General features: G+C 67.6%; 114 protein-coding genes and 2 pseudogenes (2 of these 116 cut by a window edge). 89 read left to right on the top strand and 27 right to left on the bottom strand.

Annotation, left to right across the window (positions count from 1 at the left end):
• Positions 1-229 carry the start of a LolA family protein gene (locus B7R22_RS12920; RefSeq protein ID WP_116412107.1) on the bottom strand. The gene continues 923 nt to the left of window position 1, outside the view, so the window shows 229 of its 1,152 coding nt (coding positions 1-229); it begins with the start codon at positions 227-229; its stop codon lies off the left edge, out of view.
• 313 nt (positions 230-542) lie between these two features.
• Between B7R22_RS12920 and B7R22_RS12915 the strand changes: the two genes are divergently transcribed.
• Together B7R22_RS12915 and B7R22_RS12910 are read left to right on the top strand one after the other, a co-directional pair.
• Positions 543-1,409, top strand: coding sequence for an HpcH/HpaI aldolase/citrate lyase family protein (locus B7R22_RS12915; protein WP_116412106.1), 867 nt, complete (start codon positions 543-545; stop codon positions 1,407-1,409).
• A gap of 71 nt (positions 1,410-1,480) precedes the next feature.
• Positions 1,481-1,765 carry a thioredoxin gene (locus tag B7R22_RS12910; protein WP_116412105.1) on the top strand — a complete coding sequence of 95 codons (285 nt, stop codon included), beginning with the start codon at positions 1,481-1,483 and terminating at the stop codon, positions 1,763-1,765.
• 41 nt (positions 1,766-1,806) lie between these two features.
• Here B7R22_RS12910 and B7R22_RS12905 read toward each other — a convergent pair whose 3' ends face one another.
• Both B7R22_RS12905 and B7R22_RS12900 read right to left on the bottom strand, forming a co-directional pair.
• Positions 1,807-2,313 (bottom strand): dihydrofolate reductase, encoded by a 507-nt coding sequence (locus tag B7R22_RS12905; protein ID WP_116412104.1) that lies wholly within the window; start codon positions 2,311-2,313, stop codon positions 1,807-1,809.
• 10 nt (positions 2,314-2,323) lie between these two features.
• Positions 2,324-3,133 carry a thymidylate synthase gene (locus B7R22_RS12900; RefSeq protein WP_116412103.1) on the bottom strand — a complete coding sequence of 270 codons (810 nt, stop codon included), beginning with the start codon at positions 3,131-3,133 and terminating at the stop codon, positions 2,324-2,326.
• 43 nt (positions 3,134-3,176) lie between these two features.
• Between B7R22_RS12900 and B7R22_RS12895 the strand changes: the two genes are divergently transcribed.
• Together B7R22_RS12895 and B7R22_RS12890 are read left to right on the top strand one after the other, a co-directional pair.
• Positions 3,177-3,488: an EthD family reductase gene (locus B7R22_RS12895; protein ID WP_116412102.1), complete on the top strand. Its 312-nt coding sequence runs from the start codon at positions 3,177-3,179 to the stop codon at positions 3,486-3,488.
• 21 nt (positions 3,489-3,509) lie between these two features.
• Entirely contained in the window at positions 3,510-3,995 is a 486-nt protein-coding gene (locus tag B7R22_RS12890) for a glutathione peroxidase (RefSeq protein ID WP_116412248.1), read from the top strand.
• Between the two features lie 63 nt (positions 3,996-4,058).
• Here B7R22_RS12890 and B7R22_RS12885 read toward each other — a convergent pair whose 3' ends face one another.
• On the bottom strand, positions 4,059-5,042 hold the full coding sequence (locus B7R22_RS12885; protein WP_253259076.1) for a LacI family DNA-binding transcriptional regulator: 984 nt from the start codon (positions 5,040-5,042) through the stop codon (positions 4,059-4,061).
• A gap of 145 nt (positions 5,043-5,187) precedes the next feature.
• On the opposite strand from B7R22_RS12885, the gene nhaA reads away from it, so the two are divergent.
• Positions 5,188-7,098 carry a Na+/H+ antiporter NhaA gene (nhaA, locus tag B7R22_RS12880; protein ID WP_116412100.1) on the top strand — a complete coding sequence of 637 codons (1,911 nt, stop codon included), beginning with the start codon at positions 5,188-5,190 and terminating at the stop codon, positions 7,096-7,098.
• 54 nt (positions 7,099-7,152) lie between these two features.
• Positions 7,153-7,635: an FBP domain-containing protein gene (locus B7R22_RS12875; protein WP_172582369.1), complete on the top strand. Its 483-nt coding sequence runs from the start codon at positions 7,153-7,155 to the stop codon at positions 7,633-7,635.
• Between the two features lie 282 nt (positions 7,636-7,917).
• On the opposite strand, the gene B7R22_RS12870 is transcribed toward B7R22_RS12875, so the two are convergent.
• Together B7R22_RS12870 and B7R22_RS12865 are read right to left on the bottom strand one after the other, a co-directional pair.
• Positions 7,918-9,129 carry a VIT1/CCC1 transporter family protein gene (locus B7R22_RS12870; RefSeq protein ID WP_116412098.1) on the bottom strand — a complete coding sequence of 404 codons (1,212 nt, stop codon included), beginning with the start codon at positions 9,127-9,129 and terminating at the stop codon, positions 7,918-7,920.
• A gap of 248 nt (positions 9,130-9,377) precedes the next feature.
• On the bottom strand, positions 9,378-9,824 hold the full coding sequence (locus B7R22_RS12865; RefSeq protein ID WP_116283949.1) for a DUF5997 family protein: 447 nt from the start codon (positions 9,822-9,824) through the stop codon (positions 9,378-9,380).
• Positions 9,825-9,875: 51 nt separating this feature from the next.
• On the opposite strand from B7R22_RS12865, the gene B7R22_RS12860 reads away from it, so the two are divergent.
• The 3 genes from B7R22_RS12860 (at position 9,876) to B7R22_RS12845 (ending at position 13,515) form a co-directional block, all read left to right on the top strand.
• Positions 9,876-10,901, top strand: a complete 1,026-nt coding sequence (locus tag B7R22_RS12860) for a LysR family substrate-binding domain-containing protein (protein WP_253259075.1) — start codon at positions 9,876-9,878, stop codon at positions 10,899-10,901.
• Between the two features lie 173 nt (positions 10,902-11,074).
• Positions 11,075-12,100, top strand: coding sequence for an NADPH:quinone reductase (locus B7R22_RS12850; protein ID WP_116412096.1), 1,026 nt, complete (start codon positions 11,075-11,077; stop codon positions 12,098-12,100).
• An 11-nt stretch (positions 12,101-12,111) separates the two neighbouring features.
• Entirely contained in the window at positions 12,112-13,515 is a 1,404-nt protein-coding gene (locus B7R22_RS12845; protein ID WP_116412247.1) for an alpha-amylase family protein, read from the top strand.
• A 20-nt stretch (positions 13,516-13,535) separates the two neighbouring features.
• Here B7R22_RS12845 and B7R22_RS12840 read toward each other — a convergent pair whose 3' ends face one another.
• On the bottom strand, positions 13,536-13,772 hold the full coding sequence (locus B7R22_RS12840) for a hypothetical protein (protein ID WP_116412095.1): 237 nt from the start codon (positions 13,770-13,772) through the stop codon (positions 13,536-13,538).
• A gap of 68 nt (positions 13,773-13,840) precedes the next feature.
• Entirely contained in the window at positions 13,841-14,602 is a 762-nt protein-coding gene (locus tag B7R22_RS12835; protein ID WP_116412094.1) for a GntR family transcriptional regulator, read from the bottom strand.
• 146 nt (positions 14,603-14,748) lie between these two features.
• Here B7R22_RS12835 and iolC point away from each other — a divergent pair, with 146 nt between their 5' ends.
• From iolC to B7R22_RS12795, 8 genes and pseudogenes are all read left to right on the top strand, one after another.
• Complete coding sequence (gene iolC / locus B7R22_RS12830; protein ID WP_116412093.1) at positions 14,749-15,711, top strand: 5-dehydro-2-deoxygluconokinase; 963 nt, start codon at positions 14,749-14,751, stop codon at positions 15,709-15,711.
• 8 nt (positions 15,712-15,719) lie between these two features.
• Positions 15,720-16,619 (top strand): class I fructose-bisphosphate aldolase, encoded by a 900-nt coding sequence (locus B7R22_RS12825; RefSeq protein ID WP_172582398.1) that lies wholly within the window; start codon positions 15,720-15,722, stop codon positions 16,617-16,619.
• Positions 16,620-16,677: 58 nt separating this feature from the next.
• A pseudogene (locus tag B7R22_RS12820) lies at positions 16,678-18,258 on the top strand (CoA-acylating methylmalonate-semialdehyde dehydrogenase).
• 31 nt (positions 18,259-18,289) lie between these two features.
• The gene (gene iolB, locus B7R22_RS12815; RefSeq protein WP_116412091.1) at positions 18,290-19,249 is read left to right on the top strand and encodes a 5-deoxy-glucuronate isomerase; all 960 of its coding nucleotides are present in this window, start codon (positions 18,290-18,292) and stop codon (positions 19,247-19,249) included.
• Positions 19,249-21,177: a 3D-(3,5/4)-trihydroxycyclohexane-1,2-dione acylhydrolase (decyclizing) gene (iolD, locus tag B7R22_RS12810; RefSeq protein ID WP_116412090.1), complete on the top strand. Its 1,929-nt coding sequence runs from the start codon at positions 19,249-19,251 to the stop codon at positions 21,175-21,177. Before iolB ends, iolD begins: the two co-directional genes overlap by 1 nt.
• Positions 21,174-22,091: a sugar phosphate isomerase/epimerase family protein gene (locus B7R22_RS12805; protein ID WP_116412089.1), complete on the top strand. Its 918-nt coding sequence runs from the start codon at positions 21,174-21,176 to the stop codon at positions 22,089-22,091. Before iolD ends, B7R22_RS12805 begins: the two co-directional genes overlap by 4 nt.
• Before the next feature lie 58 nt (positions 22,092-22,149).
• Positions 22,150-23,160 (top strand): inositol 2-dehydrogenase, encoded by a 1,011-nt coding sequence (gene iolG, locus B7R22_RS12800; protein WP_116412088.1) that lies wholly within the window; start codon positions 22,150-22,152, stop codon positions 23,158-23,160.
• On the top strand, positions 23,157-23,654 hold the full coding sequence (locus tag B7R22_RS12795) for a hypothetical protein (protein ID WP_216363448.1): 498 nt from the start codon (positions 23,157-23,159) through the stop codon (positions 23,652-23,654). Before iolG ends, B7R22_RS12795 begins: the two co-directional genes overlap by 4 nt.
• On the opposite strand, the gene B7R22_RS12790 is transcribed toward B7R22_RS12795, so the two are convergent.
• A complete protein-coding gene (locus B7R22_RS12790) occupies positions 23,592-24,758 on the bottom strand; it encodes a Gfo/Idh/MocA family protein (RefSeq protein WP_116412087.1) in 1,167 nt (388 codons plus the stop codon). The two genes, B7R22_RS12795 and B7R22_RS12790, sit on opposite strands and share 63 nt — an antisense overlap.
• Positions 24,759-24,907: 149 nt before the next feature.
• On the opposite strand from B7R22_RS12790, the gene B7R22_RS12785 reads away from it, so the two are divergent.
• The 3 genes from B7R22_RS12785 (at position 24,908) to B7R22_RS12775 (ending at position 27,840) form a co-directional block, all read left to right on the top strand.
• A complete protein-coding gene (locus B7R22_RS12785; protein WP_116412086.1) occupies positions 24,908-25,873 on the top strand; it encodes a sugar ABC transporter substrate-binding protein in 966 nt (321 codons plus the stop codon).
• Between the two features lie 69 nt (positions 25,874-25,942).
• On the top strand, positions 25,943-26,989 hold the full coding sequence (locus tag B7R22_RS12780; protein WP_116412085.1) for an ABC transporter permease: 1,047 nt from the start codon (positions 25,943-25,945) through the stop codon (positions 26,987-26,989).
• A complete protein-coding gene (locus B7R22_RS12775; protein ID WP_253259064.1) occupies positions 26,986-27,840 on the top strand; it encodes an ATP-binding cassette domain-containing protein in 855 nt (284 codons plus the stop codon). The genes B7R22_RS12780 and B7R22_RS12775 overlap by 4 nt, the downstream gene beginning before the upstream one ends.
• Before the next feature lie 36 nt (positions 27,841-27,876).
• On the opposite strand, the gene ybaK is transcribed toward B7R22_RS12775, so the two are convergent.
• From ybaK to B7R22_RS12755, 4 genes are all read right to left on the bottom strand, one after another.
• Positions 27,877-28,377 (bottom strand): Cys-tRNA(Pro) deacylase, encoded by a 501-nt coding sequence (gene ybaK / locus B7R22_RS12770; RefSeq protein WP_116412083.1) that lies wholly within the window; start codon positions 28,375-28,377, stop codon positions 27,877-27,879.
• A gap of 29 nt (positions 28,378-28,406) precedes the next feature.
• Positions 28,407-29,165, bottom strand: a complete 759-nt coding sequence (locus tag B7R22_RS12765; protein WP_216363447.1) for an alpha/beta hydrolase — start codon at positions 29,163-29,165, stop codon at positions 28,407-28,409.
• Between the two features lie 242 nt (positions 29,166-29,407).
• Entirely contained in the window at positions 29,408-30,187 is a 780-nt protein-coding gene (locus B7R22_RS12760) for a DNA-formamidopyrimidine glycosylase family protein (protein ID WP_116412082.1), read from the bottom strand.
• Positions 30,180-35,414, bottom strand: coding sequence for an ATP-dependent helicase (locus B7R22_RS12755; protein ID WP_116412081.1), 5,235 nt, complete (start codon positions 35,412-35,414; stop codon positions 30,180-30,182). The genes B7R22_RS12760 and B7R22_RS12755 overlap by 8 nt, the downstream gene beginning before the upstream one ends.
• 86 nt (positions 35,415-35,500) lie before the next feature.
• Here B7R22_RS12755 and B7R22_RS12750 point away from each other — a divergent pair, with 86 nt between their 5' ends.
• Positions 35,501-36,040, top strand: coding sequence for an NUDIX hydrolase family protein (locus B7R22_RS12750; RefSeq protein ID WP_116283920.1), 540 nt, complete (start codon positions 35,501-35,503; stop codon positions 36,038-36,040).
• A gap of 180 nt (positions 36,041-36,220) precedes the next feature.
• On the opposite strand, the gene B7R22_RS12745 is transcribed toward B7R22_RS12750, so the two are convergent.
• The 4 genes from B7R22_RS12745 to B7R22_RS12730 form a co-directional block, all read right to left on the bottom strand.
• Positions 36,221-37,180, bottom strand: coding sequence for a nucleoside hydrolase (locus B7R22_RS12745; RefSeq protein ID WP_116412080.1), 960 nt, complete (start codon positions 37,178-37,180; stop codon positions 36,221-36,223).
• A 154-nt stretch (positions 37,181-37,334) separates the two neighbouring features.
• A complete protein-coding gene (locus B7R22_RS12740) occupies positions 37,335-38,981 on the bottom strand; it encodes a DEAD/DEAH box helicase (RefSeq protein WP_116412079.1) in 1,647 nt (548 codons plus the stop codon).
• A gap of 439 nt (positions 38,982-39,420) precedes the next feature.
• Positions 39,421-40,080 (bottom strand): DUF1684 domain-containing protein, encoded by a 660-nt coding sequence (locus tag B7R22_RS12735; protein ID WP_116412078.1) that lies wholly within the window; start codon positions 40,078-40,080, stop codon positions 39,421-39,423.
• Positions 40,080-40,748, bottom strand: coding sequence for a hypothetical protein (locus B7R22_RS12730; protein WP_253259063.1), 669 nt, complete (start codon positions 40,746-40,748; stop codon positions 40,080-40,082). The genes B7R22_RS12735 and B7R22_RS12730 overlap by 1 nt, the downstream gene beginning before the upstream one ends.
• A gap of 43 nt (positions 40,749-40,791) precedes the next feature.
• On the opposite strand from B7R22_RS12730, the gene B7R22_RS12725 reads away from it, so the two are divergent.
• Together B7R22_RS12725 and B7R22_RS12720 are read left to right on the top strand one after the other, a co-directional pair.
• Positions 40,792-41,337 carry a hypothetical protein gene (locus B7R22_RS12725; protein WP_116412077.1) on the top strand — a complete coding sequence of 182 codons (546 nt, stop codon included), beginning with the start codon at positions 40,792-40,794 and terminating at the stop codon, positions 41,335-41,337.
• Positions 41,338-41,394: 57 nt separating this feature from the next.
• Positions 41,395-41,697 (top strand): DUF427 domain-containing protein, encoded by a 303-nt coding sequence (locus tag B7R22_RS12720; RefSeq protein WP_116412076.1) that lies wholly within the window; start codon positions 41,395-41,397, stop codon positions 41,695-41,697.
• A 31-nt stretch (positions 41,698-41,728) separates the two neighbouring features.
• On the opposite strand, the gene B7R22_RS12715 is transcribed toward B7R22_RS12720, so the two are convergent.
• From B7R22_RS12715 to B7R22_RS12700, 4 genes are all read right to left on the bottom strand, one after another.
• The gene (locus B7R22_RS12715; protein ID WP_116412075.1) at positions 41,729-42,262 is read right to left on the bottom strand and encodes a SprT-like domain-containing protein; all 534 of its coding nucleotides are present in this window, start codon (positions 42,260-42,262) and stop codon (positions 41,729-41,731) included.
• Positions 42,263-42,436: 174 nt separating this feature from the next.
• Entirely contained in the window at positions 42,437-42,949 is a 513-nt protein-coding gene (locus B7R22_RS12710) for a tetratricopeptide repeat protein (RefSeq protein WP_253259062.1), read from the bottom strand.
• A 40-nt stretch (positions 42,950-42,989) separates the two neighbouring features.
• On the bottom strand, positions 42,990-43,169 hold the full coding sequence (locus B7R22_RS12705) for a hypothetical protein (protein WP_116412074.1): 180 nt from the start codon (positions 43,167-43,169) through the stop codon (positions 42,990-42,992).
• Positions 43,170-43,241: 72 nt separating this feature from the next.
• Positions 43,242-44,072, bottom strand: a complete 831-nt coding sequence (locus B7R22_RS12700) for a spermidine synthase (RefSeq protein ID WP_116412244.1) — start codon at positions 44,070-44,072, stop codon at positions 43,242-43,244.
• 821 nt (positions 44,073-44,893) lie between these two features.
• Here B7R22_RS12700 and B7R22_RS19230 point away from each other — a divergent pair.
• From B7R22_RS19230 to B7R22_RS12680, 4 genes are all read left to right on the top strand, one after another.
• Positions 44,894-45,460, top strand: a complete 567-nt coding sequence (locus B7R22_RS19230) for an endonuclease domain-containing protein (protein ID WP_172582367.1) — start codon at positions 44,894-44,896, stop codon at positions 45,458-45,460.
• A gap of 365 nt (positions 45,461-45,825) precedes the next feature.
• A complete protein-coding gene (gene rpoB, locus B7R22_RS12690) occupies positions 45,826-49,317 on the top strand; it encodes a DNA-directed RNA polymerase subunit beta (protein WP_116283911.1) in 3,492 nt (1,163 codons plus the stop codon).
• A gap of 47 nt (positions 49,318-49,364) precedes the next feature.
• Entirely contained in the window at positions 49,365-53,264 is a 3,900-nt protein-coding gene (locus B7R22_RS12685; protein ID WP_116412072.1) for a DNA-directed RNA polymerase subunit beta', read from the top strand.
• Positions 53,265-53,334: 70 nt separating this feature from the next.
• Positions 53,335-54,447 carry a DUF475 domain-containing protein gene (locus B7R22_RS12680; RefSeq protein ID WP_253259061.1) on the top strand — a complete coding sequence of 371 codons (1,113 nt, stop codon included), beginning with the start codon at positions 53,335-53,337 and terminating at the stop codon, positions 54,445-54,447.
• Here B7R22_RS12680 and B7R22_RS12675 read toward each other — a convergent pair.
• The gene (locus B7R22_RS12675) at positions 54,440-55,627 is read right to left on the bottom strand and encodes an NAD(P)-binding domain-containing protein (RefSeq protein WP_253259060.1); all 1,188 of its coding nucleotides are present in this window, start codon (positions 55,625-55,627) and stop codon (positions 54,440-54,442) included. The genes B7R22_RS12680 and B7R22_RS12675 overlap by 8 nt on opposite strands.
• On the bottom strand, positions 55,614-56,516 hold the full coding sequence (locus B7R22_RS12670) for a spermidine synthase (RefSeq protein ID WP_147305377.1): 903 nt from the start codon (positions 56,514-56,516) through the stop codon (positions 55,614-55,616). The genes B7R22_RS12675 and B7R22_RS12670 overlap by 14 nt, the downstream gene beginning before the upstream one ends.
• A gap of 171 nt (positions 56,517-56,687) precedes the next feature.
• Between B7R22_RS12670 and B7R22_RS12665 the strand changes: the two genes are divergently transcribed.
• From B7R22_RS12665 to B7R22_RS12615, 10 genes are all read left to right on the top strand, one after another.
• A complete protein-coding gene (locus B7R22_RS12665; protein ID WP_216363446.1) occupies positions 56,688-60,014 on the top strand; it encodes an MMPL family transporter in 3,327 nt (1,108 codons plus the stop codon).
• Complete coding sequence (locus tag B7R22_RS12660; protein ID WP_116412068.1) at positions 60,011-61,936, top strand: YhgE/Pip family protein; 1,926 nt, start codon at positions 60,011-60,013, stop codon at positions 61,934-61,936. Before B7R22_RS12665 ends, B7R22_RS12660 begins: the two co-directional genes overlap by 4 nt.
• Positions 61,937-61,962: 26 nt before the next feature.
• Complete coding sequence (locus B7R22_RS12655; RefSeq protein ID WP_116412067.1) at positions 61,963-63,423, top strand: hypothetical protein; 1,461 nt, start codon at positions 61,963-61,965, stop codon at positions 63,421-63,423.
• Positions 63,424-63,459: 36 nt separating this feature from the next.
• Positions 63,460-64,017: a hypothetical protein gene (locus B7R22_RS12650; RefSeq protein ID WP_116412066.1), complete on the top strand. Its 558-nt coding sequence runs from the start codon at positions 63,460-63,462 to the stop codon at positions 64,015-64,017.
• Positions 64,018-64,370: 353 nt separating this feature from the next.
• Positions 64,371-64,745 (top strand): 30S ribosomal protein S12, encoded by a 375-nt coding sequence (gene rpsL / locus B7R22_RS12645; RefSeq protein ID WP_116283903.1) that lies wholly within the window; start codon positions 64,371-64,373, stop codon positions 64,743-64,745.
• A complete protein-coding gene (gene rpsG / locus B7R22_RS12640) occupies positions 64,745-65,215 on the top strand; it encodes a 30S ribosomal protein S7 (RefSeq protein WP_116283902.1) in 471 nt (156 codons plus the stop codon). Before rpsL ends, rpsG begins: the two co-directional genes overlap by 1 nt.
• A gap of 89 nt (positions 65,216-65,304) precedes the next feature.
• Positions 65,305-67,422, top strand: a complete 2,118-nt coding sequence (fusA, locus tag B7R22_RS12635; protein WP_116412065.1) for an elongation factor G — start codon at positions 65,305-65,307, stop codon at positions 67,420-67,422.
• Between the two features lie 116 nt (positions 67,423-67,538).
• Entirely contained in the window at positions 67,539-68,729 is a 1,191-nt protein-coding gene (gene tuf / locus B7R22_RS12630; RefSeq protein ID WP_116283900.1) for an elongation factor Tu, read from the top strand.
• Between the two features lie 263 nt (positions 68,730-68,992).
• A complete protein-coding gene (locus tag B7R22_RS12620; protein WP_172582365.1) occupies positions 68,993-69,976 on the top strand; it encodes a type IV toxin-antitoxin system AbiEi family antitoxin domain-containing protein in 984 nt (327 codons plus the stop codon).
• Positions 69,977-70,112: 136 nt separating this feature from the next.
• On the top strand, positions 70,113-71,084 hold the full coding sequence (locus B7R22_RS12615) for a DNA topoisomerase IB (RefSeq protein ID WP_116412063.1): 972 nt from the start codon (positions 70,113-70,115) through the stop codon (positions 71,082-71,084).
• A gap of 25 nt (positions 71,085-71,109) precedes the next feature.
• Here B7R22_RS12615 and B7R22_RS12610 read toward each other — a convergent pair whose 3' ends face one another.
• A complete protein-coding gene (locus tag B7R22_RS12610; protein WP_253259059.1) occupies positions 71,110-71,592 on the bottom strand; it encodes a winged helix-turn-helix transcriptional regulator in 483 nt (160 codons plus the stop codon).
• Positions 71,593-71,655: 63 nt separating this feature from the next.
• On the opposite strand from B7R22_RS12610, the gene B7R22_RS12605 reads away from it, so the two are divergent.
• The 24 genes from B7R22_RS12605 to map all read left to right on the top strand — a co-directional run bounded on the left by B7R22_RS12605 (position 71,656) and on the right by map (position 85,819).
• On the top strand, positions 71,656-72,873 hold the full coding sequence (locus B7R22_RS12605; RefSeq protein WP_253259058.1) for an MFS transporter: 1,218 nt from the start codon (positions 71,656-71,658) through the stop codon (positions 72,871-72,873).
• 306 nt (positions 72,874-73,179) lie between these two features.
• Entirely contained in the window at positions 73,180-73,488 is a 309-nt protein-coding gene (rpsJ, locus tag B7R22_RS12600; protein WP_104242452.1) for a 30S ribosomal protein S10, read from the top strand.
• An 8-nt stretch (positions 73,489-73,496) separates the two neighbouring features.
• Entirely contained in the window at positions 73,497-74,153 is a 657-nt protein-coding gene (gene rplC, locus B7R22_RS12595; protein WP_116412061.1) for a 50S ribosomal protein L3, read from the top strand.
• Positions 74,154-74,156: 3 nt separating this feature from the next.
• The gene (gene rplD, locus B7R22_RS12590) at positions 74,157-74,825 is read left to right on the top strand and encodes a 50S ribosomal protein L4 (RefSeq protein WP_116283895.1); all 669 of its coding nucleotides are present in this window, start codon (positions 74,157-74,159) and stop codon (positions 74,823-74,825) included.
• Positions 74,822-75,121, top strand: a complete 300-nt coding sequence (gene rplW, locus B7R22_RS12585) for a 50S ribosomal protein L23 (RefSeq protein ID WP_116283894.1) — start codon at positions 74,822-74,824, stop codon at positions 75,119-75,121. The genes rplD and rplW overlap by 4 nt, the downstream gene beginning before the upstream one ends.
• A 23-nt stretch (positions 75,122-75,144) precedes the next feature.
• A complete protein-coding gene (gene rplB / locus B7R22_RS12580) occupies positions 75,145-75,984 on the top strand; it encodes a 50S ribosomal protein L2 (protein ID WP_116412060.1) in 840 nt (279 codons plus the stop codon).
• An 11-nt stretch (positions 75,985-75,995) separates the two neighbouring features.
• Positions 75,996-76,277 (top strand): 30S ribosomal protein S19, encoded by a 282-nt coding sequence (gene rpsS / locus B7R22_RS12575; RefSeq protein ID WP_104242462.1) that lies wholly within the window; start codon positions 75,996-75,998, stop codon positions 76,275-76,277.
• A gap of 24 nt (positions 76,278-76,301) precedes the next feature.
• Positions 76,302-76,700 carry a 50S ribosomal protein L22 gene (gene rplV / locus B7R22_RS12570; protein WP_116283892.1) on the top strand — a complete coding sequence of 133 codons (399 nt, stop codon included), beginning with the start codon at positions 76,302-76,304 and terminating at the stop codon, positions 76,698-76,700.
• Positions 76,700-77,506 carry a 30S ribosomal protein S3 gene (rpsC, locus tag B7R22_RS12565; protein WP_116412059.1) on the top strand — a complete coding sequence of 269 codons (807 nt, stop codon included), beginning with the start codon at positions 76,700-76,702 and terminating at the stop codon, positions 77,504-77,506. The genes rplV and rpsC overlap by 1 nt, the downstream gene beginning before the upstream one ends.
• A gap of 2 nt (positions 77,507-77,508) precedes the next feature.
• Complete coding sequence (gene rplP, locus B7R22_RS12560) at positions 77,509-77,928, top strand: 50S ribosomal protein L16 (protein WP_116283890.1); 420 nt, start codon at positions 77,509-77,511, stop codon at positions 77,926-77,928.
• Positions 77,928-78,296, top strand: coding sequence for a 50S ribosomal protein L29 (gene rpmC, locus B7R22_RS12555; protein ID WP_116412058.1), 369 nt, complete (start codon positions 77,928-77,930; stop codon positions 78,294-78,296). The genes rplP and rpmC overlap by 1 nt, the downstream gene beginning before the upstream one ends.
• Entirely contained in the window at positions 78,296-78,607 is a 312-nt protein-coding gene (gene rpsQ / locus B7R22_RS12550) for a 30S ribosomal protein S17 (protein ID WP_116283888.1), read from the top strand. Before rpmC ends, rpsQ begins: the two co-directional genes overlap by 1 nt.
• Before the next feature lie 33 nt (positions 78,608-78,640).
• On the top strand, positions 78,641-79,012 hold the full coding sequence (rplN, locus tag B7R22_RS12545) for a 50S ribosomal protein L14 (protein WP_116283887.1): 372 nt from the start codon (positions 78,641-78,643) through the stop codon (positions 79,010-79,012).
• Between the two features lie 2 nt (positions 79,013-79,014).
• Complete coding sequence (gene rplX / locus B7R22_RS12540) at positions 79,015-79,374, top strand: 50S ribosomal protein L24 (protein WP_116412057.1); 360 nt, start codon at positions 79,015-79,017, stop codon at positions 79,372-79,374.
• Positions 79,374-79,964: a 50S ribosomal protein L5 gene (rplE, locus tag B7R22_RS12535; protein ID WP_116412056.1), complete on the top strand. Its 591-nt coding sequence runs from the start codon at positions 79,374-79,376 to the stop codon at positions 79,962-79,964. The genes rplX and rplE overlap by 1 nt, the downstream gene beginning before the upstream one ends.
• 143 nt (positions 79,965-80,107) lie before the next feature.
• On the top strand, positions 80,108-80,506 hold the full coding sequence (gene rpsH / locus B7R22_RS12530) for a 30S ribosomal protein S8 (protein ID WP_116283884.1): 399 nt from the start codon (positions 80,108-80,110) through the stop codon (positions 80,504-80,506).
• 6 nt (positions 80,507-80,512) lie between these two features.
• Positions 80,513-81,049 (top strand): 50S ribosomal protein L6, encoded by a 537-nt coding sequence (gene rplF / locus B7R22_RS12525; RefSeq protein WP_116412055.1) that lies wholly within the window; start codon positions 80,513-80,515, stop codon positions 81,047-81,049.
• Between the two features lie 2 nt (positions 81,050-81,051).
• Positions 81,052-81,423, top strand: coding sequence for a 50S ribosomal protein L18 (rplR, locus tag B7R22_RS12520; protein ID WP_116412054.1), 372 nt, complete (start codon positions 81,052-81,054; stop codon positions 81,421-81,423).
• Between the two features lie 26 nt (positions 81,424-81,449).
• A complete protein-coding gene (rpsE, locus tag B7R22_RS12515; protein WP_116412053.1) occupies positions 81,450-82,139 on the top strand; it encodes a 30S ribosomal protein S5 in 690 nt (229 codons plus the stop codon).
• Positions 82,139-82,324 carry a 50S ribosomal protein L30 gene (rpmD, locus tag B7R22_RS12510; protein ID WP_104242488.1) on the top strand — a complete coding sequence of 62 codons (186 nt, stop codon included), beginning with the start codon at positions 82,139-82,141 and terminating at the stop codon, positions 82,322-82,324. Before rpsE ends, rpmD begins: the two co-directional genes overlap by 1 nt.
• Complete coding sequence (gene rplO, locus B7R22_RS12505) at positions 82,324-82,908, top strand: 50S ribosomal protein L15 (RefSeq protein ID WP_116412052.1); 585 nt, start codon at positions 82,324-82,326, stop codon at positions 82,906-82,908. Before rpmD ends, rplO begins: the two co-directional genes overlap by 1 nt.
• Before the next feature lie 158 nt (positions 82,909-83,066).
• Positions 83,067-84,389: a preprotein translocase subunit SecY gene (secY, locus tag B7R22_RS12500; RefSeq protein ID WP_116412051.1), complete on the top strand. Its 1,323-nt coding sequence runs from the start codon at positions 83,067-83,069 to the stop codon at positions 84,387-84,389.
• The gene (locus tag B7R22_RS12495; protein WP_116412050.1) at positions 84,386-84,976 is read left to right on the top strand and encodes an adenylate kinase; all 591 of its coding nucleotides are present in this window, start codon (positions 84,386-84,388) and stop codon (positions 84,974-84,976) included. Before secY ends, B7R22_RS12495 begins: the two co-directional genes overlap by 4 nt.
• A 60-nt stretch (positions 84,977-85,036) precedes the next feature.
• A complete protein-coding gene (gene map / locus B7R22_RS12490) occupies positions 85,037-85,819 on the top strand; it encodes a type I methionyl aminopeptidase (protein WP_116412242.1) in 783 nt (260 codons plus the stop codon).
• Between the two features lie 3 nt (positions 85,820-85,822).
• On the opposite strand, the gene B7R22_RS12485 is transcribed toward map, so the two are convergent.
• Positions 85,823-87,727 (bottom strand): BglG family transcription antiterminator, encoded by a 1,905-nt coding sequence (locus B7R22_RS12485; protein WP_116412049.1) that lies wholly within the window; start codon positions 87,725-87,727, stop codon positions 85,823-85,825.
• 27 nt (positions 87,728-87,754) lie between these two features.
• On the opposite strand from B7R22_RS12485, the pseudogene B7R22_RS20100 reads away from it, so the two are divergent.
• From B7R22_RS20100 to glmM, 17 genes and pseudogenes are all read left to right on the top strand, one after another.
• Positions 87,755-88,072: pseudogene (locus B7R22_RS20100) on the top strand (PTS sugar transporter subunit IIB); the annotation flags it as partial.
• 198 nt (positions 88,073-88,270) lie between these two features.
• Complete coding sequence (locus B7R22_RS19845; RefSeq protein ID WP_116412241.1) at positions 88,271-88,540, top strand: HPr family phosphocarrier protein; 270 nt, start codon at positions 88,271-88,273, stop codon at positions 88,538-88,540.
• The gene (ptsP, locus tag B7R22_RS12470; protein ID WP_116412048.1) at positions 88,530-90,212 is read left to right on the top strand and encodes a phosphoenolpyruvate--protein phosphotransferase; all 1,683 of its coding nucleotides are present in this window, start codon (positions 88,530-88,532) and stop codon (positions 90,210-90,212) included. The genes B7R22_RS19845 and ptsP overlap by 11 nt, the downstream gene beginning before the upstream one ends.
• Before the next feature lie 67 nt (positions 90,213-90,279).
• Positions 90,280-91,896 (top strand): PTS mannitol transporter subunit IICB, encoded by a 1,617-nt coding sequence (locus B7R22_RS12465; RefSeq protein ID WP_253259056.1) that lies wholly within the window; start codon positions 90,280-90,282, stop codon positions 91,894-91,896.
• A gap of 51 nt (positions 91,897-91,947) precedes the next feature.
• The gene (locus B7R22_RS19840) at positions 91,948-92,385 is read left to right on the top strand and encodes a PTS sugar transporter subunit IIA (RefSeq protein ID WP_253259055.1); all 438 of its coding nucleotides are present in this window, start codon (positions 91,948-91,950) and stop codon (positions 92,383-92,385) included.
• Entirely contained in the window at positions 92,385-93,533 is a 1,149-nt protein-coding gene (locus B7R22_RS12460) for a mannitol-1-phosphate 5-dehydrogenase (RefSeq protein ID WP_116412047.1), read from the top strand. The genes B7R22_RS19840 and B7R22_RS12460 overlap by 1 nt, the downstream gene beginning before the upstream one ends.
• Before the next feature lie 102 nt (positions 93,534-93,635).
• The gene (gene infA, locus B7R22_RS12455) at positions 93,636-93,857 is read left to right on the top strand and encodes a translation initiation factor IF-1 (protein WP_055811571.1); all 222 of its coding nucleotides are present in this window, start codon (positions 93,636-93,638) and stop codon (positions 93,855-93,857) included.
• Between the two features lie 78 nt (positions 93,858-93,935).
• The gene (gene rpmJ, locus B7R22_RS12450) at positions 93,936-94,052 is read left to right on the top strand and encodes a 50S ribosomal protein L36 (protein WP_104242511.1); all 117 of its coding nucleotides are present in this window, start codon (positions 93,936-93,938) and stop codon (positions 94,050-94,052) included.
• A 192-nt stretch (positions 94,053-94,244) separates the two neighbouring features.
• Positions 94,245-94,619, top strand: a complete 375-nt coding sequence (gene rpsM / locus B7R22_RS12445; protein WP_104242513.1) for a 30S ribosomal protein S13 — start codon at positions 94,245-94,247, stop codon at positions 94,617-94,619.
• Between the two features lie 62 nt (positions 94,620-94,681).
• Positions 94,682-95,080 carry a 30S ribosomal protein S11 gene (gene rpsK, locus B7R22_RS12440; RefSeq protein WP_104242515.1) on the top strand — a complete coding sequence of 133 codons (399 nt, stop codon included), beginning with the start codon at positions 94,682-94,684 and terminating at the stop codon, positions 95,078-95,080.
• Positions 95,081-95,248: 168 nt separating this feature from the next.
• Positions 95,249-96,238, top strand: a complete 990-nt coding sequence (locus B7R22_RS12435) for a DNA-directed RNA polymerase subunit alpha (protein WP_116283869.1) — start codon at positions 95,249-95,251, stop codon at positions 96,236-96,238.
• Positions 96,239-96,302: 64 nt separating this feature from the next.
• The gene (gene rplQ, locus B7R22_RS12430; protein ID WP_116412046.1) at positions 96,303-96,875 is read left to right on the top strand and encodes a 50S ribosomal protein L17; all 573 of its coding nucleotides are present in this window, start codon (positions 96,303-96,305) and stop codon (positions 96,873-96,875) included.
• 125 nt (positions 96,876-97,000) lie between these two features.
• Positions 97,001-97,561, top strand: coding sequence for an Lrp/AsnC family transcriptional regulator (locus tag B7R22_RS12425; RefSeq protein ID WP_116412045.1), 561 nt, complete (start codon positions 97,001-97,003; stop codon positions 97,559-97,561).
• A 13-nt stretch (positions 97,562-97,574) separates the two neighbouring features.
• Positions 97,575-98,459, top strand: coding sequence for a tRNA pseudouridine(38-40) synthase TruA (truA, locus tag B7R22_RS12420; RefSeq protein ID WP_253259054.1), 885 nt, complete (start codon positions 97,575-97,577; stop codon positions 98,457-98,459).
• 162 nt (positions 98,460-98,621) lie between these two features.
• Entirely contained in the window at positions 98,622-99,068 is a 447-nt protein-coding gene (gene rplM / locus B7R22_RS12415; protein WP_116283866.1) for a 50S ribosomal protein L13, read from the top strand.
• A gap of 44 nt (positions 99,069-99,112) precedes the next feature.
• On the top strand, positions 99,113-99,598 hold the full coding sequence (gene rpsI, locus B7R22_RS12410; RefSeq protein ID WP_116283865.1) for a 30S ribosomal protein S9: 486 nt from the start codon (positions 99,113-99,115) through the stop codon (positions 99,596-99,598).
• 26 nt (positions 99,599-99,624) lie between these two features.
• Positions 99,625-100,971: a phosphoglucosamine mutase gene (gene glmM, locus B7R22_RS12405; protein ID WP_116412044.1), complete on the top strand. Its 1,347-nt coding sequence runs from the start codon at positions 99,625-99,627 to the stop codon at positions 100,969-100,971.
• A 114-nt stretch (positions 100,972-101,085) separates the two neighbouring features.
• Here glmM and coaA read toward each other — a convergent pair whose 3' ends face one another.
• On the bottom strand, positions 101,086-102,039 hold the full coding sequence (gene coaA, locus B7R22_RS12400; RefSeq protein WP_116412043.1) for a type I pantothenate kinase: 954 nt from the start codon (positions 102,037-102,039) through the stop codon (positions 101,086-101,088).
• A gap of 50 nt (positions 102,040-102,089) precedes the next feature.
• On the opposite strand from coaA, the gene glmS reads away from it, so the two are divergent.
• The 9 genes from glmS (at position 102,090) to B7R22_RS12355 (ending at position 110,892) form a co-directional block, all read left to right on the top strand.
• Positions 102,090-103,937 carry a glutamine--fructose-6-phosphate transaminase (isomerizing) gene (gene glmS / locus B7R22_RS12395; protein WP_116412042.1) on the top strand — a complete coding sequence of 616 codons (1,848 nt, stop codon included), beginning with the start codon at positions 102,090-102,092 and terminating at the stop codon, positions 103,935-103,937.
• A gap of 16 nt (positions 103,938-103,953) precedes the next feature.
• Entirely contained in the window at positions 103,954-104,313 is a 360-nt protein-coding gene (locus B7R22_RS12390; protein WP_116412041.1) for a holo-ACP synthase, read from the top strand.
• The gene (gene alr / locus B7R22_RS12385; protein ID WP_116412040.1) at positions 104,310-105,599 is read left to right on the top strand and encodes an alanine racemase; all 1,290 of its coding nucleotides are present in this window, start codon (positions 104,310-104,312) and stop codon (positions 105,597-105,599) included. The genes B7R22_RS12390 and alr (B7R22_RS12385) overlap by 4 nt, the downstream gene beginning before the upstream one ends.
• Entirely contained in the window at positions 105,596-107,524 is a 1,929-nt protein-coding gene (gene alr, locus B7R22_RS12380) for an alanine racemase (RefSeq protein ID WP_116412039.1), read from the top strand. Before alr (B7R22_RS12385) ends, alr (B7R22_RS12380) begins: the two co-directional genes overlap by 4 nt.
• A complete protein-coding gene (gene tsaB / locus B7R22_RS12375) occupies positions 107,521-108,165 on the top strand; it encodes a tRNA (adenosine(37)-N6)-threonylcarbamoyltransferase complex dimerization subunit type 1 TsaB (protein WP_253259053.1) in 645 nt (214 codons plus the stop codon). The genes alr (B7R22_RS12380) and tsaB overlap by 4 nt, the downstream gene beginning before the upstream one ends.
• On the top strand, positions 108,162-108,695 hold the full coding sequence (rimI, locus tag B7R22_RS12370) for a ribosomal protein S18-alanine N-acetyltransferase (RefSeq protein ID WP_253259052.1): 534 nt from the start codon (positions 108,162-108,164) through the stop codon (positions 108,693-108,695). Before tsaB ends, rimI begins: the two co-directional genes overlap by 4 nt.
• The gene (tsaD, locus tag B7R22_RS12365; protein ID WP_116412038.1) at positions 108,692-109,822 is read left to right on the top strand and encodes a tRNA (adenosine(37)-N6)-threonylcarbamoyltransferase complex transferase subunit TsaD; all 1,131 of its coding nucleotides are present in this window, start codon (positions 108,692-108,694) and stop codon (positions 109,820-109,822) included. Before rimI ends, tsaD begins: the two co-directional genes overlap by 4 nt.
• A 66-nt stretch (positions 109,823-109,888) precedes the next feature.
• Positions 109,889-110,167, top strand: coding sequence for a DUF4190 domain-containing protein (locus B7R22_RS12360; RefSeq protein WP_172582363.1), 279 nt, complete (start codon positions 109,889-109,891; stop codon positions 110,165-110,167).
• Positions 110,168-110,283: 116 nt separating this feature from the next.
• Complete coding sequence (locus B7R22_RS12355) at positions 110,284-110,892, top strand: hypothetical protein (protein ID WP_116412036.1); 609 nt, start codon at positions 110,284-110,286, stop codon at positions 110,890-110,892.
• Between the two features lie 74 nt (positions 110,893-110,966).
• On the opposite strand, the gene B7R22_RS12350 is transcribed toward B7R22_RS12355, so the two are convergent.
• Positions 110,967-112,157: a class I SAM-dependent methyltransferase gene (locus B7R22_RS12350; RefSeq protein ID WP_116412035.1), complete on the bottom strand. Its 1,191-nt coding sequence runs from the start codon at positions 112,155-112,157 to the stop codon at positions 110,967-110,969.
• 142 nt (positions 112,158-112,299) lie between these two features.
• On the opposite strand from B7R22_RS12350, the gene groES reads away from it, so the two are divergent.
• Together groES and rarD are read left to right on the top strand one after the other, a co-directional pair.
• The gene (gene groES, locus B7R22_RS12345; RefSeq protein WP_116283854.1) at positions 112,300-112,596 is read left to right on the top strand and encodes a co-chaperone GroES; all 297 of its coding nucleotides are present in this window, start codon (positions 112,300-112,302) and stop codon (positions 112,594-112,596) included.
• Positions 112,596-113,528, top strand: the 5' portion of a protein-coding gene (rarD, locus tag B7R22_RS12340; RefSeq protein ID WP_116412034.1) for an EamA family transporter RarD. It continues 27 nt past the right edge of the window; the window shows 933 of its 960 coding nt (coding positions 1-933); it begins with the start codon at positions 112,596-112,598; its stop codon lies off the right edge, out of view. Before groES ends, rarD begins: the two co-directional genes overlap by 1 nt.

Genomic DNA, 113,528 nt, shown 5'->3' with positions numbered 1-113,528 from the left:
CCGATCCGGTGCCCGACGGCAACGTCGGCAGGCCGAGGTCGGAGGTCTGCTCCACTGTTCCCGAGAAGGCGGTGACCGTGCTGCCGGCGACGAGCGCCAGTACCTCCTGTGGGGACTTCTCGGGCAGACCCGACGTCGCACCGGCCGAGAGGGGTACCGCAACGGCCGCTCCGGCCACCACCACACCGGCGACTGCCGCAGGGATCCAACGCTTCCACACCGTGCTCATCGAGTTCGCTCCTTCAGATCTGTCGGGGACACTACACCCGTTTTCTGCGAGTTCCGCTGGATCTTCCGAAGGGACGCACATCGCGCCAACAGGGACTGTCCAGCGCGATTCGGGTCCCTTCGACGCGGGGTGCGTCCGCCGCTCCCCGTCCCACTCGCAACACTGTCCCCACAGCGACCCCTTCCGCCCGATTCGGGCCACCGCCACCCTCTGCCGTAGGCTCGTTTCGGACCCAACGCCGGGACCCTCCGCGGTCGAACCCGCGGCATGGCGGTATCGCGGCTTCGCGGCACCGCGCGAGAGAGAGCTGCACATGACGTACCTGCCCGAGCACGCGAAAGCTGCCGACAGCCAGGCCGACGAGGTCTCCGCCGAGATCGCCCGTTCCTGGCTCCTCGTGAACGCCACAAAGACCGACACGTTCGACGCTGCAGCGGCCTCGAGGGCAGACCAGGTCATCCTCGACATCGAAGATGCCGTCGACCCGGCCGCCAAGCCGACTGCGCGGGCGGATGTCGCGTCGTGGCTCGACAACGGCGGAAGCGCGTGGGTGCGCATCAATGACCGCACGACCGACTTCTGGTCAGGCGATGTGGATGCGCTCAAGGGCATTCCCGGGCTCCGGGGCGTCATGCTCGCCAAGGCCGAGTCGGGCGCGCATGTCACCGAGACCTTCGACCGTCTGGGCGGCAGCACCCCGGTGATCGCGCTCATCGAGTCGGCGCTCGGCATCGAGGAGGCGCGCTCCATCGCTGAGGCGCGCGGTGCCTTCCGGCTCGCGTTCGGCAGCGGCGACTACCGCCGCGACACCGGAACCGGCGCGGATGACCTCGCCATGGCGTATCCGCGTTCCCGCCTCGTCGTGGCGAGCCGCATCGGCAAGCTGCCCGGCCCGATCGACGGGCCGACCGTCGGCAGCAGCCACCCGGTTCTGCGGGAGCAGTCGGCGCTCGCCGTGACCCTAGGACTCACCGGCAAGCTCTGCCTCGACGTCGAGCAGCTGCCGGTCATCAACGAGGTCATCAGCCCCACGCGCTCGGACGCCACGTGGGCCCGCGACTTCCTCGCGGACTTCGAGTCCCGCGGGCGGGTCATCCGCGACGGCAGCGACCTGCCCCGCCTCGGCCGTGCCCAGAAGATCGACAAGCTGGCGCAGGCGTTCGGCATCCGCCCTCTCTGACGCTCGCCCCGCCCCGTGGCCTCCGCCCCTACGCTTTGGCTGGGCGGCGAGCGGCGGCTGGGAATGAACGGATGCCCGGCGGCGCTGTACCCGTCGTGAACATCCGCCTCTACACGTCCTCGTTCTGCGGGGCCTGCGCCCAGGCCCGAGCCGTCGTCGACCAGGCCATCGGGCTCGTGAGCACGGCGACCGTGACCGAGGTCAACGTGGCGTTCCGCCCGCATGAGGCGGAGCGCGCATCGATCGTGGCCACCCCGACCATCGTGCTCGAGAACGGCGCGGGCGTCGAGGTGTTCCGCGCAGAGGGTGTGCCGACCATCCATCAGGTGCTCGCGGGACTCGTGCTCGCCGTCTGACCGTCTGAACTCAGCGTCGGGAGCGCGCGGCGCGGCTCGGGTCAGCGCTGGTAGCTGGTGAAGCGGTAGCGGATGCCCGTGTGCGACTCGAGCCAGGGCGACTCCGCGACCCGTGACCAGGAGGCGTCGATCGCTGGGGCGAAGGTGTCGCCCTTCACCCCGAGGTCGAGTTGCGTGACTTCGAGCCTGGAGGCTTCGGGGAGGGCCTGGCGGTAGAGTTCGCCGCCGCCGATCACCCAGAGGTCGGCAGCGTCAGACCCGTCAGACCCGTCAGGCCGGCGCTCTGCGAGCAGGGCGCGAAGGTCGTGCACGGGCTCAGCGCCCGCGCTCGACCACGTGCGGTCGCGGCTGAGCACGAGGTTGCGGCGGCCGGGAAGAGGCCGGAACCGTTCGGGGAGCGAGTCCCAGGTGCGTCGCCCCATCACGACGGCGCTGCCGGTGGTCAGCTCGCGGAAATGTGCGAGATCCTCGGGCAGATGCCACGGCATCGTGCCGTCGTAGCCGATGACGCCGCCCCGCGCCTCGGCCCAGATCAGCGCGAGGCTCACGCGGGAATCCTCACACCGCCACCGGCGCCTTGATCGCCGGGTGGTGCTGGTAGCCGACCACCTCGAGATCGTCGTAGGTGTAGTCGAAGATGCTCTCCGGCACTCGGTTCACACGCAGCGTCGGCAGCGCGAACGGCGTACGCGTGAGCTGTTCGGCGACCTGCTCTCGGTGGTTGTCGTAGATGTGGCAGTCGCCGCCCGTCCAGATGAAGTCGCCGACGCCCAGGCCGGTCTGCGCGGCGACGAGGTGGGTGAGCAGGGCGTAGGAGGCGATGTTGAACGGCACCCCGAGGAAGAGGTCGGCGCTCCGCTGGTAGAGCTGGCAGCTGAGCTTGCCGTCGGCCACGTAGAACTGGAAGAAGGCATGGCAGGGCGCGAGCGCCATCAGCGGGATCTCGGCGACGTTCCAGGCCGACACGATCATCCGGCGGGAATCCGGATCGGTCTTGATCGTGTCGATGACCTGGCTGATCTGGTCGATGTGTTCGCCGCTCGGTGAGGGCCACGAGCGCCACTGCACGCCGTAGACCGGGCCGAGTTCGCCGTCGGCGTCGGCCCATTCGTCCCAGATGGTGACGCCGTTCTCACGCAGCCAGCCCACGTTCGACTCGCCGCGGAGGAACCAGAGCAGCTCGTACGCAATCGACTTGAAGTGCACGCGCTTCGTTGTGACGAGCGGGAACCCCTCGCGGAGGTCGAACCGCAGCTGCGCGCCGAAGACGCTCGTCGTGCCCGTGCCCGTGCGGTCGGACTTGGCGATCCCCGTCGCCAGCGTGTGCCGCAACAGATCTTCATAGGGAGTGCTCAGTGACGTATTCATCGCACCCAGCCTATTTGACGCGGGGCGGGAGTAGCGTTTCCCTATGCCCACAAAAATCACCGTGATCTACGACAATCCGACCGATCCGGCGGCCTTCGAGGCCGGTTACGCCGACGGCCAGGTCGCTCTCGCCAAGAAGCTGCCCGGCGTCGTGCGCTTCGAGAGTTCGAAGGTCTGGCCGAAAGAGGACGGCACGGCGACTCCGGCGTACCGGATGATCGACCTCTACTTCGACGACTACGACTCCGCCAGCGCGGCCGTCGCCACGGCTGAGGCGGGCGAGCTGTTCCCGTCGATTTTCGGTCTGGCGACCGGCGGCGTGCGGATCCTGTTCTCCGACATCGAGGAGGGCTGAGCTGTGGCCGACATCAACGACATCCCGCTGAACGACATCCCGATCGCCACCACGACCGGCGCAGACACCTCGCTCGCCGAGTTCGACGGCAAGGTCAAGCTCATCGTGAACGTGGCCTCGCGCTGCGGGCTCGCCCCGCAGTACGAGAAGCTGGAGCAGCTACAGAAGACCTACGGTGAGCGCGGCTTCACGGTGCTCGGTTTTCCCAGCAACCAGTTTTTGCAGGAACTCGGAACCGCCGAGGCGATCAGCGAGTACTGCTCCACGACCTGGGGCATCACGTTCCCGATCTTCGAGAAGATCAAGGTGAACGGGCGGAGCGAACATCCGCTCTACACCGAGCTGAAGAAGGCGCCCGACGCCGAGGGCAAGGCGGGCAAGGTGAAGTGGAACTTCGAGAAGTTCGTCGTGACGCCCGACGGTGACGTGCACCGGTTCCGTCCGCGCACGGAGCCGGATGACCCGGCCATCGTCTCGCTCATCGAGCAGTCGCTACCCGAGGCCTGAGCAGCGCCCCGGGGGCGGTGGCCCGGCGGCGCCCGCCTGCGGCCTGTCACCACCCCCGCACGCTCAGACCGCCGTCGACCCCCGCACCACCAGCTCGGTCGGCAGCATCGTCACGCGGGCGACGTCACGCCCCTCGATCACCCTCACCAGCACGTCGGCCATCTTCGCCCCGAGTTGGTTCGACGGCTGGCGCACGGTGGTGAGCGGGGGCGTGGCGGTCGCTCCGAAGAAGTTGTCGTCAAAACCGACGACAGCGATGTCCCCGGGGATGGACAGGCCGCGCTCGTTCAGCACGGAGTAGACACCGGCGGCCATCTGGTCGTTCGCCACGAAAAGGGCGTCAAGCGGGATGCCCCGGTCGAGCATCCGCGTCATCGCTGCCGCCCCGGACTCCGGAGTGAAGTCGCCGGCCTCGACGAACGAGTGGTCGAGGCCGCGCGCCTCCAGGGCGTCGCGCCAACCGGTGAGCCGGTCGAGGCCCGGCGGCATGTCCTGCGGGCCGGCGATCGTGCCGTGCTGGCGCAACCCTCGCCCGATCAGGTGTTCTGTGGCGGCGCGGGCGCCCGCGTAGTTGTCGACGTCGACGAAGTAGGTGGCGGCGGTGCCCTCGACGAGGGGCCTGCCGCCGAACACCACGGGGAGGGTGCGGCTCACCTCGCCGAGCGAATGGTCGCCGCTGTGGTGCGAGACCACAAGCGCCCCGTCGACGTTGCCTCCGAGCAGATAGCGCTGGGTCTTCTCTGGGGTCGCATCCGACGCGATGAGCATCGTGAGGGTGTACTCGGTGTCGGCCAGGTGCAGGGCGATGCCCTGGGTGACGCTGGCGAGGAACGGGTCGGAGAACAGTCTCGCCGTCGACTCTGGCATCACCAAAGCGATGGTGCGGGTTCGCCGGCTCGCGAGGCTGCGGGCGGCCCGGTTGGGCACATAGTTGAGCGCGGCGATGGCGTCGTTGACCGTGTCGGTGACGCGCGGGGAGACCTTGGGGGAGTTGTTGACGACCCGCGAGACCGTCGCCCGGGAGACGCCGGCGAGGGCCGCGACCATCTCGAGTGTCGGTGAGCCGCCCTGGATCCCGGTCACGTGCTCTCCCCACCTCCGGTCGACGCCGATTGTCTGCCCCCCAGTGTAGGGCGCGGCCGATCCGGTGCTCAGGGAGCGCTCCGGCCGTGCATCCTGCAACACTGGTGCCATGCAGCACACAGATCCCGCACCAGAGGTGACCGAGGGCGACCGCGCCCCCCGTTTTCCCCGCCTGCGGGAGCTGGTGAACCAGCGCCGCGGCTTCTCCGACAGCGAGAAGACGGCTGCTGCCCTCCTTCTCATTGCAACTGTTCTCGCGCTGGTCTGGGCGAACCTCCCGCTCGGCAGCTCCTACGACGACTTCTGGCATTCGACGATCTCCCTGCAGGTCGGCACGAACATGCTGGAGCTCGACTTCCGGTCGCTCGTCAACGAGGGCCTGATGACCCTGTTCTTCTTCGTCGTCGGGCTCGAGGTGAAACGCGAGTTCGCGCTGGGGGAGCTCAGCGTGTGGTCGCGGGCGGTCGTTCCCGTGAGCGCAGCGGTGGCCGGCCTCGCGATCCCGGCCGTGATCTTCGTGCTCATCAACGACCAGGGCCCGGCCACGCGCGCGTGGGGTGTCGTGATCTCGAGCGACACCGCCTTCCTGCTCGGGGCTCTCGCGATCGTCGGCCCGCGCCTGCCCGGTCACCTCCGCACCTTCCTTCTCGCGCTGGCCGTGGTGGACGACATCGGGGCGCTCGCGGTGATCGCCGTCTTCTACACCGACGAAGTGCATTTCGTGCCCCTGATCGTGGCAGCCGTGACCCTCGTCGGAATCTGGGCGCTGCGGTACGTGACCTTCGCGCAGGGCCCGCTCTACGTCGTGCTGTCGATCGTGGTCTGGGTCGCGTTGCTCGCGTCGGGCGTGCAGCCGACGCTCGGCGGGGTGGCGATCGCGTTGCTGATCCCCGTCTTCACTCCGAGGCGGATGGAGGTCGAGAGGGCTGCCGAGCTCAGCCGGGCGTTCCGCCAGTCGCCGAATCCCGCCTATGCGCAGGCGGCCGTGCGCGGGCTTCTGAACTCGGTCTCGGTCAACGACCGTCTGCACACCCTCTACATTCCGTACACGAGCTTTCTCATCCTGCCGATCTTCGCGCTCGCGAATGCGGGAGTGCACCTCAGCGCGGAGACGCTCGGGGCGGCCATCCGTTCGCCCCTCACCTGGGGCGTGATCGCGGGCCTGGTGATCGGCAAACTGGTGGGCATCACCGGGATCACGGCGCTGATCAGGATGTTCAAGGTCGGCGTTCTCGCGCCCGGGCTCACGCTCGGGCGGATCGCCGGCGGCGCCGCACTCTCGGGCATCGGCTTCACGATCTCCCTGTTCATCATCGACCTCGCCATCGAAGACCCGCGGCTGCAGGATGAGGCCCGCGTGGGAGTGCTCGCCGCCTCCCTGATTGCGTTCGTGCTCGGCTGGGCGATCTTCCGCATCGTCGACAGGGTGCAGCCGCCGTCCCGCCTGAGTCTCGTGCTCGCCCGCCCGGTCGATCCGGCCCGCGACCACATCAGGGGGCCGGTGGATGCTCCGCTCACGCTCGTCGAATACGGAGACTTCGAGTGCCCGTTCTGTTCGCGCGCCACGGGCTCGATCGACGAGGTGCGGGCGCACTTCGGGGAGAGCCTGCGATACGTCTGGCGGCACCTGCCGCTCACCCGCGTGCATCCACACGCCCTGCTCGCAGCGCGGGCGAGCGAGGCTGCGGCGAACCAGGGCAAGTTCTTCGAACTGGCACCGATCATGTTCGCCCACCAGGATGCGCTCGAACTCGATGATCTGCTGGGCTACGCCGCGTCGCTCGAACTCGACCTCGACCGGTTCGAGGAGGACATGAGATCGAGCGAGGTCGTCAACCGGGTGCGCGACGATGCGATCGATGCGGAGTTGATGGATGTGCACTCCACTCCGACGTTCTTCATCTGCGGCAAGCGGCACTCGGGCCCGTACGACGCGGCCACGCTGATTCGCGAGCTGTACGAGTCGGGGCAGGCGGCGCCGGCGGACGGGTCGACCTCTGAGAACGCTGGCTTAGGCTAGAAACATCCGAACGCCACCGAGCAGCGAGGAGTGCGTGTGAACAGGATGACCGGAATGCAGATTCGGCATTCGATCGTCAACGGCTCCGCGGCCGAAGTCGCGAACATCGTGCTTCCCTCCGACTTCGTCGAACTCGACTGGGCCAACCTCGACTTCCTCGGCTGGCGGGACTCGCACTCGCCGCACCTCGGGTACATCGTCCGTTGGAACGGTGACGAGCCGGAAGGCATCATCGTGCGGGAGGCCGACGGCCCGCTCTCACGGCGGCGCATGATGATGTGCCAGCTCTGCCGAGCCACTCACACCGAGCACGGCGTCTCGCTGTTCAGCGCGAAACGTTCGGGGGAGGCGGGTCTCGCCGGCAACACGGTCGGAACGTACATCTGCGCGAACCTCGGCTGCTCGGCGAACATCCGCGTCGAGGTTCCGCACGCGTCGTACTACGCCGACCCGCAGAGTGTGCTCGACCAGAAGGTCGAGGGGCTGGAGTCGCGGGTGAGCGGGTTCCTCCGCGACGTGATGCGGCCGCTGGACTGAGACTGCGCGGCGCGGCGCGTCCGCTGGACTGAGACTGCGCTTCGCGGCGCGTCCGCTGGACTGAGACTGCGCTTCGCGGCGCGTCCGCTGGACTGAGACTGCGCTTCGCGGCGCGTCCTCTACGCGTTGGCGGACGTTGCGCTCGGTGCGAACCGCTCCGTCGGCCGGATTGCGCCGCAGGCGTTTTCGCGCAATTCAGGCACAGAGCCGGGCGAGGCACCATTCGAACGCGGTGGCCCGGTGTGCCTGAATTGCACGCACAGAGGGGGCGGCTGGCGCCGATCAGAGGCCCGCTGTGCCGAACAGCAGGCCGAGCAGGTAGGTGACGAGGGCGGCGCCGTAGCCGATGCCGAGCTGGCGGAGCGCCCGGCGAAGCGGCGGACCGCCGGACAGGATGCCCACGACGGCGCCCGTGCCGAGCAGGGCGATGCCCACCAGCACGGCCGCGACGATCAGCGCCGCGAGGCCCTGCAGGCCGAACAGGTAGGGCAGCACCGGGATGATCGCGCCGGAGGCGAAGAAGCAGAAGCTCGAGACGGCGGCGCTCAGGCCGGTGCCGACCGCTTCGTGTTCGTCGACCTCCTCATGGGCGGCGGCGTCGGCTGTGCCTGCTGTGCCGGCTGCGCCGCCCGCGGTGCCGGCTGCGCCGGCTGTGCCGCCCGCGATTCCGACGGCCGCGACATCCGGAGTCGCCTTTGCGGCCGCCGTGAGGTCGATCGCGCCGGTCATCACCGCGTGCCCGCGGAGCACCTCGGTCGCGTGGGCCTCGGCATTCTCGGCGCTCATTCCCCGCGCCCGGTAGACCAGGGCGAGTTCGTTCGCGTCGACGTCGAGATGGGGTACCGCGCGCGTGGCCTCGGGGTTCGGCGTGGAGGCCTCGAGCAGCTCGCGCTGCGACCGCACCGACACGTACTCCCCGGCCCCCATCGAGAGCGCGCCGGCCAGCAGCCCGGCCAGCCCCGTCACCAGCACCACCGCGTTCGGTACCCCGCTCGCCGAGATGCCGATCACCAGGGCGAGATTCGACACGAGGCCGTCGTTCGCTCCGAACACGGCGGCGCGGAACGTTCCCGACAGGCGATTGCGTCCGCGCGCGGCGAGGCCTCGCACCACCTCCGCGTGCACCTGCTCGTCGGCGGCCATCGCGGGCGTCGCGTCGGAGTCGTTGGCGTAGGGCGAACGCGTCTCAGCGCGCTGCGCCAGCGCCAGCACGAACACCGAACCGAACCGCCGGGCCAAGAAGCCGAGGATGCGCGTGCGGATGTCGCCTCGGTGCGGGTTGCCGATGTTGTCGCCGAGCAGGGCGCGCCAGTGCGCTTCGTGCCGCACCTCCGCCTCGGCCAGGGCGAGCAGGATCGCGCGTTCCTCACCGGTGCGTCGCTCGGCCAGGTCGCGGTAGACGGCTGCCTCGGCTCGTTCGTCGGACAGGTACTGCCGCCAGCGCCGGATGTCGGAGGGCCGGGGTTTCGCTTCGGCCGTCAGATCGGGACTCATCCTCCCATTATCGCCGGGAGGTCGCCGCGGTGGCTTCGGGTCAGGTCCGCTGGTGACGGCTGCCCGGTGCCCGGTGCTCGTGCCGGAGCCGGTTGTGGCGGCGAACCGACACGGATTCGGCATCCTGATCACTATTCGCCGAGGATCGTTGAAACCGTGTCCGTTCCGAGGACCGGAGTGGCTTCACACCAGCTGGCACGGGTGATGGGCGGCTGGCTGGGGCGGGCGGCTGGCTGGGCGGGCTCGGCTCAGCGCGGTTTCGGCGCGATCGAGTTCGGGTTCGTGCGCGCGTGGCGCTCGGCCCGCTCCTTCTGCGCAGCCTTCTCGGCGCGCTCTGTCTTGATGCGTGCGTTGTCGTCCATCACGCCGGCCTGGCGGGCACGCTCCACGACCAGCCACTCCGGCGGGGCCTCCAGCAGCGCCTTGATCTCCGGCGTCGTGAACGCCTCGTCGACACCGCCGCGCGTGAGGCCTGAGATCGAGACACCGAGCTTACGAGCGACCTCCTGTCGCGGGAACGGGCCGTTCAGTCGCAGCTCCACGAGCCACTCCGGCGGGGACTCGAGCAGTGCGTTGAGCTCGGCACGCGTCACATCGCCCTCCTGGAAGTCGGCCGGCGCCGCGGGGAGGTAGATTCCCAGTTTTTTCGCCGCTGTGGCGGGCTTCATGGTCTGGGGTGATTTCGCGGGCGTCATGAGGCCAGCGTATCCTGACCAGTGTTGCTGGCGGATGATCGGGGCGTGACCATGACGAACGAGCACTCCGGCGATGCCGCCCCCGTGCCGGCACCGGATGTCGCCACGGCGCGCTCGCGCACCGATGATGCCGCACCAGCGCACCCGCGCACCGACGATTCCGCCCCAGCCGAGGGCACCACCTCTGGCGAGGACACCGCCCCGGCCGACGGCACCGCACCGGCCGCGATCGCCACCCCGGGCATCCGGCCGTTCTCCCTCGCCTTCGCCGCCGGCGTCACCGTCACAAAGTGGACCAGGCTCTGGGCCGAACGCCGCGCCGAGACCCCGCTCGAGGTCTTCCGCACGGAGACCGACCAGCAGGTCAGAGTGCTCCATGAGCACTCGGCCGACGTCAGTTTCGTGCGGCTCCCTGTCGAACAGGAGGGACTCAGCGTCATCAACCTCTACAGCGAGGTGCAGGTCGTCATCGTTCCGAAGGATCATCCGGCCTCCGTCTTCGACGCTGTCACCGTCTCCGACCTGGCCGACGAACACCTGCTGCAGGATCCCGACGACGTGCCGGAGTGGCGCGACGTCGCCACCGAGATGGCCGACGGTTCGCGGAGGCCTCTCCGCGACATCCGGAGCGTCGACGACGCCGTCGAACAGGTTGCAGCGGGTGTCGGCATTCTGATCGTGCCTCAGGCGATCGCCCGGCTTTCCAGTCGCAAAGACGTGGTCTTCCGCCCGGTGACGGATGTCGCGGAGACCCGGATCGCGCTCGCTTGGCTGACCGAGGGCACCACCGCCGATATCGAGGAGTTCGTCGGCATCGTGCGGGGGCGTTCGGCGTCGAGTTCGAGGGCTTCGTCGCGGGAGGCCGACGATGCGGCTCTGGATGCCCGGGTCAAGAAGATCGGACCGGTCGCCAAAGCCAAGGCCAAGGCGCGCGCTGCGGCGGAGGCCGAGGCGGCATCGGCCAAGCGCGCCGGGGCGAAGAGACCCGCCGTAAACCAGCCCGCCCGGAAGAAGAAGCAGTCGGATGCCGCCAATGCCGCCCAGGCGCGGAGGCGTAAGTTCGGCGGGAAGCGCTGACCCTCGGGCTCTCCTCCTTCCTCTTCTCCTTCCTCTTCTCCTTCCTCTTCTCCTTCCTCTCCTCCTTCCTCTCCTCCACAGGCTGCACATCCGTCGGGTATTCCACAATCGACCGCAAGAGGCAGCGCCGATCTTCGTGTGCTGGCAGTGTGGGACGTGACGAAAGGCAGGCCATGAAAGCCGTTGTTTACTCCCGCACAGGCGGGCCAGAGATGTTGGAGCTCGTAGACCGGGAACTCCCCGCGGTCGAGGCCGGCGAGGTGCGCGTGCAGATCGCGGTGTCCGGCGTCAACCCGACCGACTGGAAGTCGCGGGCGGGCTCGGGAACCTCGGCCGAGGTCGATCCAGAGCAGGTGCCCAACCAGGACGGCGCCGGTGTCGTCGACGCCATCGGGCTCGGAGTCACGCGCTTCGCCGTAGGTGACAGAGTGTGGGTGCGGGACTCCGCGTTCCAGCGACCCACCGGCACCGCGGCCGAGTACACGGTGCTGCCCGACCACCTCGTGAATCCCCTGCCCGACGGTGTCTCGTTCGACGTGGGCGCGTCGCTCGGCATCCCCGCACTGACGGCCCACCGTGCCCTCACGGCGCGGGAGTCCGGCCCCGCACGACTGTCGCCGGGCTCGCTGGTCGGCACGACCGTCCTCGTCGCCGGTGGCGCGGGAGCAGTCGGCCACGCCGCCATCCAGCTCGCCGTCTGGGCGGGCGCGACGGTGATCACGACCGTGAGCAGCCCCGAGAAGGCCGACCTGGCAGCGGCGGCCGGTGCCCACCACATCGTGAACTACCGCACCGAAGACGTGGTCGCCCGGGTGAAGCAGCTCGCCCCGAGAGGTGTCGAGGTCATCGTGGAGGTCAACCCACTCGCGAACATGGCCGACGATGTGGCCGTCGTCGCCCGTGGCGGCACCGTCGCGATCTACGTCTCCGGCGAGCCCGATGCCATTCCGGTGCCGGCTCGCGCGAGCATGACGAAGAACGTCCGGTTGCAGTTCGTGCTGACCTACACGACGAGCGAGGTCGAGAAGTCCAACGCGGTTGCGGCGGTCACAGCCGCTGCAGCAGCAGGTGCTCTCGAGGTCGGCGACGACCATGGGTTGCCTCTTGTTCGCTTCGTGCTCGCTGAGACGGCAGCGGCCCATGCGGCGGTGGAGAGCGGTGCTGTCGGCAAGGTGCTCATCGACGTGGCCGGGCTGTGACCGAGCCGACCGTGCCCAGTGAGTCAGCGACCGAACGCGCGGCAGCAGAGCCGGACTGGGTCAGCCACGCCATCCTGTGGCAGGTCTACCCGCTCGGCTTCACCGGTGCCCCGGTCTCCGCCCAGGCGCAGGATGTCGCACCCGACCGCGGCGCTGACGGAACGCATTCGCTCGATCGGCTGGTGGTCTGGCTCGACTACGCCGTCGAACTGGGGGTGTCGGGCCTCCTGCTCGGCCCTGTCTTCGCTTCCGAGACGCACGGGTACGACACGGTCGACTACTTCCGGCTCGACCCGCGCCTGGCCGGCACGACCGGTGAGGACAGCTTCCACGTGCTTCTCCGGGAGGCGCACGCGCGCGGGCTGCGGGTGGTGCTCGACGGGGTGTTCAACCACGTCGGGCGGAGTTTCGAGCCGTTCCGCCGCGCGCTCGTCGAGGGGCCGGCAGCGCCGGAGTTCCGCTGGTTCCGGGCGATCGGTGACCCGCCGGCCGATCCGTCGCACCAGCAGTTCGAGAACTTCGAGGGCCACGATGCGCTTGTGCGCCTCAACCACGACGAGCCGGCCGTGGTCGACTTCGTCGCAGAGGTCATGAACCACTGGCTCGCCCGCGGAGCCGACGGCTGGCGCCTCGATGCGGCCTATGCGGTTCCCCCGGCGTTCTGGGCCCGGGTTCTGCCGCGGGTTCGGGCCGAGCATCCGCAGACGTTCGTCTTCGGCGAGGTGATTCACGGCGACTACTCTGCGATCGCGCGCGCGTCGGCGTTCGATTCGCTGACCCAGTACGAACTCTGGAAGGCGATCTGGAGTTCGATCTCCGACGCGAACTTCTGGGAGCTCAGCGCGGCCCTCCAGAGGCACAATGGGTTCCTCGAGAGCTTCGTGCCGGTGACCTTTGTGGGCAACCACGACGTGAACCGTCTCGCGACCTCGATCGCCGACGAGCGCCACCGCGCCCACGCCCTCGTCGTGCTGATGACCGTCGGGGGCACGCCCACGGTCTTCTACGGCGACGAGCAGGGGCTGGCGGCGGCGAAGGAGGAGCGCGAGGGAGGTGACGATGCGATCCGGCCCGAGTTCGCTCCGTCCGGTCCGGATGCCCTGCCGCCCGGGGGCTGGCCGGTGTACCACCTGCACCAGGAGCTGATCGGCCTGCGTCGACGGCACCCGTGGCTGCACTCCGCGCTCACGACGAACATCACCCTGACAAACGAGTTCTTCGCCTACGAGGTGGCGGCACCGGGCGGGTCCGAGCGGCTCGTCGTGATGCTGAACCTCGGCGACACCGCCTCCACGCAGGCGGTGGGCGGAGGGCTGAGTGTCGCGGCCGGAGAGGCTTCGCTCACGCCGGGTGATGGCGGGGGGACCTCCGTCACGGTGCCACCGCACGGCTGGGTCGTGCTCGACACCGCTTGACCCGGCGAGAGGGACGCGCACTACTGAGCGGTGTTGATGAGCCCGGGGGTGACGAGGTGGCCGCGGGCGTCGACCACGGTGATCCGCGGGGCGGTGCCGGCGTGCGCGCCGGTCTCGGTCCACTCGCTCGGAGCCGCGCCCGCCCCCACGGCGACGATCACGGCGTCGTCGATCACCAGATAGCCGTCGCCGAACTCGTCGTCGGCAGCGGTGACGGTGACGGTGTGGGCGTTCCGGATGATCGTGCGCTCGGTCATGCGTTCACGCTAGCGGGTGCGCCCTGCCTCCGCCGCCCGGCGCCGCCCGCTGTCACGGGCGGAACCACTCATTTGGCGACGAGTGTCGTCTCGAAGCTGTACATGTCGGGGCGGTAGCAGTGGTGACCGTACTCGATCGCCTCTCCGGCGTCGTCGAATGCGATCCGCTCCATGGTGAGGAGCGGCCCGTGCCGTTCGACGCCGAGCAGTTCGCTCTCGTCGTGCTCCGCTCGCCGCGCGCCGATCCGCTGGTTGGCGACCCGGATCGTGACGCCCCGGGCGCGGAGGATCTGGTAGAGCCCGAGTTCCTGCAACAGTTCGGTGGTGATGTCGGCGAAGGCGGCCGGGAGATAGTTCTCGAGGATGGCGATCGCGATGCCGCCGGTCGTGCGGAGTCGTCTGAGGTGCACGACATCGGAACCCGGCTCCACCCTCAGTCGCTCGGCCACCGTCTCGCTGGCGGCGGAGATCTCGTGCAGCAGAACCCGGGTGCCGGGCTCCTGCGACGTGTTCTTGAGGTCTTCGTACAGGCTCGTGAGCTCGACCTGACGGGTGATCTGGCCCTGCACGACCTGGGTGCCGATTCCCCGGCGCCTGACCAGCAGGCCGACGTCGACGAGTTCCTGGATGGCGCGTCGAACGGTCGGGCGGGACAGGCCGAGCCGCTGGCCGATCGCGATCTCGTTCTCGAGTCGAGATCCGGCAGGCAGCTCGCCGGACCGGATGGCCGTCTCCAGTCTGCTCGAGACCTGGAAGTAGAGCGGAACGGGGCCCGTGCGGTCGAGATCGGTGAACAGGTGCTCGGGCCAGACGGTGTCGGAGCTGACCATGGGGGCATCCAATCTCGACCTGAGCACGTACGACCTATTGTCGGAACAATATTACATGCCCTTGCCCAAACGGCCCCATGTGCTATTGTTAGGACATTCCAAGCGGCCTGCCGCGAACCTCCACACAAGAGAGTTCAGACCTGAGAATGACGACTTCGCCTCCTCACAGTGACGTGCTGGCCTTCGGCCGACTCGGCGTCGACATCTACCCCCTGCAAGACGGCGTGGGCCTCGAAGATGTCTCGACCTTCGGCAAATACCTGGGCGGGAGTGCGGCGAACGTCGCCGTCGCGGCGGCACGCCACGGCCGGAGCGTCTCGCTCATCTCCCGCGTCGGCGACGATCCCTTTGGCCGGTACCTGCTGAGGGAGCTCGATCGGCTGGGAGTCGGAACCAACTTCGTCGCTGTCGACCCGGAGCTGCCGACACCGGTGACGTTCTGCGAGATCTTTCCGCCCGACGACTTCCCCCTCTACTTCTACCGCCAGCCCAAAGCGCCCGACCTGAACGTCGAGGCGAACGACATCGATCTCGACGCGGTGCGCGCAGCGACCATCTTCTGGTTCACGGCCACTGGGCTCAGCCAGGAACCGAGCTGCGGAGCGCACCTGGCTGCGCTCGAAGCCCGGCAGCGGGCATCCACAACCGTCTTCGACCTCGACTACCGGCCGATGTTCTGGGCCGACGCCGAGACCGCCTCGACGCATGTCGCTGAAGCTCTCGCCTTCGCCACCGTCGCGGTCGGCAATCGGGAGGAGTGCGAGATCGCGGTGGGGGAGACCGAGCCGAGGCGCGCAGCTGCCGCGCTGCTCGAGCGCGGGGTCGAACTCGCGGTCGTGAAGCAGGGGCCGAAGGGTGTTCTTGCCATGACGCGATCGGAGACGGTGGAGGTCCCGCCGTACCCCGTCGACGTCGTCAACGGTCTCGGCGCTGGGGATGCCTTCGGCGGGGCGCTCTGCCACGGGCTGCTCTCCGGCTGGGATCACGAGACCATCCTCCGTTTCGCCAACGTCGCCGGGGCGATCGTGGCTTCCCGCCGGGAATGCTCCACCGCCATGCCCACCACCCGGGAGATCGACGACATCCTCCTGACAGGAGCCCGACTGTGACCGACGGAATGCTGACCGGTGCGGACTTCGACCGGCTGCGAACCATCCGGGCCACGCGGCCCCATGCCATCCGCGAGGCGCTCGTCGCGCGTCGCCGCCGGGAGGTGACCCGCGGCGATGGTCGCCTCTTCATCGTGGCGGCCGATCATCCGGCACGGGGAGCGCTCGCCGTGGGCAGCGACCCGATGGCGATGGCGAACCGCTACCTGCTGCTCGATCGGCTGGCCATCGCCCTCAGCAGGCCCGGTGTCGACGGGGTGCTCGGCACGCCCGACATCATCGACGATCTCGCTGCGCTCGGACTGCTCGACCACAAGATCATCGTCGGCTCGATGAATCGCGGGGGCCTGCGGGGTGCCCGCTTCGAGATGGATGACCGGTTCACCGGCTATGACGTGCCGACGATGGTCTCGTCGGGCATCGACTTCGCCAAGACCCTGTTGCGCGTCGACCTCGACGACCCGGGCACGGTGACGACGCTGGAGGCCACGGCCCGCGCGGTGAGCCAGGCCTCGGCTGCGAGCCTGCCCATCATGCTCGAGCCCTTCCTGTCGCGGCGCTCGGACGGCCGCATCGTCAACGATCTGTCGACAGAGGCCGTCATCCTCTCGATCGCCATCGCCTCGGGCCTCGGCGGCAGCAGCGCCTACACGTGGATGAAACTCCCGGTGGTGGCCGAGATGGAACGGGTGATGGAGGCGACCACGCTGCCGACCCTGCTGCTCGGCGGTGACTCCGGTGCCGACCCCGACGAGACTTTCGCGGCCTGGGGCGATGCGCTCTCCCTGCCGGGCGTGCGCGGGCTCACCGCCGGCCGCACCCTGCTGTACCCGCCTGATGGGGATGTCGCGGCGGCGGTCGACACGGCCGCGTCGCTCGTGCACTCTGCCGGCGTGCTCGCCCTCTGACCCTCTGTTTCGAACCGTTCCCGCTTCCCCTTTCCTCTCCTCGTAAGGAACCCGCACCATGAGCACTGACACCCTCAGCACTGACACCCTGCCCGTCGTCACCCACTGGATCGACGGCGCACCGTTCGAGGGCGACAGCGCCCGTTTCGCCGATGTCTACGACCCCGCTCTCGGCGTCGTGACCAAGCACGTCGCGCTCGCCGGCCGGGCCGAGATCGACGCGGCGATCGCCTCGGCCGACGCCGCCTTCCCGGCCTGGCGCGACACCTCCCTGGCCCGGCGCCAGACCATCCTCTTCAAGTTCCGCGAACTGCTGGATGCGAAGAAGGGCGAGCTCGCCGAACTGATCACGAGCGAGCACGGCAAGGTCGTCTCCGATGCGCTCGGCGAGATCTCCCGAGGCCAGGAGGTCGTCGAGTTCGCCTGCGGGCTGTCGCATCACCTGAAGGGCGAGTTCAGCGAGCAGGTCTCCACCGGTATCGATGTGTACTCGCTCCGCCAGCCGCTCGGTGTGGTGGGCATCATCTCCCCGTTCAACTTCCCGGCGATGGTGCCGGCCTAGTTCTTCCCCATCGCGATCGCAGCGGGCAACACCGTCGTGCTGAAGCCCAGCGAGAAGGATCCCTCCGCCGCCAACTGGATGGCCGCACTCTGGAAGGAAGCCGGTCTTCCCGACGGCGTCTTCACCGTGCTGCACGGCGACAAGGAGGCTGTCGACGGACTCCTCGAACACCCGGACGTGCGGTCGATCTCGTTCGTCGGCTCGACGCCCATCGCCCGCTACGTCTACGAGACCGGCACCCGCAACGGCAAGCGCGTGCAGGCGCTGGGAGGTGCGAAGAACCACATGCTGGTGCTTCCGGATGCCGACCTCGACCTCGTGGCCGACGCCGCCATCAATGCGGGCTTCGGTTCGGCCGGTGAGCGCTATATGGCCATCTCGGTGGTCATTGTTGTGGATGGGCCCCTGCCGGCCGGTTCCGACGCGTCGCACAGCGACGTGGCGGCCGTGCCGGTAGGGACGGTGGCCGACGAGTTGCTCTCCAAGATCAGCGACCGGATGGCCGGCCTCCGTATCGGCGACGGCCGCCGCGGCTGCGACATGGGCCCGCTCGTGACCGCCGCTCACCGCGACAAGGTGGCCTCCTACATCGGCATTGCCGCAGACGACGGGGCCTCCGTGGTGGTCGACGGCCGCGACGTGAACCCGGACGGCGACGCGAACGGGTTCTGGCTCGGCCCGACGCTTCTCGACAACGTGCCCACCACCTCCCGCGCCTACACCGAGGAGATCTTCGGCCCCGTGCTCTCGGTCGTGCGGGTGCAGACCTACAAGGAGGGCGTCGACCTCATCAACTCCGGCGCCTTCGGCAACGGCACGGCGATCTTCACGAACGACGGCGGAGCCGCCCGGCGCTTCCAGAACGAGATCCAGGTCGGCATGATCGGCATCAACGTGCCCATCCCCGTGCCGGTCGCCACCTTCTCGTTCGGCGGCTGGAAGGACTCCCTGTTCGGCGACACCAAGGCGCACGGTGCGGAGGGTGTGCGATTCTTCACCCAGCAGAAGGCCATCACGAGCCGCTGGCTCGACCCGAGCCACGGCGGCATCAACCTCGGTTTTCCGCAGAACGACTGAACTCTCTTCCCTTCCTCGAAAGCAGGAGTCAATGACGACAACCGATGATCGCTGGTTCCACCGCAGGGGCGGCCTCTCCCGCGAGGGCTGGGAGAGTGTCGTCGACGGCGCGATCGACGGGTGGCAGCACACGGGGCTGCGGGTGGCGGTGCTCGCCGACGGCGACGTGCTGGCGCTCGGCGAGACGGGTGTCGAACGCATCGTGGTGCCGCTCTCCGGGAGCTTCACGGTGACGCACGGGGCGACATCCGGAACGGCGGCCTCCGAACGGAGGGAGACGATCCTCGCCGGTCGCCCCTCCGTCTTCTCGGGCCCGACCGACGCGCTCTACCTCTCGGCCGACGAGACCGCTGAGCTCCGGGGCGAAGGACGAGTGGCGGTGGCCGAGTCGCCGACCACCGAGCTGCACCCCACCCGCCTGATCGCCGCGAGCGAGACACCGGTCGAACTGCGGGGGGCCGGGGCATCCAGTCGCCAGGTGCACAACTTCGGCACGCCAGCGGCTCTGGATGCGGCGCGGCTCATCGTCTGTGAAGTGATCACGCCGGCTGCGAACTGGTCGTCGTATCCTCCGCACAAGCACGACCAGCTGGTGCCGGGCCACGAGTCGCGGCTCGAGGAGATCTACTACTTCGAAACGGCGCCGGTGGCGGGCGCGCCATCCGCAGCGCAGGATGCAGCGGATGCGGCCTTCGGCCTGTTCAGCACCTACTCCTCCCCGGCCGGGCAGATCGACATCAACGCGATGGTGCAGATGGGCGACATCGCCCTGGTGCCCCACGGTTACCACGGGCCGGCCGTCGCGGCACCGGGGTACGACCTGTACTACCTCAACGTGATGGCCGGACCCGACCCCGAGCGGGTGTGGCTGATCAGCGACGACCCCGCCCATGCGTGGGTGCGCGAGACATGGAACGACCAGCACGTCGACCCCCGGCTGCCCTACGGCTCCGACCCCACCCAGACACCCGAAGAGAAAGGCCGGCACTGATGGCGGCAACACAGCGCATGACGGTCGCCCAGGCCCTCATCCACTTTCTGGCGAACCAGTACACGGTCGACGGCGACCACCGGGAGCGCACCATCCCGGGTGTCTTCGGCATCTTCGGGCACGGCAATGTGGCAGGCATCGGTCAGGCGCTGAAGCAGGTCAACGTGGATTCACCCGCGCTGATGCCCTACTACCAGGCGCGGAACGAGCAGGCGATGGTGCACCAGTCGGTCGGCTACGCCCGCATGCACCGCCGCCTGGCGACGTTCGCCTCCACTGCCTCCGTCGGCCCCGGGGCCACGAACATGCTCACCGGCGCCGCCCTCGCCACCACGAACCGTCTGCCCGCGCTCCTCCTGCCGAGCGACACGTTCGCCACGCGGGTGGCGGATCCGGTGCTGCAGCAGCTCGAACAGCCGCACGACATCGGGCTCACGGTCAACGACGCCTTCCGGCCGCTCTCGAAGTTCTTCGACCGAGTGCAGCGGCCCGAGCAGCTCTACTCGATCGCCCTCGGCGCCATGCGCGTGCTGCTCGACCCCGCCGACACGGGAGCGGTGACCATCGCGCTGCCCGAAGACGTGCAGGCCGAGACGCTCGACGTGCCGACGGCGTTCCTCGAGGAGCGGGAGTGGTACCTCCGACGTCCCCTACCCGAGCGTCTGCCGCTCGCGCGCGCGATCGAGGCGCTGCGGGATGCCCGGCGCCCGCTGATCGTCGCCGGCGGAGGCGTGCTGTATTCCGGTGCCGAGACGGTGTTGCAGGCGTTCGCCGAGAAGACGGGCATCCCGGTCGCCACCACCCAGGCGGGCGGCGGTGCCCTGGCCTGGGACCACCCGCAGTACCTCGGCGGCATCGGCGCGACCGGCACGACAGCGGCGAACCGGCTGGCCGCCGAGGCCGACCTCATCATCGGAATCGGCACGCGCTACAGCGACTTCACGACCGCGTCGCGCACGGTGTTCCAGAACGCGGGCGTGCGGTTCGTCAACATCAACGTGGCCCCGTTCGACGCCTACAAGCACGGAACCCAGCTGCCGGTCGTCGCCGACGCCCGGGAGGCGCTCGACGAACTGCTGGCCCACACCGACGGTGTTGCCGTGACGGCCGACTACGCCCGTCTCATCACGCGGGAGAAGGCGGAATGGGATGCCGCGGTCGACGCCGCGTTCGCACCATCGGGCCTCGACCGGCCCGGCCAGCCCGAGATCATCGGTGCCGTGCAGGCGGCCAGCGACCCCACCGACGTCATCGTGCAGGCGGCCGGTTCGCTGCCGGGCGACCTCCACAAACTGTGGCGGGTGCGCGATCCTCTGGGTTATCACGTCGAATATGCCTTCTCGTGCATGGGTTACGAGATCGCCGGCGGGCTGGGGGTGAAGCGCGGGGCGCTCGCCGACGGCTCCGACCGCGACGTCATCGTGATGGTGGGCGACGGGTCGTACCTGATGCTGAACAGCGAGCTCGTGACCGCTGTCGCCGAGGGCATCAAGATCATCGTCGTGCTGATCCAGAACCATGGCTACGCCTCGATCGGACACCTCTCGGAGACAGTGGGATCGGAGCGGTTCGGCACTCTCTACCGGCACTACGACCCCCAGGCGCAGAACTTCCAGAACGACCTTCCTCTGCCGGTCGATCTTGCGATGAACGCCCGCAGCTACGGTATCGATGTGATCGAGGTGGAGCCCGGAGCCGGTGCGATCGACGACCTCGGCCGGGCCATCCGCACCGCGAAGGCGTCGACCCGGTCGACGTTCATCCACATCAACAGCGACCCACGCATCTATGGGCCCGACGGCGGGGGCTGGTGGGATGTGCCGGTGGCCGAGGTGTCGACCCTGCCCTCCACCCGGGCCGCCCGGGCCGAATACGAAACCCTGCGCGCCGCCCAGCGGCCGCTTCTCGGAGAGGAACACGCACAGTGAAGGCAACAGTGGCCGGCGCACCGGTCAGTTTCGGCGTGTTCGAGCTGACGCCGGAGGGGGCGGAGACCGTCGCGGCCGACGACATGCTCGACATCCTCGCAGCCTCCGGCTACGGCGGGGTGGATCTCGGGCCCCTGGGGTACTTGGGCCGGGGGGCGCAGCTGCGCGAGCGCCTCGACCGGTTCGGGCTCGAACTCGCGGGCGGCTGGGTGCAGTTGCCCTTCTCCGACGATGAGGCGTTCGAGGCCTCGCTGCCGAGCCTCGACGAGGCGCTCCGGGTGTTCTCGGATGCGGCGGAGTCCGGGCCGGCGCGCCTGCCGCTGCCGACCCTGGCCGACGACGGATCGGCGCCGCGCCGCGCCGCTCCCGGGCGAGGCGCCAGTGAGGATCCGCTCTCCGACGACGGCTGGCAGCGGCTCGCCGCGAACGCCGGGCGCGCCGCGGAGCGGGTGCGAAAGGCCGGCTTCGAGCCCACCTTCCACCACCACGCCGGCACCTTCGTCGAATCGCCCGCCGAGATCGATCGCTTCCTCTCTGTCGTCGACATCGACCTCACGCTCGACACCGGCCACCTCTTCATCGCCGGCGGCGACCCGATCGATGCCGCCCGCCGCTGGGGCGATCGCATCAACCACCTGCACCTCAAAGACGTCGACCTCACCGAACTCCGGTGCGTGCTGGCCGCGGGAGGCGGGATGCGGGAGGTCTGGTCCTCCGGGTCGTTCGTCGCCTTCGGCCGCGGCGACATCGACCTCGCGGGCGTCATGGCCGCCATCGACGAACGCGGTTTCGACGGCTGGGTCGTGGTGGAACAGGACGTACTGAACGGTGCTGACCTGTCGCTCACGACCTTCCAGCAGCAGCGTGCCGACGACCAGCGACGGAACCGCGACGCGCTCAGCGCGTGGGCGTGACGCGCACCAACTCACCCCCAGCCCTCACCACCCCCCCCCAACGAAGGAACAGACGCACGTGACCCAGAAACCCCTCCGCTTCGGTCTCATCGGCACCGGCCGCATCGGCATGGTGCACGCGGCCAGTATCGCCGCGTCGCCGAACGCCACCCTCAGCTGGGTGTGCGATCCGTTCATCGACGGCGCGAAGACGGCCGCAGCGACCCATGGTGGCCGAGTGACGGACTCCGCCGAGGAGGTCTTCGCCTCGGGTGAGGTCGACGCCGTGCTGATCGCCTCGCCGACGGCCACCCACGTCGACCTCCTCTCCGCGGCCATCGACGCCGGCATCCCGGCGCTCTGCGAGAAGCCGATCGACCTCGACATCTCGCGGGTCGACGCCCTGCGCGGCCGGGTCGCGTCCTCCGGGGTCCCGATCGCCCTCGGCTTCAACCGCCGGTTCGACGCAGGGTTCGCCGAGGCCCGCCGCCGGGTGGCCGCCGGGGAGATCGGCGACATCGAGCAGCTCTCGATCATCAGCCGCGACCCCTCGGCTCCGCCCGCGGCCTACGTCGGCGTCTCGGGCGGCATCTTCCGCGACATGACGATCCACGACTTCGACATGGCCCGCTTCTTCGTCTCCGACATCGTTGAGGTGAGCGCCACGGGAACACGCACGTTCGACCCGGGCGCACGGGAGCACGGCGACTTCGACACCGCCGTGACCGTGCTGCGCGCAGCATCCGGAGCCATCGTGACCATCACGAACTCGCGGCACAGCGCCGTCGGCTACGACCAGCGCATCGAGGCATTCGGTGCGAAGGGCATGCTGCACGTCGCCAACGAGGGCACCAGCCTCGTGAGCGTGTCGACGGCAGTAGCCGTGGAGGCCCGCCCCCCCTACCAGGACTTCTTCCTGGAGCGTTACGCCGGGGCCTACGCCGCGGAGCTCGAGGAGTTCATCCGGCTTGCACGCGGAGAGGCCTCGACCAGCCCGACCTTTGAGGACGGCCGCGCGGCGCTGATCCTGGCCGACGCCGCCCAGCGCTCGGCCGAGCAGCGTTTCTCGGTGGCTGTGGACCTCGCATGACGTTCCGGCTGGCCGCCTCGGCTGAGATGCTCTACCTCGACCTGCCGTTCGCCGAACGGGTGTCGCGCCTGCACCAGCGCGGCTTCGAGGTGGAGATCTGGGACTGGAGCACCAAGGACCTCCCCGCGATCGCCTCGACCGGGGCTGTCATCTCGTCGATGACCGGCTACCTGCGGGGGGATCTCACGAGCGACGACGGCATCGCGGAACTGCTGTCGACCGCGGCTGAGTCCCTTCGCCAGGCGGAGGTCGTCGACTCGCTCCGGCTGAACCTGCACGGCACCGGACTCGATTCCGGCGGCCTGCCGGTGCTGCCGCGCCTCGCGGTCAGCGGTGGGAACCTCGTCGAACTCGTGCGGCAGGGGTGGAGGGGCGCCGGTCGGGCGGTGGGGGCCCCGATGCCGGCCACCGACCGCCAGCCGGTCCGCGGCTCAGGCCGTCGTCTGCCCGACGTTCACCCAGCCGCCCGACGCCGCGCTCGACTCGGCGGCTGAGACGATCTCGGCCGCAGCCCAGGCGTCGGTCGCCGACGCCGAGTACTGCTGCTTCTCCAGAACCGAACGGAGGAACAGGGCCGCCTCGACGGTCTTGAGGTCGTCGAACCCCATCGCGGTGCCGGCCCCCGGCTGGAAGCGCGCGAACTCGCCCATCCCGGGGGCCATCAGCACTGTGCGGTAACCCGACAGGTCGTCGGCGATCCCGAGCTCGTTCATCCGCTGGAAGTCCCAGCGGAGCGACCCGTTGGTGCCGAAGACCTCGAGCACGTACTGGGCGCGCGGCCCGACGGCGACGCGGCTCGACTCCAGCACCGCGACCCCACCGCCGGCGAAGCGCGCCAGGAGGGCTGCGTAGTCCTCGTTCTCCACCGGGCCGAGCGGGGCATCCTCTGCACCCCGGCTGAAATGACTGGCTGCGCCACCCGCGGGGAGCGGCCGCTCGCGGATGAACGTCTCCGTCATCGCCGTCACGGAGGAGATCGGCCCCACCACGTACTGCGCGAGGTCTGCGCCGTGCGAGAGCAGATCGCCGAGCACACCGCTCCCGGCGAGCTCACGTTTGAATCGCCAGGTCAGAGCGCCGAGCGGATCGGCCGAGTAGTCGGCCAGGAAGGCGACACGCACATTCGTGACCGTGCCGAGCGCGCCGCTCTGCACCAGATGCCGGGCGTGTCCGATTGCGGGTGCGTGCCGGTAGTTGAAGCCGACGGAGGAGACGAGGCCGGCGGCCGTCGCGGCCTCGGCGATCTCGCGGGACTCTGCGACACCCCGCCCCATCGGCTTCTCGATCCAGAACGGCTTGCCGGCCGCGATCGCAGCGAGGGCGATCTCGTGGTGGAGGAAGTTGGGGGAGCAGATGGAAACGACGTCCACGCGCGGGTCGGACAGCACCTCGCGGTAATCACTGACAGCATCGAGGTAGCCGAGCACATCGGTGGCGTGCTCCCTGGAGGCGGCATCCGGATCGGCGGCTGTGACGAGTTCGGCCCGAACCGGGAGCTCCGGGTAGTGGTGTGCTGCTGCGAGGTAGGCGCGGGAGTGCAGGCGCCCCATCCATCCCACAGAGACGAGTCCCACTCCGATGTGTGTACGGTCGGTCATCCGGTATCCCCAGTTCTTCGTTGGAAGCGATCGAGAGTACCCAGAATACGCCTAATGACAGAATGTATGGACAAACTATTGACAGCCGGTCTGCCGGTAGCGCAGACTCATGCCGACACAGACGTCGCCCACACGAAGGAACGCACCCCATGAAGAGACTCCTCGCAGGCATCGGCATTGCCGCCGTTGCCGGTCTTCTGCTCACAGCCTGTTCAGGAACAGGCCAGACGACGAACACCGCAGCCGCAGGTGGTGGCACGTTCACCTACGCGGTCATCACCCACTCCGGACCGGGCGACGCCTTCTGGGACCGCGTCAAGTCCGGCGCAGAACAGGCCGGCACGAACTACGGCTCGACGATCACCTACAACTCCGATCCCGACCCGGCGAAGCAGTCGCAGCTCATCGACAATGCCGTGGCCCAGAAGGTCAACGGCATCGTGGTCTCGATGGCGAACCCCGACGGGCTCGAGTCGAGCATCAAGAAGGCCGTCGCCGCCGGCATCCCCGTCGTCACCATCAACTCGGGCATCGAGCGCTCCGCCGAATTCGGAGCCATCACCCACATCGGGCAGAGCGAGACCGTCGCCGGTGAAGCGGTGGGCGCCAAGCTCAGCGATTCCGGTGTGAAGAACGTGCTCTGTGTCATCCAGGAGGCCGGCAACGTCGGGCTCGAAGAGCGCTGCAAGTCTGCGGCGTCGAAGTTCTCCGGCACCATGACCAACCTTCAGGTCGACGGCACCAACGACTCCGAGGTCAAGGCGACCATCAAGTCGAAGCTGCAGGCAGACCCCAGCATCGACGGTGTTCTCACCCTCGGCGGCCAGTACGCCCTCGACGCCGTGGGCGCCGTCAGCGAGTCGAGCAGCAAGGCGCAGGTCGCGACCTTCGACCTCTCCGAGGACGTCGTGGCCGACATCCAGGCCGGCACCATCCTGTTCGCGGTCGACCAGCAGCCCTACGTGCAGGGATTCCTCGGCGTGACGGCGCTGTACCTCGACAGCATCAACGGGAACATCATCGGAGGCGGTCAGCCCGTGTACTCCGGCCCTGCCTTCATCACGAAGGACAACGCCGCCTCGGTTGCGGAGTTCGCCAAGAACGGCACGCGCTAACACGCTGGTCCAGACGGAGGGGCGGCCCGTGGGCCGCCCCTCCGCATCCCTCTCCCGAAAGGACACACCGTGACCACGACCGACATCATGACGATCGCCCTCAGACCTCGTGTCGAACGCCGCCCGATCCGGCGCATTCTCGCCCGGCCCGAGACGGGGGCCTTCGTTGCCGCCCTCGCCGTTCTGGTCTTCTTCTCGATCTACACGAACACCTTCCTGACCCTCCCCGGGGCGGGAGTGTGGCTCGAATCCGCCTCCACCTTCGGCATCATGGCGGTTGCCGTGGCCCTGCTGATGATCGGCGGCGAGTTCGACCTCTCCGCCGGCGTCATGACCGGTTTCACCGCCCTGATAGTGGGCATCCTGACCACCCAGTTCGGCCTGAACATCTGGGTCGCGGCCGTCATCTCGCTGATCGTCGCGCTCGCCATCGGCGCCCTGAACGGCTACGTGGTGATGCGCACCGGGCTGCCGAGCTTCATCGTCACCCTCGGCACCTTCTTCGTGCTGGCCGGGGCCGACCTCGCCGTGACGAAGCTCCTCACCGGCCAGGTCTCGATCCAGGGCATGGCGAAGGTTCCGAACTACGACTCGATCCAGCCCCTGTTCGGTTCGTCGATCACGATCGGCGGCGGGGTGTTCTACGTCTCCGTCGTCTGGTGGATCGTCGTCACGGCGATCGCCACCTGGGTGCTGCTGCGCACCCGCGCCGGCAACTGGATCTTCGCCGTGGGCGGCGCCCTGAACTCCTCGCGCCAGGTCGGTGTGCCGGTGATGAAGACCAAGATCGGTCTGTTCATGACCACCGCGGGTGCCGCTTGGCTGGTCGGGATGATCTCGCTGTTCCGCACCTCGACGGTGCAGGCGAACACGGGTGTCGGCCAGGAGTTCATCTACATCATCTGCGCGGTCGTCGGCGGCTGCCTGCTGACCGGCGGATACGGATCGGCGGTCGGCGCGGCACTCGGCGCGCTGATCTACGGAATGGTCTTCCAGGGCATCACTTTTGCGCAGTGGGACACGAACTGGCTCCGCACGGTGCTCGGCGCGATGCTGCTGCTCGCCGTCTTCCTCAACCATTGGGTTCGCAGACGAGCTTCAGGAGGAGCCCAGTGACCAGCACAGAACCGAAGACCCGGGTCACCATCCTCGAGGTCAACAACATCGGCAAGAGCTATGGGGCGGTCAACGCCCTCGCGGGCATCTCCACCGTCGTCAACGCAGGGCAGGTCACCTGCGTGCTCGGTGACAACGGGGCCGGCAAGTCCACGTTCATCAAGATCCTCGCCGGCGCTCACACGCCGAGCGAGGGGCAGCTGCTGCTCGACGGCGAGCCCGTCACCTTCTCGTCGCCGAGGGCGGCGCTCGACCGGGGTATCGCCACGGTGTACCAGGACCTCGCCGTGGTTCCCCTGATGCCGGTCTGGCGGAACTTCTTCCTGGGTTCCGAGCTGACCCGCGGCTCGGGTCCGTTCCGTCGCCTCGACGTGAAGGAGATGAAGCGGATCACCCTCACCGAGCTCCTCAACATGGGCATCGACCTCCGGGACGTGGATCAGCCGATCGGCACCCTCTCCGGCGGAGAGCGCCAGTGCGTGGCGATCGCCCGGGCGGTCTACTTCGGTGCGCGGGTGCTCATTCTCGACGAGCCGACCGCCGCACTCGGCGTCAAGCAGTCCGGAGTGGTGCTGCGCTACATCGCGAGGGCCCGCGACCGCGGGCTCGGGGTGGTTTTCATCACCCACAACCCGCACCACGCCTTCCCTGTCGGCGACCGGTTCCTGCTCCTGAACCGCGGCGAGAGCATCGGCGACTTCGAGAAGTCGAAGATCACGCTGGGGGAGCTGACCAGCCTGATGGCGGGCGGCGCGGAACTCGATTCGCTGACGCACGAACTCGAAGGGGAACTCGGGACGGACTCGCCCTTGGTGAAAGAGCTGGAAGCCGAGAACCGGCAGGCCGAATGACCCCGCGGCACAGCTGGCGGCGATCCTCCTCCGCGCTCATTCGCGGCGGATCGTCGCCAGCTGTCCGCCGGTGACGGCCAGCAGGTCCTCCGGCCGCACCTCGATGTCGAACCCCCGGCGTCCGCCCGAGACGAAGATCGTGTCGAACAGGATGGCGAGGTCATCCAGAACCGTCGGCAGCGGTGTCTTCTGGCCGAACGGGCTGATACCGCCCAGCACGTAGCCGCTCTTCCGCTCGGCGACAGCCGGTTCGGCCATCGCGCCACGTTTCGCGCCGATCGCGCCGGCCAGGGCCTTCAGATCGAGCTTCGAGGAGACGGAGACGATGCCGATCGCCAGCCCCCGGTCGGTGTCGACCATGAGGGTCTTGAAGACGCGCTCCGGGTCGAGGCCGAGGGCCGTTGCGGCTTCGGCGCCGAAGTCCGTGGTCGCAGCGTCGTGCTGGTAGGGGTGCGGGGTGAACGCGACCCCGGCTGCGGTGAGGGCGACTGTGGCGGCCGTCGTCGGGCCCTCGCTCGACCCCGATGATCGTGCCACGACAGGGAGCCCCGTACGCTCGGTCGCCGCTAGCCGCGAGCTTCGGTCGCTGCCGCAGGCGCCGGCGCAGTCGCAGTCGCCGATGCCGGCGCGTCGTCGGGGTCACTCAGGCCGAGAGCTGCCTGCAGGAAGACCGTGACGTCGCCGATCTCCTCCTGCGACACCCCGTGCAGGATGCCGGGGTAGAGGTTCGCCGTGAGGGTGGAGTGCCCAGGCAGCCACGCTTCGGTGCGCGCGACGGCCTCGGCGGTGATGATCGGGTCCGCGACATCCCGGCCCCAGAACACCGGGGGCCGCGTCACGGCCAACACCTGGTCGCCGGGCGCGTCGCCGGTGACGGTGAAGCCCGACAGGTTCACCGCAGCGGCGAACCGCGCGGGTGCCGTGCGCAGCAGGTGCACGGCCATGGCTCCGCCCTGCGAGAAGCCGAGGGTGGTGATGCTCGGCGCGGTCCCGTAGGCCGCTTCGACCCGGTCGAGCCACTCGAGAACGGATGCCGCGGCGTCGTCGAGTCCCGAAATCTGAGGGTTGCCCGGCTGGCCGATCGTGAACCACGCGAAACCGTCGACGATGGGCTGCGGCGCGACCAGCGGTGCACGCAGGGAGGCCGCGATCGTCCCCTCGGGAAGCAGCGGTGCGAGCGAGATCAGGTCGTTCTCGTGCGAGCCGTAGCCGTGCATGATGATGACGAGGGGGCTGGTCGGCAGGCGATCGGCCAGTTCGTCGGCCGGAACCGACCAGACGACCACGGCATCGTCGATGGCTGCGCGGAGGGGAGAGTCGGTCACGACCCCGAATCTACCAGCCGGCTCGCCCGACTACTCGCTGCGGTTGCGGCTCAGTTCGAAGATGCGCACCAGCTCGTCGATGGCCTTCTCGCGCCCGCGCAGTTGGCCCTCGACGATCTTGGTGCGCTGAAGCGCCCGCTTCTTGATGCTTCGATCACAGGTTCACCCTATTGGCCACCGCTGGGAGCTGCGGCCGGCGAGCCGCGTGCACGGTGTTCTGCGGGCGGCCCGCGCCCCGCGCCTCAGGTCTGGCAGCGCGGGCACCAGTACGTGTCGCGCAGCGAGAGTTCCGTGGCTCCGAGCTTGCCGTTCAGGATCGTCGTACCGCACCGCCGGCACGGCTGGCCTGCCCGGTTGTAGACCCAGACCTGCTTCCCCGGCCGGAGGTCGCCCGTGGTCGTGCGCTCCACGCGGTCGCGGTTGGCAAGAATGAGGCGGGATGCGAGCCCGACGACCGCGTCGAGCTTCGGCACCTCGCCGACGGGCCGTGTGGGCAGCACCCCGCGCAGGAAGCACAGCTCGTTGGCGTACACGTTTCCGAGCCCGGCGAGGTTCCGCTGGTCGAGCAGGGCGACGTCGATCTCGCGGGCAGGGTCGCTCGCGAGTCGTCGCTCGGCCTCAGCCGCATCCCATTCCGGCCCGAGCAGGTCGGGCCCGAGGTATCCGACGGCCTCGTCCTCGCGGTCCCGCGGCAGCACCTCGACGAGCCCGAGTTCGAAGCCGACGGCCGTCCATTCCGCGTTCGACAGGATCGCGCGCGCCTTCCACGCCGGCTTCCGCCAGCGGGTTCCCTGCCGGTAGAGGTGCCAGGTGCCTTCCATCTTCAGATGCGAGTGGATGCTGAACTCCCCGACCCGCATTAGCAGGTGCTTGCCGCGGCTCACCACGTCGTCCACGGTCTTGCCGGTCAGGTCGACGGTCGCGAACTTCGGAACGCGGATGTCGCAGCCGGTCAGCACCGTACCGGCGAGCACCGCGTTCAGATGCTCCGCCGTGCGGTAGACGGTGTCGCCCTCAGGCACTCCGCAACCTCAGCCCTCTGGGGGTGTTGCTGAATCCGGAGACCTCGAGCATCCGGCCCACTGATGTCCCCACCGAGAATTCGCCGTTGATCTTCTCGATCGTGAGCTTGTCGACCCGCCCCGACACCACCGTCTGGGCGAGTGAGTCGGCTGCCTCGATGAGCGCCTCCTCGTTCTCGATGAACGCCAGCACGGTCTTGCCTCCGCGTTCGACGTAGAGCGCCAGCTCCCCGTCGACGAGCACCACCAGTGCGCCGGCCTTCCGTCCCGGGCGGTGCCCTTCGCCCTGCGGCCAGGGCAGCGCTGCGCCGTACGGATTCGCGGGGTCGGTGGCGGCGAGTGTCAGCGCCCGTGTGCGTTCGCTCGCGCGGGCGGTCCGCCCTGCCTCGGACGCCATTGGCGCGCGCGGGTCGTGGCCGAGCATCCCGCCTCCTGTACCTCCGCTGCTCGCAGAAGCCGCGTCGCCGGACTCACCGCGCTGGTCGCGCAGGATGTCGGCCGAGAAGGCACGCAGTCGGTCGACGGTGCCTCCGGTTGCGAACTGCGAGGCGCCGAGGCCCTCGATGAAGTAGCCGCGCCGGCAGCGCCCGGTCTCCTCGAACTGGCTGAGAACGCGGTAGGTGAGCGCGAAGCCGCCGGGCTGGTGTTCGCTCATCACGGACCCTCGGGTGACCACGCCGTACCGGTCGAGCAGGAACTCGGCGGTCGCGTGGGCGCGCAGCGTCGCATCCCGCTCCGCTCGCGGAAGCATCGACCAGCGCCCACCGGCCGTCGGAGGCCCCACCCGGGTGGCCATCGTCGGTCGCGAGTACGCGCGCCCCCGGTACATGCGCGCCCGCGGTGCAGAGCGCTTGACGGTGTGCGCCGACGCGCCTCCGCCTGTGAGCGTGCGGAGCGGCGCGAGGGTGTCGTTCGTGATGCGGCCGGCCCAGACGAGATCCCACAATGCGGTCACGAGTTGCTCGTCGGTGAAGAATCCCGCGCCGGGCAGGGCGGCGGGCACCGGATGCACGGGGCTGGCGCCCACGGCCGCAGCCACGAGCTCGCCGCCGTCTGACCCACCAGCGCCGGTCCCACCTGACCCGATGCCCGACTTCGGCGTACGCCGCGGATTCTTCGGCCGGAGCGACTCCGCCAGGGCGCGCTGCGCGTCGGCGGCACTCTCGGCCGCCTCGACCCGCGCCTTCTCGGCCGCGCTGCCCAGCTCGTCGGCGACTGCGTCGGACAGGTTCCGGAAGAAGTACGCCCCGCCACCGGCCAGTGTCTTCAGCACGGCGGACTGCAGGTCGCTCGGCTCGAGTTCGGGCATCTCGGGCAGGGTGACGCGCACCGTGTCGGCCAGGTGCAGTGAAACCCAGCCGTCGCTGCCGGCCAAGGATCCGCTGCCCGACCAGACGATCTCGCCCGCCGCCGTCAGCTCATCGAGCATCGCGGGGCTGTAATCGCGCACGCGGGAGGGGAGCACGAGCGTCTCCCAGGCAGAGGCGGGCACGGGCACCCCAGCGAGCTGCTCGATGACGGTGAGAACGCCGTCCACCCCTCGGAGGTTTGCTCCGACGTGCTGCCAGACCGGCAGGAAACGGCCGAACGCCGCGGCATCGACAGGCTCGACCTCGTGCCGCAGGGCGGCGAGCGAACGACTGCGGAGTCGCCGCAGTACCTCGTTATCGCACCACTCGCTCGACGCGGCAGCGTGAGCGAACCGCGAGAACTCAGGCGTGAGCGGGATGACCTCCGCAGCCTCCCCGCGAGAGCCGACGCCTCCGGCAGCACGGCCGCCACCGTCGGCTCCGTCGACAACACCCGCGCCGACAACACCCGCACCGCCAGCCCCCCGCGCCCCCGGCACCCCGGTCGGCCGGAACTCACCCTCCACCACCCGCCGCGCCGCCTCGAGCCGCTTCAGCGTCTCGTGCACCACCGCCGACCCGAGACCGAGCCGCACGCCCACCTCCGGCGCCGTGAACGGCCCGTGCGTGCGCGCGTATCGCCCGACCAGGTCGCCGAGCGGATCTTCCACCGGCTCGATGAACGCGTCGGGCACACCGAACGGAATCGGCACGCCGAGGGCATCCCGCAGCCGGCTCGCGTCTTCGATGGCCGCGAACCGGGCGTCACCCGCGATCGTCACCGCCAGCACCCGCCGGGCGTCGAGCAGCGCGGCCACATGCAGAGAGGCGGAGTCCCCGTCGGTCAATCGCTCAGCGAGTTCGTCGATGCTGAGTGGCCCGAGCATCCGCACCAGGTCGGCGACCCCTTCGACACCCGTCGCCTGCCGCCCCGAAGCGACCCGCTGCAGTTCGCGCTCGGTCTGCTCGATGACGCCGGGGTCGAGCAGCTCGCGGAGCTCCGCACGCCCCAGCAGTTCGGCCAGCAGTGTCGGGTCGAGCGACAGCGCTGCGGCCCGGCGCTCGGCCAGGGGGCTGTCGCCCTCGTATACGAACGAGGCCACATATCCGAACAGCAGCGACCGTGCGAACGGCGACGGCTCGGGCGTCTCTGTCTCGATGATGCGGATGCGCCGGCTCTCGATCTCCCTGGCCAGCGCCTTCAGCGAGGGCAGGTCGTAGACGTCTTGCAGGCACTCACGAACGGTCTCGAGGATGATCGGGAACGTCGGATACCGCCGGGCGACCTCCAGCAGCGCCGCCGACCGCTGCCGCTGCTGCCAGAGCGGCGACCGCTTGCCGGGGTTCTGCCGGGGCAGCAGCAGCGCCCGCGCCGCGCTCTCCCGGAACCTCGACGCGAACAGTGCCGACCCTCCCACCTCGGTGGTCACGAGCAGTTCGAACTCGTCGGCATCGAACACGAACAGGTCGGCGCCGGGCGGCTCGCTCTCGGTGTCGGGCAGTCGCACCACGATGCCGTCGTCGCTCGCCACGACCCCGCCGTCGACCCCGAACCGCTCGCGGATGCGCGCCCCGATGGCCAACGCCCACGGCGAATGCACCTGCATCCCGTAGGGGGAGTGCAGGATGACGCGCCAGTCCCCGAGCTCATCACGGAACCGCTCGACCACGAGCGTCTGGTCGCTCGGCACGTGCCCGGTCGACTCGCGCTGTTCGGCGACGAACGTCACGAGGTTCGTCGCCGCGTTCTCGTCGAGGCCGGCCGAGCGGGCCAGCTCCAGGGCGCGCGCCTCGGTGGCTCCGCCCACAGCCCGTGTGAACGCCCCGATCGCGCGGCCGAGCTCAGCGGGTCGCCCGAGCCCGTCTCCGCGCCAGAACGGAAGCCGGCCCGGCTCGCCGAACGCCGGAGTCACGCGCACCTGGTCGTGCGTGATCTCCTGGATGCGCCAGCTCGTCGCCCCCAGGGCGAACACGTCGCCGACGCGCGACTCGTAGACCATCTCCTCGTCGAGTTCACCGACACGCGACGCCTTCTCGCCGACCATGAACACGCCGAACAGGCCGCGGTCGGGAATCGTTCCGCCGCTGGTGACGGCGAGCCGCTGGGCGCCCGGCCGGCCGGTGATCGTTCCGGCGTCGCGATCCCACACGATGCGCGGGCGGAGCTCGGCGAACTCGTCGGAGGGATAGCGCCCGGCCAGCAGGTCGAGCGTGGCCTCGTAGGCCGAACGGGGGAGCGCATTGAACGGAGCGCTCCGCTTGACCTGGTCGAACCACTCCTCGACGTCGATCGACTCGAGCGCGCACGCAGCCACCGTCTGCTGGGCGAGGATGTCGAGGGGGTTCTTCGGAACGCTGAGCGTCTCGATGAGCCCCTTCGTCATGCGGTCGGCCGCGACGGCCGAGTGGATGAGGTCGGCCCTGTGCTTCGGGTAGATGACCCCGCGCGAGACCTCCCCGACCTGGTGCCCGGCCCGCCCGACACGCTGCAGTCCGCTCGCCACCGACGGCGGGGACTCGACCTGCACCACGAGGTCGACCGCGCCCATGTCGATGCCGAGTTCGAGGCTCGACGTCGCAACCACACAGCGGAGCCGCCCACTCTTCAGGTCGTCCTCGATGATCGCCCGCTGCTCCTTGCTCACCGAGCCGTGGTGCGCGCGGGCGAGCAGCGGCAGGGCGCCGCCAGTCTGGCCGCTCTGCGCCATCACCTGGGCGGGCGGTTGCACCGGACGCTGGGCGGTGGATGTCGCCTCCGAACCCGCGCCCTCGACACGCTGCACGAACCCGTCGTCGTCGACGTCGAGACCCTGACGCTCGGCGTAGATCTCGTTCAGTCGTGCTGTCAGTCGCTCGGCGAGTCTTCGGGAGTTCGCGAACACGATCGACGAGCGGTGCTTCAGCACCCTGTCGACGATGCTCTCCTCGACGTGCGGCCAGATCGAGCCCTGCTGAGGTGTCGCGGCTGCGGCGGAACCCTCGAGCGCCGGGGCGGCACCGAGGTCGCTCATGTCCTCGACCGGCACCACGACCCGCAGGTCGAACTTCTTCGTCGAGACAGGCGCGACGATCGTCACCGGCACTCCGCCGGCCAGGAACCTCGCCACCTCCTCCGGCGGGCGAACAGTGGCGGACAGACCGATGCGCTGCGCCGGGCGCTCCAGCAGGGCATCCAACCGCTCGAGGCTCACGGCGAGGTGCGCGCCGCGCTTCGTGGCGGCGACCGCATGCACTTCGTCGATGATCACCGTCTGCACATCCGACAGCGTCTCCCGGGCCGCAGACGTGAGCATCAGGAAGAGCGACTCGGGCGTGGTGATCAGGATGTCGGGCGGATTCTTGATCATGGTGCGACGGTCACTCGCTGTCGTGTCGCCCGAACGCACCCCCACGGTCACGGCCGGCGGCGTCGTACCGAGGCGTTTCGCGGTCTGCGTGACGCCCACGAGCGGGGCGCGGAGGTTCCGCTCTACGTCGACGGCGAGGGCCTTCAGCGGCGAGATGTAGAGCACGCGGGTGCCGACGGGTGTCTCTTTCGCGACCGCCGGAGTTGCCCCGCCGCTGGTCGGCGTGGCGGATCGCGCACGCGATCGGCGAGCCGCCGCATCCGGGGCCGCCGGAGCGGTCGCCGCAGACTTCACCGGCTCGACGATCAGCCGGTCGATCGCCCAGAGGAAGGCCGCCAGCGTCTTGCCCGACCCGGTGGGCGCCACCACGAGGGCGTGCGCACCCTCCGACACGGCCTGCCAGGCCCCGATCTGCGCCTCCGTCGGCGCGGCGAAGGCGCCGGCGAACCACTCGCGGGTCGCGGGCGAGAACCGTGCGAGCACGCTGGATTCCGCCTCGCCACGTGCCGCTGTTCCCGTCTGCTTCTTCACCCCTCCATCCTCCCCGATACCACTGACACTCGCCCCGTTCGGCCTCAAGTGAGCGGCAACCCTTGCGGGATGGGTGAGAATGAAGCATGAGCGTTCGCACCCCTGACCCGAACTCCGGCTGGTTGAGTGACCAGGAGCTTGAAGAGATCAGACGGCGGTTGCCGTTGCTCTACGTCGAAGCGGTTCCCGTGCGGGTCGACGGTCTCGGGCAGGTCACCGAGGTGGGCGTGCTGCTGCGTGTCTCCTCGAGCGGCAACATGACACGGACGATCGTCTCGGGCCGCGTGATGTACGGCGAGACCCTGCGCGACGCCCTGTTCCGCCACCTCGAGAAGGACCTCGGGCCGATGGCGTTCCCGCAGCTGCCCACCAGCCCGATCCCGTTCTCGGTGGCCGAATACTTTCCGATGCCGGGTGTCAGTGCCTTCACGGATGATCGCCAGCACGCGGTCTCGCTGGCCTACGTCATCCCGGTCACCGGTACCTGCGACCCTCGCCAGGATGCCCTCGAACTCACGTGGATGACGCCCGAGGAGGCGTCGAGCGACGCTGTGCACGCAGAGATGGAAGGCGGCCGGGGCGCCCTGCTGCGCGCGGCGCTCGCGTCGGTGGGCCGGCTGGCCTGACGGTTGCGCGCGCCGGCACCTGCCCTCGCCGGCAGAGCCCGCGCTCCTGCGCCTGCGCTCGCCAGCAGTACCTGCGCTCCTGCGCCTGCGCTCGCCAGCAGTACCTGCGCTCCTGCGCCTGCGCTCGTCGGCCGCGCGCCGGCGCCCCTGCCCTCGCCGGCGCCGGCGCCCTCGCCCTGGCTAGTCGAGCAGCGCGACCGTCCGCAGGAACAGTTCGACGTAGCGTTCCGCGTCCACCTCGAGGGCGACATCCGTGAGCCCGACGGCCGAGTGCAGCCCGTGCATCCGGTCCTCTCCCGGAAACTGGCGCCGGTCGACGACCGTCTGGCCGCGGCTCGCTCCGGCGAGCTCGACGAAGACCGGCAGCCGTTCGATCCGCAGGGCACCGGGATCCACGAGAGCGCACACCGCGCCCGCGTCGCCGATCAGCCCGGTGTAGACGGGTTGCTTGCCGGGCCCCATGCCGATGCGGTGCGAGAGCAGCGCCCCCGCCAGCCGCTCGGCCCGCTTCCCGCTTGTCTGCAAGGCCTCGGTCGTCTCGAGCGGAACAGCCACCCGGTTGAACACGTCGAGACCGTACATGAACGTCTGGATGCCCGAGTCGAGCACGATCGCGGCCGCCTCGGGGTCGTGCCACACGTTGAACTCCGCGGTGGGCGTGGCGTTCCCGACGCTGGCGGATCCGCCCATGAACAGGATCCGCTCGATCCTCTCCGCGACCTCCGGATGCGTACGGAGCAACAGCGCGAGGTTCGTCTGCGGCGCGAGAGCGATGATCGTCACGGGCTCGGAGCTCGCGAGCAGTTGCTCACGCAGCATCGCGACGGAACCCTGGGCCACCGCCCTGCGGGTCGTCGGAGGCAACTCGATGCCGCCGAGCCCGTCTGAGCCGTGCACGTGCGAGGCATCCCGGGCCGGCGCCAGGAGGGGGCGCGTCGCTCCCGCGGCAACCGGGATGTCGCCGGCCCCGGCCGCGTCGAGGACCTTCAGCGTGTTCTCCACGACCTGCGGCAGGGCTGCGTTGCCCGCCACGCAACTCACCCCCAGCAGATCGATCGCGGGGTGGGCGACGGCGAACAGGATCGCCATCGCGTCGTCCACCCCCGTGTCGACGTCGAGCAGCACCTTCGTGGTCTCCATCCCCCCAAATTACCCCACCCCCATCCACCCTCTCGCGCCCTGCACGGCAAAGGGACCCATATCGTCCCAACGCCGGAGCGTTCGAACGATATGGGTCCCTTCGCTGACATGTAGACCCTGCGAGTGGCCCGGGGTAGGGGGGATGAGGAGGGGGCTAGCCCTGAGCGCGGCGCGGAGCCGAACGCTGCGGGCGCGGAGCCGTCTGCGATCCGCCGGCACTCGACCACACCGTGGTCGAACCGCCCTGGCCACCGCGACCGCCGCCGCCCTGGCCGCCGCCGCGACGGGCGCCGCCACCGGCACCGCCCGCTCCGCCCGCGCCGCCCGAACCGGCACCACCGCGGCGCGGACGGTCGGAACCGGCCCCCGCCCCGGCACCGGCCGCAGCGCCGTCACGCAGACCGCGCTTCCGCTGGGCGTTCGCTCCCTGCGAACCGCCGCCGTCACGCGAGCCGCCACCCTGGCCGCCGCGTCCACCGCGACCGCCACCGTTGCCACCGTTGCCGCCGCGCGAGCCACCACCCTGGCCGCCGGAACGGCCACCCCCGGTGAGCGTAACGGGGGCCTCCGACGGCTTGACGTACGCAGCCACCTCGCCGACGAGCTCGTCGACAGAGGGCGAGTCGAGACCGACGCGCTCGACGGCAACGGAGATCGCGGCCTTCCGCATGAGCTGGTCGAGGTCCTTCCGCTGGGCGGGCAGGATGATCGTCACGACGTCACCCGCGCTGCCGGCCCGAGCCGTGCGGCCCGAACGGTGCAGGTACGCCTTGTGCTCGGCCGGCGGGTCGACGTGGATCACGAGTTCGATGTCGTCGACGTGCACACCGCGGGCCGCGACATCCGTCGCCACCAGAACGCTCACGTCACCGGCGCTGAACGCGGCGAGGTTGCGGTCACGGGCCACCTGCGACAGGTTTCCGTGCAGGTCGACGGCCGGGATGCCCGCGTCGATCAACTGGCGTGCCAGCTTCTTGGCGTGGTGCTTCGTGCGCATGAAGAGGATGCGGCGGCCGGTACCCGAGGCGAGCTTCCGAACGAGAGCGGTCTTCGCTTCGGCGTCGTGCACCTCGAACACGTGGTGGGTCATGGCCGCGACGGGGGAGTTGGCTTCATCCACCGAGTGCAGAACCTCGTTATGGAGGAACCGGTTCACGATCTTGTCCACACCGTTGTCGAGCGTGGCCGAGAAGAGCAGGCGCTGGCCGTGCTCGGGCGTCTTCGACATGATGCGGGTCACGACGGGCAGGAAGCCCAGGTCAGCCATGTGGTCGGCCTCGTCGAGCACTGTGATCTCCACTGCGTCGAGCGACACGAAGCCCTGCTTCATGAGGTCTTCGAGGCGGCCGGGGCACGCCACGACGACATCGACGCCGGCCTTCAGCGCGGTGACCTGGCGGCCCTGCGAGACGCCACCGAAGATGGTGGTCGACTTCAGTCCGTAGGCGTCGGCGAGCGGCTGCAGCACGGCCGAGATCTGGGTGGCGAGCTCACGGGTCGGTGCGAGGATCAGCCCGACCGGGTGTCCCGGGCGACGCTTGCCACCGGCCAGCGCGCCGGCGAGGCGGGCGACCATCGGGATCGAGAATGCGAGTGTCTTGCCCGAGCCCGTCTTGCCGCGACCGAGCACGTCGCGCCCGTTCAGGGTGTCGGGAAGGGTGTCGACCTGGATCGGGAACGGGCTGGTGATGCCCTCGGCCGTCAGCTTGGCGACGATCGGGGCGGGAACGCCGAGGGTGCTGAACGAAGGGCCGGTGGCTTCGGATGCCGCGGCCGCGGTGGTGGGAGGAGCAATGGTCATGGGGGTTTCGGTGCCTTCCAGGCATCGGTTCCGCCGGAGAACTGCGCGTGCCGGGCACGTTCTGGTGCCTGGCGGAGTGCGTCTGCGCGATCTCATTCCGGCTCACGTGGCCTCAGCTCTGGGCTGGGCGCACGATTGCGGCCGGACTTCGGTGGAAGTGTGGCGAAGGTGCCGGTGGGCACATCCGTTCGCCGTGAGAATTCATCGCCGTGACGAATGCCTTCTGGGGGCCATTCCGTGACGGAGAGGTGCGTTCTACGACGCAGGGAGCGCGCGATTGCGCTCGCAAGTGGTTCCAGTCTAGCGCATTGGACCCGTGGCGCGCTTCCGCGCACACCGGGCGCCCAGGTCGGGCCGCTGCCTCCAGGCTTCCCAACCGCCCCTCCGCGACCGCTCCCCCGTGGCCTCCCTCCGCTGCCCTCCGTCAGCGGTCAGCTCCTCAGTGGTACAGCTCACCCACCGGGATCTCGACACCCACTCGGTTGCCGGCCGGGGCCAGCGGGCACGCCCACGCGGGGTCGTAGGCGCACGACGGGTTGTACGCGAAGTTGAAGTCGAGCACGAGAGAGGCAGGAGCGGCCCCTTCGCCGAGAAACGCGCCCTTGATCGTGTCGAGCAGGTACCGGCCGCCTCCGTAGGTGCCGCCGTCCCGCCCGGCCAGGGCATCCCGCACCGGCAGGAACAGTCCACCGCCGTAGGACTGCAGCCGCCACACATCGAGGAGGCCCACGCCAGGCACATCCGTGCGGCCCACCAGCTCGAACGGAACGACCCCGTCGGTGCCGGTCTCGAAGTCGAAGCGGGCGGGCTCCTCGGGTGCGACGAGTTCGACCTCGAACCGCCACGCCGGGTCGTAGTCGGCGACGGGCAGGCCCGCGAACCCCTCCCGGTCCTCCGGCAGCAGCGGGGTCTGCGGATGCGTAGCGAACAGTTCGTCGCGCGCTCCCCGCCAGAAGCTGTGCGCCTCCACGGCGGGGGCGGTACCGTGCGCTCCGACCGCTGTGCCGGGGCCGGCCGCCAGCCTTCTCGTCTCGGCATAGAGCGCGAACACCTGCTGGCGCCAGTCGAGCGTCTCGATCGCGGTGCGGGCGTCGGCCATCAGAGCGCCGCCCCGCCGTGGGATGCCGAGGGGGCGCTTCCCGCCGTGGGCTCGTCCCCTCCCGACGCGCCATCCCCGGCTGCCGCCGCGCCACCGGCCGCCACCCCATCCCTGGCCGATGCCGCGCCACCGTCCGCCACCTCGTCCACGACCGGCGCCGCATGCTTCGGCTCGAACGACCACGTCGGCGCGAGCTGCTGCAACCGGATCCCGCGGATCTGCCAGAACGCCCACATGCTCACCCAGATCGCCGGGGTCAGCGCGCCCGCTCCGATGATCAACCGGTCGCGGTACAGCGTCTTCGACGGGTCGTACGGGTCGGCCGACACGGCCATCCGGTGATCCCACGTCTTCATCAGTGTGAGAGCGCCCGATGCCCCGTACCCCTTGTCGTGGATGATGCGCACCCCCGGGTGCTGGGTGCGCGTGCGGTCGATGTCGATCACCTGCCGGCCCATCGGAACAAGGCCGAGCGCTTCGATCTCCACCCGGTTCTCGCCCTCGGGCCAGGTCGTGCTGAAGCCGCCCTCCTCGAGCGACACCACCTTCAGCAGCGGCGCAGACACCTCCCGGAACACGGTCGGGCTCTGCAGCGCCCGCCATGCGGCGTCGACGGAACAGTCGAGAGTCAGTTTCAGCATCACCTTCATGCCCCCAGTCTCACTCACCCCGGCCCCATCCGCGCCCTGTTGACAGCACTACGATTGTCGGGTGAACACGAGTGAGACCGACCTGCAGCCCGTTTCCGAGGCTCGCGCCATCGCTGCGCAGACCCACTACCAGGTGCGGTTCGGCAGGGGTGCCGGGGCGCTCGAGACGGTAGGCCGGCAGGCGGACGTGCTGGTCTGGGTGGATGCCCTCCCCGACGTCCCGGCCGCCGGCCGACCGCTCGCGCCCATCGTGTTGCCGACGCTCGAGGGCGTGCCGGTCATCCATGCCGATCTCCGAACGCGCACCCGCGCGGCCCGGTGGATGCTCGAACAGCAGGTTCTGGCCGGCGACCGGGTCTCGGTTGCAGTCATTGCCGCGGAGGACACCGTCGAAGACACCCTTGCCGCCGGAGCCGTGATCGACGCGCTCGCAGCGCACGGGATCGACTTCTCCTCGCCGGAGGCCGCGGTCGCGTGCGCCTCGTTCACCGGCCTCGAGCGTGCGGTCGGGCACCTGTTGTCGGCATCCGTTAACGGGCGCGCGCTCGTGGCGGCCGGCTACGCCGAGGTGATCGCCGAAGCAAGCGGTATCGATTCACAGAGCTGAGTGGTTGCATGGTGGTGAGCGGCCGATCGGAGGCCGCGAACGATCTGGAGGTCACCCATGAAAGCTGTCATCAACGGAACCGTCATCGCTGAGGCCCCGAAAGAAGACCTGATCGCCATCGAGGGCAACTGGTACTTCCCGCCGTCGAGCGTCAACTCGGACTACCTCGTCACGAGCCCAACCCCCTACACATGCCCGTGGAAGGGCGAGTGCCAGTACTTCAGTGTGAAGTCCGGCGACGAGACGCTGAAGGATCGCGCCTGGAGCTACCCGACACCGTACGCGTCGGGAATCGACCGCGTCGGCAAGGACTTCAGCGACTACGTGGCGTTCTGGAAAGAAGTGAACGTCACCGAGTAACCGGCGCGGGGCGCTGCGCAGAGTGCAGCGCCTACCGCGGGGTTCCGGCCGGTCGCCTCGATGCGGCCGGGATCTCGCGGTGCGCCCACTGGATGACGTGGGCCCTGTCGAAGCGTTTAGAACACGCACCGCAGGCCAGCACCCGCGCCGGCTTCCGGTAGCGGTAGTGCAGGTGCCCGCTCGGGCAGGTGCCGATCCACGGCGCCAGTTCGTCGGCGATTGCTCCCTGGTGCAGGCGTTTGCCCTCGTAGCCGAGCTCCTTCGCCACGGCCCGCCACTTCGGGCCGTGGCCGCTCCGGGATCCGGCCACGGCGTGGGCGATCTCGTGCAGCAGCACCTGGTGGATCTCGTCGTCTTCGTAGCGCGCCGCGAGGTAGCGCGAGACCGTGATCCGTTTGAGGGAGTAGTTGCACTGGCCGGCCCGGGTCTTCGCATTGTCGAACCCGAACGACCACCGGCCGCGGGTCGGATCGCTGCGGGTCTGATCTCCGCGGTTCGTATCACTGTCGAGGTGCAGCGCGATGAGGGCTTCTGCCCAGGTTCTCACGCGGTGTAGGTCTGCCACGCCTGAAGCCTAAGTCACCCGGCCGACATCGCCGCCGAACCTCGCCCTCGTTCCCGCCGAAGGGGCGCACATCGCGCAACCGCCCGCACATTGGCGCGATCTGCGTCCCCTCGGCCGCGCCGCGGGAGGCGGTGACCGCACCACATCAGGCGGTGACCGCACCACATCAGGCGGCTACTTGCCGAGGAACGCCTCAGCCACGCCGATCGCCACGAGGGAGCTCTCGAGCTGGTCCATGGAGGCGCCAGCCTTCTCCCACAGCACGACCGCGTTCTTGAAGTCCGCGAGCGCCTCCCGGTATTCGCGCAGGTCGAAGAGCACCCGCCCGCGGTTGTGGAGGGCCGTGGCCTCGAGCGCCGTCCACTCGTGACCGTGCGCCTCCTCGGCGCAGATCGTCAGGTCGGTGAGAGCCGGCACGAGCTTGCCCTGGTACTGCTGAACCTGGGCGCGGCGGATCCGGGCGGCCAGGCCCTGCTCGCGATCGCCCGAGAAACGGGCCTGGCGGAGCGCTTCGTTCGCGATGTCCCAGGCCTCATCGAGCCGCCCGAGCAGGCGCAGCAGACTGAGCTTCTCGTTGAGTGCCGACAGGCTCCGGAGCGAGCCGAGTTCGGTGAGCCGCTGCTCTGCGGCGGCCACGTCGACGGTCTCGCGCAGGGTCTTCGGGTCGTAGCCGGTGATGATGCTCAAGGGTGGGCGCTCCTGGTTCGGTTCTCCTTCAGCTTACGGCTCAGGATGTGCCGGGGGAGAGAGCAACACGGACCAGTCGGTCGTCTCCAGCCTGTGGAGAACCTCTGCCATCGGTGTTGTTGGTGACGAGAAGAAGCCCGGTGCCGTCGGCGGTCACCGCCACGTCCCGGATCCGCCCGAGCGTCCCCTGGTAGTAGCTCGTCACGAGGGTGCTGTTCAAGGCCGGAGTGTCCCCGCTCGGGCTGATCGACCACAGGCGCTCGCTGCCGGTCTCTTGGCTGGAACTGCGGTCCTACCCCGCACTGCCCGGTTTCACTTGGAAGATGCTGCGTGCAGGCGGTGGCGACGGCACGGCCGTCTGGTCGGTCACCACCGGCGCGCTCTGGATGAACGCCCGCAGTTCCGCGCCGTCGACGACCTTCGAGGGGGTCGGATCGCTCGCCACCAGCCGGGGCATCCGCTCGAACGGCAGAGGGGCAGCCGACGCGAACATCACCACATTGCCGAACCGCCTGGACTTCAGCACCTGCGGGTCGACGACCAGGGCGACGTGCGCGAATACCGCCGAGAGCGTCGCGGCCTGGCTGCGCGCGAAGGCGAGTCCTGCGCCGTCGGCCACATTGGCGGCGAGGATACCCGTCGATGTCATCAGCGCGGATGCCAACGTATAGAACTCCACACTTGTCACGTGTGCCGGTGTGCGAGCCCCGGAGAACACATCCACCACAAGGAAGTCGATCGTGCCCTTCAGCCCGGGCGGCAGCTTGCCGAGCACCTCCCGCGCGTCGCCATGCCGCACCCGGATCTGCGCGCCCTGCGGCAACGGAAGCTGCTCCCGCACGAAGTCGACCAGCTCGCTCTCGAGCTCGACGACCTGCTGCCGTGACCCGGGCCGCGTCGCCGCCACATACCGGGGGAGCGTGAACGCTCCGCCGCCGAGGTGCAGCGCTGTGATCGCCTCGCCCTCCGGCGCCACAAGGTCGATCCCGTGCCCGATGCGTCGCACGTACTCGAACGCCAGGTAGGTCGGGTCGTCGAGTGCCACATGCGACTGCGGCGTGCCGTCGACCACCAACGTGAAGGCCCCCGGCTGGTGCCGGTCGGCCTCGACCACCGCGCGCATCCCGTTCCCGAGCGTCACGCTGGGATGCCCGCCCTGCTCCGCGCGTCGTCGCCCCTGTCTCTCGCTCACCCTCCGACCCTAGCGCCCCCCGCCTCGCCCGGCCCGGCCCGGAGCTCCCTCCTCTTTCCTCCCACCGTCACCGTCACCGTCCTCGCCTCCCGCAACCGCTCCTACCCCGCCCGCAGCCGCCCCCCGCCCCACCGGAGCCGCCCCACAGGAGCCGCCCCGCCCCCACCGGAGCCCCCCACCCCCACCGGAGCCGTATTCAGGCACCGAGCCGGTCTATGCAATATCTCGACGCCGTCCCGTGCGCTGCCTGAATTGCGGCTATTGCTGTGGCCATCACCCGGCCCGCGGGCCGCCGCCTCGGTCTGGCAGGTCTCCTCCACAGACGGCGGGACAGCGCGAGTTCTCCACAGACCGACAGAACGAGCGGTCGCGCGGCTTCCCAGACCCGCACACTCGATGCCATGTATTCGGATCCGGGTGTGCAGCGTTACGCGACACAGGCAGTACGCCACATCTCGCAGTTGAGGCGCGAAGGCTTCACGCGGCGAGAGGTCGAGAGAGCGATCGAGTCGGGCGCCCTCCGCCGGATTCGCCGTGGCTGGTACGCAGCTCAGGATGCTCATCCCGATGTCGTGGCGGCAGTGCGCGTCGGGGGATCCCTCACCGGCCCGAGTGCCGCTGTGCTCTATGGCCTCTGGGTGCCTCCCGACGTTCGGCTCCATGTGTCAGTCAGCCACAATGCCAGCCGCCTCCGCGCTACCGAGGAAGGTCATCCGTCGGCGTGCATCCATTGGCGGCGGTCGCCGGACTCCGTGCTCAACGTCGTCGAGTCGCTGCCGTCCGCGCTCAGAGACGCTGTCGGGTGCGTTCCCGAAGAAATGGCCGTCGTCCTGGTCGATTCGGCCCTCAACCTGGCCATCGGTGACCTGACTCTGCACGATCTTCGAAGGAAGTTCGCCGGTCAAGGTGAGAAATACGCGCGGGTGCTCGACCGGTCGGACGGCGGTAGCCAGTCCGGCCTGGAGACGCTCGTAAGGCTGCGCTTGCGTTCACACGGGATCGCGGTGCGCACGCAGGTCCGTCACCGTGGCGTCGGCGCGGTGGACCTCTTGGTCGGCGACCGGCTGGTCATCGAGCTCGACGGGCGCGAGCACCACGACAACGCCGACGGTTTCGTGTCGGACCGGAGGCGCGATCTGGTGCTCTTCTCCGGCGGCATCGAGAGGCTCCGACTCACTTACCACCATGTGATGCACCAGTGGCCCGAGACGGAGCGCGTGATCCTCGACTTCGTGCGGCGGCGTCGCCACCACTGGCGGTCGGGAGACCGGCCCGCCGACCATCTTTTCAGGCATGCGCGGCCGGGAGGCACTATCTGAACGCCGAGAACGCCCCTGCCTGAATTGCGGCGCGGGCACGGGCGCCGGCACGACGGAGGCAGAGGACGTGGGGAATGGCGGGCGGGGGAGCGCGGTTATACCGCAGAGCGCGAAAATGGTCAAGATTCGAGTGGACAGCGGGCCGGGAACGGCATATAGTTGATCTTTGCGCTCCCAGTACTCCTATGCCTTCATATTGCGGTTGGCTCGCGCTGCAGAATCGTCTTCGTCAGGCGACTCCGCAGCATCACTCCAAAACCCCTCTGCACATCACAAGGCAGGCGGGTTTTGTTCGAGGGTCTGGCGAGTTCGACCAAAAGTAAACCCAGTACTGAGACCCGACGGGGTCCACGGAGGTTATTTCCTTGGCTGCTGCGAGCAACGCAACCACCACCACACCCAAGAACGGTCGCGGAGCATCGCGTCTCTCGTTCGCCAAAATTTCTGACAACCTGACTGTTCCCGATCTGCTTGCCTTGCAGACCGAGAGCTTCGACTGGCTCGTGGGCAACGACGTGTGGAAGGCACGCGTCGCTGAAGCGAAGGAGCAGGGTCGTAAAGACCTTCCTGAGCACTCTGGCCTCGATGAGATCTTCGAGGAGATCTCCCCGATCGAAGACCTCGGCGAGACCATGCAGCTCAGCTTCACGAGCCCGTTCCTCGAGCCCGAGAAGTACACCATCGACGAGTGCAAGGAGCGCGGCAAGACCTACGCCGCCCCGCTCTACGTCGAGGCCGAGTTCATGAACCACCTCACCGGTGAGATCAAGACCCAGACCGTCTTCATGGGCGACTTCCCCCTGATGACCGAAAAGGGAACGTTCATCATCAACGGCACCGAGCGTGTCGTCGTCTCCCAGCTCGTCCGGAGCCCGGGTGTGTACTTCGACCGCCAGCTCGAGAAGACCTCCGACAAGGACATCTACTCGGCCCGCGTCATCCCGAGCCGCGGAGCATGGCTCGAGTTCGAGATCGATAAGCGCGACCAGGTGGGCGTACGCATCGACCGCAAGCGCAAGCAGAGCGTCACCGTGTTCCTGAAGGCCCTCGGCCTCACGAGCGAGGAGATTCTCGAGCAGTTCAAGGGCTACTCCTCCATCGAGGCGACCCTCGAGAAGGACTCCATCCTGACGAAGGAAGAAGCCCTCAAGGACATCTACCGGAAGCTCCGCCCGGGCGAGCAGGTTGCCGCCGAGGCCGCGCGTGCGCTGCTCGACAACTTCTACTTCAACCCGAAGCGCTACGACCTCGCGAAGGTGGGTCGTTACAAGATCAACCGCAAGCTCGGTCTCGAGAGCGAGCTGTCGAACTCCGTTCTGACGAACGCCGACATCATCGCGACGATCAAGTACCTCGTGGCCCTCCACGAGAACCAGACCACGCTCCCGGGTACCCGCGGTGGCAAGGCTGTGGAGATCCGTCTCGACATCGACGACATCGACCACTTCGGCAACCGTCGCATCCGTGCCGTCGGCGAGCTCATCCAGAACCAGGTCCGCACGGGTCTGTCCCGTATGGAGCGGGTGGTGCGAGAGCGGATGACCACGCAGGACATCGAGGCGATCACCCCGCAGACCCTGATCAACGTGCGCCCCGTCGTCGCCGCGATCAAGGAGTTCTTCGGTACCTCCCAGCTGTCGCAGTTCATGGACCAGAACAACCCCCTCGCAGGCCTGACGCACAAGCGTCGACTGTCTGCGCTCGGCCCGGGTGGTCTGTCCCGTGAGCGTGCCGGCGTCGAGGTGCGCGATGTGCACCCCAGCCACTACGGCCGTATGTGCCCCATCGAGACCCCTGAGGGCCCGAACATCGGCCTGATCGGTTCGCTGGCGTCGTTCGCCCGCATCAACTCGTTCGGTTTCATCGAGACCCCGTACCGTCGTGTCATCGACGGCGTCGTCTCGGAGACCATCGACTACCTCACCGCGAGCGAAGAGGATGAGTACGTGGTGGCCCAGGCCAACGCACCGCTCACCAAGGAGGCCCGCTTCGCCGAGCCCCGCGTGCTCGCCCGCAAGAAGGGTGGAGAGGTCGACCTCTTCCCCATCGAGGACATCGGCTACATGGATGTCTCCCCGCGCCAGATGGTCTCCGTCGCGACATCCCTCATCCCCTTCCTCGAGCACGACGATGCGAACCGCGCCCTCATGGGTGCGAACATGCAGCGCCAGGCCGTGCCGCTCCTGATGAGCGACAGCCCCCTGGTCGGAACCGGTATGGAGGGCTTCGCGGCCGTCGACGCCGGTGACGTGGTCACCACCCAGCACGCCGGTGTCGTGCAGGAGGTGTCGGCTGACGCCGTCTCCGTTCTGCTCGACGAGGGCGGGGTCGAGACCTACTACCTCCGCAAGTTCGACCGCTCGAACCAGGGCACGAGCTACAACCAGCGCGTCATCGTCAACGAGGGTGACCGCGTCGAGGTCGGAGAGGTCATCGCCGATGGCCCCGCCACCGAGAACGGTGAGCTCGCGCTCGGCAAGAACCTCCTCGTGGCGTTCATGCCGTGGGAGGGTTACAACTTCGAAGACGCGATGATCCTCAGCCAGAACCTGGTGAAGGACGACACTCTGTCGAGCATTCACATCGAAGAGTACGAAGTGGATGCCCGCGACACCAAGCTCGGCAAGGAGGAGATCACCCGTGACCTCCCGAACGTCAGCCCGGAGCTGCTCGCCGACCTCGACGAGCGTGGAATCATCCGGATCGGCGCAGAGGTCCGCCCCGGCGACATCCTCGTCGGCAAGGTCACACCCAAGGGTGAGACCGAGCTGAGTGCCGAGGAGCGCCTGCTCCGCGCGATCTTCAACGAGAAGAGCCGCGAAGTGCGCGACACCAGCCTCAAGGTGCCCCACGGTGAGCGCGGAACCATCATCGCCGTCAAGGAGTTCTCTGCCGAGAACGACGACGAGCTCGGTTCCGGCGTCAACCAGCGCGTGGTCGTCTACATCGCCCAGAAGCGCAAGATCACCGAGGGTGACAAGCTCGCGGGCCGCCACGGCAACAAGGGCGTCATCGCGAAGATCCTGCCGGTGGAGGACATGCCGTTCCTCGCTGACGGCACACCCGTCGACGTGGTCCTGAACCCGCTCGGTATCCCGGGACGGATGAACTTCGGCCAGGTTCTCGAGATCCACTTGGGCTGGATCGCCAAGCAGGGCTGGAAGGTCGAGGGCAAGAGCAACAAGTGGGCCGGCCGTCTCCCTGAGGCCGCGCACGAGGCTGCCCCGAACACCAAGGTCGCGACCCCGGTGTTCGACGGCGCGCTCGAGGAGGAGATCGGTGGTCTGCTCGACTCGACCCTCGTGACCCGCGACGGCGACCGTCTCATCAACGGCACCGGCAAGGCGACGCTTTTCGACGGCCGCTCCGGCGAGCCGTTCCCCGAGCCCATCTCGGTCGGCTACATGTACATCCTGAAGCTCCACCACCTCGTCGACGACAAGATCCACGCTCGTTCGACCGGTCCGTACTCCATGATCACGCAGCAGCCGCTGGGTGGTAAGGCACAGTTCGGTGGGCAGCGCTTCGGTGAGATGGAAGTGTGGGCGCTCGAGGCCTACGGCGCCGCATACGCACTGCAGGAGCTCCTGACGATCAAGTCGGATGACATCCTCGGCCGCGTGAAGGTGTACGAAGCGATCGTCAAGGGTGAGAACATCCAGGAGCCGGGCATTCCCGAGTCCTTCAAGGTGCTCATCAAGGAGATGCAGTCGCTCTGCCTGAACGTGGAAGTGCTGTCTGCCGACGGCACCGCGGTCAGCCTGCGCGACACCGATGACGAGGTGTTCCGCGCTGCGGAAGAGCTCGGCATCAACATCTCCACGCGGTTCGAGAACTCGTCGATTGATGACATCTAAACCTCACCCCCTCTTTAGCTGACGTTTTTCCAGGAGAGAAGAAAAAATTGCTCGACGTTACAACATTTGACGAACTGCGGATCGGTCTCGCTACGGCTGACGACATCCGCAAGTGGTCGCACGGTGAGGTCAAGAAGCCCGAGACGATCAACTACCGCACGCTGAAGCCCGAGAAGGACGGCCTCTTCGGAGAGCAGATCTTCGGGCCGAGCCGTGACTGGGAGTGCTCGTGCGGCAAGTACAAGCGAGTGCGCTTCAAGGGCATCGTCTGTGAGCGCTGCGGTGTCGAGGTCACGAAGTCGTCGGTGCGCCGTGAGCGCATGGGCCACATCGAGCTCGCTGCCCCCGTCACGCACATCTGGTACTTCAAGGGCGTTCCATCCCGCCTCGGCTACCTGCTCGACATGGCTCCGAAGGACCTCGAGAAGGTCATCTATTTCGCGGCCTACATGATCATCTCGGTCGACGAGGATGGCCGTCACGAAGACATGCCCGGCCTCGAGAACGAGCTCCGGCTCGAGATCAAGGCCCTCAGCGACCAGCGCGACAGCCGGATCGCCGACCGTCTCCAGAAGCTCGAGAACGACCTGGCTGCCCTCGAGGCAGAGGGCGCCAAGAGCGACCAGAAGCGTCGTACGAAAGACGGCGCCGAGAAGGAGATGGGCCAGGCCCGCAAGTCCTTCGACGAGCAGATCGCCCAGCTCGAGCGTGTGTGGGAGGACTTCCGCAGCCTCAAGGTCGGCGAGCTGAAGCCCGAAGACTCCGTGTTCCACGAGCTGCAGGACCGCTACGGCCAGTACTTCGAGGCCTACATGGGTGCCGAGGCGATCAAGAAGCGCCTCGAGGCCTTCGACCTCGCGACCGAATCTGACACGCTGCACCTGCAGATCTCCGAGGGCAAGGGCCAGAAGAAGATCCGCGCCATCAAGCGCCTCCGGGTCGTCAACTCGTTCCTGATCACCGGCAACTCGCCGGCCGCGATGGTTCTCGACGTGGTCCCCGTGATCCCGCCGGAGCTCCGCCCGATGGTGCAGCTGGATGGTGGCCGCTTCGCGACCTCCGACCTCAACGACCTGTACCGCCGCGTGATCAACCGCAACAACCGCCTTCGTCGTCTCCTTGACCTCGGTGCCCCCGAGATCATCGTCAACAACGAGAAGCGGATGCTGCAGGAGGCCGTCGACGCACTGTTCGACAACGGTCGCCGTGGTCGCCCCGTCACGGGTACCGGCAACCGTGCCCTGAAGTCCCTGAGCGACATGCTCAAGGGAAAGCAGGGTCGTTTCCGCCAGAACCTGCTCGGCAAGCGCGTGGACTACTCGGGCCGATCGGTCATCATCGGTGGCCCCCAGCTGAAGCTGCACCAGTGCGGTCTGCCCAAGCAGATGGCTCTGGAGCTGTTCAAGCCGTTCGTGATCAAGCGCCTGATCGACCTGAGCCACGCTCAGAACATCAAGGCCGCGAAGCGTATGGTCGAGCGGAGCCGTCCCCAGGTGTGGGATGTGCTCGAGGAGATCATCCGCGAGCGTCCCGTGATGCTGAACCGTGCACCCACGCTCCACCGACTGGGCATCCAGGCTTTCGAGCCCCAGCTCGTCGAGGGCAAGGCGATCCAGCTGCACCCGCTCGTCTGCACCGCGTTCAACGCGGACTTCGACGGCGACCAGATGGCCGTGCACCTTCCGCTGTCGGTGGAGGCCCAGGCCGAGGCGCGCATCCTGATGCTCGCGTCGAACAACATCCTGAAGCCGTCCGACGGCCGCCCGGTGACCCTGCCCACACAGGACATGATCATCGGCCTGCACCACCTGACGACTCTCCGCGAGGGTGTCGTCGGTGAGGGCCGTGCGTTCTCGAGCGTTGCCGAGGCCATCCTGGCGAAGGACCAGGGCACCCTCGACCTCAACGCCAAGGTGCGCATCCGCCTCGAGAACATCACCTTCGCTGAGGGTGAAGCTCCCGAGAACGCCGTGCTGGCCGAGGGCAACCACGCCCCCGGTGTCACGCTGGTCGAGACATCTCTCGGTCGCGCGCTTTTCAACGAGACGCTGCCGACCGACTACCCGTACGTCGAAGCCGTCGCAGACAAGGGCCAGATCTCGGCCATCGTCAACGACCTCGCCGAGCGGTACCCGAAGGTCGAGGTTGCTGCAGCGCTCGACCGCATCAAGGATGCCGGTTTCTACTGGGCCACCCGCTCAGGCGTCACCGTTGCTCTCTCCGACGTTCTGACCCCGCCGAACAAGCGCGAGATCGTTGCGACGTACGAGAAGCTCGCCGCCAAGGTGCAGACGCAGTACGAGAAGGGTCTGACCACCGACGCCGAGCGTCGCCAGGAATTGATCCAGATCTGGACCAAGGCGACCGAAGACGTCGCTGAGGCCATGCAGGCGAACTTCCCGGCGAACAACACCATCAACCGCATGGTGACGTCGGGTGCTCGTGGTAACTGGCTGCAGATCCGCAACATCGCGGGTATGCGAGGCCTGGTGAACAACCCGAAGGGTGAGATCATCCCTCGCCCGATCATCTCGTCGTACCGTGAGGGGCTCAGTGTTGCTGAGTACTTCATCGCGACGCACGGTGCTCGAAAGGGACTCGCCGACACCGCTCTGCGTACCGCTGACTCCGGGTACCTCACCCGTCGTCTGGTGGATGTCTCGCAGGATGTCATCATCCGTGAAGACGACTGCGGCACCACCAAGGGCCTCGACCTGGCCATCGCGGCGCATGACGCTGCCGGTGTGCTGGTGAAGGACTCGAACGTCGAGAACTCCGTGTTCGCACGGAGCCTTGCTGCTGACGCGGTGGATGCCTCGGGCACCGTCATCGCGGAGGCCGGCGAGGACATCGGCGATGTGCTGATCGACAAGCTGGTCGAGGCAGGGGTTGAGAACATCAAGGTGCGCTCGGTGCTGACCTGCGAGTCGGCCGTCGGTGTGTGTGCTGCCTGCTACGGCCGCTCGCTCGCCACCGGTCTGCTGGTGGACATCGGAGAGGCCGTCGGCATCATCGCCGCACAGTCGATCGGTGAGCCCGGTACCCAGCTGACCATGCGTACCTTCCACACGGGTGGTTCCGCATCGGCCGACGACATCACGCAGGGTCTGCCCCGCGTGCAGGAGCTCTTCGAAGCGCGTACCCCCAAGGGTGCGTCGCCCATCGCAGAAGCTGCTGGCCGCATCACCATCGAAGACACCGACCGCAGCCGCAAGCTGATCCTCACGCCCGACAACGGCGACGAGGCCATCGCCTACCCGGTGCTGAAGCGTGCGAGCCTCCTCATCGAGGACGGCGACCACGTGGAGCTCGGAACGCAGCTGCACATCGGTGCGATCGACCCGAAGGAGGTTCTCCGGGTTCGAGGCGTCCGCGCCGTGCAGGAGCACCTCGTCGGCGGTGTGCAGGGCGTCTACCGTTCGCAGGGTGTACCGATCCACGACAAGCACATCGAGGTCATCGTTCGCCAGATGCTCCGCAAGGTGACTGTCGTCGACCACGGTGACACCGACCTGCTCCCCGGTGAGCTCGTCGACCGCCAGCGCTACAACATCCTCAACCGCGAGGCGCTGACCGAGGGTCGCAAGACCGCTTCGGCCCGCCAGGAGGTCATGGGTATCACCAAGGCCTCGCTCGCGACCGAGTCCTGGCTCTCCGCCGCTTCCTTCCAGGAGACCACGCGTGTTCTCACGCAGGCCGCCATGGAGGGCAAGAGCGACCCGCTGGTCGGGCTCAAGGAGAACGTCATCATCGGAAAGCTCATCCCGGCCGGAACCGGACTCCAGAAGTACCGCAACGTCACCGTTGAGGCAACCGAGGAGGCCAAGGCCGAGCGCTACCCGAACCGTATCTTCACCGATGACGCGGTGTTCTCGGAGGCTGACCTGTCGTTCGTCGACTTCGACAGCTTCTCGAGTGACGACTACACGCCCGGTACCTACAACTAGGCGCTGGCAGCGTGATCGGAAGGGCCCTCTCACTTCGGTGAGGGGGCCCTTCTTCGTTCGGCACCTAGACTTGCCTGATGACTCTGACAGGATGCACGTGCTGAAGAACTTCGGTTGGTCGTTCGCCGTGCTCCTGGTGGGCCTCGCGCTCGGTTTTCTCTACGGCGGCCCCGCAGCCCTTGTGCTTGTGGTGGTGCTGAGCGTGCTCGAGATCTCGCTCTCGTTCGACAACGCGGTGGTCAACGCCACCATCCTCGAGCGCATGAACGCGGCCTGGCAGCGCATCTTCCTCACGGTCGGTGTCATCATCGCGGTCTTCGGCATGCGGCTGGTCTTCCCGTTCCTCGTCGTGGCGGTGACGGCCGGGCTCGGGCCGGTGCAGGCCGTGCAGTTGGCGTTCGAGAAGGGTGACCCGGCGGTTCCGGGCACCTACGGTTTCATCCTGAACGCAGCTCACCCGGCGATCGCCGGTTTCGGCGGGATGTTCCTGCTGATGCTGTTCCTCGACTTCATGTTCGACGAACGCGAAGTGCTCTGGATCAAGCCGGTCGAGAAAGTGCTGCAGACCATCGGACGGGTTCCGGGGGCAAGCGTGATCGTCTCGATCATCGTGCTCGTGCTGGTCTCCCAGTTCGTGGCCGAAGACCCCGGCACGGTGTTGCTGAGCGGCGTGATCGGCATCGGATCGTTCCTGCTCGTCACCGCCCTCGGCAAGGTGTTCGAGCAGACGGCCGAGGAGGGCGGCGGCGAGGACATCGACCCCGTCAAGCCCGGTCGGCAGGTCAAGGTCGTCGTGGGGCGTGCGGCGTTCTTCCTCTTCCTCTACCTCGAGGTCCTGGATGCGAGTTTCTCGTTCGACGGCGTCATCGGCGCCTTCGCCATCACGTCAGACCCGATCGTGATCGCCATCGGGCTCGGTGTCGGGGCGATGTTCATCCGGTCGCTCACGATCTTCCTGGTGCGCCAGGGCACCCTCAGCCAGTTCGTCTACCTCGAACACGGAGCGCTCTGGGCGGTCGGAGCGCTGGCGGTCATCCTGCTCGTCTCGATCAGGGCTGACATCCCCGACATCGTCACCGGGCTCGTGGGCATCGTGTTCATCGGGGCGGGATTCCTGTCGAGCATCGTGCGCAATCGGCGCATCGGAGCGAGCGATGCCGCCGAGCCGGTGACGGTCAGCTGAGCGCTTCCAGCACCTGAAGCGCCACCAGCCGGCCCGCACGGTTCGCGCCGATCGTCGACGCCTGCGGCCCGTAGCCTGCGAGGAACACCCGGGGGTTGCGCACGGCCCGGCCCTCCGTCGCGGCCACTCCGCCGCCCGGCTCCCGGAGGCCCAGGGTGTCGAGATGGCCGAGCTCCGACCGGAAGCCCGTGGCCCAGATGATGACGTCGGCCGGCTCGAAGCTGCCGTCGGCGAAGCGCACGCCACCCGGTTCGATGCTGGTGAACGGGGGCCGCGCCACCAGAACGCCCCGCCGGGCCGCGCCCAGGTTGCGGGCGGTGGCGGGCAGGCCGGTGCCGCTGATGATGCTGGGCAGCACGCGGCCGGCCCGTGCCGCGTCGTTCTGCTGTGCGACCGCGGCGAGCCGGCCCTCGATGCTCGCGCTCGCCTCACCCGGCTCGTCGCTCGCGAACGCGACCGGGCGGCGGGTGACCCAGGTGGTGGATGCCGCGATCCCCTCCAGCTCGAGCACGAAGCCCACGGCGGAGGTTCCTCCGCCGACCACGATCACCCGCTGGCCCCTGAACTCGGCGGCCGAACGGTACTCGGGGGTGCTCAGCTGCCGGCCGCGGAACGTCTCGATTCCGGGGATGTACGGGCGGATCGGTGCACCCCAGGTGCCGGTCGCGTTGACCAGCACGTCGGCGATGACGGTGCCGCGGGTCGCGTCGTCGCCCACCCCGCGAAGGTAGTCAATGCGAAGGGACCCCGACCGGGGAGCGCCCCGGGCGGCCTCCCGCACCGACGTCACCGCCACCGGCCGGAACACAGCGAGCCCGAAGTGCCGCTCGTACTCCGCGTAGTACTCACCCACCACGTCGCGCGCCGCGCGGCCCTGGTCTGCGGTCTCGAAGCTCAGCCCGAGTTCCCGCATGCCGGGCAGATCGTTGACCCGGTGGGCGGTGCCGAGCCGCAACGACTCCCAGCGGAACTGCCACGCACCCCCGGCGGCGGGGGATCGGTCGAGCACGACCAGATCCTGACCGGGCGCCAGACCTCCGTGCGCCAGGTGGTGGGCCACCGAGAGCCCCGCCTGCCCGGCACCGACCACCACCACCCGGGCGTGCGCGGGGATGGCAGGCAGAGGGGAGCCGTCGGCCGGGCCGGCGGCGCCGGGGGAGTGCGGCTCAGCCATGGGCATCCGGAGCATCCTCGGCTGTCCGCCCACGGGCATCTGGAGCCTTCCCGGTGACCCGCGCGCGGCGGTTCCCCGCGCGGGAACCCGACACGGCAGCATCCCGCACCGGGCGCGCAGCACCGATGAAGGCGGCCAGGCGGTCGGCACCCACCAGTCCGCTCGGGTGCGGGCCTGCCGCCTGGAGCCCGGCCTGCAGCGAGGCGAGGCCACGCCAACGGGAGGCGAACAGCACGGCGTTGCCCTCGTCGAGCTGGTCGGTGAGTCCCGACGCGCCGGCGACCAGGACCGTCGGGAACACCTCCGCGAGCGTCGCGGCGGCCGCCCGGGCGACAGGCAGGCCCGCATCGTCGGCCACGTTGACGGCGAGGACCCCGCCGGTGCTGAGCAGCGCCGCGACGTCGCGGTAGAACTCCACACTCGTCAGGTGGGCCGGTGTCGTCGAGCCGAGGTAGACGTCGGCGACAATGAGGTCGTAGCCGTCGGTTCCGGATGCGCGGTGCAGCCCCTCGCGAGCGTCGGCGATGATCACCCGGAGCTCGGTGCCAGGCGGCAGCGGCGCCACCTCGGTCACGAAGTCGAACAGGTCGGACTCGTATTCGATCACGGTCTGCGGCGAACCCGGACGGGCCAGCGCGAGGTGGCGGGCCAGCGTCAGGGCGCCTCCACCGAGATGCAGCACCCGGAGCGGAACGCCCGCCGGTGCGAGCAGGCCGGCGAGGTTCGCGATGCGGCGGAGGTAGTCGAACCGCAGCTCCAGGGGGTCGCCCGTGAAGACGTGCGACTGCTGTTCGTCACCGATGTAGAGGGTGAAGCCCGCGCCACCGAGATCGTCGGCGCGCAGTTCCGCGGCCAGCCCGCTCAGGCGGAGTCGGCGGTGCACCGGGGGAATCATCCGCACCAGCCTATGGTGCGCAGCCGGGCGCGCGCCCCACCTTCGGGTGAACCTCGCTGTCTGTTTTTGCTTCTCAACTTGGCTGTCCGCTATCTTGAGCGTTGAGCACCCCGACTTCCGAAGTCATCGCCTGGTATGACCCTCGCTGGGTGCCATCTGACGGGGGCCATGATGGCTGTACTGCTGTATCGGATCGGCGCGTTCGCAGCCCGGAGACACTTCCTCGTCATGGGTGTGTGGCTGCTGATCGTGGTGGCCGCCGTGGGCGGCGCCCTCGCCTTCCCCGGCAAGGGTTCGGCTGCGGTCGAGATCCCGGGAACGCAGTCGCAGACAGCCATCGATCTGCTCGGCAGCCGGTTCCCCGCAGCCAACGGCGGCAGCTCCAAGGTCATCTTCGTCGCACCCTCCGGGCAGAGCATACGGAGCTTCGAATCGCAGATCTCCGGTGTGGCGGCGCAGATGAAGACGCTGCCCGGCCAGTCGAGTGTCACCGATCCGTTCGACACCTCGGGTGCCCCCGCCGTGGCGGCCGCCGCTGCCGCGCAGATCGCCCCCGACAACTCGATGGCCTACATCTCGATCGCCTACTCTGTGCCGGCCGCTGATCTCACCGACGCCGACACCGAGGCCCTCGAGTCGATGGGCGACAGCATCGCCGAGAACGGCCTGACCGTCGCCTACGCGGGAGTCAAGGCGCTCGAGCCCGCATCGGACCCGTCGCAGGAGGCGGGCAGCCTCGTCGTCGCCCTGATAATCCTGGCCATCACCATCGGCTCGCTGCTGGCGGCCGGCATGCCCCTGATCACCGCGATCTTCGGAGTGGCCATCTCGACCTCGTCGATCACGATCGTCTCGGATTTCGTGACGATCTCCTCGTCGGCGCCGATCCTCGCCCAGATGCTCGGCTTGGCGGTCGGCATCGACTATTCCCTCTTCATCGTCTCGCGGCACCGCTCCCAACTCGCGGCCGGCGTCCCGGCGCGGGAGTCCGTGGCCATCGCGAACTCCACCGCCGGCAGCGCTGTTGTCTTCGCCGGCATCACCGTGATCATCGCCCTGATCGGCCTGTCGGTGGTGAACATCCCGTTCCTGTCGATCATGGGTCTCGGTGCGGCGTTCGGCGTGCTGCTCGCCGTCGCCGCGGCGCTCACCCTGCTGCCCGCCATCCTCGGACTCCTCAACACGAAGCTCGTTCCGAGGCCCGATTCCCGAACCGCGAGGCGCGAACGGGAGATGCAGAACCCCGCGCCGGGCACGAAGCCGACGCTCGGCAGGCGGTGGGTGCGGGTCGTCACACGTCGACCGCTGATCACGGTCGTCATCGTGCCGCTGGCCCTGCTGGCGCTGGCGTTCCCGGCGCTCCACCTCGCTCTCACCGTGCCCGATGCGGGCTACCAGGCCCCCGGCTCCCAGGCCCGTGTCGCCTACGATCTGCTCGACGCGGGCTACGGCCCCGGCTTCAACGGCCCGCTGCTGATCACTGCGGACATCGGATCGGTCGAGGCCCAGAACCTGCAGGCTGCGCTCGATGCCCTCGGCAAGCAGTTCACCGGCATCGCCGACGTCGACTCAGTGAGCCCGGTCATCCCGAACAGCGCCCTCGACATGGCGATCGTCTCGCTGACGCCGTCGAGTGGCCCCGATTCCGATGCCACGAAACAGCTCGTCCAGACCCTCCGCAACGACGCCCCTGCGTTCGAGGCAGCGAACGGTTTCACCTACATGGTCACCGGCCAGACCGCCGTGGCGATCGACATCTCCACACAGCTGGGCGACGCCCTGCCGATCTTCGCCCTCGTCGTGGTCGGGCTCTGCCTGGTGCTGCTGACGATGGTGTTCCGTTCGCTGGCGGTGCCGATCAGTGCGACCCTGGGCTTCCTCCTGTCTGTCGGCGCCTCTCTCGGTGTCGTGACGCTGGTCTTCAATGACGGTGTTCTTGCCGACCTGCTCGGAGTGCAGAAGGTCGGGCCGGTGATCAGCTTCATGCCGATCCTCGTGATGGCCGTGCTGTTCGGGCTGGCGATGGACTACCACGTCTTCCTCGTCTCCCGCATGCGCGAGGAGTTCTCGCGCACCGGCGAGGGGCGGGCATCCGTTCTCGACGGTTTCAGTGCAGCGGCACGCGTGGTGACCGCGGCGGCCCTCATCATGTTCAGCGTCTTCGCCTCGTTCGTTCCGGGTTCGGGCGCTGCGGTGCAGCCGCTCGCCTTCGCGCTGGCTGTCGGCGTGCTCATCGACGCGTTCCTCGTGCGCATGACCCTCATCCCCGCGGTCATGGCCATGCTCGGAACCCGCGCCTGGTACCTGCCGGCCTGGCTGGGTCGTCACCTGCCGAACGTCGACATCGAGGGCGAGAAGGTGCACGAGCTGATCGCGGCCCGCGACTGGCGGCCGGGGGATGCCGAGGCGGCCGCGCTCGCGCACGGCTCTCCGGTTCCGGATGATCGGGGTGCAGGTGCCGCGGGTGCCGATGCCAGCACCGGGGCCAGCACAGAGGCCCGCACCGACGGAGGCGCCGACGGCAGTGCCGGCGCCACGGATGCTGCCACCGACGTCACAGCGCACAACCTTGCTGCCCGCGACGAAGCCCCGGCCCCCGTCACACGCTCAGCTGCCGCCGCCGAGAGGCGGATGCTCGCAAAAGCCGCCGCAGCCGAGGCGAAAGCTGCCCGGAAGGCCGCCCGGGAAGCGCAGCTCGCTCCACTCGTCCCGCGCCCCGCGATCACCGACGCGGTCGCGGCCGGATCCCTCACGCTCGCAGGTCAGCAGCCGTTCGACCTCGCCGTCGAGTCCGGCGGGATCGCGCTGGTGTTCGAAGAGCCGGGTGCCGAGTCCCACCTCGGTGCCGATGTGGCCGGGGCCGCCGTGCTGGCCGCTCTGACGGGCAGGCTCCCTCGCTTCGCCGGTCACCTCAGTGTGCTGGGTCATCCGCAGCCGTTCGAGGCTTCCGCCCTCCGTCGGCGCGCCCGGCTGGTGGTCGACGCCGACGGGTCTGCGCTGACGGTCGGCGAGTACCTCCTCGGCGAGGTGAGGCTCGACGCCCCGCGAGGCGAACGGCCCAGGCAACTCGAGCGGGTCGGCGCCCACCTGCGAGTGCTGGAGGACGTGGTGGCGGGTGTGGCAGATGCCGGTGCACCCGCCACAGCATCCGACCAGTCCACACAGCTGACCGCGCTCGGCGTGCCGGCGCGCTGGTGCATCGACGTCGCACTCGCCCTGGCCTCCTCGGCCGAGTTGATCGCCATCGACCTGCGCTCCCTCCCCTCGCCGCTCGTCGCCGAGCTCCTCGCCGCGGTCGCCGCCCAGGCAGGTCGGGACGTGACACTGGTGTGCGCCGTCCAGGGCTCCGCTGCCGGGTTCCCGCAGCAGATCCTCGATCCTCACCGGGGCGGGCACGCCGACACCCCGGCCGCACCCCTGTCCCTCACGGGCCGCTCCCTCGTCATCCTGCAGCTCGCTGCCGCACCGATCCCGACCGAACAGGGAGCCCTCGTATGAGCATGCTGTCGACACTCCTGAAGTCCGCCGACCGTGCCCCACGATCATCCGTCACCCGGATGATCGCCCTGGTGCTGGCCGTTGCGACACCGCTGCTCGTGGCGGGTGTCGCCGTCTCCGCCTTCTCGAACACCGCAGAGGGGGCGACGGGCGCGCCCAACCTCCCGGCCGCCATTGTGAACCTCGACGCCACGACCAAGACTCTGGTGAACGGTGTCGAGACGACGGTTCCCGCCGGAAAGCTCCTGACCACGCAGCTCATCAGCGGCCAGGCCGGCAGCGGATTCAGCTGGAAGCTCACCAACGCCGACGACGCCACAGCGGGCCTCGACTCGGGCGCCTATTCGGCGGTCGTCACGATTCCGAGCAACTTCTCCGAGCTCTATGTCTCGACCGGTACCACCAGTCCGGCCGCCGCCTCTCTCGAGGTGAAGACCAATGGTGCTCAGAGCTACGTGGCCGCCCTGCTCGCCTCGGCACTCGCGACGAACGTCAACGAGGCGCTCTCGGCGAGTGTGACCCAGAGCTACGTGAAGGGACTGCTCGGCGGGTTCACGAGCATCCACGACCAGCTGACGACCACCGCGGAGAAGAGCGGAGAGCTCGTGACCGTCGCCGGCCAGGTGTCGACGCTCGGCGCGGGCATGGCCGACGGGATCGGCAAGCTCTCCGGAGGCGCCGAGACCCTCAGTTCGGGCCTCGAGAAGGCGTCGACATCGCTCGCACCTCTGCCCGACGCCACCCGCGGACTGGCCGAACTCGCCGGTGTCGCCCGCGACGGCAGCGCGCTGCTCTCCGACGGGATCACCGACACGGCGAAGAAGCAGGACAGCATCGAGGCGCGGCAGCTGGAGCTGAACGTGAAGATCGCCGCCCTGTCGACCGATCTGCCGAAGCTCTCGACGGCCGAAGTGGCCTCGCGGGTCGCCGCCATCAAGAAATTGTCCGATGACGTCGCCCTCTCAAGCCTCGACGTGGGACTCTCGCTCGACGCTGGTGCGGTGGCAGGGGCGCTGTTGAAGGATGGCAACGCCCTGATCTCGAAGGGCACGACCACTCTCGCCGACAGCATGCCGGCCCTCGTGACCGGCATCGCCGGGGCAGCCACGGGCGCGGCGGGACTGACCAGCGGGCTCCAACAGCTGAACGGGTACGCGCCGCAGCTCGTCCAGGGCACGGCCGGCGTGGCCTCGGGAGTCGGCACCCTGTCGTCCGGCCTCGGTTCCGCGGCGGCAGCGGTGCCGAGCTACACGGCCGACCAGCAGGCGACGTTCGCCACGGTGGTGGCCACCCCGGTGGTGACGACCGTGACCGACAGCCAGGCCCTGCCGAGTGCCCAGGTCGCGACCGCGTCGGTGATGATCCCCGTCGCGCTCTGGTTGGGGGCGTTCGCGCTCTACCTGCTCCTGACTCCGTTCACGGCGCAGGCGCTGTCGTCGTCGGCGGGTGGATGGCGCATCCTGAGGCAGTCGCTGCTGCCGGCTCTCGGGCTTGCCGTTGTGCAGGCGCTCGCCGTGATCGTCGGGCTGCAGCTGATCGGGGTCTCCTCGGCGAACCCTCTCGGGAGCGCCCTCTTCGTGCTGGGTCTCTCCGTCGCTTTCGTCGTCGTGCACCAGGGGCTCATCGCGCTGTTCGGACGGGTGGGCCGGATGCTCTCGCTCGCCTTCCTCGTTTTGCAGGTCGCCGCTGCGGGCGTCCTGGTGCCCGCGGCCCTCAGCCCGGGCTGGTTCCAGACGCTCTCGTCGATCCTGCCGCTCTCGGCCGCCGTGCGCGGGATGCAGGGACTCCTCACCGGTGCGGGATCCGACGGTGGAGCGGCAATTGGGGGAGTCGTCGTGACGCTCGTCGTGGTGACCGGGCTGGGCCTGGCGTTCACCCTCGTCGCGATTTCCCGGCGGCGCAGCGTGACCTCCCTCAGCTGAGGCGCGACTGTGAGTAAAGTGTGCGCATGAGTACAGACGACCGCACCGAAGACGACGCCCCGAACCGGGTCGAGAACGCCGGGCCGCCGCCCGCAGGCCCGGGCGCGCCGGGCCCGGCCTTCGCCGGGGAGCCCTCCGCCGACAGCGTCTACGCGGAAGCCGAGTACCCCGCCGACGGTGCGTCGGGAGGCGCGGATACGTCGGGCGGTTCGGATGCGTCGGTCGGTTCGGATGATTCGGTCGACGCGGCCCCCGCGGCCGACGCTCAGCCGGTCTTCGTGCCGGCCACGACTCCCGCGCCGATCGCCGAACCCCTCACGGAGGGCTCGGAGGTCTTCGACGCGCCCGCTGTGCCGGAGACAGCGCCCCACTGGGAGGCGCCGGGTGGGCAGACGCCTGCCTCGTCCGTGCCGGCAGACGAGGTACCCGCGTCGGCCGCCTACGCGCAGCCCGCGGCGACTCCCGAGACAGTTCCCCGCTATCCGGCTCCGGTGACGGGCACCGGCGCGCCGGTCCAGCCCCCGGCTGCGGGCGCCCCTGTCGAGTCCCCGGTTGCGGGCGTTCCTGTCGAGTCCCCGGTTGCAGACGGCCCGATCGAGTCCCCGGCCGCTGCCGCGCCTGTCGCCGTGCAGAGTCCCACGGAGTCCGCAGCGTCGGCCGCCGACACCGGTGCCGTCGCGTACCCGGCGGCGGCGTTCATCCCGCCACCCGCCGCCTTCGCGCCTCCTGTCCCGCCCGCATCGGCCTCGCAGAGCACCCCACCCGCCTCAGACACCGCGGTGTCCGGGTCGGCACCGGTGTCGCAGACCGCAGGGGCTCCCGCACAGGGCGCTTCCGCCGAGACGGCCGCCGTCAGCCCGAACGGCGTCTATCCCGTAGCGGCCTTCGCGGCGCCCACGGCGATCGCCGTCCCGATCCTGACGCCCCCGAAGCGCCGCAGCAACCGCGGGTTCGGCATCCTCGTCTCGCTCCTCGCAGCCCTCGTCTTCGCCGTCGTGTACGCCGCTGCGGCAGCCGCGATCCTCGCGTTCTCGGTGCCCGGCTCGCGACTGGTCTCCGTGGTGGGCCAGTTCGCGGCGAGCCCGGCGTTCTACGTTCCGGTGATCTTCTTCGCCCTCGCCCTCATCCTCACCGTGGTGATCGTCAACCGTGCCGGCTGGTGGGCCTACGTGCTCGGAGGCTTCCTGATCGGTGTCGTCGTCTACGGCGCCACGATCCTCGGAGCACTGCTCGCCGTGCAGGCGTGGACTCTGTCGGGCTCGGACATCACCAGCTTCGTGAAGTCGCTCGTGATGGATCCGCTCACTCTCGCCGGTGCGTTGGTCGCCCGCGAGGTGCCGATCTGGGCAGGGGCCTGGATCGCCTCACATGGTCGCAAACTCAAGGCGAAGAACGCACTCGCCCAGGAGGAGTACGACACGAAGCTCGCCGAGACGCCGGTGGCGCAGTACCCGACGGGGGAGCCGCAGTACGCTCCGACCACCTAGCTGAATCGTCTTCGCTTAATGAGCTAAGCTCAGAGAGTGAAGAAGATCCCGTTCCTGGTGCTCGGCGTCATCGTGGTGGTCGGCGCGGCGCTCGGCATTGGGTTCGCGATCGCCGCGCCCCCGAATCCGGGTTCCACCCCGCCCGCATCGGCGTCAGCATCCACCTTCCCGACCCCGACGCCGAGCGTGCCTCCGACGCCCCGAACGACCGCCCCGACACCGACCGCACCGTCACCGAGCGCCCCTGCCACCGGTCCGTCCGACGCCGGAGATGCGGCTCAGCCCGCCTTCGGGTCGGGTTCGGCCACGGCCAGTGTCACCTGCCCGGTGCCGGGTGAGGGCCCCACCGGCTCGACGGCCTCGTCGCCCGACGTGCAGCTGAGTTGGTCGAGCAACGGTGCCGAGACCGCCTTCGTCGGCGTCGACACGACCGATGCCCGAGCCGAGCCGTACTCCGAAGTGAGCCCGGGCGGGTCGATCTCCATCCCCTTCGCGTGCCCCGCGCAGAGCCACACCTACACGATCACCCTGGTCGGTACGGGTGGGCAGCGCAGCAAGACGTTCACGGTGCAGAACACCGGCTATCGCGGTTAGTGCAAGGCCCTGCCGCCATTTGACCCGGGCTGTCACAACGGGTAACATTTCCGGGGTGTGCGCTTTGTCGTGCTCTCGTGCTGTGCCCGCCTCTGGTTCCCACCAGCGGAGGGCGGTTCCGGGCCAGACATGCATCATACAAAGCAGGGCTCGATCGAAGGGTGCCGGTTCCGCCGGCCCGAAGACTCGGCCCCCACGGCATACCTACCCCCGACAGGCGCCTGAGACCTCGGTCCCGCGTGTTTGCAGGTAGGTCCAAATGAACTCGACTGACAAGGCCCAGGCTTTGACGCGTTCGAATGCTAATCATCAGTAGCAGCTGTCACCGTGCAGTAAACACAAGGAGTCATGTAGTGCCTACCATTCAGCAGTTGGTCCGTAAGGGCCGCTCGCGCAAGGTCACGAAGACCAAAGCGCCTGCTCTCAAGTCAAACCCGCAGCAGCGCGGCGTGTGCACCCGTGTGTACACCACCACCCCGAAGAAGCCGAACTCGGCTCTCCGCAAGGTCGCCCGCGTCAAGCTCTCCAACGGCACCGAGGTCACCGCCTACATTCCCGGTGAAGGCCACAACCTCCAGGAGCACTCGATGGTGCTCGTTCGCGGCGGTCGTGTGAAAGACCTCCCCGGCGTCCGTTACAAGATCGTCCGCGGCGCCCTCGACACCCAGGCTGTCAAGAACCGCAAGCAGGCTCGCAGCCGTTACGGCGCGAAGATGGAGAAGAAGTAATGCCTCGTAAAGGACCCGCTCCCAAGCGCCCCGTCGTCGCAGACCCCGTCTACGGCGCCCCGATCGTCAGCCAGCTCGTCAACAAGATCCTGCTCGACGGCAAGAAGGGTCTCGCCGAGCGCATCGTCTACGACGCACTCGAGGGCGTGTCGACCAAGAACGGTGCCGACGCCGTCGTGACCCTCAAGAAGGCGCTCGACAACGTGCGCCCGACCATCGAGGTCAAGAGCCGCCGTGTCGGTGGCTCGACCTACCAGGTTCCCGTCGAGGTCAAGCCTCACCGCGCGAACACGCTGGCTCTTCGTTGGCTCACCACCTACGCGAAGGGTCGTCGCGAGAAGACGATGACCGAGCGTCTCACCAACGAGATCCTCGACGCGTCGAACGGTCTCGGCGCTGCAGTCAAGCGTCGCGAAGACACCCACAAGATGGCCGAGTCGAACAAGGCCTTCGCGCACTACCGCTGGTAAGCCGCAGGCTCACCCGCATGATGCGGTGGATGTTCGTTCCGAGCATCCACCGCACCTCACACCCGTAGCAATCCAATCGGAGGAAATCCGTGGCACAGGACGTGCTTACCGACCTGAACAAGGTCCGCAACATCGGCATCATGGCCCACATCGATGCCGGCAAGACCACCACTACTGAGCGCATCCTGTTCTACACGGGTATCACCCACAAGATCGGTGAAGTGCACGACGGTGCAGCGACGATGGACTGGATGGCGCAGGAGCAGGAGCGCGGCATCACGATCACGTCGGCTGCCACCACGTGCTTCTGGAACAACAACCAGATCAACATCATCGACACGCCCGGTCATGTGGACTTCACGGTCGAGGTGGAGCGTTCGCTCCGCGTGCTCGACGGTGCCGTCGCCGTCTTCGATGGCAAGGAGGGCGTCGAGCCCCAGTCGGAGACCGTCTGGCGCCAGGCCGACAAGTACGACGTGCCCCGCATCTGCTTCGTCAACAAGATGGACAAGCTGGGCGCCGACTTCTACTTCACCGTCGACACGATCGTCAAGCGCCTCGGCGCCCGCCCGCTCGTCATCCAGCTCCCCATCGGTGCTGAGTCGAGCTTCGAGGGTGTGGTCGACCTCGTCGAGATGCGCGCGCTGACCTGGCGTGGCGACTCCAAGGGTGACGTCGAGCTCGGTGCGAAGTACGAGATCGAGGAGATCCCGGCCGACCTGGCCGAGCAGGCAGCGGAGTACCGCGAGAAGCTCATCGAGGTCGTTGCCGAGACCAGCGACGAACTGCTCGAGCGTTACCTCTCCGGTGACGTCGACTTCTCGGTCGCCGAGATCAAGGCCGCCATCCGCAAGCTCACCGTCAACAGCGAGATCTACCCGGTCCTCTGCGGTTCCGCGTTCAAGAACCGTGGTGTCCAGCCGATGCTGGATGCCGTCGTCGACTACCTGCCGAGCCCGCTCGACGTGCCGAGTGTCGAAGGACACGACGTGCGTGACGAGGAGATCATCATCTCCCGCGGTGCGAACTCGACCGACCCGTTCGCCGCTCTGGCGTTCAAGGTCGCGGTCCACCCCTTCTTCGGTCGCCTGACCTACATCCGCGTCTACTCGGGTCACGTCGACTCGGGTGCGCAGATCATCAATGCGACCAAGGGCAAGAAGGAGCGCATCGGCAAGATCTTCCAGATGCACGCCAACAAGGAGAACCCGGTCCCCTCCGTGACGGCCGGTCACATCTACGCCGTCATCGGCCTGAAGGACACCACCACCGGTGACACTCTGGCCGACCCGGCGCACCCCGTGGTACTGGAGTCGATGACGTTCCCCGAGCCCGTCATCGAGGTCGCGATCGAGCCGAAGACGAAGGCTGACCAGGAGAAGTTGGGCCTGGCCATCCAGAAGCTGGCCGAAGAAGATCCGACCTTCCGCACCGAGCAGAACCAGGACACCGGCCAGACCGTCATCAAGGGAATGGGCGAGCTCCACCTCGACATCCTGGTCGACCGCATGCGTCGTGAGTTCAACGTCGAGGCCAACGTGGGCAAGCCCCAGGTGGCCTACCGTGAGACGATTCGCCGCACGGTCGACAAGCACGACTACACGCACAAAAAGCAGACCGGTGGATCGGGTCAGTTCGCCAAGATCCAGATCTCGATCGAGCCGCTCGAAGTGACGGCCGACAAGGTCTACGAGTTCGAGAACAAGGTCTCCGGTGGCCGCGTGCCGCGCGAGTACATCCCCTCGGTCGACCAGGGAATGCAGGCAGCCATGGCGGTCGGCGTGCTCGCGGGTTACCCGATGGTCGGTGTCAAGGGCATCCTGCTCGATGGCGCGGCGCACGACGTCGACTCTTCGGAGATGGCGTTCAAGATTGCTGGCACCATGGCGTTCAAGGAGGCGGCTCGCAAGGCGAGCCCCGTGCTCCTCGAGCCGCTGATGGCCGTCGAGGTGCGTACGCCCGAGGAGTACATGGGCGACGTCATCGGCGACCTCAACTCCCGTCGTGGCCAGATCCAGTCCATGGAAGACGCCACCGGCGTGAAGGTCATCCGTGCTAACGTCCCGCTGAGCGAAATGTTCGGTTACGTCGGTGACCTGAGGTCGAAGACCTCGGGCCGCGCTGTGTACTCGATGACGTTCGACAGCTACGCGGAGGTCCCGAAGGCAGTTGCCGACGAGATCATCCAGAAGAACAAGGGCGAGTAACACACTCGCCTGCCGGCCCCTCCCGGGCCTAGTAATATAACTAATCAACACCCCGCTGAGCAGCCGGTCGACACTCTCGATCGGCCGCTCAGCATGAAAGTCCTGAGGAGGACCCAGTGGCCAAGGCCAAGTTCGAGCGGACTAAGCCGCACGTAAACGTCGGAACAATCGGTCACGTCGACCACGGAAAGACCACGCTCACCGCGGCCATTTCCAAGGTTCTGGCTGACAAGTACCCGGCGTACAACAAGACCTTCAACTTCGACCAGATCGACTCTGCGCCCGAAGAGAAGCAGCGCGGTATCACGATCAACATCTCGCACATCGAGTACGAGACCGAGAAGCGTCACTACGCCCACGTCGACGCCCCGGGTCACGCTGACTACATCAAGAACATGATCACCGGTGCGGCTCAGATGGATGGCGCGATCCTCGTCGTGGCCGCCACCGACGGCCCCATGGCTCAGACCCGTGAGCACGTTCTGCTCGCCCGCCAGGTGGGCGTCCCCTACCTGCTCGTCGCGCTGAACAAGTCCGACGCTGTCGACGACGAAGAGATCCTTGAGCTCGTCGAGCTCGAGGTTCGCGAGCTGCTCTCCAGCCAGAACTTCGACGGCGACAACGCTCCGGTCATCCGCGTCTCCGCGCTGAAGGCCCTCGAGGGCGACCCCGAGTGGACCAAGTCGATCGAAGAGCTGATGGACGCGGTGGACGCTTCCATCCCCGACCCGATCCGCGACAAGGACAAGCCGTTCCTCATGCCCATCGAGGACGTCTTCACGATCACCGGTCGTGGAACCGTCGTCACCGGCCGTGCAGAGCGCGGAACCCTCGCCATCAACTCCGAGGTCGAGATCGTCGGCATCCGCCCGACGCAGAAGACCACGGTCACGGGTATCGAGATGTTCCACAAGCAGCTCGACGAGGCCTGGGCCGGCGAGAACTGTGGTCTGCTCCTTCGTGGCACCAAGCGCGAAGACGTCGAGCGCGGTCAGGTCGTCGTCAAGCCCGGTTCGGTCACCCCGCACACCGGCTTCGAGGGCACCGCCTACATCCTCTCCAAGGATGAGGGTGGCCGTCACAACCCGTTCTACACGAACTACCGCCCGCAGTTCTACTTCCGTACCACCGACGTCACCGGCGTCATCACGCTGCCCGAGGGCACCGAGATGGTCATGCCCGGCGACACCACCGACATCAGCGTTGAGCTCATCCAGCCCATCGCGATGGAGGAGGGCCTCGGCTTCGCCATCCGTGAGGGTGGCCGCACCGTCGGCGCCGGAACGGTGACCAAGGTCACCAAGTAGTCCCAGCACCACTGGTTCGCCCACCGGGCGACACCGAATGAAGGGCCGCACTCCTCCGGGGGTGCGGCCCTTCATTCGTCCCCCGCCCCTGCCTCCGCCGGCTCCGGCCCCGCCCGCTCCGCCCGCTCCGCCCCCGCGGGCGTCTCAATTGCGGCCCTCTTTACCCGCCTGTCTTGTCGTCCACACTGTGCGATGCTGCGGGGTTGTCCACCGGGTCATCCTTCGGCGCCCGGGGCGATCGAGAGGAGTGCGAGCCTTTCCCTATGGACCATGTTGGGGCGGCCGGGCGTCTGCATCTCGACTTCGCGGGTGACCGCGTCCGAGCTCTCAGGATGGATGATCGGAGCCTGCGTCGCTCCCAAAAGCAAGGTTCGGCGGTCAGGGTGCGCCGTGGCGTCTACGCCTCCGCCGCAGAGTGGCGCTCTGCTTCGAGCTGCGATCGGCATATCGCCCAAATCATCGCGGTCGCCGCCACCCGTCACGGCGTGGTGGTCGGCTACGAATCCGCCGCTGCGTTCTGGGGGTTCCCGCGATTGGGTCATTGGCCGAGCGAAGTCCAGCTCGTCTCGCGGCCGGGATCCGGCGCGCACAGCCGGGCTGGAGTTCGAGAACACCGAGTCGCCCTTCCTGATGACGATGTCGTGGAGGTGGACGGGATCCGGATCACCACCCCGGCTCGCACCCTCATCGACGTGGCCAGATCGGGCAGCACGCTCGATGCCGTGGTGATGATCGACCACGCGTTGAATCCAATGGTCTGTCACCTCCCTGTGACGGTTGAGCAGCGTGAACTGCTCGAACTCGCCGGCGACCGGGTGGGGAGGAGGGGGCGGTCCAGGGTCCTGGCTGCGATCGGCGCGTCGAGGGTCGGGTCGGCGAACCCGGGAGAGACGTGGGGCCGCCTCCTGATCGAGCGGTTCGGGATGCCCGAACCCTGCCTGCAGGTCCAACACGTCAATCCGCGCGGCGGGTTCTACTACACGGACTTCGAATGGCCCGAGCTCAGCATCATTGGGGAGTTCGACGGACGGAGCAAGTATCTGAAGCCCGAGTATCTCGGCGCTCTGACGCCGGGTGAGGCGGTCGTTGCCGAGAAGATCCGAGAGGATCATCTTCGACTCGAGGGTTCCCGGGTGGTGCGGTGGATGTTCGACGGCCTGAGAGACCCCTCCCGTCTGCGCGACATCCTCACCGCCGTCGGCGTGCCCGCCCGGCGTGCGCGGGAGTCTCACGCCCGGCGAGCGTGAGACGTCTACGCGCAAGGGAGACCCGCGTGCGCCTCTCAACTGTGCGCCGGAGTCTCACGTGTGGTGGGTGCAACAGGGCCGCAGCGCGGTCGTCAAGGGAGAGCGGGCCAGACCCGGGCGGCGGTAGGGTCGGGGAATGGTCAGGTTGCGGCGGAGCGATTCGAGCGGGCGGGGGTTGCGGAGGCTCCGGGCCGGCAGGGGGTTCACGTACCAGGATGTCGATGGTGCCACGCTCCGCGACGGGGAGCTTCGCGCCCGTATCCAACACCTCGCGATTCCACCAGCGTGGACCGACGTCTGGATCGCGCCGCATACGAACGGCCACATCCAGGCCACCGGCATCGACGCTGCGGGCCGCCGCCAGTACATCTACCACCCGACCTGGCGTGAGCAGAAGGACCGCATCAAGTTCGACAGGGCGCTGAGCCTCGCCGAGTCGCTCCCGCCCGCACGGCGGAAGGTCACGATGGATCTCCGGCACGAGCGTCCAGACCGTGAGCGTGCGTCTGCCACGGCCTTCCGGATGCTCGACCAGGGCTCGCTGCGGGTCGGCAGTGAGCGCTACGCCGAGCAACACGGGAGCTACGGCCTCTCGACCCTCCTCTGCGCGCACGTCGCGGTGCGGGGTGACGTCGTGCACCTCGCGTTCCCGGCGAAGAGCGGGCAGCCCTGGGAGTCCGACATCCGTGACGCCGAACTGGCGCGTATCGTCGCGGGTCTGAAACGTCGCGGCCCGAACGCTCACCTGCTGGCATTCCCGGATGACCGGGGGCGCTGGCATCCGCTCGGCGCCCTCGACATCAACGCCTATGTGAAGGAGCAGACCGGGGGAGACTTCACCGCCAAGGACTTCCGAACCCTCCACGGCACGCTCGCCGCCGCGGTCAGCCTCGCGAAGGCCGGCCCGCAGCCGACGGAGTACCGGCGCAAGCGCGCGCTCGCCCAGAGCATGCGCGATGCGGCCGCGGTGCTCAGCAACACCCCCACCATCGCCAAGAACAGCTACGTCGACCCCCGCCTCGTCGACAAGTACACCGAGGGCCTGACCATCGACCCCGCCCGGCTGGCGTCCGCCGAGTCCGAACTCCGCGCCCTGCTCTTCGAGTAGCGGGACGTCAGCAGCCGAAGGAGTCTCACCAGGTGAGGCCGGCGGAGGGGCCGGGCACGAGGGCGACCTCGTCGGGGGAGACGGCCGCCCCCGTGTCGTCGACGAACGCCAGCTCGACGTGGTCGCTGGTTCCTGCCCGCTGCACCAGCGACACTCGTCCACCCGGCCACGGGGTGTAGGAGTCCCCCCATTCCTGGAGCGCGACCAGCACAGTCTTCAGCGCGCGGCCGCGTTCGGTGAGGTGGTAGCTCGAGCGCTCGCGCGCCCCCGGCTCACGGTATGCGCGTCGCTCGAGCACGCCGGCCTCCACGAGGGTCGCCAGGCGAGCGGTGAGGATGTCGCTCGGCACGCCGAGCGCGTCGCGGAACTCCGAGAACTTCGTTTGGCCCCGGAAGGCGTTCCGGATGATCAGCAGCGACCACTTCTCCCCGAGGATGTCGAGGCTGCGGTGGATCGAGCAGGCGTGTTCCTTCGCGGGCCGGGCCGGGGTCTTCGGGGGAGTGCTCACTGCATCAGGATAGGTCCTCCCACCTAGATTCACTATTCCAACCGAGCGGAGTAGGGTGGGCGGATGACCCCTCGACTATCCCGGTTCCAGAAGCGCGGCTCCTTCTGGGCATCCGCTTCGGTGCTCGCCCTCTGCCTCTGGGCGAGTGGAGCCCCGTCGGTGCTCTACCCGACCTACGCCGCCGAATGGGAACTGTCGTCGACGGTGATCACGACGATCTTCGCGACCTATCCCGTCGTGCTGCTGGTCGTGCTGCTCGTGTTCGGCAGCATCTCCGACACGATCGGCAGGCGCCGCGCCATGCTCATGGGTGTCGGCCTGATCCTCGTGTCGGGGCTGGTCTTCATCGCGGCTCCGGATGTCGCGTGGCTGTACATCGGCCGCGCCCTCCAGGGCGCGGGGGCGGGGCTTGCAATCGGGGCCGCCAGCGCCTCGCTCGTCGAGAACAACACCTCGTCGAACCCCCGCCTGGCCAGTTCGCTGACCGCAGCATCCACTGCCCTCGGTCTCACGCTCGCGCTGCTCGTGTCGGGCACGCTGGCGCAGTACGCACCCCTTCCCGAACAGCTCAGCTACGGGGTGTTGGTGGTTCTCAGCGGCGTGGTGTTCGTCGCCGTCTTCGTGATGCCGCTGCAGGCTCCGGATGCCCGGGCCACCCCGTGGCGCCCGCAGGCGATGCACGTGCCGAGGCCGGCTCTCGGCGTCTTCGTCGTGGCGACTCTTGCCGTGTCTGTCGCCTATTCGGTCGGAGCCGTCTTCCTCTCCCTCGGAGCGTCGATCGCCCGGGAACTCACCGGCACCACGAACCTGCTCGTGATCGGCGCGCTCCTCGCGATATCGTCGGTCATGATCGGCACAACGGCGATCGTGCTGCAGCGCATCCACTCGCACGTCGCGGTGATCGTGGGGGCCGTGGTCTCCCTGGGCGGGCTGGCCCTTCTCGAACTCTGTGCGTCGACGGGGTCGATCGCCCTGTTCCTGCTCTGGTGCATCGTCGGCGGCATCGGCTACTCGCTCGTCTTCATGGGCGGGCTCGGCCTGATCAGTCGTGCGACGGAGCCCCGGCACCGGGGAGCGACGCTCTCGGCGCTCTACCTGTTCTCCTATCTCTTCCAGGCAGTGACAGCCATCGGTGCGGGCGTTCTCGCGACCGCACTCGGCCTGGCCGTCTCCGTGGACATCATCGCCCCGCTCGTCGGGATCCTGGCACTCCTGACCGCGGTTCTCGCGGCCGTCGACTGGCGGGTGCGAGTGCGGCCTGAGGTGGCGCTCGCCCAGTAACGACGCGACACGCCGACGCGACACGCCCGGGTTGCACGTGGCCATTCCATGTGGCAGACTCTCATAGTTCAGTAATACGGGTGGAAGTGTGCCCGCATCACTACCAGGCAGTGCATAGCTATAGATCCTCGATCTTGTAGGGCTAGGCCGCGGGTAGCAGGACACGGCTTGAAATACCCCCTCAGAACCCAGCGTTCCGCTGTGCGTCCGGGCGGGTCTTGGCAGAACAACAGTGGTAATCGCGTCCAATGCGACGAGGGACAATCTCCCGAGCGTAAGACGCAAGACAAGAGAGATGAGTCAAACATGGCGGGACAGAAGATCCGCATTCGACTTAAGTCGTATGACCACGAGGTCATCGACAGTTCGGCGCGCAAGATCGTCGACACAGTCACTCGCGCAGGAGCAACCGTGGTCGGCCCCGTGCCGTTGCCGACGGAGAAGAACGTGATCGCAGTCATCCGTTCGCCCCACAAGTACAAGGACAGCTTCGAGCACTTCGAGAAGCGCACTCACAAGCGCCTCATCGACATCATCGACCCGACGCCCAAGGCTGTCGACTCGCTGATGCGCCTCGACCTCCCAGCCGATGTCAACATCGAGATCAAGCTGTAGGACGACTGATGGCAAACACAACCAAGACTTCCAAAGGTCTGCTCGGCATCAAGCTCGGCATGACCCAGGTGTGGGACGAGAACAACCGTCTCATCCCCGTCACCGTCGTTCAGGTCACCCCGAACGTCGTCACGCAGATCCGCACCCCCGAGGTCGACGGCTACGAAGCCGTTCAGATCGCCGCGGGCCAGATCGATCCCCGCAAGGTGAACAAGCCCGAGACCGGTCACTTCGACAAGGCGGGCGTCACGCCTCGCCGTCACGTCACCGAGATCCGCACCGCTGACGCCGCCGAGTACACGATCGGGCAGGAACTCACTGTCGACGGCGTGTTCGAAGCCGGCAAGAAGGTCGACGTCGTCGGCACCAGCAAGGGCAAGGGTTTCGCCGGTGTCATGAAGCGTCACAACTTCAAGGGTGTCTCCTCGTCGCACGGTTCGCACCGCAACCACCGCAAGCCCGGTTCCATCGGAGCCTCCTCGACCCCCAGCCGTGTCTTCAAGGGCATGCGCATGGCAGGGCGCATGGGTGGCGAGCGTGTCACCGTACTGAACCTCGTGGTGCACTCGGTCGATGCCGAGAAGAACCTCATCCTCGTCAAGGGCGCCGTTCCCGGTGGCCGTGGCCGTCTCGTATTCGTCCGTACCGCAGTGAAGGGGGCGTAGTCCATGACTGACGCGAACATCACCACTGTCGACATCATCGACGCCAAGGGCAACAAGGCCGGCACCGTCGAGCTCCCCGCTGAGCTCTTCGACGTGGCCACCAACGTGCCGCTCATCCACCAGGTCGTCGTGGCCCAGCTCGCCGCTGCGCGGCAGGGCACCCACAAGGTCAAGGGCCGGGGCGAAGTCTCCGGTGCCGGCCGCAAGCCGTTCAAGCAGAAGGGAACCGGTCGCGCCCGCCAGGGCTCGATCCGCGCCCCCCAGATGACCGGTGGTGGCATCGTGCACGGCCCGACCCCGCGCAGCTATGACCAGCGCACCCCGAAGAAGATGATCGCTGCAGCACTGCTCGGTTCTCTCTCCGACCGCGCCCGTGGCAGCCGCGTGCACGTCGTCGACTCCCTGACGCTCGGCCCGGTCCCGTCCACGAAGACGGCCATCGAGCTCCTGACGAAGATCGCGACGTCCAAGCACGTGCTCGTCGTCATCGAGCGCGGCGACGACATCGCCGTGAAGAGCGTGCGCAACCTCCCCGAGGTGCACGTGCTGACCTATGACCAGCTGAACGCCTACGACGTTCTGGTGAGCGACGACATCGTCTTCACCAAGGGCGCCATCGACGGCTTCATCGCGTCGAAGACGAAGAGCAAGACTGAGGAGGTTGCAGCATGAGCGGCAACAACAAGGATCCCCGCGACATCATCATCTCGCCGGTCGTCTCCGAGAAGAGCTACGGACTGATCGACGAGGGCAAGTACACGTTCATCGTGGCGCCCACGTCGAACAAGACCGAGATCAAGCTCGCGGTCGAGAAGATCTTCAACGTGCAGGTCGCTTCGGTGAACACGATGAACAAGATCGGCAAGACCCGTCGCACCAAGTTCGGCCTGGGAAAGCGCAAAGACACCAAGCGTGCCATTGTCACCCTGAAGTCCGGAACCATCGACATCTTCACGGCTGTTGGCTGAGTCGGAATCCAGAGGATAAAAACATGGCTATTCGCAAGTACAAGCCGACCACTCCCGGTCGTCGTGGCTCGTCGGTCTCAGACTTTGCTGAGATCACCCGCACCACGCCGGAGAAGTCGCTGCTCCGCCCGCTTCCCAAGACCGGTGGTCGTAACAACGCCGGCCGCATCACGACCCGTCACATCGGTGGTGGCCACAAGCGCCAGTACCGCGTCATCGACTTCAAGCGCAATGACAAAGACGGCGTGAACGCCAAGGTTGCCGAAATCGAGTACGACCCGAACCGCACGGCTCGCATCGCGCTCCTGCACTTCGTCGACGGCACCAAGCGCTACATCATCGCCCCGAACAAGCTGAGCCAGGGCGACATCATCGAGTCGGGCGCCGGCGCTGACATCAAGCCCGGCAACAACCTGCCGCTGAAGAACATCCCCGTGGGTACCGTCATCCACGCGATCGAGCTGAAGCCGGGCGGGGGCGCCAAGATGGCGCGTTCCGCTGGTGCCTCCGTTCGCCTCGTGGCAAAGGACGGCCCCTACGCGCAGCTCCGTCTGCCCTCCGGTGAGATCCGCAACGTGGATGCTCGCTGCCGCGCAACGATCGGTGAGGTCGGCAACGCCGAGCAGTCGAACATCAACTGGGGCAAGGCCGGCCGCAAGCGTTGGCTCGGCGTCCGGCCCACCGTTCGTGGTGTCGCGATGAACCCGGTCGACCACCCGCACGGTGGTGGTGAGGGCAAGACCTCCGGTGGACGTCACCCGGTCAGCCCGTGGGGCCAGAAAGAGGGCCGCACCCGCCACATCAACAAAGAGAGCGACAAGCTCATCGTTCGTCGCCGCAACGTCGGCAAGAAGCGTAAGTAGGAGTCGAGAAGATGCCACGCAGTCTCAAGAAGGGGCCCTTCGTTGACGACCACCTGCTCCGCAAGGTCGTCGTACAGAACGAAGCTGGATCCAAGAACGTCATCAAGACCTGGTCACGCCGGTCGATGATCATCCCGGCAATGCTGGGTCACACGATCGCCGTCCACGACGGTCGTAAGCACATCCCCGTGTTCATCACGGAGACCATGGTCGGTCACAAGCTCGGCGAGTTCTCGCCGACACGCACCTTCCGCGGCCACGTGAAGGACGACAAGAAGGGTCGTCGCCGCTAACGCGGTGACGGAAGGAGGAGAGAAATGGTGGAGTCGATCGCACGCGTGCGTCACATCCGCGTCACCCCCATGAAAGCTCGTCGCGTCGTCAACCTGATTCGCGGCAAGCAGGCCATGGAGGCCCTGGCCATCCTGAAGTTCGCCCCGCAGGGCGCAAGCGAGCCTGTCTACAAGCTCGTCGAGTCTGCGATTGCGAACGCGAAGGTCAAGGCCGACAAGGACAACAGCTACCTCGACGAGCAGGATCTGTTCGTCTCGGCGGCTTTCGTCGACGAGGGTACGACCCTCAAGCGTTTCCAGCCCCGTGCACAGGGACGCGCATTCCAGATCCTGAAGCGCTCGAGCCACATCACGGTCGTCCTCTCGACGCCCGATGAGGTCGCAGCATCCGCTCAGGGTTCCAAGAAGGCAGGGAAGAAGTAATGGGCCAGAAAGTAAACCCCTACGGTTTCCGTCTGGGCATCACGACCGACCACGTGTCGCGTTGGTTCTCTGACAGCACCAAGGTAGGACAGCGTTACAGCGACTTCGTCGCCGAAGACGTGAAGATCCGGAACCTGCTCACGAAGAGCCTCGACCGTGCAGGCGTCGCCCGCATCGAGATCGAGCGCACCCGTGACCGCGTCCGTGTCGACATCCACACCGCCCGTCCGGGCATCGTGATCGGTCGCCGCGGCGCCGAGGCCGAGCGGATCCGCTCCGACCTCGAGAAGCTCACCAAGAAGCAGATCCAGCTGAACATCCTCGAGGTGAAGAACCCCGAAGCCGAAGCGCAGCTGGTCGCCCAGGGCATCGCCGAGCAGCTCAGCGCACGTGTGGCCTTCCGCCGCGCAATGCGCAAGGGCCTGCAGGGTGCACAGCGCCTCCCGAGCGTCAAGGGTGTGCGTATCCAGGTCTCCGGCCGTCTCGGCGGCGCCGAGATGAGCCGTTCGGAGTTCTACCGCGAAGGCCGTGTGCCGCTGCACACGCTCCGCGCCAACATCGACTACGGCTTCTACGAGGCCCGTACGACGTTCGGTCGCATCGGTGTGAAGGTCTGGATCTACAAGGGCGACATCACCAACAAGGAGCTCGCCCGCGAGCAGGCAAACCAGAAGTCATCGCGCCCCGAGCGTCGCGACGACCGCCGCGGTGGCGACGACCGTCGTCCCCCGCGCTCGGCCGCCCCTCGCGCAGATTCACCCAAGGCTGACGCTTCGCCCGTCGCAGCAGCAGGAGTTGAGGCATAACCATGTTGATTCCACGCAGAGTCAAGCACCGCAAGCAGCACCACCCCGGCCGTAGCGGCCAGGCGACCGGTGGCACCGAGGTGTCGTTCGGTGAGTGGGGCATCCAGGCCCTCACGCCCGCCTATGTGACGAACCGCCAGATCGAGTCCGCTCGTATCGCGATGACCCGTCACATCAAGCGCGGTGGGAAGGTGTGGATCAACATCTACCCCGACCGCCCGCTCACGAAGAAGCCGGCTGAGACCCGCATGGGTTCCGGTAAGGGTTCGCCCGAGTGGTGGATCGCGAACGTCAAGCCGGGTCGCGTGCTCTTCGAGCTCAGTGGTGTCAGTGACACCATCGCTCGTGAAGCACTCACCCGTGCAATCCACAAACTGCCTCTGAAGGCACGCATCATCAAGCGCGAGGAGGGAGACGCATAATGGCGATCGGTTCCAAGGAGCTCACCCCCGTCGAGCTCGACACATTCGAAGATTCACGCCTGGCCGAAGAGCTGAGGAAGGCCAAGGAGGAGCTGTTCAACCTGCGCTTCCAGTCGGCCACCGGCCAGCTCGAGAGCCACGGCCGCCTCCGCGCCGTCAAGCGCGACATCGCCCGCATCTACACGATCGTGCGTGAGCGTGAGCTCGGCATCCGTGCCACGCCGGCTCCGGTCGAGGTCGCTCCGGTCGAGGCTGCACCCAAGAAGACCCGCAAGCCGAAGGCCGCTCCTGTAGAGGAAGCAGCTGATGCCGACGCGAAGGTCGACACCAAGACAACCGAAACCGAGTCAACCGAGGAGGCCAAGTAATGGCTAAGACTGAGGCAGCTTCAGCTGCACCCGTCGAGACTGTTGCCGCGCCCGTCCAGGAGCGCGGCTACCGCAAGACCCGTCGTGGCTATGTCACGAGCGACAAGATGCAGAAGACCATCGTCGTCGAGGTCGAAGACCGCGTGAAGCACCCCCTGTACGGCAAGGTCATCCGCCGCACCTCCAAGGTGAAGGTGCACGACGAGGCCAACAGCGCCGGCATCGGCGACCTGGTGCTCATCTCCGAGACCCGTCCGCTGAGCGCCACCAAGCGCTGGCGCCTGGTCGAGATCCTCGAAAAGGCCAAGTAAGCGCCCCCGCGCTTACTTACGTAAGGAGTAGAAGTGATTCAGCAGGAATCCCGGCTCAAGGTCGCCGACAACACCGGCGCCAAAGAGCTGCTGACCATCCGTGTACTCGGTGGTTCAGGACGCCGTTACGCCGGCCTCGGTGACATCATCGTCGCCACCGTCAAGGACGCCATCCCCGGCGGCACCGTCAAGCGTGGAGACGTCGTCAAAGCCGTCATCGTGCGCACCAAGAAAGAGACCCGTCGCGTCGACGGTTCCTACATCAAGTTCGACGAGAACGCAGCGGTCATCCTCCGCGCCAACGACAAGGAGCCTCGTGGTTCCCGTGTCTTCGGCCCGGTCGGCCGCGAGCTGCGCGACAAGAGCTTCATGAAGATCATCTCGCTGGCACCGGAGGTCATTTAATCATGGCGAACATCAAAAAGGGCGACGTCGTCCAGCTCATCACCGGTAAGAGCCAGGCTCGCGGCGGAGACCGCGGCAAGCAGGGTCGTGTCATCGAGGTGCAGGTCGAGAAGAACCGCGTCATCGTCGAAGGCATCAACTTCGTGAAGAAGCACGTTCGCGTCGGCCAGACCCAGCGCGGCACGAAGACCGGTGGCATCGAGACCGTCGAGGCCCCGATCCACGTGTCGAACGTGGCGCTCATCGATCCTGAGACCAAGAAGCCGACCCGTGTCGGTTTCCGCGTCGAACAGGTCACCAAAGACGGCGTGACCAAGAATGTTCGCATTCGTTACGCCAAGAAATCAGGTAAGGACCTGTAATGACTGACACTGCAACTGCGCCCGCGGCTGGCAAAATCCAGCCCCGGCTGAAGCAGAAGTACCAGACCGAGATCATGTCCCAGCTCGAGAAGGACTTCGGTTTCACGAACATCCACCAGGTTCCCGGCCTCATCAAGGTCGTTGTGAACACCGGTGTCGGTGAAGCAGCCCGCGACGGCAAGATCATCGATGGGGCCGTAAAGGACCTCACCGCGATCACCGGCCAGAAGCCGCAGGTCACCAAGGCCCGCAAGTCGATCGCCCAGTTCAAGCTGCGCGAGGGCCAGCCCATCGGTGCACACGTCACGCTTCGTGGCGACCGTGCCTGGGAGTTCCTCGACCGCCTGATCTCGCTGGCGCTTCCCCGTATCCGCGACTTCCGTGGTCTCTCCGACCGCCAGTTCGACGGATCGGGCAACTACACCTTCGGTCTCACCGAGCAGTCGATGTTCCACGAGATCGACCAGGACAGGATCGACCGCGTGCGTGGTTTCGACATCACCGTCGTCACCACCGCGAAGACCGACGACGAGGGTCGCGCGCTGCTCAAGGCGCTCGGCTTCCCGTTCAAGACCGCAGAGAACTCCTAGTTCTCTGCTCCCGCAGTAAAGCAACACCGCAGTAAGAGAACATCAGCAGCACCCCGGCTCAGCAACTCGGCTGAGCCGGCCAAGACCACAGGTCGGCATCCTTGCACAGGGTGTCGAAACCAGGCCAGAAGGGCACCACTTCCATGACAATGACAGATCCGGTCGCAGACATGCTGACCAGACTGCGCAACGCGAACTCGGCATTCCACGACACCGTGTCGATGCCGCACAGCAAGCTCAAGTCGCACATCGCCGACATCCTCAAGAGCGAGGGCTACATCGCCTCGTGGGATGTCAAAGACGCAGAGGTCGGCCAGACGCTGACCCTCGCCCTCAAGTTTGGCCCGAACCGTGAGCGTTCGATCGCGGGCATCAAGCGCGTTTCGAAGCCCGGCCTTCGGGTCTACGCAAAGTCGACGGAGATCCCCACGGTTCTCGGTGGACTCGGCGTCGCAATCCTCTCGACGTCGTCCGGTCTGCTGACCGACCGACAGGCTTCCAAGAAGGGCGTGGGTGGGGAAGTCCTCGCCTACGTTTGGTGATCACTGATGTCACGTATCGGCAGACTCCCCATTCCGATCCCTGCGGGGGTCGACATCTCCATCAACGGCCAGCTCGTTCAGGTCAAGGGCCCGAAGGGTGAGCTCATGCTCACCGTCAAGGCCCCGATCGAGGCGAAGGTCGAAGACGGCCAGATCCTGGTCACCCGGCCCGACGACGAGCGCGAGTCGCGTTCGCTGCACGGCCTGACCCGCACGCTCATCGCCAACCAGATCATCGGTGTCACCGAGGGCTACTCCAAGGGCCTCGAGGTCGTCGGAACCGGTTACCGCGTTGCCGCCAAGGGCGCGAACGTCGAGTTCGCTCTCGGTTACTCCCACTCCATCACCGTCGAGCCGCCCGCGGGCATCAGCTTCACGGTGGAGGGTGTCAACAAGCTCACTGTCAGCGGTATCGACAAGCAGGCTGTTGGCGAAGTAGCTGCCAACATTCGTAAGTTGCGCAAGCCCGAGCCCTACAAGGGCAAGGGTGTGCGCTACGCCGGCGAAGTCGTTCGTCGCAAGGCCGGAAAGAGCGGTAAGTAATCATGGCTACTGGAACTAGAGGCAAGAGCAAGGCCGCAGCACGCGGCCGTCGCCACGACCGCCTGCGCAAGAAGATCGAGGGCACCGAGGTGCGTCCGCGCCTGGTCGTCACCCGTTCGGCCCGCCACGTGTTCGTGCAGGTCGTCGACGACAGCAAGGGTTTCACCCTCGCGTCGGCTTCGACACTCGAAGCGGATCTGCGCGTCTTCGACGGTGACAAGTCCGCAAAGGCCCACAAGGTCGGCGAACTGGTCGCCGAGCGCGCCAAGGCTGCCGGCATCGAAGCGGTCGTCTTCGACCGTGGCGGCAACCGCTACGCCGGACGCGTCGCGGCTGTGGCCGACGGCGCCCGAGAGGGTGGTCTGGACCTGTGACCGACGAAAAAGCAAAGGAAGCTACCGTGGCAGACGCTACGAGCACTGAAGCCTCAGCGACTGAGGCTCCCGCAACCGAGACCACTGCCGCTGCCCAGAACGAGCCCCGCGAGGCTCGTCGTGGCGGCCGTGAGCGCAACCCGAACAAGGACCGCGGATCGCGCGACTCTGACAAGAGCCAGTTCCTTGAGCGTGTTGTCACCATCAACCGCGTCTCCAAGGTGGTGAAGGGTGGTCGTCGCTTCAGCTTCACCGCTCTCGTCGTCGTCGGTGACGGCAACGGTCTGGTCGGCGTCGGCTACGGCAAGGCCCGCGAGGTGCCCACCGCGATCTCGAAGGGTGTCGAGGAGGCGAAGAAGAACTTCTTCCGCGTCCCCCGCGTCGCCAACACGATCCCGCACCCCGTTCAGGGTGAGGCTGCCGCAGGCGTCGTCCTGCTCCGCCCCGCTGCTGCCGGTACCGGCGTCATCGCCGGTGGTCCGGTTCGCGCCGTGCTGGAGTGCGCCGGTATCCACGACGTTCTGAGCAAGTCGCTCGGTTCGTCGAACACCATCAACATCGTTCACGCGACCGTCGAGGCGCTCAAGCAGCTCGAAGAGCCTCGCGCCGTGGCAGCACGTCGTGGCCTGACGCTCGAGCAGGTCGTGCCCCCACGCCTGCTCCGTGCCCAGGCAGACGCCGACGCGGCCGCCGGTCTCGCAAAGGCAGGTGCCTGATGGCTACGAGCCTGAAGATCACGCAGATCAAATCCAAGATCAGCGAAAAGCAAGACCAGCGCGACACCCTGCGTAGCCTGGGCCTTCATCGCATCGGCCAGTTCGTTGTGCGTGAGGACAACTCGCAGAACCGCGGCTACGTTCGCCACGTCGCTCACCTGGTGAAAGTCGAGGAGATTGACTAATGGCTGAAGAAGCAACCGAGTCCGCTGCAGCAGCGGCTCCCAAGAAGGCAGCGGCCCCCAAGAAGGCCACCGTCAAGAAGGCTCCCGCCGCGACCGACGCCGCCGCAACGACCACCACGGTCGTCGCAGCTCCCGCCGAGGCCCGCGAGCAGGTGCTGAAGGTCCACCACCTCCGTCCCGCAGCCGGTGCCAAAAAGGCCCGCCAGCGTGTCGGTCGCGGTGAAGGCTCCAAGGGTAAGACCGCGGGCCGTGGTACCAAGGGCACGAAGGCACGCTACAAGGTGCGTCTCGGGTTCGAGGGTGGCCAGATGCCGCAGCACATGCGCACGCCGAAGCTGCGTGGGTTCAAGAACCCGTTCAAGGTGTACTACCAGGTCGTCAACCTCGACCGACTCGCTGAGCTCTACCCCTCCGGTGGAGACGTCACGATTGCCGACCTCGTCACCAAGGGTGCGGTTCGCGACAACGAGAAGGTCAAGGTTCTCGGCAACGGCGACATCGCAGTCAAGCTGAACGTCACGGTCGACAAGGTCTCGAGCTCTGCGGAGCAGAAGATCGTTGCAGCCGGCGGTTCCGTCAAGTAACACTTCAACACGCTCGTCGCGGGGGCGGCTACCTTCGGGCAGCCGCCCCTTTTGGCCTCTCGGCCCGAGGAGTATCGAGTAGAGTCTGTGTGGGAATTCTTTCCTGTTGAGGATTCTGCCCGCAGAAGTCTCGTATCCACCTAGCAGGAGGCCTTTTTTTGTTCAGAGCCGTCGGCAGGATCTTCCGTACTCCGGATCTCCGCCGGAAAATTCTCTTCACGCTGGGCATCATCGCGCTGTTCCGGCTGGGGTCCTTCATTCCTGCGCCCTTCGTGAACTTCGGAAACGTGCAGGCATGTCTTGCCGCGAACCAGAGCACCTCGGGCCTCTACGAACTGGTCAACCTGTTCAGTGGTGGGGCACTGCTGCAGCTGTCGATCTTCGCGCTCGGGATCATGCCCTACATCACGGCATCGATCATCGTGCAGCTCCTTCGCGTCGTCATCCCGCACTTCGAGACCCTCTACAAGGAGGGTCAGTCCGGGCAGTCGAAGCTCACGCAGTACACGCGTTACCTGACGATCGCGCTAGGCGTGCTCCAGTCGACGACGCTGATCACCGTGGCGCGAAGCGGCGCCCTGTTCGGCAACAGCACCACGACCCAGTGCAGCAACCTGATCACCGACAGCTCCTGGTACGCCATCATGCTGATGGTCATCACCATGACCGCCGGCACCGGCCTCATCATGTGGATGGGCGAGCTCGTCACCGAGCGCGGTATTGGCAACGGCATGTCGCTCCTCATCTTCACCTCGATCGCCGCTCGCTTCCCGGGTTCGCTGCAGTCGATCTGGCAGCAGCAGGGCGTCGAGATCCTCGCCGTCGTGCTCGTCATCGGCGTCGCGACCATGGCGGGAGTGGTGTTCGTCGAACAGTCGCAGCGCCGGATCCCTGTGCAATACGCGAAACGGATGGTCGGCAGGCGCACGTACGGTGGCAACAACACCTACATTCCGATCAAGGTCAACATGGCCGGCGTCGTACCTGTCATCTTCGCGTCGTCGCTGCTGTACCTGCCAGCCCTGATCGCGCAGTTCAACCAGCCGACAGCGGGCCAGGAGCCCGCCGCATGGGTGACCTGGGTCACGAACTACCTGACCAAGGGCGATCACCCGCTCTACATGCTGCTGTACTTCCTGCTCATCGTGGGCTTCACCTACTTCTACGTCGCGATCACCTTCAACCCTGAAGAGGTCGCTGACAACATGAAGAAGTACGGCGGGTTCATCCCCGGTATCCGTGCCGGCAGGCCCACGGCCGAGTACCTCGACTACGTGTTGACCCGCATCACGCTTCCCGGTGCTGTCTATCTGGGTCTGATTGCGCTCATTCCGCTCGCTGCGTTCTCGCTGATCGGAGCCAACCAGAACTTCCCGTTCGGTGGCGCTTCGATCCTGATCATCGTCGGTGTCGGGCTCGAGACGGTGAAGCAGATCGACTCCCAGCTCCAGCAGCGGCACTACGAAGGACTCCTGCGATGACACGTCTCCTCCTGATCGGACCGCCCGGTGCGGGCAAGGGCACCCAGGCAGTCCGACTCTCGGAGGCGTGCGGTGTGCCCGCGATCTCGACCGGTGACATCTTCCGTGCGAACGTGGCGGAGGAGACCGAATTGGGACTGAAGGCGAAGCAGTTCATGGATGCCGGGAAATACGTTCCCGACAGCCTCACCAATGACCTGGTGCGCTCGAGGCTCCACGAGGCAGACGTTGCGGGCGGGTTCCTGCTCGACGGTTACCCGCGCACCACCGCACAGGTCGACGAACTGGACGACATCCTCGCCGCCGGCGGTCACTCGCTCGATGTGGTGGTGCTGCTGGTGGCCGACTCAGACGAGATCGTCAGCCGGCTCTCGAAGCGGGCGCTCGACCAGGGCCGGAGCGACGACACCGAAGAGGTCATCCGTCATCGCCTCGACGTGTACGAGGAGCAGACCGCGCCTCTGATAGACCTCTACCAGGGCCGAGACCTCGTGGTGACGGTCGACGGCCTCGGCTCGGTCGATGCTGTGACCGCGCGCATCACCGACGCTCTGCTCGAGCGCGGCATCGTGCTCACGCTCAACTAGGCGAGACCGCCTGTGGCGTTCCGCAAGTCGATCTACAAGACCCCGGCCGAGCTCCGGCTGATGATCGAGCCGGGGCTCGCAACACTCGCCTCCCTGGAGGCGGTGCGCGCGATCATCCGCCCGGGGGTGACGACGCTCGAGCTAGACCATGCCGCCGATCTCGCCATTCGTGCCCGTGGCGGTCGATCGAACTTCCAGATGGTGCCCGGCTACCGGCACACCGTCTGCGCGTCGGTGAACGACAATGTCGTGCACGGTATACCGGGGGAGCGGGTGCTGCAACCCGGCGACATCGTGTCGATCGACTCCGGTGCCGACGTGGGCGGCTGGAGCGGAGACTCCGCGATGACCGTGGTGCTCCCCGACGCGACGCGGCCGGATGTCGTCGCGGAGCGGCAGCGCCTCAGCGACGTCACGCAGGCGTCGCTCTGGCACGGCGTCGCGCGGCTGGCGACGGCCCGCCACCTCAACGAAGTCGGCGAGACCATCGAGGAATACATCGAGTCCCAGGGCGAGTTCGGCATCCTGACGGACTACATCGGGCACGGCATCGGACGCAGCATGCACGAGGAGCCGCCCGTCTTCAACTACCGGGTGCGCGCCCGTGGCCCCGAGGTGAAGCCCGGCCTGGTCGTGGCCATCGAACCGATGGTGACGGCCGGCGGCATCGACACCTTCACCCGTGACGACGACTGGACGGTCGCCACGGCCGATGGCAGCATGTCATCCCACTGGGAGCACTCCGTGGCGGTTCACGCCGGTGGAATCTGGGTGCTCACGGCGGCGGACGGGGGAGCGGCCGACCTCGCGCCGCTCGGAATCACCCCGGTACCGATCCCTTAGCGCTTATTTGTCCATCAGGTGCACGAGTTCCTCAATGAACGCGGCGAAGTCCGTCGATCCGCGAATCAGCTGGAGCACGTCGTTCCGCTCGGAGAAGACCTCGACGAACTGGTCGAAGATGCTCTGGAACGAATTGCGCCCGCTCGAGGAGAAGGCGATGAGCGCGATCACGTTCACCCGGTTCTCGCCCCAGTCCATGGCCCTGTCGTTCACAGCGATCGCGATCGCAGTGCGATTCGCGCTCATCAGCATCGAATGCGGAACGGCGACGGAGTCGGTGAAGGCGGTGGACGACATCCGCTCGCGTTCGATCGCCCCATCGATGTACGGCTGGTCGATGATGCCCTGCGCGAGCATCCGGTCGCCCAACTGGGTGATCATGTCAACCTCGTCGGCCGCCGCCAGGTTTCGCACGAAGAGTTCTTCGCTGAAGTAGAGCAACAGGTCGTCCTTCAGCTGCCGCCGTCGCTGGTGCCGGCGCACCCGGCGTACCGCTCGCCGCACCGTGTCGATGTCGTCGTCGGTCAGGAACGTCTGCACCAGCACCGCGTTGTCGCCGAGGGCGAGCGCCGGCACCGTCGTGATGGTGAGGTCTGTGGTGATCTCCGAACGGTCCACATCGGTGCGGGTGATGATCTTCTCGACCCGCACGTCTTCGCCGAGAGCCTCCTCGAGCCGGCGCAGCATCATCAGGTGGATGTCGTAGTAGTTCGGGAAGATCAGGGTGCACGTGACCCTCTCTTCGCGCCTGGCCTGGCGTTCGAGGTGGGATCCGACGTGCAGGGCGATGTACGCGATCTCGTCGTCGTTGATCGTGATGGACTCTTTGCGCTGGATCTCGCTGGCGATGAAGACGGCGAGTTCGTAGGTCATCGGGTACGACGTCTTGATCGAGCGCGTCATCGGGTTGCGCGAGTACGAACTCACCCGCGCCCGCGCCACGAGGTTCCGCACATGCAGGGCGAGACGCACGGCGAACTCGTCGCCGTCGAGGTCGACGAGGTACTGCTGCCCGGCCTTCCGGGCGATCCGGCGCACGAACTCGATGTCGTCGGTGAGCCCGAGGGTTTCCGTCTGCTCCTCCACGGGCAGGTCGTGCCCGGGCGTGATCACCCGTGTCGTCAGCAGCAAAACGAGGTGGTCGAGGTCGGCATTCGACAGTGTCACCGTGAAGTGGGTGCGCATGAGGCGATGGATGCCCGCCCCGAGTTCGGCGGGCGGCACGGATGCCCCGGGGCCGGCATCCGCGGCCCCCAGCACCAGGTCCTTCTGGGTGCGGTCGACCGCGATCGCCACGTGCAGCAGCACGCTGTCGAGACCGAATTCGTTGACGAAGTAGCCACCGGAGTCGAGCAGGGCCAGGAGGTCGGTCTTGAAGGCCGTGAGGTTGGCCGACCCGAACTCCTTCTGGATGCGCTCGACCTCGATGAAGCCCCGAGCGCTCTCGTCCCGGAACATGCGGCTCACGAGTCGCCGTCGGTTCTCCTCGCCGCCCTGGACCGAGACGCGGCTGCCCTGGCGGGCCAGAATGAGACCGGACTCCTCGAGCAGTGGCCTGACCTTCCGGAGGTCGGCTTCGATGGTCGACTCGCTCACGAAGAGGCTGGCGGCGAGCTCGTAGACGTCGACCCCGTCCGTCGACTCATTCAGGCGCCTCACAACGTGGTGCAGCCGGTCACGCGGTGAATCCGGGCGGCCCAGCCAGTTCGCGTAGGCCTCACGGTTCAGCCGGTAGCCCTCGGCCGACGACGAGATGATGTCGAGCGGTTCTGCCGCGGCCTTCGCCGCCGTGACGTAACTCCGGACGCTGCGGGTGGTGACTCCCAGACGGTCGGCGAGCTGGCTCGACGTCGTCCAGCCATCGTTCTCGGCGAGGAAGTCGAGCAGCAGTTGACGTCTGTCGCTCATGGCCTGAAACTCTACAGGCCGAACCTCATGGCGCTTTCCGCGGGGGCGGAAAGTTTTCTGCTGGAACACACGGCTCGTTTTCAGCACACTTGCTTGAGTACCTGTTCCGGGGCCTTTTGGATGCGGCCCGCACGATCGCGCAAGGAGGCGAGAACCGTGAAGAACATCCTTGTCGTCTGCGGTGCGGGCGCCTCCAGTACGTTTCTCGCCCATCGCATGCGCACGGCGGCGAAGGCCCGTGGATTCGAGGTCACCGTGAAGGCCGTGAGCCAGTCTGCGATCGATTCCCGGATGCCCGGGATCGACGTCCTGCTGGTCGGGCCGCACCTTGCGGATGAGCTGTCGGTTCTCACAGAGATCGCGGCCGGGTACAACGTTCCCGCCGCCCTGCTGCCCGACGACGTCTTCGGCGCCGGTGGCGAGGAGGCCGCACTGGACCTCGCGATCGAAACCCTCGGCGCCTCTGACCCTGTCTTCTCGACCGCCCCCTCCTCGCCTGCCCCAATCTCGACCATTCGCCCCGACACCCACGGAGAACCTCTCATGACCGAACGCACCGCCCAGATCGCCTCGTCGCACGGGCTGCATGCTCGCCCCGCCTCGCTCTTCACGCAGGCTGTCGCCACGTCCGGCGTGAAGGTGAACATCGCCAAGGGCGACGGCAAGGCGGTGAACGCTGCAAGCATCCTCGGCGTCATCTCGCTCGGTATCGAGTCGGGCGACACGGTGACCATCTCCTCCGACGACGCGAACGCCGACCAGGTCCTCGACGACCTCGCCGCAATGCTGGGGCGCGACCTCGATGCCGAGTAGTTCCGCCACCACCCTGCTTCACGGGGCAGGTATCGGCCGCGGCCTGGCCATCGGCCCTGTCGTGCGGATGCCCGCACCCCTGCCCGAGCCGGAGGCCACCCCGTCGACGCTCACTCCGGCCGCCGAGCTGGAGCGGGCAGCCGCTGCCCTCCGGGCGACGGCTGCAGACATCAGGGCCCGCGGTGAGCGCGCAGGCGGCACCGCGCACGACGTCCTCGAGGCCCAGGCGTTCATGGCCGAGGATCCCACCCTGGCCGACGACGTCGAGGCACGAGTGCAGGGCGGATTGACCGCCGAGCGCGCTGTCTTCGAGGCGTTTGCGAGTTTCCGTGACCTGCTGGTGAGCATGGGCGGCTACATGGCCGAGCGTGCAACCGATCTCAACGACGTTTCGCAGCGGGTCGTCGCGAACCTCCGCGGTGTGCCCGCGCCGGGCATCCCCGACCCCGACTTCGCGTTCGTGCTGGTGGCTAGCGACCTGGCTCCCGCCGACACGGCGCTGCTCGACCTCGACAAAGTGCTCGCACTGGTCACCAGCGAAGGCGGACCGACGTCGCACACCGCCATCCTCGCCCGGGACAAGGCGATCGTGGCCATCGTCGGCGCTGCAGGCGCACGGGAACTCACCGACGGGCAGACCGTCATCGTCGACGCAAGCACGGGTTCGATCACCGCCTCCCCGAGTGACGACGAAGTGGCCCGCGCCGAGCAGACCCTCGCCGAGCGGAAGTCCCGGCCCGTCGCCCCGACCGGGGCCGGCAGGCTCGCCGACGGAACCCTCGTGCCGCTGCTGGCGAACCTCGGCTCCGCGGATGCCGCAGCCGACGCCGTGGCGAAGGGTGCCGAGGGCGTCGGACTCTTCCGCACCGAGTTCCTCTTCCTCGACTCGACCGCAGCTCCGAGCGTCGAGGCGCAGCAGGAGCAGTACACCAAGCTGCTGGCGGCATTCCCCGGCAAGAAGGTCGTCGTGCGGGCGCTCGACGCGGGAGCGGACAAGCCGCTCAGCTTCCTGAACGACTCCGACGAGGAGAACCCGGCGCTCGGTCTCCGAGGCCTGCGGGCCCTCCGTGCGAACGAGCAGATCCTGCGCGACCAGCTCACGGCGCTCGCCAATGCCGCAGCCGTCACAGAGGCCGATCTCTGGGTGATGGCCCCGATGGTGTCGACCGTCGAGGAGACGCGGTACTTCACGGCTCTCGGCCGCGAACTCGGGCTGAACACGCTCGGTGTCATGGTCGAGGTGCCCTCGGCGGCCCTGCTCGCCGACCGGATCCTCGCCGATGCAGACTTCGCGAGCATCGGTACCAACGACCTCACCCAGTACACGCTCGCAGCCGACCGTCTTCTCGGTTCGGTTGCGGCGTTCCAGGACCCGTGGCATCCGGCTGTGCTCCGACTCGTCGGCGAGGTCGGCCGGGCCGGCCAGACGCTCGGCAAGCCGGTCGGCGTCTGCGGTGAGGCGGCGGCAGACCCGCTGCTCGCCGTCGTGCTCACCGGACTGGGGGTGACGTCGCTTTCGATGCCACCCGCCGCGCTGGCGGACGTGCGTGCGGAGCTCGCGCTCTACACGCTCGACCAGGCACAGGAGTTCGCCACTCTCGCCCTGGCGGCGAACTCGGCTTTCGAGGCCCGCGCCGCGGTGCTCGAGGCCACCACAGCACCATCCGAATGATCCGTATGACACTCAGAACCCCCAGCACCCACCCCCACGAAACCCCCGCACACAAAGGAGACAGGTCATGACGACGACGTCACAAACCCAGACCGGCGCCCCCGCCGGCGCCGACACGAAGGGAGGAGGCCGAGTAGCTGTCCAGCGGTTCGGTACCTTCCTTTCAGGCATGATCATGCCGAACATTGCAGCATTCATCGCGTGGGGACTCATCACCGCGCTGTTCATCAGCACAGGTTGGCTTGCCGGTCTGGGCATCTCCGTACCTGAGATCGGTGGGTTCCCGAGCCCGGACGGCGCGACCCACATCGGGATCGTCGGCGCAATGCTCACGTATCTCCTGCCCCTTCTCATCGCGAACACCGGCGGCCGGATGATTTACAACACTCGAGGCGGGGTCGTAGCGGTCATCGCGACAATCGGTGTGATCGTCGGCAGCTCCATCCCGATGTTCATCGGTGCGATGGTCATGGGCCCCCTTGCGGCTTACCTGATGAAGAAGATCGACGCACTCTGGGCGGGCAAGATCAAGCCCGGATTCGAGATGCTGGTCGACAACTTCTCGGCAGGCATCTTCGGTGCCATCCTGGCTGTAATCGGTTTCTTCCTGGTCGCTCCGATCATCACGGTGCTGAGCAACGCGCTCGAGACTGCCGTGAACTGGCTCATCTCGCTGGGGCTGCTGCCGCTTGCATCCATCCTCGTCGAGCCGGGCAAGGTGCTGTTCCTGAACAATGCGATCAACCACGGGGTCTTCACCCCCCTCGGCGCTCAGCAGGTGCAGGAGACCGGCAAGTCTGTTCTCTTCCTCATCGAAGCGAACCCCGGCCCCGGCCTGGGTATTCTGCTCGCCTTCTCGCTTTTCGGTATCGGTCTTGCAAAATCGAGTGCGCCGGGCGCGATCATCATCCAGTTCTTCGGCGGCATCCACGAGATCTACTTCCCGTACGTGCTCATGAAACCGCTGATCATCATTGCGGCGATTCTCGGAGGCATGACGGGCGTGTTCGTGAACGTGCTTTTCAACACCGGACTTCGCGCTCCGGCATCTCCCGGATCCATCTTCGCCATTCTCTTCCAGACGGCTCCGGACAGCTATGTCGGTGTGATTCTCTCGGTGATCGCCGCGGCTGCGGTCTCGTTCATCGTGTCCGCGGTCATCCTGCGCGCCTCGCGCAAGCGTGACCTCGCTGCAGAGAACGCCGGCGACCTGAGCGCCGCGATCGCGCAGACCCAGGCCAACAAGGGCAAGCAGAGCTCGGTGCTCGGCCACCTGCAGGCAGACGGACTCGCGAACGAGGCGGGCGGCCTGGCCGACCTGTCGACCCGCGACCCCGAGTCCGCCGAAGAGGCGTCCCGGGCCCAGGAGGCGCAGTCCATTCCCGCCGTGCACAACATCGTGTTCGCCTGCGATGCAGGAATGGGCTCGAGCGCGATGGGAGCATCCGTGCTTCGCAACAAGATCAAAAAAGCCGGCATCACGGACGTTACTGTGGTCAACAAGGCGATCTCGAACCTGACCGACGACATCGACCTGGTCATCACCCACCAGGACCTGACCGCCCGAGCAAAGCAGCAGTCCCCGAGTGCCGAGCACGTCTCGGTCGACAACTTCATGTCGAGCCCGAAGTACGACGAAATCGTCGGGCTGCTCGAACGCCAGCACAACACCGAGAAGGCGTAAGCGCAAGCCTCGCCTCACCCGCACAACGCATGACAAGGAGACGGAATTCTCATGAGCGACGTATTGACGCTGAACTCGATCAAGATCCACGGAACGGCCGAGACCAAGGAGGACGCGATCGCCGAGGCGAACGATCTCCTGCTCGCGGCCGGTGCGGTCACGAACGACTACCTGGCGTCGATGCTCGAACGTGAGACTTCTGTCTCCACCTACATGGGCAACTATCTCGCGATTCCGCACGGCACGAACGAGGGCAAGGATGCGATCCTCGACTCTGCGCTCTCGTTCGTGCGGTACTCGAAGCCCATCGACTGGGATGGTGAAGAGGTGCGCTTCGTCGTCGGCATCGCCGGCAAAGACGGAGGGCACCTCGACATCCTCTCGAAGATCGCCCTCATCTTCAGCGATGAAGACGAGGTCGAGAAGCTGCTGAAGGCACCGAGCGACGAAGCCGTGTTCGAGCTTCTCTCCCAGGTGAACGAAGACTGATGAAGGCCGTTCACTTCGGTGCAGGCAACATCGGCCGCGGATTCGTCGGCCTGATCCTGCACAACGCCGGCTATGAGGTCGTCTTCGCCGACGTCAACGCCTCTCTCATCGACGCACTCGCGGCCGCGCCGACCTATGACGTCTTCGAGGTCGGACTGTTGCCCCGCACCTGGACGGTCGACAACTTCCGGGCACTGAACAGCTCGACCGATGAGGTAGGTGTGGTCGCCGAGATCGCGTCGGCCGACATCGTGACGACGGCCGTCGGTCCGAACATCCTGCGGTTCGTGGCGCCCCTGATCGGGCGGGCTCTCCAGGCCCGGTCGGCATCGGACGCGCCGCTGCAGGTGATGGCCTGCGAGAACGCGATCAACGCGACGGATTCTCTGCGGGGCCACATCGAGACCTCCCTCGGTGACGACTTCGCCGCCGTCTCGGCGCGAGCTGTCTTCGCGAACACCGCCGTCGACCGCATCGTGCCGGGACAGGCACCGGATGCCGGACTCGACGTCACCGTCGAGGACTTCTTCGAGTGGGCGATCGAGTCGGGCCCGTTCGGAGACGCTCTGCCGAGCATCCCCGAGGCGCACTTCGTGCCGGACCTCGCCCCCTACATCGAGCGGAAGCTCTTCACGGTGAACACCGGGCATGCTGCGACGGCGTACTTCGGTGCGGCAGAGGGAATCGCTCCTGTCGCCGAGGCGATCGCGGTTCCCGACATCTTCACGAAGGTCAAGGCTGTACTCGAGGAGACGAAGTCCCTCCTCGTGGCCAAGCACGAGTTCGATTCGAGCGTCCAGGAGGCGTACCTGGAGAAGAACCTCCAGCGCTTCGCGAACCCCTACCTTCCCGACACCGTCGACCGCGTCGGGCGCGCACCTCTCCGCAAGCTCAGCCGCAATGAGCGGTTCATCGGGCCGGCCGCGCAGTTGGCCGAGCGCGGGATCGAGCCCGTGGCGCTGCTGGTCGCCATCCGTGCCGCACTGACCTTCGACGTGCCGGCCGATCCGGAATCAGTGCAGCTGCAGCAGATCCTGGCCGGCAGCTCTGCCGAGGATGCGGTGCGCGAGGTCACGGGTATGGCCGAGGGGCACCCGCTCTACGAGTCGCTGGTGCAGACCTTCCGATCGGTGATGTCCCAGCGCTGAAAGTCCCAGCGCTGAAAGCTGTGGTAGGCTCGATCTTTGGTGTCACGACACCGAAACAATACACGCACGACCAGTAATCAATACTTATACAGACAGTGAGTTATGGCCAAAAAAGACGGTGTCATCGAGATCGAGGGCGCAGTGGTCGAGGCTCTTCCCAACGCGATGTTTCGTGTTGAGTTGACCAACGGACACAGAGTTCTTGCCCACATTTCGGGCAAGATGCGACAGCACTACATCCGTATCCTCCCTGAGGACCGCGTGATCGTGGAGCTCAGCCCCTATGACCTCACCCGTGGTCGTATCGTCTATCGCTACAAGTAGCGGTCACAAGTAACGAACGCTGGAAAGTAACGGCCCGCCGCTCTCGGTGGGTACGAAGACAGCGATAGGAACAGAACAATGAAGGTCAACCCCAGCGTCAAGCCGATCTGCGAGCACTGCCGAGTCATTCGCCGGAACGGCAACGTCATGGTCATCTGCAAGTCCAACCCCAGGCACAAGCAGCGCCAGGGCTGAATTGTTGACAGATCCGCGGTCAATAATTCAGGTGCCAATTGGTTTGGAAGCGCGAGCGCTTCCAAACAGGGCCACCACTGAACACCGATTGAAAGCACGACCAGAACCGGATCCGTCCGGGGACACCTGCGGTTGGAGGCCGCAGCACAGGTCGTGCCCCACACCTCCACTCACTAACAGGAGCATGCCACCATGGCACGTATTGCAGGAGTAGACATTCCGCGCGACAAGCGCGTGGAGGTCGCACTGACTTACATCTACGGCGTCGGCCGCACGAGGGCCCTTCAGACCCTCGCCGACACCGAGATCTCGGGTGACGTTCGCGTCAAAGACCTCACCGACGAGCAGCTGGTCGCCCTGCGCGACCACATCGAAGGCGCGTACAAGGTGGAGGGTGACCTCCGCCGTGAGGTTGCAGCCGACATCCGCCGCAAGGTCGAGATCGGCAGCTACCAGGGCATCCGTCACCGTCGCGGCCTGCCCGTGCACGGCCAGCGCACCAAGACCAACGCTCGTACCCGCAAGGGCCCGAAGCGCACCGTTGCAGGCAAGAAGAAGGCCCGATAGCCAACACTTCCGGGTCCAGGCCCCGAAGCACGGCATCGCCATAAACGTTTTAGGAGAACATCATGGCAGCACCAAAATCGGCCGCTCGCAAGCCGCGGCGTAAAGAGAAGAAGAACATCCCCGTGGGCCAGGCCCACATCAAGTCGACGTTCAACAACACCATCGTGACGATCACCGACCCGTCGGGTGCCGTGCTGAGCTGGGCCTCGTCGGGCACCGTCGGCTTCAAGGGCTCCCGCAAGTCGACTCCGTTCGCAGCCCAGCTGTCGGCCGAGTCGGCCGCCCGCCAGGCGCAGGAGCAGGGTGTCAAGAAGGTCGACGTCTTCGTCAAGGGTCCGGGTTCGGGCCGCGAGACGGCGATCCGTTCGCTCCAGGCCGCTGGCCTCGAGGTCGGAACGATCAACGACGTCACCCCGCAGGCGCACAACGGTTGCCGCCCGCCCAAGCGTCGCCGCGTGTAGCGATTCCTTTCCACAGCCCCAGCGGCGTGACTCCTCCACGGGGTCACGCCGCTCAGGCCGTTCAGCTGCGGTGCGCAAGCACCGTGAAAACTCAATAACGTCGGGCTCGCCACCCTGTACGCAAACGCAAGTGTCATATAGCGGACACTTAGCCGAAAGGAATCAACAGTGCTCATTGCACAGCGTCCAACGCTCACCGAAGAGAACATCTCGGAGTTCCGTTCACGGTTCGTCATCGAACCGCTGGAGCCCGGCTTCGGTTACACCCTCGGTAACTCCCTCCGTCGCACCCTGCTCTCCTCCATCCCGGGTGCAGCTGTCACGAGCATCCGCCTCGACGGCGTGCTGCACGAGTTCAGCACGATCCCCGGTGTGAAGGAAGACGTCACCGAGATCATCCTGAACATCAAGGGACTCGTCGTCTCGAGCGAGCACGACGAGCCGATCACGGCCTACCTGCGGAAGCACGCATCGGGCCAGGTCACGGCAGCCGACATCTCGGCTCCCGCCGGTGTCGAGATCCACAACCCGGAGCTCGTCATCGCCACCCTGAACGACAAGGCGAAGTTCGAACTCGAGCTCATCATCGAGCGCGGCCGCGGCTACGTCTCGTCGACCCAGAACCGCAGCGAGTTCAGCGAAGCGGGCCAGATCCCGATCGACTCGATCTACTCGCCCGTGCTCAAGGTCACCTACCGTGTCGAGGCGACTCGTGCCGGTGAGCGTACCGACTTCGACCGCCTGGTCGTCGACGTGGAGACGAAGCCGGCCATCACGCCGCGCGACGCCATCGCATCTGCCGGTCGCACGCTGACGGAGCTGTTCGGTCTCGCCCGCGAGCTCAACACCGCTGCCGAGGGCATCGAGATCGGCCCGGCTCCTGTCGACGCCGTCCTGAGCTCGGAGCTCGCCGTTCCGATCGAAGACCTCGACCTGTCGGTGCGTTCGTACAACTGCCTCAAGCGCGAGGGAATCAACACCGTCAGCGAGCTCGTAGCGCTGAGCGAGACCCAGCTCATGAACATTCGCAACTTCGGTCAGAAGTCAGTGGATGAAGTCAAGGACAAGCTCGTCGAGCTTGGCCTGTCGCTGAAGGACACGGTGCCCGGGTTCGACGGCGCCCACTTCTACGGTGGCTACGACGACGAGAACATCTAACCCCACTTGATTCCGCTTCGGCCCCGGCCGGACGACTCACGACCTACTCACTGGAGAAAACGAAATGCCTACCCCCACTAAAGGGCCCCGCCTCGGCGGAGGGCCGGCGCACGAGCGCCTGCTGCTCGCGAACCTGGCTGCCCAGCTGTTCACGCACAAGAGCATCAAGACCACCGAGACGAAGGCCAAGCGCCTCCGCCCGGTAGCCGAGCGTCTCATCACGTTCGCGAAGAAGGGCGACCTGCACGCTCGTCGTCGTGTTCTCGCGACCATCGGCGACAAGACCGTCGTACACGAGCTCTTCACGGAGATCGCTCCCCTCGTCGCCCTGCGCGATGGCGGTTACACCCGCATCACGAAGCTCGGCTTCCGCAAGGGCGACAACGCCTCGATGGTGCAGATCGAGCTCGTTCTCGAGCCTGTGACGCCGAAGGTGCGCTCGACCCGCAGCTCCGCCGCCGCGGCACCTGTCGCCGACGACACCGTGGTTGACGAGACGGAATCCGACGAGGCCGCTGTGCCCGCCGAGGAGACCGAGGCTGTCGAGACCAGCGAGCCCGTCGCCCCGGAGGAGTCCACCGAGGCCGCCGCCGAGGTCGAGGGTGACGCGGCCGAGAAGGCCGACGACGCGAAGTAGTCCGCTCTTCTGATCGCCTGGAGAACCCCGGTTGCCGAAATCTGGCAGCTGGGGTTCTTTTTGCCTTCAAAAGATAAGATATACTCATATTCACTTGTCATGGGGGCCAAAAAGGTGGAGTACGAATGAAGAAGCGCAGTCTGTTCTCGGCGAAGATCGCAGCAGGATTCGAGGGGCCCGAGGTCGGCCTCGACGGTAAAGACGTCGCCCTGCTGAGGGAGCTGGCGAGGGATTCCCGGCAGTCCCAGCGGGCGCTGAGCCGCAAGGTGGGCATGTCGCCGCCGGCCGTTGCAAAGCGGCTGTCGCGATTCGAGAGAACCGGCGTGGTGAAGCAGTACTCCGTCTCGATCGACTGGTCCCGTCTCGGGCTCGGGGTCATTGCCGTGGTGAACATCACCCTCGCACCCGAAGCCGACCGCCAGTGCACCATCGAGGCGCTCGGCGAGCTGCCCGAGCTCGAGCAGCTCACGATCGTGACGGGCCGCTACGACCTCACGGCGCGCTTCCGGGTGAGCGACCAGCCGCACCTCCGCGAACTGATCCTCGAACGTGTGCCGGCGCTCCCGGGCATCCTGCGCACGGAAACCCTGCTGGGTCTTGGTACTGTCGACACCGACGACTTTGCGTCGAGAATGTTCGAGACGTACCCCGAGGGTGCCGAGCTGGGGGCAGTGCCCGCGATCTGAGAGGCGGGAGTGCGTGGTCGGCGTGGCTGGTGCGGTTCGGGTGCGGTTCGACCTGGCCTATGAGGGAACCGACTTCGCCGGTTGGGCGAAGCAGCCCGCCCTCCGCACCGTACAGGGTGAGCTCGAAGGAGCCCTCCGGCGGTTGTACTCGGGGCTCGGCGTCCTGCCGTCGCTGGTGGTCGCGGGTCGGACGGATGCCGGGGTGCACGCCAGGGGTCAGGTCGTGCACCTCGACCTGACCCCTGAGCAGGCCAGCAACATCGAGATCAGCAGGATCGCCCTGAGCGTGAACGGCGTTCTGGGTCGACCCGCCGACATCGTGGTGCGCCAGACCTCCGTCGCCGGTGAGGGCTTCGACGCGAGGTTCTCCGCCCTGTGGCGCCGTTACGAGTACCGCATCGCCGACAGCCTTCCGGTGCGGAGCCCGCTGACCCGTCGCACGACGGCCTGGACGACGAAGGTACTCGACGTCGAGGCCATGCAGGAGGTGGCCGACGAACTGCTGGGGCTGCACGACTGGGCCTCGTTTTGCAAGCCGAGGGCGTTCGCCACGACCATCCGCACCCTGCAGGACTTCCGGTGGACCCGGGCCGACGACGGAGTGGTGACGGCCACCCTGCAGGCCGACGCCTTCTGCCACAGCATGGTGCGGGCGGTCGTCGGGGCGTCGGTGGCCGTGGGTGAGGGGCGGCTGGGGCTTGCGGAGGTGGTCTCGCTCCGGGACGCCCTCGAGCGCACCAGTGCCTTCAAGGTGATGCCGTCGCGAGGTCTGACGCTGATGGCGGTCGGCTATCCGGATGCGGCGGGCCTGGCGAGACGGGCTGAGGAGACGAGGGCCCGCCGTTCCCGCGAGGCGCTGGCCGAGGCGCGACTGGAAATGATCCGCCAGATAGGCTAGTGTCGACCCTTGGTGTGCAACAGTTCTCTGCGCCGCCCGAAGTTGAGCCCTCCACGGGCCCGTTCTCTCGCCCACGAAACCGTCATTCGGTGTGGGCGAACGGAATCGGCCACGGAGTGGGATTCACGGACACCTCATTTCGACCAAGAAAGCACTATCACTGTGACTCGTACCTATTCTCCCAAAGTGAGCGAGATCGTTCGCAACTGGGTCATCATCGACGCGACCGACGTCGTGCTCGGCCGTCTGGCCAGCCACGCAGCGATCATCCTGCGCGGCAAGAACAAGCCGACCTTCAGCCCGCACCTCGACGGCGGCGACTTCGTGATCATCATCAACGCCGAGAAGGTCGCCCTGACCGGCTCCAAGGCTGCCCAGAAGATCGCCTACCGCCACTCCGGTTACCCGGGCGGCCTGTCGTCGATGAACTACACCCAGCTCCTCGAGACGAACCCGACCCGCGCCGTCGAGAAGGCGATCCGCGGCATGCTGCCGAAGAACTCGCTCGGCCGCGCACAGCTGACGAAGCTGAAGGTCTACACCGGCAGCGAGCACCCGCACTCCGCCCAGCAGCCCGTTCCCTACACCTTCGACCAGGTCGCGCAGTAGCGCCCGCCGGTCATCAGACTTCAGACAAAGGATTCGTAACCAAAGTGGCGAAAATTTCAGACCAGATCGACGTGGCTCCCGAGAGCTACTCGACCGAGACCCCGACCGAAGAGACCCCGAAGGCTGCTCGCCCCGTGCTGAGCGTCGGAGGAGCGGCCGTCGGCCGTCGCAAGCAGGCCATCGCCCGCGTGCGTCTCACGCCGGGTGCCGGCACCATTGTCGTGAACGGCCGTGAGTTCGAGGACTTCTTCCCGAACAAGCTGCACCAGCAGCTCATCAACGACCCGTTCAAGCTGCTCGACCTGCTCGGCAGCTACGACGTCATCGCGAAGATCTCGGGTGGTGGCCCCTCCGGCCAGGCCGGCGCCCTGCGCCTCGGCATCGCCCGTGCCCTCAACGAGATCGACGAAGAGAACAACCGCGCGACCCTGAAGAAGGCCGGCTTTTTGAGCCGCGACGCGCGCGTCAAGGAGCGCAAGAAGGCTGGTCTCAAGAAGGCCCGTAAGGCTCCCCAGTTCTCCAAGCGCTAATCGCCCGCGGCGTTTAGTCCTTCGTTTTGGCTCGCCTCTTCGGCACCGACGGTGTGCGTGGGCTCGCGAACAGAGATGTCACGGCAGATCTGGCTCTTCGCGTGGCCCAGGCCGCCGCAGTGGTGCTCGGCGCATCGGCACGCACAGCCGGTCGTCGACCGATCGCGGTTCTCGCACGAGACCCGCGTACCTCCGGTGATTTCATCGCCGCAGCGGTCGCGGCCGGCTTCGCCAGTTCCGGCGTCGACGTCTTCGATGCCGGTGTGATTCCCACGCCGGCTGCCGCCTATCTCGTCGCCGATCTCGGTGCCGACTTCGGCTGCATGATCTCCGCGTCGCACAACCCGGCGCCCGACAACGGCATTAAGTTCTTCGCGCGGGGCGGCAAGAAGCTCGACGACGAGATCGAGGAGGCCATCGAGGCCGCCCTCGGTGAGCCGTTCCTCGTGCCGCTCGGCGGTGACGTCGGGCGCATCCGCCGTTTCGCCGACGCCGAAGACCGGTATGTCGTGCATCTGCTCGGCACCCTCCCGCATCGGCTCGACGGGCTGCATGTCGTGCTCGACTGCGCCCACGGCGCTGCAGCGGGTGTCTCGCCCGACGTCTTCACCGACGCCGGCGCTCGTGTCACCGTCATGGGCAACGACCCGAACGGCGAGAACATCAACGACGGGGTGGGTTCCACCCATCTCGCCGGCCTGGCCGCTGCGGTCGTCGCCGAGGGGGCAGACCTCGGCATCGCCCACGACGGAGACGCCGACCGGTGTCTTGCGGTCGACGCGACAGGCGCTGTCGTCGACGGAGACCAGATCATGGCCATCCTCGCGACCGCCCTCGACTCCCGCGGTGCGCTCGTCGAACGCACGCTCGTGGCCACTGTCATGTCGAATCTCGGTCTTCGCCGCGCGATGGCTGAGCAGGGCATCCGGATGCTCGAGACCAAGGTCGGCGACCGGTATGTGCTCGAGGCGATCAACGCCCACGGCTACAACCTCGGCGGCGAGCAGTCGGGCCACATCATCTTCGGCGACTACGCCACCACGGGCGACGGGATCCTGACCGGTCTGCAACTGGCGAGTCACATGGCGGGTACGGGCAAGACGCTGGCCGAGCTCGCCAGTGTGATGACGGTGTACCCGCAGACGCTCATCAACGTCTCGGGCGTCGATCGGGAGCGGTCGACGACCGACGAGGTCCTGGCTGCGGCCGTTCTTGAAGCGGGCGAGGCCCTCGGTGAGACCGGGCGCGTGCTGCTCCGCCCCTCCGGTACCGAGCCGCTGGTGCGCGTGATGGTGGAAGCCGCTGACCAGGCGACCGCCGACCGTGTCGCCGGCGAGCTGGCCGCCGTGGTGCGCGAGCGCCTCGCGCTCTAGCCGCCCCCGGAAGTGAGACGCCTCCGGACAGGTGAGACGCGCACGCCGGTCTCACGTGTCCGCAGGTGTCTCACGAACAAGTGCGGGGGCGCGGGGGGCGCGGGCGGCGACGGGTCAGAGCTTGCGGACGAGCACGCGCTTCACGGCGTGGTTCTCGCCCTTCTGCAGCACCAGGGTCGCCCGTGACTTTGTGGGCAGCACGTTCTGCACCAGGTTGGGCTGATTGATCGACGTCCAGATCGAGTGGGCGGTACGCCTGGCCTCCTCCTCGGTGAGGCTCGAGTACCGGTGGAAGTAGGAGCTCGGGTTCGCGAAGGCGCCGCGCTGGAGCTTCAGGAAGCGCTCCTCGTACCAGTGCGCGATGTCGGTGGTGCGGGCATCCACGTAGATCGTGAAGTCGAACAGGTCGCTGACCGCGAGCCGGTGGCCGGGGGAGGGGGGCTGCAGCACGTTGAGACCCTCGACGATGAGGATGTCGGGCTGACGCACCACGATCTGCGCGTTCGGCACGATGTCGTAGCTGAGGTGCGAGTAGAACGGCGCACGCACCTCCTCGGCGCCGCTCTTCACCGCGCTGACGAAGCGGAGGAGCGCCCGGCGGTCGTAGCTCTCGGGGAAACCCTTGCGCTCCATGATTCCGCGGCGGTTCAGCTCGTGGTTCGGCAGCAGGAACCCGTCGGTGGTGACGAGTTCGACGCGGGGGGTGTCGTCCCAGCGGGCGAGCAACTCGCGGAGCAGGCGCGCGATGGTCGACTTGCCCACGGCGACCGATCCCGCCACGCCGATGACGAACGGGGTTCGCCTCGCCCGTTCGCCCAGGAAGTCGGCCGTCTGGCGGTGCAGGTTCTGCCGCGCCGCTGCGTACAGGTTGAGCAGCCGGCTGAGCGGCAGATAGACCTCGCTCACCTCCGTCATGTCGAGCGGCTCGCCGAGGCCGCGCAACTGCACGATCTCCGTTTCGAGGAGGGGATGGGGGGTGGCGGGGGCGAGGGCCGCCCAGTCCGCCCGGTCGATCTCGACGTAGGGGGTGGTGTGGCTCACGGTGGGAATCGACGCGGAATCAACCATAGGAGTCCATTGTGCCTCAACACACAGATGGCCCCTGTAAAATCGGATCCATGTGTGGAATCGTGGGCTACGTCGGACGACCAAAGAGCCTGGAGGTTCTTCTCGGAGGACTGCGGCGACTCGAGTATCGCGGTTATGACTCCGCCGGGGTGGCGATCATCACCGAAGAGGGCGACCTGGTCACTCGGAAGCGCGCGGGCAAGCTGGCTGTGCTGGTGGATGACCTGGCCGCCGAAGCGCTCACCGACGGTTCGACGGGCATCGGCCACACCCGTTGGGCCACCCACGGCGGGCCGACGGACGGCAACGCGCATCCGCATCTCAGCCGGGACGGCAAGCTCGCCCTCATCCACAACGGCATCATCGAGAACTTCGCCGAGTTGAAGGCCGAGCTGCTCGCCGACGGCTACACCTTCGAGAGCGAGACCGACACCGAGGTCGCGGCGAAGCTGCTTGGTCGGGAGTACGAGGCCGGCGGCGGGCTCGCCGCAGCGCTCGGCCGCGTCGTCGTGCGCCTCGAGGGTGCGTTCACGCTGCTCGCCCTGCACAAGGACGAGCCGCTCGTCGTGGTCGGTGCGCGCCGCAACTCCCCGCTCGTGATCGGGTTGGGCGAGGGCGAGAACTTCCTGGGCTCGGATGTCGCGGCCTTCGTCGAGCACACCCAGCGCGCGGTGGCGATCGGCCAGGACCAGATCGTGACCATCACGCCCGACACCGTGACGGTGACGGACTTCTTCGGCACCGAGGTGCAGCCGACCGAGTTCCAGGTGTCGTGGGATGCGTCCGCCGCCGAGAAGGGCGGCTGGTCGAGCTTCATGGCGAAGGAGATCAGCGAGCAGCCCGAAGCCGTGGCGAACACGCTCCGCACGCGCATCCATGACGACCATGTCGTTCTGCCCGATCTCGCCGGGCTCGAAGAGTCGCTCGCCGACATCGACCGCATCGTGATCATCGCCTGCGGCACCGCCAGCTACGCCGGGATGCTCGGCAAGTACGCCCTCGAGAAGTGGGCGCGCATCCCGGTCGAGGTGCAGCTCTCGCACGAGTTCCGCTACAGCGAGCCGGTGCTGTCGCCGACGACGCTCGTGGTGTCGATCAGCCAGTCCGGCGAGACGATGGACACACTCATGGCCGTGAAGTACGCGATCGAGGCCGGGGCGAAGACCCTCTCGATCTGCAACACGCAGGGCGCCACGATCGCCCGCGAGTCGGATGCCGTGATCTACACGCACGCCGGCCCCGAGGTCGCCGTGGCGTCGACGAAGGCGTTCGTCGCCCAGATCGCTGCGCTCTACCTGTTCGGCCTGCACCTCGCCGAGGTGCGCGGCACACTCTCGCCCGAGGCGACGAAGGAGGCGCTCGACGAACTGTCGAGCATCCCCGAGAAGCTCGAGCAGGTGCTGCTCACGAAGGAGCGCATCCAGGAGCTGGCGAAGTGGATGTCGGACTCCCGCGCCGTGCTGTTCCTCGGCCGGCACGTGGGCTACCCGGTGGCGCTCGAGGGTGCCCTGAAGCTCAAGGAGCTGGCGTACATCCACGCCGAGGGTTTCGCCGCCGGTGAGCTGAAGCACGGGCCGATCGCGCTGATCGAGCCGGGGCAGCCCGTGTTCGTGGTCGTTCCGAGCCCGCGCGACCCGAATTCGCTGCACGCCAAGGTGGTCTCGAACATCCAGGAGATCCGGGCCCGCGGTGCGCGGATTCTCGCCATTGCCGAGCAGGGCGACGCTGCGGTGCTGCCGTTCGCCGACGAGGTCATCCCGATCCCGTTGGCGGGCGCACTGTTCGAGCCGCTGCTGGCCGTCGTTCCGTTGCAGATCTTCGCAATGGAGTTGGCGACCGCCAAGGGACTCGACGTCGACCAGCCGCGCAACCTCGCCAAATCGGTCACGGTCGAGTAGCCGGGAGCCGAGACTCGTGATCATCGGTGTCGGCGTCGACATCGTCGATGTGCCGCGGTTCAAGCGCCAGTTGACGCGCACTCCGGCGTTGGTGGAGCGCCTGTTCGCTGAGAGCGAACGCACGCTGTCCCTGCGTTCCCTGGCCGCGAGGTTTGCGGCGAAGGAGGCGTTGGTGAAGGCGGTCGGCGACCCCACCGGGTTCCGCTGGCACGATGTCGAGGTGGTCTCCGACGAGCTCGGGCGACCGTCGTTCAGGCTCGCGGGGTACGCGGCTGAGTCGGTGGCGGCGCACGGGATCGACACGCTGCATCTCTCGCTGAGCCACGACGGTGACTCGGCCTGTGCGTTCGTGGTGGGCGAGGGTGGTGTGCGATGAGTGACGAGAAGCCAGTGGTGGTCCAGCCGCGGGTGGCGGCTGAGGGGCGGGGGCCGTCGCAGCAGGAGGCCGAGCGGCAGCCGTTCCGGCTCGCCGACGTCGACCTCGGGGCGATCCGGCACAATGTGCGCACCGTCGCCGAGCTTGTCGGGCCGGGCATCGCCGTCATGGCGGTCGTCAAGGCGAACGGGTACGGCCACGGCGCGGTCGAGGTGGCGCGGGCGGCTGTCGAGGCGGGCGCGACCTGGCTCGGGGTGGCCGATGTCGACGAGGCGGTGGCGCTCCGGGATGCCGGACTCGACATGCCCGTTCTGGCCTGGCTGCACGGCTCGAATGCCCAGTTCGATGAGGCGGTTCTGCGCGGAATCGACGTCGGGGTGAACTCGGTGGCGCAACTGGAGGCGGTGGCGCGGGCCGTCGAGGCGGTGCGCGGGGGCGTTGCAGATGGCGCGGGCGAACTGGTGCCGCGCGCTGGAGACGCCAGTGACACGGGCGGCGAGCTGCCGGGCGCCGGCGGCGCGGGCCGAACCGCGGCACGGGTGCAGCTGAAGCTCGACACCGGTCTCGGCCGGAACGGTGCCGAGCGGAGCGAGTGGGCCTCACTGTTCGGCCGCGCCGCAGAGTTGCAGCAGTCCGGGGTGCTCACGGTCACGGGCATCTTCAGCCACCTGTCCAACACGAACGACGACGAGGATCGTGCGCAGCTCCGACTGCTGACGGTCGCGGCCGAGGAGGCTCGTGCCGCCGGGATCGAGCCCACGGTCATCCACCTCGCCTCGACGGCAGCGACGCTGAGACTGCCCGAGACCCGGCTGTCGATGGTGCGGCTCGGCATCGGGATGTACGGGCTCTCGCCGTTCGACGATGCCACCTCGGCCGACCTCGGGCTGCGGCCGGCCATGCGGGTCGAGGGGCGCGTGATCTCGGTGAAGCGGGTTCCGGCAGACAGTGCCGTGTCGTACGGGTACACCTACCGCACGGCGGGTGAGTCCACGCTCGCGCTGGTGGGGCTGGGCTACGCCGACGGGATCCCGCGGCTCGGGTCGAACCGTGCACCAGTGTGGATCCGGGGCAGCCTCTACCGCGTGTCGGGGCGCATTGCGATGGACCAGTTCGTGGCCGATGTGCACGACGAACCCGTCGAGGTGGGCGACAGGGTGGTGCTGTTCGGGGATCCGGCGGACGGGCATCCATCAGCCGACGACTGGGCTCGGGCTGCCGAGACCATCAACTACGAGATCGTGACGCGCATCGGCCCGCGGTTCGAGCGGAGGTACGAGTCATGAGTGGAGCAGCTCCCGAGCGCGTGGCGCGCATCAACCTCGACGCGTTCCGGCACAACGTGCGAACGCTCGCCGCGCTTGCCCGGCCGGCCGAGACGATGCTCGCCGTGAAGGCTGACGCCTACGGGCACGGGATGATCGAGCTCGCGGGTGCGGCCCTCGAGGCCGGGGCGACCGCTCTTGCGGTGCTCGACATCCCGGCTGCGCTGGAGCTCCGCGCGGCCGGCTTCACGGTGCCGATCTTCGCCTGGATGCACGCGCCCGACGCCGACTTCGACGGGGCGGTGGCCGGAGAGATCGACCTCGGTGTGTCGGCGGAGTGGCAGCTGGAGCGGATCGCGGAGGCGCGGGCGCGGCTTGTGGCGGGTGTGCGGGCGGCTGCGTCTGCGGATGGTGCCGCGGCGCCGACTGGGGCGGGTGTGCGGGTGGATGCGGATACGTCTGCGGATGGTGCCGCGGGTCCGACGGGGGCGGGTGCGGCAGGGCTTCCTGCGCCCACTCGGGTGCACCTCAAGATCGACACCGGGCTCCACCGCAACGGCGCAACGGTCGAGGACTGGCCGGGGCTCGTGCAGCGGGCGATCGAGCTGCACAACGAGGGCGCACTCGAGCTCTACGCGGCCTGGTCGCATCTTGCAGATGCTTCGCCGGCCGACGATCGCGATGCGCTGACGCAGTTCCGCGTGGCGGTCGACGTCGCGCGGGGGCTCGGCGCTCCATTGCAGAAGCTGCATCTCGCGGCGAGTTCCGCGGGCATCCGGATGCCCGAGGCACGTTTCGACATGGTGCGCTTCGGCATCGCCGCCTACGGGGTCTCGCCGTTCGACGACGAGACGGCCGTGGAGCTCGGGCTCCGGCCGGTGATGACGTTGGTGGCACCGGTGGTCTCGGTGAAGCGGGTGGCTGCCGGGCACGGGGTGTCGTACGGGTTCGACTACCGCACCGAACGCGAGACGACGCTGGCGCTGGTGCCGCTCGGCTACGCGGACGGGATTCCGCGGGCCTCCGGCGGCCACGGCGAGGTGTGGATCGACGGTCGGCGGCACCCGGTTGCGGGGCGGGTGGCGATGGACCAGATCATGGTGGATGTCGGTGACGCCGTGGTCTCGGTGGGCGACGAGGTCATCGTGTTCGGTGAGGCGCCTCAGGGTTTCGGGGCGGAACGCGAGCGCGCGAGTGTGCCGACGGCCGAGGAATGGGCGGGATGGGCGCAGACGATCGGCGACGAGATCGTGGCCCGGGTCGGTCCCCGTGTGGTGCGCGAGTATGTGACCGACGAACCCCGGGCGACCTCGGGCGGCGGCGCGGCGGCTCGTGCCGTGGCGGTGGCCTACGATGGCGAGATCGCCGCAGGCGGGGCAGGCGACGAGCGGGCGGAGGCCGAGTCTGCAGGGGTCGACTCTGCGGAGGCCGAGTCCTGGGTGATCGCCGATCCCGAGCGGATGCGCGCGTTCGGTGTGGAGTTCGCCAGCCGTCTTCGCGCCGGGGATGTGCTCGTGCTGACCGGCGAGCTCGGGGCGGGCAAGACGACGTTCACGCGGGGGCTCGGCGAGGGGCTGGGAGTGCGGGGCTCCGTCACCAGCCCGACGTTCGTTCTCGCCCGGACGCACCCGAATCGGGCGACCGGGGTTCCGCTGGTGCACGTCGACGCCTACCGGCTCGGCAGCGCGGCGGAGCTCGACGACCTCGACATCGACTTCGCGCATTCGATCGTGGTCGTGGAATGGGGTTCGGGCATGGTCGAACGCCTGGTGGACGGGTACCTCGAAATCGTGATCGAACGGCCGCACGGGGCCGCGGTGGGCTCCGGCGACTCCGACTCCGGCGAGACCGACTCCGGCGAGACCGACGTCGACGAGCCCATCGAACCGCGCCACCTCACCCTGTACCGGCGAGGCACGCTCGACGGCACGGAAGCACGCAGTTGACCGGCCGATCCGAGCTGCTGCTGGCGATCGACACGTCGGCAGGCACCAGCGTGGCTGTCGTGCGGGGTGGGGCGGGCATCCAGAACCCGCAGGTGCTCAGCCAGGCCGACGGATTCGACACGATGAAGCATGCCGAGGTGATCGGGCGGTTGATCGAACGGGCGCTCGCGGAGGCCGGAGTCGAGGTGCGGGAGCTCACCGGTGTCGTCGCAGGGATGGGCCCCGGCCCGTTCACCGGGCTCCGGGTCGGCATCGCCGCGGCGCGGGTGTTCGCGCTGGGGGCGGGCGTGCCGGTGCTGCCGGTGGTCAGTCACGACGCGATCGCGTTCGCCGAGGCATCCGATGGCCGTACCGGCGAGCTGCTGGTGGTGACGGATGCCCGGCGGCACGAGGTCTACTGGTCGCTCTACGACCTCGGCACGGTGCCGGTGAGGCTCGGGGGGCCGGGCCTGTCGAAGCCGGATGACCTCCCGCACCCGCACGCCCGCAGAACCGATGGCGCGCACGTCTCGGCCGGGCAGCTCGGTGTCGTCGCTCTCGGCCTGCTCGATTCGAACGGACCCTTCGCCCCCGACGAAGCGCTCTACCTCCGCTCGCCCGACGTGACTGTTCCGACCGGAGTGAAGCGGGTGACCCAGTGAGCGAGGAGCCAGTGAGCGCGGAGCCTGTGAGCGAGGAGCCCATGATCGAGCAGTTCGTGCTGCGCGTTGCCACCCCCGACGATGTCGATGCCATCATGCAGCTCGAGACCGCGACGTTCGAGAACGACGCGTGGTCCCGGGCGATGATGCTCGGCGACCTGTCGCAGACGTACTGCCACTACCTCGTCGCCACGCGGCCAGGCGACGGCCCGACGACCGCGCTCAGTGGGTACGCCGGGCTGATGAGTGCGCGGGGAGCGGTGGATGCCGACATCCAGACCATCGCCGTTGCTCCGGATGCGCGGCGGCGCGGCCTCGCGCGGCTGATGATGACCACCCTGATCGCCGAGGCGGTCTCGCGGGGTGCCAGGCGGCTGTTCCTCGAGGTGCGCGCCGACAACCCGGGTGCCCAGACGCTGTACGAGAATCTCGGGTTCCTGCCCATCGGAGTACGTCGCGGCTACTACCAGCCCGATGACGTCGACGCGGTCGTCATGCGGCTCGACCTGCCCGCTGGAGGTGCCGCATGAGTGCTGAGAATCCCGGCCGTGGCGCGGCCGCCTTCGACCCGGCCGCCTTCGGCCCGGGCGCCTTCGGCGCGGGAGGCCGCGAGCCCGTCGTGCTCGGCATCGAGACCTCGTGCGACGAGACCGGCATCGGTATCGTGCGCGGCACCACGCTGCTCGCCAACGCGATCGCATCGTCGATGGACGAACACGCCCGCTACGGGGGAGTGGTACCCGAGATCGCCGCACGGGCCCATCTCGAGGCGCTCACCCCGACCATCCATGCCGCACTTGCCGAAGCGCAGCTCACGTTCGACGACATCGACGCGATCGCGGTCACCTGCGGGCCGGGGCTCTCGGGCGCACTCATGGTGGGCGTGGCCGCAGCGAAGGCGTTGGCGCTCTCGACCGGCAGGCCGCTCTACGCGGTGAACCACCTCGTCGGACATGTGGGAGTGGATCTCGTCACGCCCGATTCCGAACCGCTGGAATACCCCACCGTCGCGCTGCTGGTGTCGGGCGGGCACACCTCGCTGCTGCTCGTGCGCGACCTGGTCGCCGACGTCGAGCTGCTCGGTGAGACCATCGACGACGCGGCTGGCGAGGCGTTCGACAAGGTGGCGCGGGTGCTGGGGCTGCCCTACCCCGGCGGGCCGCACATCGACAGGGTTGCAATCGGTGGCAACCCGAAGGCGATCCGGTTCCCGCGCGGTCTCAGCCTGCCGAAGGACCGCGAGAAGCACCGCTACGACTTCTCGTTCTCGGGGCTGAAGACGGCTGTGGCCCGCTGGGTCGAGGCGCGCGGCGACCGGGGCGAGGAGGTGCCGGTGGCGGACGTCGCGGCGAGCTTCCGTGAGGCCGTCGCCGATGTGCTGGTGTCGAAGGCCCTTGCGGCGTGCGCCGACCTCGGCGTGCCCCGACTGCTGCTGGGTGGCGGCGTCGTGGCGAACGCCCGGGTGCGTGAACTGGCGATGGAACGGAGCGCGGCGGCCGGGGTGGCGCTCCGCATCCCGCCGCTCTCGCTCTGCACCGACAACGGGGCGATGATCGCGGCGCTCGGCGCGCAGCTGATCCTCCGCGGACACGCGCCGTCGGGGCTCGACTTCGGGGCGGACTCCACGCTGCCCGTGACCGACATCCAGGTCGTCTGAGCGGCTCGTCGTTGACAGCCGCTCAGCGTTCCTGCCACGATGAAGCACCAACGAAGGAGATCCGCCATGTCCACACCCGCCTCGTATTCCGCTTCCGGAGCTCCCGCTCGTAAGACGAATGTCATCTCGATCGTGGCGCTTGTCGTCTCGATCATCGGCTTCACGGTCATCGGGATCGTGCTCGGCTTCATCGGGCTCAACCAGGTCAAGAAGACCGGGGAGGCCGGCCGAGGGCTCGCGATCGCGGCGATCATCATCGGCTTCGTCGAGCTGGCGCTGCTGATCATCTACATCATCTTCGTCGTGGCGGTCGTCGGGGCCGCTTCGGTGTCGAGCAACTACTAACAGCCCGCGCAAGACATCGCCCCGGGCGGCGCGTGGTGCCCCAGGCCAGGGGCTTCTCGCTAGGCTCGGAGCAGTTCTCACAACTGACGAACGAACAACCGGAAGGAACCGTCACCATGACCGATCCCCAGAACCCCACCGGCGAGGGTACCTCCCACCCGGCTGTGCCGCCCGTCCAGGGCTCGGACACGCCCCCGCCGGCGCCCACTCCGAGCGAGGCGCCGACTGCGCCGCCGGCCCCGCCGACCGCTCCGCCCGCGCCCCCTGTGGCGCCGGCCTACTCGGCTCCGGCAGCGTCTGGTGGCGTGCCGCTCGCGAAGGACGTTCCGCCGGCACCCCCTGCCTACGCACCGGTCGCCCCCGCACCGCCCGCGGCTCCCGCGTACGGCGCTCCGGGCGCTCCCGGATACGGTGCACCGGGTGCAACGGCCTACGGTGCTCCGGCCCCCACGAAGACGGCTGTCCTCAGCCTGATCGGCTTCATCGCGGCGATCGTGGGCATCCTGATCTCCGCGATCAGCATCGGTATCGGCGGATTCATCTTCTCCGTCGCCGGCGTCGTTCTCGGCTTCATCGGTCGGCGCAAGGAGCCTGCGGCCAAGGGCTTCTGGCTGACGGCGATCATCGTCGGGTTCGTCGGCGTTCTGCTGTCGATCGTTCTCGTCGTGGTCTTCATCATCGCCATCGCGATGAGCGTGAACGACAGCAGCAACTACACGTACTGAGACCCTGTCGTCTCAGGAGGGCGTCCGGCTTCGGCCGGGCGCCCTCCTGCGTGTGACGGGGCCGGCGCCGCGTCTCAGCCCAGCCGGTCGGCGAGGATCGCCGTGTGCCTTCCCGCCACCCGCGTGACAAACAGGGTCGCCTCCTCGGAACCCTGCAGGGCCAGTTTCGGGCGGAGCGTCGCCGGGTCGATGTCCACCCCCCGCTTCTTGATCTCGAGGCGGCCGATCCCGCGGGCCTTCAGCTCCTTCTTCAGCGCGGGAATGGCGAACGGGAACACCTCCCGCACCCGGAATGCTGATGCGAACGGCGTCTCGAGCAGGCTGTCGGCGGTCAGATAGGCGATCTGTTCAGTCACCATCCGGGCGCCGATGCTCCGGGCGAGGTCTCCGATCAGACGGGCCCGGATGACGCTCCCGTCGGGCTCGTAGAGGTACTCCCCGAGCTCGCCGGCGTCGACGTCGTCGGAGTCTCCCGCGGCGTGTAGTTCGTCGCTCCGCCCCTTCGCGATGACAAGCGCGGAGCGGCGGATGCCCTCCCGCGCCAGAGGGCCGAACCAGAGCCCCGTCTCCACCACATGCCCGTCGACCGAGACCCACTGAGCCTCCGCGTTTGGCGGCAGCAGGTCGCGATCGAGCCCGGGGCCGAGTTTCACACCCACGGGCATCCGCTCGCCGAGGCCGAAGACATGATCGAGCGACGGGCTGTAGTCGGCGGGGTCGGTGAGGCGCGAGGTGTTGGTGTGGCCGGCGGTGCGGCGGGCCGGGTCGAAGTAGAGGCCGTCGACCCGGGAGGCGTCGAACGACTCCGCGTCGCCGTGTTCGACCGTGGCGGTGTCGAAGGGGGCGAGGTTGTAGGAGGCGATGGCGGCGGTGACCTCGTCCCGGTCGACTGCCGTGACGTCGAGGCCGAGGCCCGCGAAGGCGAGGGCGTCCGCTCCGATGCCGCAGCCGAGGTCGGCGACGCGGGCGATGCCGGCAGCGCGGAAACGGCCGGCGTGCAGGGCCGCGACGTTCAGGCGGGTGGCCTGTTCGAGCCCGGCCTCGGTGAAGAGCATCCGGTCGGCAAAGTCGCCGAACTTGGCCGTCGCCTTCGCCCGGAGGCGGGCCTGGGTCATGACGGCGCCGACCAGGGCTGCGGAGTAGCCACGCTTTCGGAGATCGGCCACCGAGCGGACGATGTTCGCCCCGTTCGTGTAGGGCGGGAGCGAGTCGAGCAGGTTCAGCCCCTCGGCCGTCATCAGCTGTTCGAGCTCAGTTCTCTGCATGGGCCAAGTTTAGAGGCGGGGGTGCAGAGCGCTGGCACTCAGGTTGACCGAGTGCCAGCAGCACCCCTAAAGTGGAGTTAGCACTCTCAGTGTGAGTGTGCCAAAAACATGACTTTTGAATCGAAGAAAGAAGAGGTCAACTGTGTCGGTCTCCATCAAGCCGCTCGAGGATCGCATCGTTATCAAGCAGGTCGAAGCCGAGACGACCACTGCGTCGGGTCTCGTCATTCCTGACACGGCCAAAGAGAAGCCGCAGGAGGGCGTCGTCGAAGCTGTCGGCCCCGGCCGCATCGACGACAACGGAAACCGCGTTCCCCTCGATGTGAGCGTCGGCGACAAGGTCCTGTACTCCAAGTACGGCGGAACCGAGGTCAAGTACAACGGCGAAGAGTACCTCGTGCTCTCAGCTCGCGACGTTCTGGCTGTTATCGTTCGATAGTGAGTTCTTCAGAGAAGCCCGGGCCGACGCGGTCCGGGCTTCTCTATGCCCTCGGCGCGTACCTTCTGTGGGGGCTGCTGCCGATCTACTTCGTTCTGCTGGCACCCACTGGGCCCTTCGAGATCGTGGCCTGGCGGGTGCTCTTCTCGCTGGTCTTCTGCCTGCTGGTCATCGTCGCCCTCCGCCGCTGGCGCCAGTTCTTCGCCGTCTTCCGGCAGCCCCGGCTCGTGCTCGTGATGGGTCTGGCCGGCGTGCTGATCTACATCAACTGGCAGACCTTCGTGATCGCCGCGACGGGCGGCCAGATCGTCGAGTCGTCGCTCGGCTACTTCATCAATCCGATCGTCACGATCCTGCTCGGCGTCTTCTTCCTGCGCGAGCGGCTCCGGCCCCTGCAGTGGGTGTCGCTCGGCATCAGTGCCATCGCGGTGCTCGTGATCTCCATCGGCTACGGCGCCGTGCCGTGGATCTCGCTCATCATCGCGTTCTCGTTCGGGCTGTACGGCCTGGTCAAGAAGCAGGTCGGCCCCCGCATCGACGCGGTGAACGGTCTGACGCTCGAGTCGATGTGGCTCGCACCTCTGATGATCATCCAACTCGCCGTCGTGGGAACGACGACAGGGATCACCTTCGGGCAGGGGAGTGGCTGGCACACCGTCGGGCTCGTCGCTGCCGGTGCGGTGACCGCGATCCCGCTGCTGCTGTTCGCCTCGGCGGCAAAGCGGCTCTCGCTGGTGCACATGGGGTTCGTGCAGTACCTGACCCCCATCATGCAGCTGTTGACCGGGGTGTTCATCCTCGGGGAACCGATGCCGCCCGAGCGACTGGTCGGGTTCGGGATCGTATGGCTCGCACTGCTGGTGCTGACCATCGACCTCATTCGCGCGAGCCGTGCATCCCGGTTACGAATTGCTAACGATATCCCCACGGCA

Source organism: Subtercola boreus, from assembly GCF_003399635.1.
Classification (GTDB): Bacteria; Actinomycetota; Actinomycetes; order Actinomycetales; family Microbacteriaceae; genus Subtercola; species Subtercola boreus_B.
The sequence above is the reverse complement of the archived record's forward strand: the minus strand, read 5'-3'. Positions and strand labels throughout refer to the sequence as shown.

Coding starts and splice junctions, on each gene's coding strand:
- rplB (WP_116412060.1), top strand. CDS start 75,145: ATGGCTATTCGCAAGTACAAGCCGACCACTCCCGGTCGTCGTGGCTCG.
- rpmC (WP_116412058.1), top strand. CDS start 77,928: ATGGCGATCGGTTCCAAGGAGCTCACCCCCGTCGAGCTCGACACATTC.
- tsaD (WP_116412038.1), top strand. CDS start 108,692: ATGAGTGCTGAGAATCCCGGCCGTGGCGCGGCCGCCTTCGACCCGGCC.
- glmS (WP_116412042.1), top strand. CDS start 102,090: ATGTGTGGAATCGTGGGCTACGTCGGACGACCAAAGAGCCTGGAGGTT.
- rplX (WP_116412057.1), top strand. CDS start 79,015: ATGGCGAACATCAAAAAGGGCGACGTCGTCCAGCTCATCACCGGTAAG.
- B7R22_RS12495 (WP_116412050.1), top strand. CDS start 84,386: ATGACACGTCTCCTCCTGATCGGACCGCCCGGTGCGGGCAAGGGCACC.
- B7R22_RS12790 (WP_116412087.1), bottom strand. CDS start 24,758: ATGACCGACCGTACACACATCGGAGTGGGACTCGTCTCTGTGGGATGG.
- B7R22_RS12660 (WP_116412068.1), top strand. CDS start 60,011: ATGAGCATGCTGTCGACACTCCTGAAGTCCGCCGACCGTGCCCCACGA.
- B7R22_RS12485 (WP_116412049.1), bottom strand. CDS start 87,727: ATGAGCGACAGACGTCAACTGCTGCTCGACTTCCTCGCCGAGAACGAT.
- B7R22_RS12785 (WP_116412086.1), top strand. CDS start 24,908: ATGAAGAGACTCCTCGCAGGCATCGGCATTGCCGCCGTTGCCGGTCTT.
- rplF (WP_116412055.1), top strand. CDS start 80,513: ATGTCACGTATCGGCAGACTCCCCATTCCGATCCCTGCGGGGGTCGAC.
- nhaA (WP_116412100.1), top strand. CDS start 5,188: ATGCAGCACACAGATCCCGCACCAGAGGTGACCGAGGGCGACCGCGCC.
- B7R22_RS12655 (WP_116412067.1), top strand. CDS start 61,963: ATGAGTACAGACGACCGCACCGAAGACGACGCCCCGAACCGGGTCGAG.
- rpsM (WP_104242513.1), top strand. CDS start 94,245: ATGGCACGTATTGCAGGAGTAGACATTCCGCGCGACAAGCGCGTGGAG.
- rplO (WP_116412052.1), top strand. CDS start 82,324: ATGGCTGAAGAAGCAACCGAGTCCGCTGCAGCAGCGGCTCCCAAGAAG.
- B7R22_RS12875 (WP_172582369.1), top strand. CDS start 7,153: ATGCAGATTCGGCATTCGATCGTCAACGGCTCCGCGGCCGAAGTCGCG.
- rpsH (WP_116283884.1), top strand. CDS start 80,108: ATGACAATGACAGATCCGGTCGCAGACATGCTGACCAGACTGCGCAAC.
- rpsK (WP_104242515.1), top strand. CDS start 94,682: ATGGCAGCACCAAAATCGGCCGCTCGCAAGCCGCGGCGTAAAGAGAAG.
- iolD (WP_116412090.1), top strand. CDS start 19,249: ATGGCGGCAACACAGCGCATGACGGTCGCCCAGGCCCTCATCCACTTT.
- B7R22_RS12885 (WP_253259076.1), bottom strand. CDS start 5,042: ATGGTCGCGGCCCTCGCCGGCGTCTCCCGGGCGACGGTCTCGCGGGTC.
- B7R22_RS12860 (WP_253259075.1), top strand. CDS start 9,876: ATGACGAACGAGCACTCCGGCGATGCCGCCCCCGTGCCGGCACCGGAT.
- B7R22_RS12865 (WP_116283949.1), bottom strand. CDS start 9,824: ATGACGCCCGCGAAATCACCCCAGACCATGAAGCCCGCCACAGCGGCG.
- B7R22_RS12915 (WP_116412106.1), top strand. CDS start 543: ATGACGTACCTGCCCGAGCACGCGAAAGCTGCCGACAGCCAGGCCGAC.
- rpsS (WP_104242462.1), top strand. CDS start 75,996: ATGCCACGCAGTCTCAAGAAGGGGCCCTTCGTTGACGACCACCTGCTC.
- B7R22_RS12355 (WP_116412036.1), top strand. CDS start 110,284: ATGACCGATCCCCAGAACCCCACCGGCGAGGGTACCTCCCACCCGGCT.
- map (WP_116412242.1), top strand. CDS start 85,037: ATGATCGAGCCGGGGCTCGCAACACTCGCCTCCCTGGAGGCGGTGCGC.
- alr (WP_116412040.1), top strand. CDS start 104,310: ATGAGTGACGAGAAGCCAGTGGTGGTCCAGCCGCGGGTGGCGGCTGAG.
- rplW (WP_116283894.1), top strand. CDS start 74,822: ATGAGCGGCAACAACAAGGATCCCCGCGACATCATCATCTCGCCGGTC.
- rplQ (WP_116412046.1), top strand. CDS start 96,303: ATGCCTACCCCCACTAAAGGGCCCCGCCTCGGCGGAGGGCCGGCGCAC.
- alr (WP_116412039.1), top strand. CDS start 105,596: ATGAGTGGAGCAGCTCCCGAGCGCGTGGCGCGCATCAACCTCGACGCG.
- infA (WP_055811571.1), top strand. CDS start 93,636: ATGGCCAAAAAAGACGGTGTCATCGAGATCGAGGGCGCAGTGGTCGAG.
- B7R22_RS12895 (WP_116412102.1), top strand. CDS start 3,177: ATGCCCACAAAAATCACCGTGATCTACGACAATCCGACCGATCCGGCG.
- rpsG (WP_116283902.1), top strand. CDS start 64,745: ATGCCTCGTAAAGGACCCGCTCCCAAGCGCCCCGTCGTCGCAGACCCC.
- B7R22_RS12850 (WP_116412096.1), top strand. CDS start 11,075: ATGAAAGCCGTTGTTTACTCCCGCACAGGCGGGCCAGAGATGTTGGAG.
- B7R22_RS12840 (WP_116412095.1), bottom strand. CDS start 13,772: ATGACCGAGCGCACGATCATCCGGAACGCCCACACCGTCACCGTCACC.
- rpsJ (WP_104242452.1), top strand. CDS start 73,180: ATGGCGGGACAGAAGATCCGCATTCGACTTAAGTCGTATGACCACGAG.
- B7R22_RS12465 (WP_253259056.1), top strand. CDS start 90,280: ATGACGACGACGTCACAAACCCAGACCGGCGCCCCCGCCGGCGCCGAC.
- B7R22_RS12615 (WP_116412063.1), top strand. CDS start 70,113: ATGGTCAGGTTGCGGCGGAGCGATTCGAGCGGGCGGGGGTTGCGGAGG.
- B7R22_RS12835 (WP_116412094.1), bottom strand. CDS start 14,602: ATGGTCAGCTCCGACACCGTCTGGCCCGAGCACCTGTTCACCGATCTC.
- ptsP (WP_116412048.1), top strand. CDS start 88,530: ATGCCGAGTAGTTCCGCCACCACCCTGCTTCACGGGGCAGGTATCGGC.
- B7R22_RS19845 (WP_116412241.1), top strand. CDS start 88,271: ATGACCGAACGCACCGCCCAGATCGCCTCGTCGCACGGGCTGCATGCT.
- rpsC (WP_116412059.1), top strand. CDS start 76,700: ATGGGCCAGAAAGTAAACCCCTACGGTTTCCGTCTGGGCATCACGACC.
- B7R22_RS12665 (WP_216363446.1), top strand. CDS start 56,688: ATGGCTGTACTGCTGTATCGGATCGGCGCGTTCGCAGCCCGGAGACAC.
- rplE (WP_116412056.1), top strand. CDS start 79,374: ATGACTGACACTGCAACTGCGCCCGCGGCTGGCAAAATCCAGCCCCGG.
- B7R22_RS12900 (WP_116412103.1), bottom strand. CDS start 3,133: ATGAATACGTCACTGAGCACTCCCTATGAAGATCTGTTGCGGCACACG.
- B7R22_RS12350 (WP_116412035.1), bottom strand. CDS start 112,157: ATGCAGAGAACTGAGCTCGAACAGCTGATGACGGCCGAGGGGCTGAAC.
- B7R22_RS19840 (WP_253259055.1), top strand. CDS start 91,948: ATGAGCGACGTATTGACGCTGAACTCGATCAAGATCCACGGAACGGCC.
- B7R22_RS12910 (WP_116412105.1), top strand. CDS start 1,481: ATGCCCGGCGGCGCTGTACCCGTCGTGAACATCCGCCTCTACACGTCC.
- B7R22_RS12700 (WP_116412244.1), bottom strand. CDS start 44,072: ATGCGCGCGGTGGTCGAGGCCGACCGGCACCAGCCGGGGGCCTTCACG.
- B7R22_RS12750 (WP_116283920.1), top strand. CDS start 35,501: ATGAGCGTTCGCACCCCTGACCCGAACTCCGGCTGGTTGAGTGACCAG.
- B7R22_RS12605 (WP_253259058.1), top strand. CDS start 71,656: ATGACCCCTCGACTATCCCGGTTCCAGAAGCGCGGCTCCTTCTGGGCA.
- rplV (WP_116283892.1), top strand. CDS start 76,302: ATGGTGGAGTCGATCGCACGCGTGCGTCACATCCGCGTCACCCCCATG.
- rplD (WP_116283895.1), top strand. CDS start 74,157: ATGACTGACGCGAACATCACCACTGTCGACATCATCGACGCCAAGGGC.
- rplC (WP_116412061.1), top strand. CDS start 73,497: ATGGCAAACACAACCAAGACTTCCAAAGGTCTGCTCGGCATCAAGCTC.
- B7R22_RS12870 (WP_116412098.1), bottom strand. CDS start 9,129: ATGAGTCCCGATCTGACGGCCGAAGCGAAACCCCGGCCCTCCGACATC.
- B7R22_RS12360 (WP_172582363.1), top strand. CDS start 109,889: ATGTCCACACCCGCCTCGTATTCCGCTTCCGGAGCTCCCGCTCGTAAG.
- B7R22_RS12745 (WP_116412080.1), bottom strand. CDS start 37,180: ATGGAGACCACGAAGGTGCTGCTCGACGTCGACACGGGGGTGGACGAC.
- B7R22_RS12825 (WP_172582398.1), top strand. CDS start 15,720: ATGCTGACCGGTGCGGACTTCGACCGGCTGCGAACCATCCGGGCCACG.
- B7R22_RS12675 (WP_253259060.1), bottom strand. CDS start 55,627: ATGCCCATGGCTGAGCCGCACTCCCCCGGCGCCGCCGGCCCGGCCGAC.
- B7R22_RS12795 (WP_216363448.1), top strand. CDS start 23,157: ATGACGTTCCGGCTGGCCGCCTCGGCTGAGATGCTCTACCTCGACCTG.
- rpmD (WP_104242488.1), top strand. CDS start 82,139: ATGGCTACGAGCCTGAAGATCACGCAGATCAAATCCAAGATCAGCGAA.
- coaA (WP_116412043.1), bottom strand. CDS start 102,039: ATGGTTGATTCCGCGTCGATTCCCACCGTGAGCCACACCACCCCCTAC.
- B7R22_RS12425 (WP_116412045.1), top strand. CDS start 97,001: ATGAAGAAGCGCAGTCTGTTCTCGGCGAAGATCGCAGCAGGATTCGAG.
- rpsQ (WP_116283888.1), top strand. CDS start 78,296: ATGGCTAAGACTGAGGCAGCTTCAGCTGCACCCGTCGAGACTGTTGCC.
- B7R22_RS12720 (WP_116412076.1), top strand. CDS start 41,395: ATGAAAGCTGTCATCAACGGAACCGTCATCGCTGAGGCCCCGAAAGAA.
- B7R22_RS12735 (WP_116412078.1), bottom strand. CDS start 40,080: ATGGCCGACGCCCGCACCGCGATCGAGACGCTCGACTGGCGCCAGCAG.
- iolB (WP_116412091.1), top strand. CDS start 18,290: ATGACGACAACCGATGATCGCTGGTTCCACCGCAGGGGCGGCCTCTCC.
- rplR (WP_116412054.1), top strand. CDS start 81,052: ATGGCTACTGGAACTAGAGGCAAGAGCAAGGCCGCAGCACGCGGCCGT.
- B7R22_RS12620 (WP_172582365.1), top strand. CDS start 68,993: ATGGACCATGTTGGGGCGGCCGGGCGTCTGCATCTCGACTTCGCGGGT.
- B7R22_RS12460 (WP_116412047.1), top strand. CDS start 92,385: ATGAAGGCCGTTCACTTCGGTGCAGGCAACATCGGCCGCGGATTCGTC.
- iolC (WP_116412093.1), top strand. CDS start 14,749: ATGACGACTTCGCCTCCTCACAGTGACGTGCTGGCCTTCGGCCGACTC.
- B7R22_RS12670 (WP_147305377.1), bottom strand. CDS start 56,516: ATGATTCCCCCGGTGCACCGCCGACTCCGCCTGAGCGGGCTGGCCGCG.
- rpmJ (WP_104242511.1), top strand. CDS start 93,936: ATGAAGGTCAACCCCAGCGTCAAGCCGATCTGCGAGCACTGCCGAGTC.
- rplP (WP_116283890.1), top strand. CDS start 77,509: ATGTTGATTCCACGCAGAGTCAAGCACCGCAAGCAGCACCACCCCGGC.
- B7R22_RS12740 (WP_116412079.1), bottom strand. CDS start 38,981: ATGACCATTGCTCCTCCCACCACCGCGGCCGCGGCATCCGAAGCCACC.